Source organism: Kitasatospora sp. NPDC087314 (genome assembly GCF_044744365.1).
Lineage (GTDB): Bacteria > Actinomycetota > Actinomycetes > Streptomycetales > Streptomycetaceae > Kitasatospora.
Map to the genome: position 1 here is coordinate 262281 of NZ_JBIUYE010000011.1, position 105506 is coordinate 367786.

The window sequence follows — 105506 nt, forward strand, 5'->3', positions numbered from 1 at the left end:
GCGGGGGCTCGGCGAGTTGCTGGGGGTGGCAGTGGACTGCGCGCAGCGCAGCGGAGCGCGGGGCGCGATCGCGAAGGTCTCGGAGGCCGCCGGGCGTGGCGGGGCGAATCAGGTGGTGAAGCAGGCGAAGGCGCTGCGGGAGGTGCTCGCGACGGGTGACTGAGAGCCTGTCGGGTGGCTGATCACGCGTGATGCGTGGCGGTCGGGGTCTGCCGTCCGGGCATGGTGACGGCCCCGGAATGATCACGTGGTGTGTGCCAGTGTGACAACTCCGAGGCCGTCAGCGGCCCGTGTTATCCGTCCAGCCTGACCGATGAGATGTGGGAGATCATCCAGCCGCTCCTTCCCGTGCGTGACCTGCGAAAAGGCGGCGGGGTGCGCACGTACGGAGACCGGTTGGTGCTCGACTCGGTCTTCTACGTGCTGCGCTCGGGCTGCCAGTGGCGGATGCTCCCGCGTGACCTGATGCCCTGGGACGCGGCCCACCGCTGGTTCACCAAGTGGCGCCGGGACGGCACCTGGGACCGCGTCCACGACGAGCTCCGCCGCCAGGTCCGGATCGGGGCGGGACGCGATCCCGAGCCGTCGGCCGCCGTGATCGACGCCCAGTCGATCAAGACCAGCGAGGGCGGCGAGGCACGGGGATTCGATGCGGGCCAGCGAACGACAGGGCGGAAGAGACACGTGATCGTTGACACGATGGGCCTGCTGCTGGTCGTCGCCGTCACCTCCGCGTCCGTGCAGGACCGGGCCGGAGGCCGCGCCATCCTGGCCCGGCTCGCCGCCGACTTCCGCACGATCAGTCTGGCGTGGGTCGACGGCGGATACGCCAACTCCGTTGATTCCACGCTGCTTTCATGGGCCCGCGACGCGTTGGACATCGTCGTGGAGATCGTGAAGCGGACCGACGACGTCAAGGGCTTCAAGGTTCTGCCCCGCCGCTGGGTGGTGGAGCGAAGTTTCGGCTGGCTGGTCCGAAACCGTCGCCTGGCCCGCGACTACGAACGGCTGACCGCGACCTCCGAGGCCCTGATCAAGGTGGCGACGATCCGCCTGATGCTCGTCCGGCTCGCCGGGCAACCATCGCGGTGGAGCCATGAATCCCACCGCAAGACCGCCCAAGCCAACACCGTCGAGGACCTCATCGCAGTGTAATCAACCGGCCACCCGACAGGCTCTGAGGCGGAACACGCGGCCGGTGCCGACGAACGGCATCGGGGCGCGTCGTCATGCCTGGCCGGTCGGCCGTAGTTCGCGTTCGAGAGCGGTCAGGGCGAACGTGTGCGCGGAGGCGTGCTGCCAACGCGGCCGCCCGAACATCACGTCTCCGGAGAGCCCGTTGAGCATGGCCACCGCCCTGATGACGAACGCGGACAGGTCCACATCGGCGAACTGTCCCAGGGCTCGCCCCTCGAGAAGGACGGATTCCAGGCGCTCCTCCCACGCCTCGGACAGTGCGGTGAGCAGTTGGCGGTCGGCGTCGTCATGGCGCTGGGCCAGCACCTGGGTCCACAGCGCGTAGCGTTCGTCGCCCGGGTGACGGGGCAGGTAGAAGCGGACGAACAGCGCCAGCTTCTCGGCGGGGGATGCGGCCTCCTCCGCGGCCTGCTGGAACCGGGTCCCGAGGTCCGCTTCACTCCATGCGAGAACCTCGAGCAGAAGGCGGTCCTTCTTCCCGAAGTGGTACAGGATGTGCCCGGTGCTCATGCCCGCCCGCGCGGCGATGTCCGACATCCGCACGGCTGCGACGCCCTTCTCGGCGATGGCGCTGATGGCCGCCCGCATCGCCCGTCCACGCGCCTCGTCACCGCTGGGCTGACGCTTCCTTCCGGCCGGGGCAGGAGCGGGCAGGGGGGTGGTCCGCGGCTCGGCGCCCGTCGCGGGCCCGATCGGGCCTTCCGGCGAGAGGAGGCGCTTCGGCCGCTCGGGCCCGGTCTCTGGCGTCGACATGGCCTCATCTCGATTCCTGGGATCTAGATCCATAGTCTAGACTGAAAATCTAGTCAGTGCGACTGGGGAGCGACGGCCACGCGTGCGCGATCAGCCCGACGCCCAGCTGTTCGCCTGTCCGACCCAACCACTCAGGAGGCACCCGCATGACGCGCGGATTCGACGTTGTGGAGACCAGTATCGCCACCCTGCGCGCGGCGCTGGAGAAGGGCGAGACCACCGCGGTCGAGCTACTCGACGCCTACCTCGCGCGGATCGACGCGTACGACCGGCCCGGCACCGCCACGGCCCTCAACGCGATGGTCGTGATGAACCCGGACGCCCGCGCCGACGCCGAGGCCTCCGACGCACGCCGCGCGCGCGGCGAGACCCTCGGCCCCCTCGACGGCATCCCCTACACCGCCAAGGACAGCTACCTCGCCAAGGGACTGACCGCCGCCGCCGGCTCGCCCGCCTTCGAGCACCTCGTCGCCCAGCGCGACGCCTTCGCCATCGAGCGGCTGCGCGCCACCGGGGCCGTGCTCATCGGCCTGACCAACATGCCCCCGATGGCGAACGGCGGCATGCAGCGCGGCGTCTACGGCCGCGCCGAAAGCCCGTACAGCGCCGACTGGCTCACCAGCGCCTACGGCTCCGGCTCGTCCAACGGCTCGGGCACCGCCACGGCGGCCTCGTTCGGCGCGTTCGGCCTCGGCGAGGAGACCTGGTCCTCGGGCCGGGCACCCGCCTCCAACAACGCGCTGTGCGCCTACACCCCCAGCCGCGGCGTGATCTCGGTGCGCGGCAACTGGCCGCTCGTCCCGACCATGGACGTCGTCGTCCCCCACACCCGCACGATGGCCGACCTCCTCGAACTGCTCGACGTCATCGTCGCCGACGACCCGGACGCCCGCGGCGACCTGTGGCGCTCCCAGCCCTGGATCCCACTCCCCGCACCGTCGCAGGTGCGCCCCACCTCGTACCCGTCGCTGGCCCCCACGAACGCGGCAGCGGCACGCGCCGCGCTCGCCGGCAAGCGCGTCGGCGTCCCCAGGATGTACATCAACGCCGACCCCGACTCCGGGACCAACCCCGCCGGCGGCATCGGCGGCCAGACCGGCCAGCGGATCGAGACCCGCCCCTCGGTGATCGCCCGGTGGGAAGCGGCCCGCCGCGACCTGGAGGCCGCCGGCGCCGAGGTGGTCGAGGTCGACTTCCCCGTCGTGTCGAACTACGAGTCCGACCGCCCCGGCGCTCCCTCGCTGCCCACCCGCGGCCTGGTCGGCGGTGACTTCCTCAAGGTCGAGATCGAGGACCTGTCCGCCTGGGCGTGGGACGACTTCCTGCGGGCCAACGGCGACCCCGCGCTCGCCACCCTCGCCGAGGTCGACGGCGCCCGCATCTGGCCCAAGCAGGAGGGTGAACTCCCGGACCGCTACGCCGGTTTCGACGACACGATCGCCGACTACCCGCGTTTCGTGCGCGAGCGCCCTTACGCCTCGTTCACCGACATGCCGCACCTCGAACAGGGGCTGCGCGGGCTCGAGGAGACCCGCCGGGTCGACCTGGAGCTGTGGATGGACGAACTACGCCTGGACGCGGTGGTGTTCCCCACGGTCGCCGACGTGGGCCCCGCGGACATGGACGTGTCCGAGGCCTCCGCCGACCTCGGCTGGCGCAACGGCGTCTGGGTCGCGAACGGCAACCTGGTGCCCCGTCACCTCGGCATCCCGACGGTGACCGTGCCCATGGGCACCATGACGGACACCGGCATGCCCGTCGGGCTGACCTTCGCGGGCCGCGCCTACGACGACAACGCCCTGCTGGCCCTCGCCGCGGCCTTCGAGGCCACCGGCAACCGGCGCACCGAGCCGCCCCGCACACCGCGACTGTCAGCACAGTGACGCGACGGTGCCGCGCCGCGTCGGGCGCGTGAGCCGTTTCACCGGTTGGACCGCCCACATCACCGAGCAACGCGCCCGCAACTCCCTGATCCGCCTACCCGCCTCCGACGCCGGCCCGGGCCGGCTGCCGGTGCCGGCCTCCGTGCAGGAGACCGGCACCGGCGCCAGGAGGAGGGGGCGGACGGCGCGGACGGCCGGAGCCCGGGCCTCGTCCGTGCGCCACAGGGGCGATCGGATCCGCAGTTGCGCGGTCGCCGGTTGTGTTGGATCCGCTTCGGGAATGGATTTCCCCTAGGGTCGCGCTATGTCGAGTCCGGTTTCCTCCCCACGTGGCCTGGCGCTGACGGTGTCGGCACTCGTGGTGTGTGCAGGAACGGATCTGCTGAGCAGATCATCGCTTTCTGCGACCACGCCGATAATCGCGCCCGTTGTGACGTCTTCGGCACTGTGGGCCGCACCGTGGGCGGGGATTGCTCTGCGGATGGCGTCGATCGCCGCGCAGCCGGCGATCGAGCCGCGCCAGGACTTCACGGCCGGCCACGCGTGCTTGATCACGGGTATCGCGGTCAGCTCCATGGCGATCGCCGCGTTCCTCAGCTACGTCGCGCGGTTGCGGACGGCGCGGGACCGGGCGCTGGAGCGTCGGGGGGTGCTTGAGCCGCCCGGCCGGATGGGGGACCTGGCGATCGCGGTGCGGTACGCATCGGCGGCCGGCACCGGGCGGGACCGGGGGGTTCTGTACGAGGTGATGGAGACGCCGTTCGGGGCCCGGGTGGTGATGGGGGATGTGCACGCCGGAGGACGGCCCGCGGTGATGCAGGTGATCGCCCGAGTGCTCGGGGAGATCCGGGAGGCCTCGCAGTACGAGCCGTCCTTGGAAGGGATGGCGGCGAGGGCGGAGGCGTGCGTCTCCCGCTCTGTGGCGGCCGGCGTGTTCATGACGGCGGTGTTCGCCGAGTTCTCCGGGGCGGCGGAGGTGGTGCTGTTGTCGTGCGGACATGCGCCGGTGCCGCTGGTCGCGTCCGACGACGGCGTGCGGACGGCGGCGTACGGGGCGCGTCCGCCGGTGGGTCTGGCCGAACTCGCCGCGGATGCACCGCTCTTGCGCCAAGAGCTGTTCGCCGCGGGGCAGACCCTGGTGCTGTGCTCCGACGGCGTTGCCGAGGCCCGGGGGCCCGGGGGTGCGTGCTACCCGCTGGAGGAGCGCTTGGCGCGGCTCGCCGTGACCGCTGGATGGCGGACGGGTGGTGTGCAGGAGCGTGCCGACCTGCTGCGTTCGGACCTGCTCGCCTTCGCGGGGGACGGTCTGGGCGACGACGCGGTGCTTCTCCTGGTGGAGCGGGTACCGTCGGCCCGCTCCGCACCCGTGGCGCTCACGTGACGCGCATCGCCCCCGGATCCGGCCGGCCCCCACGGCCTCCGGGCCGGGCCCGTCGGGGGTGGGGGCGGAACTCCTGGCGAGGAGACGGCCTGATGCCGGCGGAACTACGGCTCACGCCCCCTGAAGACGGACCGCCGTGCTGCGGATGGCGGGGAGCTCGGAGTAGAGGGCGTCACCGGGGCATTCGGTGGCGAAGCCGTCGCGGTGGCCGGAGACGGCGTTGAAGTCGACGACCGTGCCCTTCGGGTAGAGGCTGCCGTCGGAGCTGGAGGTGAGCTGGGCCTTGCCGCCGGCCGACCGGCCGGTGAGGCCGAGCTTCCACGCGGAGATCTTCGCAAGGCCGTCCTGCAGCTCCTGCGGCGGGGCGTCCGAGCTGTAGGTGCCGATGGCCGCGATGCCGGAGGAGTTGGTGTTGAAGCCGAGTGTGTGGGCGCCGAGAACGGGCTGGTCAACACCGCCGGCGCGGCCCTCGTAGATGGTGCCGCAGCGGTCGACCAGGAAGTTGTAGCCGATGTCCCGCCAGCCGTTGCTCTGAACGTGGTACTGGTAGACCGACCTGATCACCCGGGGGGCGTCGCTGCAGGCGTAGTCGGTGGCGGTCGCCGTGTGGTGGACGAAGGCCACCCGGACCGCGCCGGTGTAGACGAAGCCCGGTTCACGGATCGACTCGTCCGCACCCCAGCCTGCCCGGGTGACGACGCCGGGGCGCGGCGCCGCGGCGGCGTCGGGTCCGGCCGGACGTTCGGGCAGCGTCTGGGCCTCGGTGGAGACGGCTCCCTGGCCGGGGTCGACCAGTTCGACCCGCAGTCCGCGCGGCAGGCCGGCCGGGCCGGGGTGCACTTCGACCGCGACGCCGTCGCTGCGGCCGGTCCACAGCGGAGCGGTGGCACCGTGCGGAGCGGTGTCGGGGCTGTCCGCGGCATCGGTTTCCAGCTGGTGCCAGTCGCCCCAGCGGCCGGTGGCCGCGTCCCGGGTGCGGACCCGGACGGTACCGCCGGCCATCGCCGCCGACGGTCCGTCCCAGCCGACGCCGAGGAGTTCGAACGGTCGGGTGGCCCGGGGCGCGACGGCACCGCCGGCGGTGAGGGCGACCGAGGTGACCGAGCCACCTCCGGCGGAGGTACGCAGTGGCGGGGCAGGGTCACCCGAGCCGTCCACAGCGGTGGCCGTGGGCTGGAGGAGCAGGGCGGTGGTGCAGCCGGCAAGGACGGCTGCCGGAATTGAGATCCTCATGAAACGGATGTTCGCCACGATTCGTCACCCCTGCATGTCGCCGACGGTCGGCGGATCGTCACGGAAGGCCGCCGGGACGCGGGGATGGGGGTTCAGGAAACCCTTGGCCGGGTTCGACCGGTCAGGCGGTTGGCACCGGCATCCGCGTGATCTTCGGGGGATCCGTCGTGCGGAGAAGTTCATCCGGCGCCGGCGGCACGGTCCCGGTTCCGTCGCGGGCGCGACTGCGCGGGGGCAGCGCGGAGCGTGCGGGCCGGGTTCCCCCGTGCACCGTAATTCATTGGGCCGGAGTGATTAATCCGCGGCGACGCGCGCCACAGCCAGGTGGTAGGGGGCGTATTCAGAAGATCCGTTTTGCGGATCATCCAGGAGCATCATGCGAACTCGAATCACCACTCTGGTCCTGTCCGGACTGACATCGGCGGCCCTCGTGTGGGGCGCTGGCGGCACGGCCTACGCCTCGTCCGTCACCGACTACAACGCGGCCTCCGACTCGACGGAGGCCCATGGCGAATGGGTCCACAGCCTTCTGCGCCTGGCCGAAGAGAGCAGCACCTCGACGGAGGGCGCCTGGACCTTCACCAGCCGCAGCGATCTCCGGTCGGCACAGACCATCCGCCCCGCCCACCGGGCCGACGGTGACACGGAGCCCGAAGTGGCCCCGGACGACGGCCAGGAGCCGGCCTCCGCGCAGCCGGGTGACGCGGCGCAGCCCGGCGAGCAGGGTGCCGAGCAGCAGCGGCCGGCGGAGCAGGCACCGTCGACGCATCCCGAGCGCCTGGGGACCCATGGCAGCGAGAACTGCGGCGGGGCCGGGCACGAGGACCACGGCCACATCGGCGGCTACGGCCCCGGCGAGTGCATCTGCCTGCCCGGCGTCCCCGGCATCCCCGGCGGACACGGGCAGCACGGCGAGCACGGGGACCCCGGCGAGCACGGGCAGCACGGGGAACACGGGCAGCACGGCGAGCACGGCGAGCACGGGGACCACGGCGTCCCCGGCGTCCCCGGCGGACACGGGCAGCACGGCGAGCACGGGGACCCCGGCGAGCACGGGCAGCACGGGGAACACGGGCAGCACGGAGACCACTGCGAGCACGGCGAACACGGCGAACACGGCGAACACGGCGAACACGGCGAACACGGCGAGCACGGCGAGCACGGCGAACACGGCGAACACGGCGAGCACGGCGAGCACGGCGAGCACGGCGAGCACGGGGGCCAGGAGCCGGGCCAAGGCCAGAACGGCGCGCAGAACCAGGGCCAGGACCAGCACGTCGACGTGAATGTCGTCGTGCAGAACACCGTGGCCAACAACCTCAACAACAGCGCCAACAACAGCGCCACCAGCAACTCCACCAACTCCGCGCACAACAGCGCCCATAACACGGCCCTCAACAACCAGTCGGCCTCGCAGTCCAACAACCTCGCCAACCAGCAGACCGCGCAAAACCTGAACAAGAGCAAGATCAAGTTCGTTGCGAAGGAGGAGGCGGCGCGGCCGCCACACAAGCCGACCCACCACGGCGAGCACGAGGTGACGCACGGCCACCACGGTGCGGGCGAGGAGCACCACGGCGGACACCACGACGGCGAGGAGCACCACGGCGGACACCACCACGGCGAGCTGGCCGAGACCGGCGCTCCGAAGACGCCCGTCCTGGTCGGCCTCTCGGCCGCATTCCTCGCCGCGGGCGCCGCGGCCATGCGGCTCGGCCGACGCCGCGCCTGACCGGTCCCGACGACAGGAGCGCGGGTAGCGCTCGTAAGCACTCTCGAAAGCGGCCTCCACCAGGCAGTCGTCCTGATGGAGGCCGCTGCCGTGACAAGTCCGGGCCGGGCGGGGCGCTCAACCACAGCGGCCCGCCCGGCAGTTCGCGTCGCCGACTGAGGCCAGCTCGGCGAACCGGACTCACCGGCACCGCGAGTCGGGCCTGGCACCCGGCCTTGACCACGTTGATAGCGGCGGCCGGGGTGATGGCCGTCTCTTCTCCGGGCCGGCTCCGGTGGTGGCAGTCAGTCTCCTGGCGGAGCCCAGGAGCAGGCCAGCGAGCCGCCGATGAGGCCGGGCAGCAGGCCCAGGAAGAAGCCGCCGAAGTTGGCGAGCGGCACGGAGACCAGTGAGAGCAGGATCGCCGCGACCCCGGCGAAGATCCGCACCTGCGGCTGGAGCCAGAGCGTGACACCCAGTGTGATCAGCAGGCTCCCGATGATGAGTGAGCCCGCGCCCGCGGCGGTGGAGAGCGCCAGGCCGACACCGCCCAAGCTGAGGTGGGTATAGGGGAAGGGGAAATAGAGGATCGGCAGGCTGGCGCCGATCGTCAGCAAGCCGGCCCAGAACGGGCGGGTGCCGCGCCAGACCCGGAACTCCCATCGGGCCGCGGCGATCGCCTCGCGCGGCCCGGACCGCGGGGCCGTGGTTCCGTTCCACACGTGGCAACTCCCTGCGCTGTCTTTCATCGGGACTGAGGCGGGCCATCGGGGTATCGGGGTATCGGGGTAGCGGGGTAGCGGGTCAGAAGCACTCGGCCCGGCCTCGCACCAGCGACACGTCCAGTCCCGGAACGTCGAAGCTGCCGGCCGCCACCGCGACCGCGGTAATCCGCACGTCAGTCAGGTTGATTGAACTTGCCTGCTGTGCTGGGCTGTTGGGGTCGAAGAAGCGCGAGTCCCGGTCGCCCCGGCTGACTTCGCCAGTAGTGAGCGATCCGGCGGCGACCCCGATGTCGAGGTGTTGACTGCTCGCCTGGCCGGCCGCCAGGTGCTTCGCGTCGATGAAGAATCCCTTCGCGGTGGCCGGTCGCCGGCCACCGGTGAGCCGCAGCGTGAAGGGGCCGAGCACCGGAATCGGGAAGACGGCGGACTGGCAGAGCCCGTGGATCGTGGCGGACTCGAACCCCGTCACCGCGACCGGCACCTGGACGTGCTCGCGGGTGACGTCCACCGTGCCGTACAGGCTGAAGCCGTCACCATGGACCTCGTCGGCGGAGAGCTTGAACTCCTCCCCGGAGATGAGGAACGACGCGGCGAGCGCGTTCTCGGCCACGCCGGCGGCGAGGACCGCGGTGGCCGCGAGACACGGCAGCAGGATGACGGCGAAGCGCTTCCAGCGGGTCCTGCCCAAGCGTTGCGACATGCCGTCTCTCCCTGGCGTGGACCGTGGCTCCCGGGCGCCCGCGCGACCGGCCGGGAGCGGGCGCAAGGGACACCGCACCGGCTGCCCGGGATCGAAAGACTGAACATGGCCGATCATGCGGTGTAGGACACGGCTCCGCAAACCATTCGCGACCACATTGCCGCCCATGTTGCCGTACGTCACTCCGGCGGCCCATCGACCACGGCATGGGGGCTCGGTGCGCAGCGCATCGGTGGGGTCAAGGGGATCATCCGGTTGACAGCGCAGTGACCGACTGTGCCGGGACCCCGGCGGCCGGGGATGCTGCTGCCGGCCGACCACGGCCGTCCCGGCGTGGGCGCTGCGAAAGAAGGCCCGGACCGCCCACGAGGCCGTCACGCTTTCGGGACCGCCCGACCTCGTCGGTGCGCCGCTCCGCGCCCCGGACGGTGCCGGGTCAGCTGTAGGGGCGGGTGATGAGCTCCATGACGTGGCCGACCGGATCCAGGAAGTACACGCCGCGGCCGCCGTCGTTGTGGTTGATCTCGCCAGGGCGCTCGCGGTGGGGGTCGGCCCAGAAGCTGAGCCCGCGCTGTTGGATCCGCCCGAACGCGGCGTCGAACTCCTCCTCGGAGATCAGGAAGGCGTAGTGCTGCGCGCTGATCGAATCGGGGTCGCTGGTCGCGAAGTCCAATGTGACCCCGTTGCCGGTGGAGACGGGGACGAACGGTCCCCAGTCGGGGCCGGCCTCAAGGCCAAGGATGGCGGCCAGGAATTCGGCGGACTCCCGCTTGTCCCGGGCGTGGACGATGGTGTGGTTCAGTTCGACTGCCATGGCGGAGCGCCTCCCGTAGGGCCTCTCTCACGGACACCGCCATGTCTCACCCCGTCGGTGACCGACACGCGATGCCGTCTGTTGATCGTCAACGGATCTCCGCGCGGTTTTCATCCGCCCGACGGGGATCCGGTCAGGGTGCGGCGGGGCCGCGCGGCCCCGCCAGCCCGGCCGTGCGGAGGCCTGCCCTGGCAGAGGATCTCCTCCGCTCGGGTGGGAGGAACCGTGTGAGGGTGCACAGGTGCCGACCTCCTCACTCGGGTCGGCGCTCCGGCAGAGCCGACAAGCTCCCCGGCATGATGACCGGCCGCACTGCCGCGAGGTCTGCCGACCCGGGTGCCGCGTCGGATGCGGTTGCCGGTACGACCCGACACCGTGCCGCGTCGACACCGGGACGAGTACGACGGCGAGCGCCGCAGCGAGCTCCTCTTCATCGGCGCGGACCTGGACCGGGAGCGCCTCCGGGCGCTGCTGGACGCGGCCCTGCTCGACGACGGCGCACCCGCGCTCGGCCCCGAGGCCTGGCGGCGCCTCCCCGACCCCCTGCTCGGCAGCCCTGACCGGAACCCGCCCCGCCGAAGGCTGAACGCCCCGGATCTCCACCGGCCGGCGGGTGCGTGCGGTCGACAGGCGTCGCGACGCCGCCCACCATGTGTCGGTCGGTCCAACTCACCTCATCCACTGGACAATTGATGGGCAACGCCAGGTAAAGGCTGTGAACGACGCCTTGAGGGTGCCGACGACCCGTCAGTAACGTCGAAGGCCACACCCCGACGGCAGTCGCCGTCCGCGGTGCGGCCTTTGACGCGCAATCGCATGTCATGGCCCTGCCACTCCATGTGCCATGGGGGATGCCCCTGCTTCCCCGCCTTCCGTACAGCGCAAGCACCAAGCCGGCCCACGGCCACCAGCCGGGGCCGGCCAGCACATGCCGCGATCCGTCAGCACGGGCCCGAGCCCGTCCCGGCGAGCACCCCAGTTGCCGGCACCGGCCGCGCCCTCACCCCCACGGAGGGTCGACTCTTGCGCTTCCACTCCCCCAGCAGCCCGCGCCCGCCCCGGGCACGCAGGCTGCTCGCCGCCCTGCCCGCCCTGGCCATGGCCGCCACCGGGCTGCTCGCGACCACCGCCCCGGCGGCCACCGCGTCCGCCGCGGCGACCGCCCCCGCGCCGCACTCCACCGCCAGCACCAAGCGCCTGTGCGCGGCCCCGAGCCGCCCCGGCCAGATGGCCTGCCTGGCCCTCGCCCGCACCGACCTCCCCCAACAGCCCACCCTGGCAGCGGACATCACCCCCTCCGGCTACGGGCCGAGCGACCTGGCCTCCGCCTACAACCTCCCCGCCTCGGCCGGCGCCGGCGCCACCGTCGCCATCGTCGACGCCCAGGACGACCCCAACGCCGAGTCCGACCTGGCCGCCTACCGCTCCCAGTACGGGCTGCCCGCCTGCACCACGGCCAACGGCTGCTTCAAGAAGGTCGACCAGCGCGGCGGCACCAGCTACCCGACCGCCGACAGCGGCTGGGCCGGCGAGATCTCGCTGGACGTCGACATGGTCAGCGCGGTCTGCCCCAACTGCCACATCCTGCTCGTCGAGTCCGACGACGCCAACATGTCCAACCTGGGCGCCGCCGTCAACACCGCCGTCTCGCTCGGCGCCAAGTACGTGTCCAACAGCTACGGCGGCGGCGAGGACTCCACCGACCCGAGCTCCGACGCCAGCTACTTCAACCACCCCGGCGTAGCCATCACCGTCTCCTCCGGCGACTCCGGCTACGGCGTCGAGTACCCGGCCGCCTCCCAGTACGTCACCGCGGTCGGCGGCACCAGCCTCAACCGCGCCTCCAACAGCCGTGGTTGGAGCGAGTCGGTGTGGGGCAGCAGCGCGGGCGGCAACGGCGCCGGCTCCGGCTGCTCCGCCTACGACCCCAAGCCGAGCTGGCAACAGGACACCGGCTGCGCCAAGCGCACCGTCGCCGACGTCTCCGCCGTCGCCGACCCGGCCACCGGCGTCGCCGTCTACCAGACCTACGGCGGCTCCGGCTGGAACGTCTACGGCGGCACCAGCGCCTCCTCCCCCATCATCGCCGCCGTGTACGCGCTCGCCGGCACCCCCACCGCCGGCACCACCCCGGCCTCCTACCCGTACGCGCACACCGGCTCGCTGTACGACGTGACCAGCGGCGCCAACGGCAGCTGCTCGCCCTCCTACCTGTGCACCGCCGCCACCGGCTACGACGGCCCGACCGGCCTCGGCACCCCCAACGGCACCGCCGCCTTCACCTCCGGCAGCACCGGCGGCAACACCGTCACCGTCACCAACCCGGGCAGCCAGTCCACGGCGCAGGGCTCCTCGGTCAGCCTGCAGATCCACGCCACCGACTCGGCCCCCGGCCAGACCCTCACCTACAGCGCCAGCGGCCTGCCCACCGGACTGTCCATCAACACCACCACCGGCCTGATCACCGGCACCGCGACCACCGCCGGCAACTCCACCACCACCGTGACCGCCACCGACGGCACCGGCGCCGGCGGCACCACCACCTTCGGCTGGACCGTCACCGGCACCGGCGGCGGCTGCACCGGCGCCCAGCTGCTCGGCAACCCCGGCTTCGAGACCGGCAGCGCCACCCCCTGGACGGCGAGCTCCGGCGTCATCGACAACTCCACCAGCGAGCCCGCTCACGGCGGCAGCTGGAAGGCCTGGCTCGACGGCTACGGCTCCAGCCACACCGACACCCTCGCCCAGACGGTGACCGTCCCCACCGGCTGCAAGGCCACCCTCAGCTTCTACCTGCACATCGACACCGCCGAATCCGGGTCGACCGCCTACGACACGCTCACCGTCCAGGCCGGCACCACCACCCTGGCCACCTTCAGCAACGTCAACGCCGCCGCCGGCTACACCCTGCACAGCTACGACCTCAGCGCCTTCGCCGGCCAGAGCGTGACCGTCAAGTTCACCGGCACCGAGGACTCCTCCCTCCAGACCAGCTTCGTCATCGACGACACCGCCCTCACCACCTCCTGACACCCCACCGGGGCGGGCCGCGGCATCCAGCCGCGGCCCGCTCCCGCGCGGAGCTCACCGCGACCACCGAGCAGCACACCGGGGTCGGCGGTCGGCATGATGTCGGACGGAGTGCGACAGCGGCCCGCGCATCTGTGCCGGGTTGTTCCGGGACGCCGCGTCAACTCGGCGGCCAATGCTGCCTTTTGGCATAGACACCGCAAAATCTTCACCTCCGCGCTGTCCGACACATGGACGTCCACCGCTCCCTGATGCTGGGGTGATTCCTGCCCCCACACCCTCGTTCGGGAGGAACCAGATGCGCGTGTCCCCCATCAGGGCGATCGCCCACGCCACCGTCACCCTGGCCCTGGCGGCCCTCGTCAGCACCTCGCTCACCACCGGCGCCGAGGCACACGGAACCACCCACCGCGGCGTCAAACCACTGACGCACGCAGGTCAGCCGCAGCCCGCCGCCCGGAGCACCAACACCCTCTCGGTCGGCTCCAGCGCCAGCCAGGGCGTCGTCTCGCCCACCCCGAAGGTCTACCTGGTCTTCTGGGGCTCCCAGTGGTCCTCCGACCCCGCCGGGGTGGCCCCCGACCTGCAGAACATGTTCAAGGGCCTCTACGGCAGCAAGGACACCTGGGGCACCATCCTCAACCAGTACTGCGAGGGCGTCGCGAAGGGCACCACCGCCTGCGGCACCAACGGCATCCACGTCAGCCACCCGGCCACCTCCCCGCTGGCCGGCGCATGGTTCGACAACGCCGCCGCCGCTCCGGGCAGCGCCACCGCCGCCCAGCTCGCGGCCGAGGCCGCCAAGGCCGCCGCGCACTTCGGCAACACCACCCAGGCGCCCAACCTCAACGCCCAGTACGTGATCGTCTCCCCCACCGGCACCCACCCGGACGGGTTCCCCAACAGTGGATTCTGCGGCTGGCACGACAAGACCAGCTCCTCGTACGGCACCCTCGCCTACACCAACCTGCCGTACATCCCGGACAGCGGCGCGGGTGCCTGCACCACCCTCACCGACGGGCGACTGCTCTCCGGCATCGAGTCCACCGAGACCCACGAGTACGCGGAGACCGTCACCGACTTCTGGCCCAGCATCGGCTGGAACGGCGGCGGCGGCGAGATCGGCGACGCCTGTGTCCAGCTCGACGCCTACCTCACCCTGAGCACCGGCACCTTCGACGTCCAGGGCCTCTGGTCGAACAGCGCCAACAAGTGCGTCACGCACGGTTGATGGCGTGAGGCCGACCGGCACATGGTGGGTGGCGTCGCGACGCCGCCCATCATGTGCCGGTCGGCCTCAGCGCGGGCCCGGCCGGTGAGCCGGCCGGGCCCGCGTCCCCGGTTCAGCGCTCCGCCCCGAGCCTTCCGGGTCCATGGCGAGGTTGCGGCCGAGTTGGGCGCCCAGTCCGCTGCGGGGTGTGCGGTGACGCCGAGGATCCGGATCCTCCGTGTCGCGTGCTCGAAGGTGGCGGCGTACAGCTCGCCGTCCGGGCCGGCTACCCGGACCGATCGGATCCAGTCCGTCCGGACGACGACGGGGCGGGATTCAGCGGGAGCCGAGGCCCCCGCGCCACACCCGGCCGTCGTTCCCGGGGCGAGCGGCGTCGGGCGGACGTAGGTTGCGGACATGACCAGTGACGACATGATCCCGGCCGTGGGAGTGCGCCCGATGGACGAGGTGTTCGCCGCGATCGACACGGCCAACCGACGCCCCCGGCCCTGGACCGGCTTCGAGCACGGCGTACTGGGCGCCTACCGCTGGGCCGTCGGCGCCCAGATCGCGGCGCCCGTCACCGCCACCGCCGTGCCCGGCACCGCCGGACCGTGCCGCGCCCAGTTGCTGGCCGAGTGCCAGGCCGCCGGTGTCGGCCTCCGGCAGGCCGTGACACGAGGGGCGGACCACGTGTACGTCCTCGGCGCCCACCAGGCACTGGCCTGGATCTGCGGGATCCACGAGGACCGCCCCTGACTCGGCCCCGGCCCGTCCGGGATTCCCGGAACCGGCCGCCGTTCTCGGGCCGTGATCCGACGACCGCACCTGCGACCTGCGACCTGCGACCTGCGAAAAACGGCACAGCGGCCTTCAGCGCGCCGTACTCGGATGAGAATCCGACGTCGCTGAAGGCCGTCTCTGCGGTGGCCGTCGCAGGTTTCCTTCCCCGTCGCTGCAGGGAGCTCGCCGTGCGCCCCGAGGCCGCCTACGCTTCACGTGCCCGTCCCGCGCCTATGCGGAGCAGCCGGGCGGTTCAGTAGTAGTGGCGGCGTCCGCCGATGGCATGCCCGAGGGAACCGGCGATCCACAGGACCAGGCCGATGACGAGCAGCACGATGCCGATGGTCCACAGGATCGAGATGCCGGTGACGAAGCCGATGATGAGCAGGATGACGCCGAGGACGATCACGGAGGCCTCCCGGGTTGATGAGGGAACGGGACGGGTGTCGGGAAGGCCCGCACGGCGGTTCGCCGATCAGGGCCTGTCCACAACCCCCGCGTCTACCACCGCACCGGCCGGGCAAACCGGTCGGCCGGCCGCTGTTCGTGCCCGCCCTGCTCGGCCGCAGCCTCGGCGAGTACCCACGAGGGGCTGTTGCTCTGCCAGCAGTCTGCGAGCCTGTTCCAGGGCTTGCGCCGGATCGCGCAGTCCGATGTAGACGCAGATCGTGTAGTACACGTCGGCGAGCCGCCGCTCGGCCTCAGTCGTCGGGACTCGCGAGTCCCGGGTGAGCACGTCTGCCTCCGCCACCAGCCTGCGCAGAGCGGAAAAGTCGATCAATGACATCCAGACCCTGCCTTCCCGTACCCGCCCCGGCGCCTGCACGCTCCTCCTGCCATGGTTCCCGTCGGCCGGGCCCGGCGCCACCCGGACCCCGATGTGGAAGCGTCGGGCGCCGGATGAGCAGCAGCGCCGCACGTGCGGCGAGGCCGGCTCCGGCTCTGGAGAGATCGCCCCGGCTGACCGTTGTGCCGACCGCGTCGTGGTGGTCGGCGAGGTGGGCGTGGACGTACCCGTCGACGGCGGGCGGCTCAGCGGCTTTCCCGCACCCGACGGTCCGGTCCGCGCTTCCGACCCTGCGGGCGACTCGCGCTCGGTCGTCGCCCGGGATCGGGCGGTCTCCACCAGGGCTCACTGCCCGGGAAAGGGGCGATTTCGTCCCGGAGTGCCGGGTATGCGAAGAAGGGGGGTGAGACGACTCACGGGTCAGCACGAGCGCGCATCCTCCACGTCCGCCTCGGCCACGGAGAAGTTGCTGCGTCCGGTGGACACGGTCACGACGGCAGCGAACCATGTGCCCGGTGCCGCCCGGGTCGAAGCGGCCTTCGACGGCGTCCTGGACACGGTCGGTGTCATGTCACCCCGCTCGCGCCGGATCGCGGCCTACGCCGGTGCCGGTCGTCGTCTCCGTCCTGGCACCGCGCGTGATGCCGACGCTCGACCGGCACCTGTCCGCGCTCGGCGCGCGACCGGGCGCGTAGAACAGCGAAGGGGAGCCCCATGGACTCGAAGCAGATCGCACGCCAGGTGCTCCACGACTACGGCGAGACGTATGCGCGGGAGGCTGGCATTCGACTGCGCGACACCCCGGCGCCCTTGTACCAACTGTTGGTGCTCTGCGTCCTGTTCGCGGCACCGATCCGGGCCGAGACGGCGCTCGCCGCCGCCCGGGAGCTGTTCGCCGCCGGACTCCGTACACCACGCGCCATGGCCGATTCCGGCTGGCAGGACCGAGTGGACGCGCTCGGCCGGGCCCACTACCGCCGGTACGACGAGAGCACGGCCACCGCCCTGGGCAACGGCGCGAAGCTCGTCCTCGAACGCTGGCACGGAGACCTGCGCGCCCTGCGGGAGCAGGCCGACGGGGACGTGGGACGCCTGCGTGAACTGCTGCAGGAGGTACCGCGGATCGGCCCCACCGCCGCCGACATCTTCTGCCGGGAGGCCCAGGCCGTCTGGCCGGAACTGCGGCCCTTCTTCGATGCCCGCGCCCGGAAGACGGCCTCCGGCCTCGGCCTTCCCCGAACCCCCGAGGCACTGGCAGACCTCGTCCGACCACGCGATCTGGCCCGGCTCGCAGACGGCCTGGTGCGGGTCGGCCGGGAGGGCCCCTCTGGCGCGGCCGCCCGGTATCCGATCGCTCCCAAGCCGGTGGGAGGTCACGCCGGTGAACGGGCCGGGCCCGGTCCGGGCGGGAACGGCTGATCCTCGCGGCTCGGCCGCCCAGCGCTTCGACGAGGCGGTCGGCGGCGAACGCCAGGCTGACCAGGGTCCGGGTGAAGTCGAGAGCGTCCGGTTGGTCGCGGCGCGCGGTGGTCCGGTCACCGTCGGGCTCGTTCATGGAGTGAGGACGGCGACCCCGGTGACGCGGTCGGCGGCCAGATCGGCGAGTGCGTCCGGCGCTCGGTCCAGGGCGTAGCGCTGGACGTGGACGGTGGGGTGGTGTCGGGCGACTTCGGCGAGATAGGCGAGGCCGTCGGCGCGGGTGTTGGCGGTGACGCTGCGCAGGGTGCGCTCCTGGAAGAGGTGGCGTTGGTAGTCGAGAGAGGGGATGTCGGTCAGGTGGATCCCGGCCACGGCCAGGGTGCCGCCGCGGTCGAGTGCCGCGAGGGCGACGGGGACGAGGTCTCCGACGGGGGCGAAGAGGATCGCGGCGTCGAGTGGTTCGGGTGGAGCGTCGTAGGCGTCCGCGGCCGAGGCGGCGCCCAGGTCGAGGGCGAGCCGTCGGGCCTCTTCGGAGCGGGTGAGGACGTGGACCACGGCGCCCCGGGCGAGGGCGAGTTGGGCGGTGAGGTGGGCGGAGGCGCCGAAGCCGTAGAGGCCGAGGCGGCCGCCTGGGGGTAGTTCGGCGCGTTCCAGGGCGCGGTAGCCGATGATGCCGGCGCACAGCAGTGGCGCCAGTTCCTCGGCTGGTGGCCCTTCGGGCAGGTGGTAGGCGAAGCGGGCGTCGACCACCGCGTACCGGGCGTATCCGCCGTGGAGGTCCCAGCCGGTGTAGCGCGAGCGGGGGCAGAGGTTCTCCCGTCCGGCCCGGCAGTACCGGCACTGCCCGCAGGTGCCCGCGAGCCATGCGGCACCGGCTCTGGCGCCGGGTGTGAAGTCCGTGACGTCGGGGCCGGTGTGCAGGACTCGGCCGACGATCTCGTGGCCGGGCGTGCAGCGCGGGACGCGCGGCTCCAGGTCCCCCTCGGCCAGGTGCAGGTCGGTGCGGCAGACTCCGCAGGCCTCCACTTCGAGGAGCAGCCCGTACGGGCCGGTGTCGTCCAGCGGCCGTTCGACCAGACGGAGTGGGTTGTCGCCGATCGGAGAGGCGTGGTCCACGACCCATGCCGTGGTCGAGGTGGGCCAGCCGGGTGATGCGGTGGACATCGTCATCCCTTCGTCGGCGGCCGACCGTACGGTGGCAGGTCTGCCGGGACCGGGCGCCGTAGGCGGCCGGCTGGCAGGTGAACGGCGTGGTGCGGGTCGGCTCCTGCCACGCCCCTTCACTTCCAGCGTCAGGCCGAAGACGGGGCCGCGCCATGGGCCGGACGGCCCGGTGCGACCGCCCCGGAGCCTGTTCCGTTGTCCCCGCCCCGGTGCGCACCGAGGTCGTCGACATCCTCACTGCGCCACCCGCACCGGCGAGGCCTGGGTCAGCGGCCCGCCGTGTCGGGCCCCTCCGTCGGTCGTCGGCCGCCTGCAGGCGGGTGCCGGGCGCCGGAAGGCCGGTCGGCGCCTCTGCGGCCGGGCCCGGCGTGCGCACACGGATCGGCGGTGCGCACGATGGAAGACGGGCCGGCTGGACAGACGGTGGCCAACCGGGCGGCCATCGACTGGGCCGCGCGCGAAGCGCTACTGCGCGCCCTTCCCCTGGAGATCCTCCAGGTCTGGCCCTGGAGACGTGCGAGGAAGTGCTGGCCTTCGCCTTCGAGACGGCCGCGCGGCGTGGCGCGCCGCTGACCGCGGTGCATTCCTGGGAGCCGCCGGCCGGCGCCGAGTACATGCACTTCGGCGCGATCGGCGGCCTGGAGGAACTGGCCGCGGCTGCGGCACAGGCGTTGGAGGCGGCGGTGGCACCCTGGCGGGAGCGCTACCCCGACGTGCCGGCTGCGACGGCGCTGTTGCACGGACGCGCCGGCGTCACCATGGTGGAAGCCGCCGCCAACGCCGGCCTGGCGGTGGTCGGAGCCCGCCGCCGCCACAATCCGGTGGGGGCGCACCTCGGGCCGGTCGCCCACGCCCTGATCCACCATGTCGCTTGTCCCGTCGCAGTGGTGCCCTGCCGCTGAGCCCTGGCACGGCGTCGGTGTCAGCCGACGGGCGGGTCTCGAACGTCGCCGTCGCCTCGTGTCCCGTACCGCCTGTGGTCGATCCTTGCCCGGACATCCGCCAACCCGTGCCGTCCGCGACCTTGCGCTCCGCTCAGCCGGTGCCGATCCGACGGCCGGTGACCTTGTCCGGGCGGATCCGTACCCACAGCGGGCGGGAGCCGCCGGCCCAGGGTGTGGCGCCGGGCAGCGCCGCCAGCCGCTCCTGCTCGGCCGGGTCTCCGACGTGCTGCGCCTCGCCGAGGAGGAGCACGCTCCACCCCCGGCTCAGGTGGTCGTCGATGTGGTCCACCTGGAACGAGACCGGTGTGCCGTGCCCTGCTGCGGCGGCACCGTGAGCGGCCGTGCGGTAGACGATCGTTCCGGCGTCCACCGCGTAGTTGACCGGGAGGACGGCCGGTGCGGACCCGCCGGGCAGGCCGATCCGGCCGACACCGTGGGTGCCGATCAGCTCCCAGCACTGTGGTTCGGTGAGGTGGAGCAGCAGGGGGCGCGGGCCGGGGTCCGGCTGCCCCGGGGGAGCATCGGCGCGCTCCTCCAGCAGCTCGGACCAGGTCATCCGCAGTGCGGCGGCGATCCGGGCGAACCCGCCCGGATCGAAGGCCGGGCCGGCATCCAGCAGATGCCTCAGGTAGCGGGGCGCCATGGCTGCCTGATAGGCCAACATCTTGTCATCCAGGCCGAGTTGGTCGCGGCGTTCGACGATCCGGCGGGCCACCTCGGCAGGAACGGCCCGCCTGACGGCGTCGGTATCGGGGCTGGTGTCCACGGTGTGCCTCCTCGGCTTGCCGGTGCCCGCGGGTCAGGTCCGGAAGAGCGCGACCTTGAGTGCTCCGGTCTCGGCCGCGTCGGCGAAGACGTCGTAGGCGTCCTGCATCTCGTCGAGGCCGAAGCGGTGGGTGACCAGCCCGGCGACGTCCAGTCGGCCGGCCGCCAGCAGGTCCAGTAGCAACGGGGTGCTGTTCGTGTCGACCAGACCGGTGGTGATGGTGACGTTCCGGGCCCAGAGGTCCTCCAGGTGGAGCACCGCCGACCTGCCGTGCACGCCCACGTTGGCGACCCGGCCGCCGGGGCGCACCAGGCGGGTGCACAGTTCGAAGGTCTCGGGCACGCCGACCGCCTCGATCGCGACGTCCACGCCGAGGCCGTCCGCGCTCAGCGGCCGCGCGGATTCCGGGGTGACCTCGGCGGCGGTGAGCACGGCGTCGGCGCCGAAGCGCTTGGCGGCGTCGAGTCGGCTCCGGGCGAGGTCGACGGCGAGGACGCGGGACGGGCTGTAGAGGCGGGCGGTGAGGATCGCGGCGAGCCCGATCGGCCCGGCGCCGACGATCACCACGGTGTCGCCCGGGCCGACCCTGCCGTTGCGGACGCCGACCTCGTACGAGGTGGGCAGGATGTCGGCGAGCAGCAAGGCGTCCTCGTCGCCGACGCCCTCGGGCAGCCTGTACAGGGAGGTGTCCGCGAAGGGGGTGCGGACGTACTCGGCCTGGCAGCCGTCGATCAGGTGGCCGAGGATCCAGCCGCCACCGCCCGTGCACTGGCCGTAGCTCGCGCCGCGGCAGTAGGCGCAGCGGCCGCAGGCGGAGATGCAGGAGACCAGGACGCGGTCGCCGGCCGTGACCGTGCGTACGCCCGGTCCGGTCTCGGTGACGGTGCCGACGGCCTCGTGGCCGAGGATCCGGCCCTGGGTGACCTCGGGGACGTCGCCCTTGAGGATGTGCAGGTCGGTGCCGCAGATGGTGACCGCGTCCACCCGGACAACGGCGTCCTCCGGGTCGCGGACCACCGGGTTCGGGACGTCGCCCCAGGTACGGCGGCCGGGTCCGTGGTAGGTGAGCGCTTTCATGCCGCGATCACTCCTCGGGGGGGGTGGCGGAGCCGGGACGGTTCCGCTCACCCTTCCAGCCTTGTGCGCGGCCACGCCCGGCGCCAGGGGGCCGGCGGGGTCCTCCGGCTGGGCCGATGGGCCCTCTTGCGCCCGGCGTACCGGGGGTGACCGCGATTCCGGGGCGGCTCATGCAGTCGCCGACCCGGGTACGACCGGGCGGGCGCGCGGATTCGGAGGCCGGGAAGGTGTCGGCCGGTGCTCCGTCGAGGATGCTGTGCTTCACGATCGTCACGTCCTCTCGGCGAGAGCCGGGCGCCGCAGCCTTCGCAGGTAGGGGTCGAAGGACGGCCGGGGTTCGAGGCGGACCCGGGCGTCCACGCAGACCGCGCCGTCGGGGCGGGCGATGACGGGGTTGAGGTCGGCCTCGGCGAGTTCCGGGAAGTCGTCGGCGAGCCGGGACAGCCTGGCGAGCACCGACCGTAGCGCGGCAAGGTCCACGGGAGGCTCTCCGCCGTTCCCCAACAGCAGTGGTGCGCTACGGAGTTCGGCGACCATGGCAGCCAGGTCGCGGTCGCTCAGCGGGGCGAGCCGGGCCACCCGGTCGGCCAGGACGTCGGCGGCGGTTCCGCCCAGCCCGAGGACGACGAGCGGGCAGAAGACCTGGTCCTGGACCACGCCGACGAGCAGTTCCACCCCGGGTGGGGCCATCGGCTGGACCACCGCTCCGGCCAGTTCGGTGTCGAACCTCCTCGTGAACTCCCGGTAGGCGGAGCGGACTTCGGCCTCGGTGGCCAGGCCGGTACGGACCGCGCCCGCCGCGCTCTTGTGCACCTGCCCGGGCCAGTAGGCCTTCAGGGCCACCTTCCCCTCGTGCCCGAGCCGACCCAGGCCGTTCGCGGCGACGGACGTCGCGTGCTCGTCGCGGGCCCACACCGTGGTGACCAACGGCAGCCCGTAGGCCTCCAGCAGGTCGGTGGTGGTCAGCGGGTCGAGCCAGCCGCCCTCGGGGTGGGCGGTGAGGTAGCCGTCCACCAGGCTGCGGGCGGTGCGCCGGTCGCAGTCCGGACCATCGGCGGGCAGGGCGGCGGGCTCGGGCGGCGGTTCGGCGAGCCAGCGGGCGCGGTCCCGGGCGTGGGCGAGGGCGCGGGCGGCGGCGACGGTGTCGGAGTAGGCCGGGAGACTGCCGCCGTCGGCGCAGGTCCGGTAGCGCACGGGCACCTGCTGGTCGAGCAGCACGGCGGCGATCGGGACGCGACGCCGGGCCGGGCCCTCCAGCAGGGCAAGCACCGGAGCGTGGACCGGGGTGTCGCACAGCGCCGTGGGCACGAGGCAGACGAGGATGGCGTCGATGGCCTCCTCGCGGTCCAACGCGCGTAGGAAGAGCGCGAGTTCGGTCGGCCGGATCGCCGCCGTGGTGTCCACCGGGTTGCGGACGGAAGCGCCCGGAGGAAGCAATTCCACGAGTTCCACAGGGAGTTCCGGCAGCACCAGTCCGGCCTCGGCGCAGGCGTCGGCGGCCAGGATGCCGATGCCGCCGGCGTTGGACACCACGGCGACCGCGCCGCGTGGAGCGGGCAGCGGCTGGGCGTGCAACAGCGCTGCGGCCTCGACGAGTTCCTCGATGCTCCGGGTGGCGGTGATGCCTGCCTGCCGGAACAGCGCCTCCCTGGTCACGGTGGGGGTGGCGGCGGCCGCGGAGCGCGAGCCGGCGCCCCGGCGACCGGCGGTCGAGCGCCCGGCGTCCACGGTCAGCACCGGGATCGTGCGGGTGACGCGCCGGGCGGTGCGGGCGAAGACGCGCGGGCTACCGAAGGACTCCAGATGGAGCAGCGCGAGGTCGGTACGGCCGTCCGTCTCCCACCACTGGAGCAGGTCGTTGCCGCTGACGTCGTACTTGTCGCCGAGCGAGACGAAGCTCGACACCCCGATGCCCAGCCAGGCCAGCCGTGACAGCAGCGCGATCCCCACACCGCCGCTCTGGACCGCGACCCCGGCGCTACCCGGCCGGGGGAAGGCACCGCCGAACTCGGCGTCCAACCGGACGGCGGGATCGGTCTGGGCCGTGCCCAGGCTGTTCGGCCCGACCAGGCGCATGCTGTGCCGGCGGCAGGCCCGCATCAGCCGGCGGGCCTCGTCCGCCCCGAGTCCGGAGGTGAGCACCACCAGCGCCCGGACCCCGGCGGCGCCGCACTCCTCCGCCACCCCGGGGACCGCAGCGACGGGCACGGCCAGTACGACCAGGTCGGGGACCGCTGGCAGCTCACCGACGGACGGGTAGGCGGGCTCGCCGTCGATCTCCCCGGCGTTCGGGTTCACCGCCCAGGCTTCACCGGTGAAGCCGCCCTGCCGGATCTTCGCCAGGACCGTCCGCCCGACCGAGCCCTCCCGCCGGGACACCCCCACCACCGCGACCGAGGCCGGGCGCAGTAGCGCCCCCAGGCTCGCGACATCGGCCCGGCGGCCGCGCTCGTCCACCGCCGAGCGGTAGCGCTCGTCCGTCTCGTCCAACGGCACCCGGACCCTGACCTCGCCCTGTGCGAAGCGGCGCTGGAGGGGCAGGCCGAGGTCGGCGAAGACCCGGTGGACGGCCCGGTTGCCGAACAGGGTGTCGGCCTCGAAGAAGCGGACGCCGGCGGCCCGGGCGGCGTGCACGAGGTGTTCGAGGAGGAGCGTGGCGACACCCCGGTGGTGCCAGCGATCGGCCACCGCGAGGGCCAGTTCCGCGGTGTCCGGCGGTTCGTCCAGCAGCTCGCAGTCGGCCTCGCCGACCAGTTCCTCCCCCACCCAGGCGCCGAGGGCGAGCAGGCCGGCCCGAGGCGCGCCGCACAGGCGGTCGGCGGCCTGCCCCGGCGCGTTGCGGCTGACCCCGAAGAACCGCATCCGGCGGCTCTCCTCGGACAACCCGTCGTTGTGCAGGTCCAGGACGGCCTGCCGGTCGTCCGGGCCGATCGGCCGGATCCCGACCGTCGTGCCGTCGGCCAGGAGGGCCTCGGCGGTGGTCTGCGGCGTGTGGACGGTGGACATGGCGCAACTCCTCGGCCGTCGCGTTCTACCCCTCCAGCCTCCTCCCCCGCCCGGGGCCCGAGGCAGGGCCGACCGGCCCCGGCCGACTCGGCGAACGGCGTCCTCCGGTGCCGCGTCGTCCGGAGGGGCCACGTCGTCCGGAGGGGCGGGGCGGACCCCGGGTACGCAGACTGGAGGCAGGTCGGTCGGCACGGAGGTCGCGAGGTGGCAGCGGAGGCAACGGCGGGGTATCCCGACATGCCGGACCCGTGGACGCTCCGCTACCAGGGCTTCGACCCGGCCGAGGAGGGGCTGCGGGAGGTGCTGTGCGCGGTCGGCAACGGCTACCTGGTCAGTCGGGGCGCCGCACCGGAGGCGGTCGCGGACGGGGTCCACTACCCGGGGACGTACCTGGCCGGCTGCTACGACCGTGCGGAGTCGGCCGTCGGCGGGCACGCGGTCACCAACGAGGACCTGATCAACTGCCCGAACTGGCTGCCGCTGACCTTCCGGCGGGCCGGCGAGAAGTGGTTCACCGGCCCGCCGGCCGGACAGACGCTCGAACTGGACCTGCGCCGGGGCGTACTGACCCGCCACGCCCTGGTCGTGGACCGGCAGGGGCGGCGGAGCCGGCTCGTCCAGCGCCGCCTGGCCAGCCAGGCCCGACCGCACCTGCTCGCCCTGGAGAGCACGCTCACCCCGGAGAACTGGTCGGGCCCCCTGGAGATCCGGTCGGCGCTGGACGGGACGGTCGCCAACACCGGCGTCGCCCGCTACCGGGGGCTCGCGGAGCGCCACCTGGTGCCCGCCGGGCAGGGCGTGGACGCGCGGGGACTGCTGTGGCTGGCGGTCGATGCCGCCCACTCCCCTCTGAACATCGCGCTCGCGGCCCGCACCCGGGTGGCGGGTGCGGAGGTCGTGGCCGAGTGCCACGAGGGCCGGGCCTCCCAGGTCCTGTCCGTGGACGCCGTACGGGGCCGCCCGGTCACGGTGGAGAAGACCGTGGCGTTCCACACCTCCCGCGACCCGGCGATCGAGAGCCCCGTCGGCGCCTCCCTGCTGCTCGCCGCGCAGGCCGGGTCCTTCGATCGACTGCTCGCCGAACACGCGCTCCGCTGGACCGAGTTGTGGCGCCGTTGCCGGATCGACGCCGACTTCGACGGCAACGGCCCACTGCACCTGGACCTCTTCCACATCCTGCAGAGCTACTCCGAGCACTCCATCGACCTGGACGTCGGCATCCCGGCCCGCGGGCTGCACGGCGAGGCGTACCGAGGCCACGTCTTCTGGGACGAGCTGTTCGTCCTACGGGTGCTCAACCTCCGCTTCCCCGAACTCACCCGCGCCGTCCTCCGCTACCGCCACCGCCGCCTCGACACCGCCCGCCGGCAGGCCCGGGCGAGCGGTCTGCGCGGGGCGATGTACCCGTGGCAGAGCGCCAGCGACGGCCGGGAGGAGGCCCAGCAACTGCACCTGAACCCGCTGTCGGGCCGCTGGCTGCCCGACCACAGCCATCTCCAGCGGCACGTCGGCTCGGCGGTCGCGTACAACGTCTGGCAGTACTACCAGGCGACCGGCGACCGGGAGTTCCTCGCCACGGCCGGCGCCGAGATGCTGCTGGAGATCGCCCGGTTCTGGTCCTCCACGGCCGTCCACGACCGCTCCCGCGGGCACTGGTCGATCCGCGGCGTGCTCGGCCCCGACGAGTACCACGACGCGTACCCCTGGGCGGACCGGCCCGGCCTGGACGACAACGCGTACACCAACGTGCTCGCCTCCTGGGTGCTGGCCCGCGCCCAGGACGCCCTGGACGTCCTTCCCGGCTACCGGCGCGACGAGCTGCGCGAACGCCTCGCCCTCGACCACCTGGAGCTGGACCGCTGGCAGGAGGTCGGGCGGCACCTGCACGTCCCGTTCCACGAGGGGGTTCTCAGCCAGTTCGACGGCTACGAGCGGCTCGCCGAACTCGACTGGGAGGCCTACCGGCGCCGCTACCCCGACCTGTGCCGCCTCGACCGGATCCTGGAGGCCGAGGGCGACACCGTCAACCGCTACAAGGCCTCCAAACAGGCCGACGCGCTGATGCTCTGGTTCCTGTTCTCCGCCCGCGAGGTCCGCGACCTGCTCCGGCGCTTGGGTCACCCGGCCGGCCACGAGCTGCTGCGCCGCACCACCGACTACTACCTGCGGCGCACCGTGCACGGGTCGACGCTCAGCTCCGTGGTGCACGCCTGGGTGCTCACCCGCTCCGACCGCCGCGCCTCCTGGCGGTACTTCCGCGACGCCCTGGTGGCCGACCTGCGCGACAGCCAGCACGGCACCACGGCCGAGGGCGTCCACCTGGGCGCCATGGCCGGGGCGGTCGACCTGCTGCAGCGCTGCTACACCGGCCTGGAGGTCCGCGAGGACGCCCTCTGGCTCGACCCGCACCTGCCGTCCGCCCTCGGCCGACTGGAACTGGACCTGCGCTACCGGGGCCACTGGGGCCTCACGATCGCCGTCGACCGCAGCACGGTCACGGTGAGCCTGCGCGAGGACCGCCAGGACCCGGTCCTGATCCGCCTGCGCGGCGCGGAGGCGACGGTGCGGCCGGGCGAGACCCGGCGCTTCCAGCTCTGAGGACGCCGACCTCACCGGCGTCCGGACCAGCGCGGTTCCACCTGTTCCCAGGCGGGCTCCCAGCTGTTCTCCGCCCGCCGTTCCGGCACGTGGCAGCCCGGCGCACGTGCTGCCGCAGGGACGTGCGCGAGGCCTGGCGCCTGTGCGTGGTGGCTGCGGCGATCACGGCGAGCCTCCTCGGTTCCCGGGACCTTGTCGCCAGGGTTTCCCGGCCCCACCGGCCCCACCGGCCGCCCCAGGGCCCTGCGGGCCCCGGCTCCGGGACCGTCCGGCCCCTGCCCCGACCGACCTTCGGTGGTCTCATGGAGGTACGGACGACCGGGCACGGCCCGGCGCCCCCTCACCGCCCCAGGGAGGACGGCATGAAAGCCGCCGTCGGAGACCGCATCATCGTCCAAGGCACCCGACCGGGCGCGGCCCGGAGGGACGGCGAGATCGTCGGCCTGCACCACCCGGACGGCAGCCCGCCGTACGACGTGCGCTGGTCGGACGACGACCGGGTGACCGAGTACTTCCCGGGCCCCGACGCCCGGATCCACCACTTCCAGCACGAGCACGGGAACGCGCCCGTGGCCGTACCGCCCCACCCGCACCTCTTCGCCGGCTGACAGCGGCGGGCTGGACGAATACGGGATCGACCGGTTGGTGCGGTCGGGGGCACCGATCGACGTCTTCGCGGTGGGGCCGCCGGGCTCGGGGCCGTGGGCCGGTCGGCCCTCGTGGCGAGTGCCGGGCCTGCCTAGCGTGGAGCAGGGGCCGGTCGCCGTCCCCGAGGAGGAGCCATGACGTCCGCGAGTTCCGAAGACCTGCGCCGTTCCGTCGTTCTCGGTGTCGACGCCCAGGACACCGGCCGCATGACCGCTGCCTGGGCCGCCGACGAAGCCGACCGCCGGGGCTTGCCGCTCCGGCTGGTGCACGCCATCGCTTCGCCGTTCCGCGAGTTCCGTCCCTTCGACGAGGGCCGGTACCACAAGGCCCTGCGCGAGCGCGCCGAGCAGGCGCTCGACCGGGCCGCATCCGTGGCCTGGGACCGACACCCCGGGCTGGCGCTGACGACGGACGTCACCGAAGACCTCCCCGCCCCGGTGCTGTGCCGGGAGTCTGCCCACGCCGAGCTGGTGGTGCTCGGCTCCCGCCGGCTGAACCGGTTCCAGGAAGCGGTGAGCTCCTACTCGGTAGCCGTCCCGGTGAGCGCCCAGTCCCGCTGCCCGGTGGTGGTCGTCCGCGACCCCGAGCACATCACCCAGGACCCGCCGTACGTCGTGGTCGGTGTCGACGGCAGCCCGTACTCGGCCGCTGCCGTCGACTTCGCCTTCGACCTGGCCGCCGAACGGCGGGCCGCGCTGCGCGTGCTCTGGGCCTGGCAGCGCCCACCGGTCGGCAATCTCGACGAGCCCGCCACCGAGCAGATCCTCCGCCGGCTGCTCTTCGAGTCCACGGCCGGCCGCCACGAGCGCTACCCGGACCTGGCGGTGAGCCACGAGCTGGTGCACGGCCACCCGGTCGAGGAGCTGGGCGCCGTCTCCGAGCACGCCCTCGCCGTGGTCGTCGGCCGCCGAGGCAGTGGAGGGTTCACCGGCATGCGGCTCGGCTCCGTCCCGCACGGTCTGCTGCACCGAGCGAACTGCCCGGTGGTGACCGTGCCCGCTTCCCCGCGCTGATCCGAATCCGCACCGAGCGGGCCGACCACGGCCGCTGCCGCTACCGGGGCGGCCCGGTCGCCATCGTCCCCTAGGACTGATCCGGCCCACCCGGCGACCCGATCCGGGCCGAACGGCCCGCGCCCGGACGGTGTCCTCGGAGCGAACCTGGGGGGTGACGAAAGGTGAGGACCATGCACACCGTGATCGTGTACGAGAGCATGTACGGCCACACCCGCGAGATCGCCCAGGCGATCGCCGAGGGCGTCCACCAGGCTGACCCGGAGGCGGCCGTCGATTGCCTCCCGGTGGCCGAGGCCGGGCCCGACCAGACCCGGTCCGCGGACCTGCTGGTGGTGGGCGGCCCGACCCACCTGCGCGGCATGTCCTCCGGGCTCAGCCGCCGGATGGCAGCCGCTGCCGAGGACCACCGGGAGGGCCACGAGGAGGCCTCCGCCGAGGCCCACCGGACCACCCAGGGGCCGGGCCTGCGGTCCTGGTTCCACGACCTGCCCGAGACCGAATCCGGCACCTACGCCGCCGCGTTCGACACCCGCGTCGACACGCCCCTGGCGGGCGGCGCCGCCGAGGGCATCGCCCACCGGCTCTCCGGCCACCACTACGACGTGGTCGCCGAGCCCGAGGGCTTCCTCGTCGAGGGCGCCGACGGCCCGCTGCGCGCCGGCGAGCTCGACCGTGCCCGTGCCTGGGGCGCGGGCCTGGTCTGACCATGGCGCAACGACCACGCAGCACCGCACCGTCTGCGGGGTGATGGCCGCCCCGGTGCCCGTCCGCCCCGGCCCCTCGGGGCCGATCGGTCCCACCGCGGGGCCAGGCCGCGGGTGCCGTTTGCCATGAGCGTCCTGGCCGAGGCGGCCCCGCGACGACGGGGCGACACTGGTCGAGGGGGCCGGAGGACGGGAGTGCACGGGATGTCTGGCGGCGCAGACGGCGCGTACCGCGCCCTGATCGGCGAGCTGGCCGCTCTGGTACGGCTCGCGCACACCGCGCTGCGCGGCGCGACGGCCGTACTGACCGATTCGGCGGGCGGCAACGGGATTCCGGCCGCGGAGAAGGCCCTGGCCGAGCTGCGGTCCCGGATCGAGGAGGACGCCGCCGGAGCGCTCGGGGGGCGGGCCGGGGTCGTCGTCGGGGTCCACGTCGGCTGCGAGGTGGAGGCCGTCGGGCAATTGGTGCAGCGGCTGCTGGAGGCGGCCTGGGCGCGCCAGCGGCGGGAGCTGTTCGGTGAGCGCCCGCTGGCCTCGCTGCACGGCATCGCCGACGCTGCGCTGGGCCTGGTCGCACGGGCGGCCGACACCCTGGAGTCCGGCGGGCCCGAGGGCGTGGCGGACGTGTTGAGCGAGCTGCACGAGGTCGGCCAACGGCAGCGGCTGTTGTACGAGCTACTCCTCCGCGAAGCGGACGCGGACGCGGACCCGGTCGACACCGCCGATCTCGTCCTGCTGTCCTGCTGCTACCAGCAGTGCGCCGAGCACGGGGCCTCGATCGCCCGCCACGCGGTGCTGTTCTCCCCTGCGGCGTCCTGAACCTACGGCAGGCCCGCCACGGCGGTCGCCTCCAGCAACAGCCGCCTGGTGGGTTCGTGCCGCACCGTGCCCCGGTCGGTCACCAGCATCGGCCCCAGAACGGGGTCGGCCGCGGGTGCTCCGCCCCGCAGCAGGCGGCCGAGCAGTGCGAGCACGTTGTGGGCGTACGCGCGCGACGCGGTCGCGGGCACCTGGGCGGCGAGTTCCCCGGCACCGATCACGGTCACCCCGTCGCCGACCAGTGTCATGGTCTCCGGGAGGACCCCCTCGATGTTGCCGCCCTCCGGGCCGACCGCCAGGTCCACCAGCACCGAGCCGGGCCGCATCCGTGCCACCGCCGCCCGGTGCAGCAGTACCGGAGGTATCCGGTCGGGCAGTCCGAGGGTCGTCACCACGACGTCGTGGCATGCGGCGGCCCCAGCGAGCCCCGCCACCCACGCCGGGTGTTCCTGGTCGAGGATCTCCCAGAGCTCCCGGTCGTCCGCCACCGGGTGGAGGCCGGGCAGATCCAGCAGCCCTGTTCCCAGGACGGTGACCGCCCCGCGCTCGCGGTGGCGCAGTTCGACCACGCTGACCTGCGCGCCCAGGCGGCGGGCGGTGTCGATCGCCTGCAGGCCCGCGTGGCCGGCACCGACCACCAGCACCCGGACCGGGTCGAACAGGCCGTCCGCAGCGCCCCAGGGCGGCAGACAGCGGTCCAACCGAGTGGCGGCGAGCAGCACCGCCCGGTAGCCGGCCACCCTGCTCTGGGAGGCCTCGGCGTCCAGCGGGTAGGCGGCGGGCAGGTCGGGTGCCAGGTCGAGTCCGATCGCCGTCACCCCGCGGTCGGCCCACTGCCGGACCAGGTACGGGATCCGGTGCGGGCGCAGCATCGCGGCCAGGACCTGTCCGGGGCGCAGCTCGCGTGCCGGGTCCACGGACGGCGGGTGGAGGCCGAGCAGCACGTCCGCGTGGTTCAGCAGTTCGGCGCGCCCGGCCACGGCGGCGCCCGCGGCGCGGTAGTCGGCGTCGTGGTGGCCGGCCAGGGCGCCGGCGCCGGGTTCGATCAGGACCGTCGCCCCGAGGCGTCCGACAGCCGGTACCAGCTCGGGTACGAGCGCCACCCGGCGCTCTCCCGGCACGGTCTCGCGGAGCGCTCCCACCGTCGTGGTCGTCATCGCTGCCTCCGAAGTCGGCCCGAATGACCAGTATGTCCCGTTTGCCCGCCGACTTCGCCCGGTCGGATACTCGTGCGCGGGGCCACTCACGCGCGGGGCGCCGCACGGCACGGCGGAGGGAGCCGGTCATGACGTCCAGGGGCTGGCAGTTCTGGGTGGACCGGGGCGGAACCTTCACCGATGTCGCCGCGCTGGCCCCCGACGGCCGTCTGCTGACCCACAAGCTGCTCTCGCACGACCCGGCCCGCTACCGCGACCCCGCCGTGGCGGGGATCCGGGCCCTGCTGCCGCCCGGAGCGCGCATCGAGGCGGTCCGGATGGGCACCACGGTGGCCACCAACGCCCTGTTGGAGCGCACCGGCGAGCCGACCGCACTGGTGATCACGCGAGGCTTCGCGGACGCGCTGCGGATCGGCTACCAGGACCGGCCGCAGATCTTCGCCCGCGAGATCGTCCTGCCCGAGCCGCTGTACGCCCGGGTGGTCGAGGTGGACGAGCGGGTCACCGCCGACGGCACGGTGCCGCGCCCGCCCGACCTCGACCGGCTCGCCGAGGACCTGCGCGGCTGCCTGCACGACGGCATCCGGTCCGTCGCCGTGGTCTGCCTGCACAGCTACCTGCACCCCGCGCACGAGCAGGAGATCGGCCGCTTGGCCGCGCAACTCGGCTTCGCCCAGGTGTCGTTGTCCAGTGAGGCCAGCCCGCTGATGAAGCTGGTGCCGCGCGGGGACACCGCCGTGGTGGACGCCTACCTCTCCCCCGGCCTGCGGCGCTACGTCCGGCAGGTGGCCGAAGAACTGGCCGATGTCCGCCTGATGTTCATGCAGTCCAACGGCGGCCTGGCCGAGGCCGGGCACTTCCGGGGCAAGGACGCCATCCTCTCCGGCCCGGCCGGCGGCATCGTCGGCATGGTGCGGATGTCCCGACTGGCGGGCTACGAAAGGGTGATCGGATTCGACATGGGCGGCACGTCGACGGACGTCTCGCACTTCGCGGGCGAGTACGAGCGAGTGGTGACCACCCAGGTCGCCGGGGTGCGACTGCGGGCGCCGATGCTCGCCATCCACACCGTCGCGGCGGGCGGCGGATCGGTGCTGCGCTTCGACGGCGGGCGCCTCCAGGTCGGACCGGACTCGGCCGGGGCCGATCCCGGGCCCGCCTGCTACCGGCGCGGCGGGCCGCTCACCGTCACCGACGCCAACCTGCTGCTCGGCCGGATCCAGGCCGAGCACTTCCCGCGCGTCTTCGGCCCGAACGGCGACCAGCCCCTCGACGTCGAACCGGCCGGACGTCAGTTCTCGGAACTGGCCGAGGACATCGGGGGATTGTCACGGGAGGAGGTCGCCGAGGGCTTCCTGCGGATCGCGGTCGGCAACATCGCCAACGCCATCAAACGGATCTCCGTCCAGCAGGGCCACGACGTCACCCGTTACGCGCTGACCACTTTCGGCGGCGCGGGCGGCCAGCACGCCTGCGCGGTGGCGGAGGCGCTGGGCATCCGCACCGTGCTGGTCCCGCCGATGGCCGGGGTGCTCTCCGCCCTCGGGATCGGTCTGGCCGATACCACCGTCCTGCGTGAGCACGCCGTGGAACGACCCTTGGCCGCCGAGGAGATGACCGCCCTCCGGGCACGCGCCGACGAGCTCGCGGCGACCGCCACCGCCGAGCTGCTCGACCAGGGCACCCCGCCGGATCGGATCCGGCTGACATACCGGGCCCGGCTGCGCTACCAGGGCACCGACACCACCCTCACCATCCAGCTGGGCGAAGTCTCCGCGATGGCCGCCGAGTTCGAGGACCGACACCGGGCCACCTACTCCTTCCTCATGGACCGCCCGATCGTCGTGGAGGCCGTCGCCGTCGAAGGCACCGGCCTCTCCGAGCAGCCCGAACTCGGCGCGCTCTCCCCTGCGCCCACGTCCAAGGCCAAGCCCGTCGCCGTCCGCCTCTACGCCGGCGGGAAGTGGCGCCGCGTCCCACTGTTGGAGCGCGAGTCGATGCGGCCGGGGTCCGTCGTGACCGGCCCGGCCGTGATCGCCGAGGTCAACGCCACTACCGTGGTGGACGACGGCTGGCGGGCGACCGTGACGCCGACCGGGCACCTGCTGGTCGAGCTGGTCGGGGGCCACACCGAGGAAACCCTGCCGACCGCCGCCGACCCCGTCCTGCTGGAGGTCTTCAACAACCTCTTCATGGCCATCGCCCAACAGATGGGCGCCCGACTGGAGTCCACCGCCCAGTCGGTCAACATCAAGGAGCGGCTGGACTTCTCCTGCGCCCTCTTCGACCCGGACGGCAACCTGGTCGCCAACGCCCCGCACATCCCGGTCCACCTCGGTTCGATGGGCACCACCGTCAAGGAGGTGATCCGTCGCCGGGGCCCGCGGCTGCGCCCCGGCGACACCTACGCCGTCAACGATCCGTACCACGGCGGCACCCATCTGCCCGACATCACCGTGGTGACCCCGGTCTTCGACCCGTCCGGCCGCGAACCGCTGTTCTTCGTCGCCTCCCGGGGCCACCATGCCGAGATCGGTGGCATCACCCCGGGCTCGATGCCCGCCACCAGCCGCGAGATCCACGAGGAGGGCGTGCTGTTCGACACCTGGCCGCTGGTGGTGGGAGGACGGCTGCGCGAGGCGGAGACCGTACGGCTGCTCACCGAGGCGCCCCACCCGTCCCGCGACCCGGACACCAACCTCGCCGACCTGCGGGCTCAGATCGCTGCCAACCGCAAGGGTGTGGAGGAGGTGAACGCGATGATCGACCACTTCGGCCTCGACGTCGTCCAGGCCTACATGCGGCACGTCCAGGACAACGCCGAGCAGGCCGTGCGCCGGGCCATCGACGGCCTGACCGACGGCGCCTACCGCTACGAGACCGACTCCGGCGCCGTGATCGCAGTCTCGGTGCGCGTGGACCGCCAGGACCGCAGCGCGACCATCGACTTCACCGGCACCTCGCCCCAGCTCGACAGCAACCTCAACGCACCGTCCGCCGTGGTCACCGCCGCCGTGCTGTACGTCTTCCGCACCTTGGTCGCCGAGGACATCCCGCTCAACGACGGCTGCCTGCGCCCGCTGCGGATCGTCGTGCCGCCCGGCTCGATGCTCGCCCCTGTCTACCCCGCCGCCGTCGCCGCCGGCAACGTCGAAACCTCCCAGGCCATCACGGGTGCCCTCTACGCCGCGCTCGGCGTCCAGGCCGAAGGGTCCGGCACGATGAACAACCTCAGCTTCGGCAACGCGCACCACCAGTACTACGAGACCATCGCCTCCGGCTCCGGCGCCGGCCCGGGCTTCCACGGCGCCGATGTCGTCCAGACCCACATGACCAACTCCCGCCTCACCGACCCCGAAGTCCTGGAGTGGCGCCTGCCCGTCCTCGTCGAGGAGTTCGCCGTCCGCCCCGGTAGCGGCGGAAAGGGCCGCTGGCACGGCGGCAACGGAGCGGTGCGCCGATTGCGCTTCCGCGAACCCATGACGGTCAGCATCCTCTCCTGCCACCGCCGCGTGCCCCCGTACGGGCTGGCAGGCGGCTCCCCGGGTTCTCTCGGGGTCAACCGGATCCTGCATGCCGACGGCAGCACCGAGGTCCTGCCCGGCTGCGGCGTCGCCGACCTGACGGCCGGCGACGCGCTGGAGATCCGCACGCCCGGAGGGGGTGGATACGGCAGCTGACGGCGGCAGTGCCCGGTGGCCCTGCTGCGGGTTCCTTCCCACCTCGCCGCCGTTATACGTTCAACCTCGTCAGTTGGCTCACCCCTGAGGAGTTACGTCATGGCCGATGACATCCGCACCCACCTGCTCGGGGCCATCGGGCTCGCGGCCGGCGCGCGCGAGCACGGCAACCACCCCTTCGGCGCGCTGCTGACCGGGCCGGACGGCAGCGTCCTGCTCACGGCCGAGAACACCGTGCTGACGGACCACGACGTCACCGGCCACGCGGAGATCAATCTGGTGCGACTGGCCTCGCGCACCCTGGCCCCGGCCCAACTCGCCGGAGCCACCCTGTACACCAGCACCGAGCCGTGCGCGATGTGCGCCGGGGCGATCTACTGGAGCGGCATCCGGCGGGTCGTCTACGCCCTCGCCGCCACCGAACTGAACGACCTCGCGGGCGCGGACCCGGACGAGCCGCTGCTCGACCTGCCGTGCCGCCAGGTCTTCGCGGCCGGCGGCGGCACCGTCGAGGTGTCGGGCCCGCACCTGTACGACGAGGCAGCCGCCGTGCACGCGGGGTACTGGGAAATCACCGGCTGAAACCGTACGACGGCCTGTGGTCTGGGCGTTCACGGCGCGGACGGGCAGACGGTGCGGGCATCGCGACTACGCGAAGGTGCCCCGGCGCACCGCGTAGGCGACGGCGCCGACCGCCAGGACGGCGGCACCCGAGAGCACCGAGGACGGCGGCAGGGCGAACGCCAGTACCAGGCAACCCGCCAGGCCGAGTGCGGGAATGAGCAGCGGCGGGCGGCCCTCGGCCCTCGTCAGCGTCCAGGCGGAGGCGTTCGCGATCGCGTAGTAGGCCAGCACTCCGAAGGACGAGAAGCCGATCGCCCCGCGCAGGTCCGCCGTCGCCGCCGCGACGGCCACCACGGCGCCGACCGCCAGTTCGGCCCGGTGCGGCACCTGGAACCGGGGGTGAACGGCCGCCAGCGCGTGCGGCAGGTGGCGGTCGCGGGCCATCGCGAGCGTCGTCCGGGAGACGCCGAGGATCAAGGCCAGCAGCGAGCCGAGCGCAGCCACCGTTGCCCCCACCCGCACCGCCGGAGCCAGCAATCCGGCACCCGCCGCCAGCGCGGCCTCCGACAGGGGCGCGGCGGCGTCAGCCAGTCGCGCGGGCCCGAGCACCGCCAGGGCGGAAACCGCGACCAGCGCGTACACGACGAGCGCGCTGCCGAGGGCGAGAGGGATCGCCCGGGGGATCGTGCGGGCCGGGTCGCGGACCTCCTCCCCGAGGGTTGCGATGCGCGCGTAGCCGGCGAAGGCGAAGAAGAGCAGGCCCGCCGCCTGCAACACCCCGCTGAAGGTCGCGTCCGCGCCGACGTCGAGGCGCGCCGCGTCCGCAGTGCCCGACGTCAGGGCGGCCACCACGACGGCGGCGAGCACGGCCAGCACCACGGCGACGATCGCCCGGGTCAACCAGGCCGACTTCTGAACGCCGGCGTAGTTCACCGCCGTGAGCGCCACGACCGCTGCCACCGCCACGGCGTGCTCCTGCCCCGGCCAGACGTAATCGCCCACCGTCAGCGCCATCGCCGCGCAGGACGCGGTCTTGCCGACGACGAACCCCCACCCGGCCAGATAGCCCCAGAACTCCCCCAGCCGCTCCCGCCCGTACACGTACGTCCCGCCCGACTGCGGGTACCGGGCCGCCAACCGCGCCGAGGAGGTCGCGTTGCAGTACGCCACCACCGCCGCCAGCGCCAGCCCCACCAGCAGCCCCGACCCGGCCGCACCGGCCGCCGGAGCCAGCGCGACGAAGACCCCCGCACCGATCATCGACCCCAACCCGATCACGACCGCGTCGAACACTCCCAACTGACGTTTCAGCTCAGGCTCCACCGGTCGGCTCACCACACACTCCCGTAGCTCTCTCCGAACGCCGGGGCACGCTACACCAGCCGGGCAACGGCAGCCCGTTGGAACGTCAGGTGCTGCGGGTCGCCTGGCTGATCGCCGCGGTCTCCGTGGCGCTGGTGCTGGGGTTCATTCCGGTGGCCGTGTTCGGCGCGCGCCTTTCACTGGTCGACTCCTTCGTCTTCGCGGCCGGGCTGTTGGCCGGCATGGTGCCCGAGGGCCTGTTGCCCGTCATCACCCTGGCGCTCGCGGTCTCCGTACGCTCGCTGACGACGCATGGCGCTCTTCCAGGGCCCGCTCGGCACGGCCGCCCTCCCGCTCAGTGACCTCCTCCTGGCGCCCTACCCGTTGATCGTCCGGGGCACCGACGAACTCCGGCGCTACCTGATCCGACGGCGAGCGCGCCCGGTGCTCCCGGGGACACCTCAGACACCGGCTCCTGGTCCGAAAACGGGTCTTTCGCATGTCCGGGCACCGTCCAGGAAGCGGGCAGCTCTCGTACCGGAGGAGACGGCAAAGCGCCCCGCACGTGGATCCGTGCAGGGCGCCCACTCGTTCGTTGAAGGTCAGGCGGGGCGGATGTGCTCCGCCTGCGGGCCCTTCTGACCCTGCACGACGTCGAAGGTCACCTTCTGACCCTCCTGGAGTTCACGGAAGCCCTGGGCGTCGATGTTCGAGTAGTGGGCGAACACGTCGGCGCCGCCGCCATCCTGCTCGATGAAGCCGAAGCCCTTCTCGGCGTTGAACCACTTCACAGTTCCGGTAGCCATGCGTTTCTCCTTCAAGGGAAACTGATCGGTCCCACAAGTGCGGGCCCGGAGGTGATCGCCCTGGTCCGGAGAGGCGCTGAACAGCAAGAGCGCCCACGGCATGTCACCGCGGGCGAGAACTTCGGAACCACGACTGCTTGATAAGAACGTTACTCCGCAGGGATTCACACGGCCAGGGAAGCCGAGAAGGACTGGACGACGGCCGGCTGGTCGGCATGGTCACCGCCGAGGACCTCACCAGGATCGCCCGCACCCGACTTCCCGCCACCACGCACGGAGCGTGAACCTTCACCTCGTCCCGAACGATGGCAGGCCCTGCGGCCGCCCTCCCGGGACGCCGATATGGGCACCGCCGCCGGGTCGTCCGACACCGGACGACAGTGACCGTCTCAACAGAGGACCCAGCGATCCGGACAAGCCCGACCGTCGCCCGGCGAGGGGCCGGACGGCCCATGCCCGACCTCTCCGTCTCACTCACGCTGGAGACACGGGCTCCGGATGAAAGAGGGTGGTTTCCGTACCGAACCTGGGTGTCGCGACAGTGCGGCAGTACGAGCGCGGGGTGGTGTTCCGGCTGGGCCGGCTGCGCGGCGTCCGTGAGCCCGGAATCCGGGATCCGGGATCCGGGATCGAGCGCCGGGCGCCGCGCCGAGGCCGCCGACGTCGTCGCCGACCATCCGATCGCCCTCCAGCTACGAAACCTGCAGATCCTCGCCGAGATCGCCGCCGGGAAGACCTCCACCATCGTCTTCCCCGCCCAGTTCCTCGAAAGCACGCGGGCCCTGCCCCGCTTCGTCGCCGAGGAAGGCCGACGCCCGGACACCGCCCGGTCCGCAGTACCGAACGCGGCAATCGCCAGCCCGAACGAGATCGGGACACGGCGACCCGACCGGCCGCTCCCCCAGGGCGAGAAACTGGTCGACGCTCTGAAAGGACAGGTCTGGACATGAAGGAGGAGACGGCAACCACACCGATGCACACCGAGACGTGGAGGTCACCGTCCATGACGGCATCGTCACCCTGGTCGGCACGGTCGAACGCAAGAGCCTCGTCCCCACCGTCGAGGGAATGTGCCGCTCGCCGGACGGGGTGGTAGCCGTCCGGACGTCTACTGCGGCCCGATCCAGGCTCGTCCAGCGCCCCGTCGCCGGCAACCCGTCCCGGCCTCCGGTGGTGGCCACGGCTCGACAGTCGTCGACTCAGCCCGCACCACTCACCCGTGCCGGCGCCCGCTCAGGATGCGGATGTTCCATGACAGGCATGAGGCTGGAATAGACGGCTCGTCCACAGGACTGCGGGCTCGTCTGGGCAGATCGGCACATTCGGCGGTATTCAGTGCTGATCCGCCAGAACCGACCCGACGCCTTTCGAGTCCGTAGTCCACGCCACGAAGGAGGAAAGCGTCATGAGCATCGCACGGGACATCATGCACGCCGGAGCGACCTGCGTGCAGGAGAACGAAACGCTGGAGGCGGCGGCACGGCGGATGCGCGAGCTGGACGTCGGCGCCCTGCCGATCTGCGGCCTCGACAACCGGCTCCACGGAATCATCACCGACCGCGACATCGTGGTGAAGTGTCTCGCCGAGGGCAGGGACCCCAGGACCACGACGGCGGGCCGGCTCGCGCAGGGCAAGCCGATCACGGTCGACGCCGATGCCGACGCGGCCGAGGTACTGCGCCTCATGGAGGAGCATCGGATCCGGCGTCTACCGGTCATCGAGGAGCACCGGCTGGTCGGCATGATCAGCGAAGCCGACATCGCGCGGCACCTGACCAGGCAGGAGGTCGGCGACCTCGTCGAGGCGGTCTGCGCCCCAGCCTGACCCCGGGCCATCGCCAAGCGCCGCAAAGTCACACGGGGCAACCTGCGTCGCCTTCCGCCAGTGCGGTCGCCACTCGATGAACTCTCCGCCGCACGAAGGAAAACGATCACGACCGGCATCGAGCTGCCCAGCTTCGACCATGCCGTCCGGGCCGCGAGCACCTGGCTCACCGGCGTCGCGAAAGCCTCCGGCAACGAGAACGACCACCACCGCGCCGACCACAAGGGCGTCCCGTTGTGCGGCGTCGAGTTTCGTACGAATTTGACGAAGCATCGCCATGTCCTTTGGCTCCCCGAACGGGAAGGCACTGAACTCTCCGATGACTGTGCCGAGTCGCTCCGCGGCCACCTCCACGTCGGCATCGGCTACCAGGCCGACCGATACCCCGGCGCCGTTCCGCTCCTCCCGGTCGATCCCCTCCGGCTCACGCTGCTCCCAGTACGCGTGTCGCATGCCGATCCCGACCGCGCCGAAGCTCTGGAGAAGACGCTCGTACGCCGCACTGAACGCCTTCGAAACAGCCTTCGCCGGCCGACTCTCCATCGGCCGCCGGTAGCACCGATCAACCCGAGTTATACGTTGGCTGGACACATCGCGCCCGGGTGGCCCGCCCCGGCGCCCGCTGCGGCGCCGGGGCGGGGCGGACGCGGGGGGCGGGCCGCTCCGCCCTACTTGCGACGGCCGAAGATCCGCTTCGCGGCGTAGATGATGCCGACGATCAGCAGGACGAAGAACAGAATGATCAGGATGATCACGACGATCAGGAACTTGCCGAGCTTGGCGAAGAAGCCCGACTTCTTCTTCTGTTCCTTGGCCGCGAGGTGGGCCGGCTCGGCCTGATCGCTCCGGGCGCCGGCGGAGACGGCCGGGCCCGCCGCGAGGGCGGACGGGCCGGAGGCGGTGGTGGCCAGGCCGGTGGCGGCGGCCGCGACGGGCCGGGGTGCGGCCACCGCCGTCGCGCTCGACGCCGCGGCGCTGAGGCCGACGGCGGCCAGCAGTGCCACCAGGGCGCCGGCTATCGAACGTGCGATCCGGTGAGTCATCGTGCTCCTCGTACGGGTTCTGAGCAGCACAGAAGAGCCTGACCGACCGAATCCGTTGGTCTGACCAGGTGGTTTTCTCATCTGCGCCTAGTATGCTCCACTGAAGTTCTACAGCGGTGTAGAAGTTTACCGACGGGCCTGCCCGGATCGGCTCCGGCCCCGGTCACGCGCGCCCGCCGGTCCGACGGGGGTTTCGTGGCAACTGTGGAGGATGACGACGTGTCGGGTCGCAGGGGTTCCCCCAAAGCCGGAAATTCACCACGCCGGGCGGACGGCCGCCAGCCGGGCCAGGCCGACGGCCGCCGAACCGGCCAATCCGACGGCCACCACACCGGCCGGGCGAAGCCCAAGCCCAAGCGCAGCACCAAGGAGAAGGTGCTCTGGGTGACGGCCGGCTGCACCGCCCTCCTCGTCCTCGGCGGCTGCGCCGTCTACTACCGCCTGAACAGCAACCTCACCACCTTCGACGGCGACGCCCTCAGCAAGGACCGCCCGGCCGCCGCGGCCCCGGACGCCCAGGGCCGCACCCCGGTCAACGTCCTGCTGATCGGCTCCGACAGTCGCGGCAACGGCAACAGCGACCTGGGCGGCGGCGGGGACGGCGGCGCCCGCTCGGACACCGCGATCCTGCTGCACGTCTACGCCGACCACAAGCACGCGATAGGCATATCCATCCCCCGCGACTCCCTGGTCACCATCCCGCCGTGCAAGCTCCCGAACGGCACGTGGACCAAGGCGCAGAACAACGTGATGTTCAACAGCGCCTTCTCGGTGGGCGACACCGACCAGGGCAACCCGGCCTGCACCCAGAACGCCGTCGAGAAGCTGACCAACCTGCGGGTCGACCACACCATCGTGGTGGACTTCAACGGCTTCGCCTCGATGACCAAGGCGGTCGGCGGCGTCGAGGTCTGCCTGCCGAACAACATCTACGAGGGCGATCTCAACCCGAACCTGGGCAAGAAGGGCAAACTGATCTTCCCCAAGGGCAAGCAGAAGGTGGAGGGCCAGTCCGCGCTCGACTTCGTCCGGGTCCGGCACGGCATCGGTGACGGCTCCGACATCGGCCGCACCAAGCGCCAGCAGGCCTTCCTCTCCTCGCTCATCAAGGAGGTCAAGTCCCGCGGCATGGACCCGACCACCCTGCTTCCGCTCGCCGACGCGGCGACCAAGTCGCTCACCGTCGACCCCGACCTCGGCTCGGCGGCCAAACTGCTCTCCTTCGCCACGTCGCTCAAGGACGTCGACCTGCACGACGTCAAGTTCGTGACGGCGCCGTGGCGTTACGAGGGCCCGCGGGTCGCCCTGGTCCATCCCGACGTGGACCAGCTCTGGGCCACGCTCAAGGCCGACCGCACCCTGGACGGCCAGGACGCGAGCGCCACCGCCCCGGCCGCCGCGGGCTCCGCAGCGCCGGGCACCCCTGCCGCCGAGGCCACCCCGTCTCCCACCGCCACCCCCGCACCGGACGCCAAGGCGGGCGACGTCAAGCCCGCCGACGTGAAGGTCGCCGTGCTCAACAGCACCGGCGCGACCGGGCTCGGCGGCAAGGCCGCCGAGGCCGTCAAGGGCGCCGGCTACACCGTGACCACCGTCGGCAACGCGACCGGCAAACCGCGCGCCACCACGGTCGTCGAGTACGGGACGGGCGAGCGCGCCGCCGCCGACGCGGTCGCGAAGCTGTTCCCGGGCGCCACCGTGCAGCCCGGCGGCAAGGGCGTGAGCGTGCTGCTCGGCCATGACTTCGCCGCCGCCAACCCGGCCGGTGCCGCCACCGGCGCGCCGACCGACGGGGTCCCGGCCGCTCCGGCCCCGGTGCCCAGCAGCGTCGCCGACGCCGCCCGCTCGGCCGACGACGACCCGTGCGCCAACGTCTCGTACGGCTGATTCGGACCGGACCCACGACGACGGCGGGGCGCCTCCGGACCTGGTCCGGGGACGCCCCGCCGTCGTGGCGCTCGTGGGCTCAGCGCCTGGTGCCGCAGGACGGGCAGAACGCGGCGCCCTCCGGGATGTCCTTGTGGCACTGCCCGCACTGGGTCGGCTGGGCGAGCCGGAAGCCGCAACCCGGGCAGAACGGCGTGCCGTGGGTCTCCGCCGAGCACTGCGGGCAGACCAGTTGGCGCGGTGTCCGCACGTCGAACTCCGCGCCCGACTGCTGGCCCTGCTGGTAGGAGCGGTCGGACACCATGTCGTTGAGGCCGCGGCGCTGCGCCGCCATCGCCTCCGCCGCGGTGTCCGGGGCGCAGTTGTGGCACAGGCCCTGGCCCGGGTCGAAGCAGCGGCCGCAGACGTAGTGGGTGCAGCGCGCGCAGCGGTTGAAGTGCGTCTGGGCGTTGGTGATCGCCCGCTGGAAGGCGGCGTCGCGCGCGTTGCCCCAGGTGTGGCCGGCCAGGCCGTCGGCGGCGTTGCTGATCGTGTTGGCATTGCCGCCGATGAGGTTCCAGGCGGCGCTGACGCCCTTTCCGATCCAGCCCGCCACCTGACCGGTGGTGAACGCCTCGAAGGACGAGCGCCAGGTGTCGGAGCAGCGGTAGCAGTAGAACTCGAACTGGAAGCCCGCGCCGGTGCCGTGCTGCTCGCACAGGTCGCGGTAGTTGCTGCTGAAGTAGATCTCGGAACTCACGTCGTCCCCGGTCGGTGAAGTGGCATGTCGGCGGTCCCCGGCCCCCCAAGGTGCCGACACGGATGGGGCGGGTCGCGGGGCGCTGCACAGAATCGCACATGCCGTCATATCTTGTGAATCTCTCGTGGACAACGCCGCGTGATCGCCGCCCCAAGGGACGTCCGGACCCACCGACCCGGTTCCGATCGACTCGGTTCAGCCGACCCGTTCCCGGCTGACGCCTCAGAGTCCCGCGACCGGCAGCAGCCGGATCCGCGCCGGGTCGAACCGCTCCCAGCCGGCCGGTCGCCCGCTGCGGCTCACCCGCAGCCGGCACCACCGCTGCCCGGCGGCGTCCTGCCACCAGCCGCTGATCCGCCCGAACGCCCAGGTGCCGTCACCGAGGTCCACCTCGACCGGCTGGTACACCCACTGGACGTCCGGGCCCGCCGGTTCCCCGACGCCCGCAGGACTGCGCCGACTCTCCACCACGGCTCCCGCCTCCCGACCCGGCCCCGGCGCGCGGCCTCCCCGGGTCGGGCGGCCACGCGACCAGGCGTGCAGCTCACCCCGGAAACTCTACAGGCGTGTAGAGCGCGGCGGGAGGAGTTCCACCGAAGCCCGGCCCGCCTCAGCGGCGCCCCCGGAGCGCACTCCAGCGACCGCCCCGGGACGGCCCGGCCCCTCGGGCGCCCAGGCGCCGGCTCCACAGGGCGAACGGCACGACAGCCGCCAGCCCGACCGCGTCCGGCACCGACGGCGTCTCCACCGGGGCGGCCGCGCCCGCCGGCACCTTGTCGAAGGTGTCCGGGACGGGCAGGGTGGACCAGTCCGAGAGCGGCCAGGCCACCACGAAGGCCCGGCCCACCACGTTCCCGACCGGCACGAAGCCGTCGCCGGTCTCGTTGTGGTGCGGACGGGAGTCCCGCGAGTTGTTGCGGTGGTCCCCCATCACCCAGAGCTTGTCCTTGGGGACGGTGACGATGCCGACCGGATCGTTGTCGCAGGGCGTCGAACCGGGGAACAGGTACGGCTCGTCCAGCGCTACGCCGTTCACCTTCACCGGGCCGCCCGCCTTGCACTCGACGGTGTCCCCGCCGACCGCGATCACCCGCTTGATCAGGTCCTTCTCGTCCGCCGAGGGCATCAGGCCGACGGTGCTCAGCGCCTTCTGGACCGAGCTCATCACCGAGTCGTCCGAGTGCGTCGGCGCACCCTCCAGCCAGCCGCCCGGATCGCGGAAGACCACCACCTCCCCGCGCTCGGGCTTCGCGCCGAACCAGGGCGTCAACTTGTCGACCAGCACCCGGTCGCCGATCTCCAGGGTCTGCTGCATCGAACCGGAGGGGATCGAGAAGGCCTGGACGAAGAAGGTCTTGATGCCGAGCGACAGCAGCAGGGCGATCACCAGCAGGATCGGGAGCTCCTGCCAGAACGGACGCTTCTTCCGCCCGGCTTTCGCCCCCGGTTCCGCACCGCCCGAGCCGTCGGCGCCCCCGCCCGGACCGGTCCCGCCACCACCACCGCCGGCCCGGCCACCATCGCCGTCGGCCACCTCGAAGGACCCTGCCTCGCCCGGGACTTCGGGCGCGGCGGCCCTGCCGCGCTCCCCGGTCCCACCGCTCTCGCCGGACTCCGTGCTCTGCTGGACACTCATCTTCTCGGCCCCTCCCGACGGCCTGGCGGGAGTCCGGATCGGAAACCCCCGCTGTCAGGGAACGAACCTACCGAACAGAGGTTCCCGGGCGCGCCCTGACGTGGATCCGCTCACCCTGCGGACCGAACAGGCTGAGGAACTCCACCGGTTGCGATCCGGCGTTGCCGAAGGCGTGCGGGGTGCGGGTGTCGAACTCGGCGGCCTCACCGGTCGTCAGCACCAGATCGTGCGAGCCGAGCACCAGCCGCAGCCGGCCGTTCAGGACGTACAGCCACTCGTAGCCCTCGTGCACCTTCAGGTCCAGCTCGGGCTCGGTGCCCCGCCCGGGCGGCATGATGTGCTTGTAGGCGTGCAGGCCACCGAGGTGCCGGGTGAGCGGGAGGATGGTCTGGCCGTTCCTGGTCACCGGGCGGGCGTGGATCCGGGGGTCGCCGGTGGGCGGCGCCCCGACCAACTCGTCCAGCGGCACCCGGTACTCCCGGGCCAGCGGCAGCAGCAGCTCCAGGGTCGGCTTGCGCTGCCCGGACTCCAGCCGGGACAGGGTGCTGAGCGAGATCCCGGTGGCGGCGGCCAGCTTGGCGAGGGTGGTGCCGCGCTCACGCCGCAGGGCGCGCAGCCGGGGGCCCACCGTGGTGAGGACGTTCTCGAAGTCTTCGTCGGCCATGCCTGCCATGTGCCAGGACGGCAAGGGCGTTTGTCAAACCGGCACACCGGCTGACCGGCAGACCCGCGTACCCACCCGCCGTCCCGGCGATCATGGACAAGCCCGCCCACCAGGGCGGAGTCACCGCCCGCCCGCAGGCCCTTCCGGCACCCCTGCCCGCGCGCGGCGGGGGGGGGGGGGGGGGGGGGGGGGGCGCGCGCCCCCCCCCCCGCGCGGGGGGGGGCCCCCCGCCCCCCCCCCCCCCCCCCCCCCCCCCCGGCGGCCCGCGCCGCCGGCCGGGGGCGGGGGCGGCGCCCCCGCCCCCCCCCCCCCCCCCCCCCCCCCCCCCCCCCGCGGCGGTGCTACCGGTACTCGCGCAGGCGCGGCCGCACGCCCAGCGCGGTGAGGGCGAGCGCCGCCGCCAGCGCCCCCGCCGCCAGGGCCGCCGTGGTGGCGTCGAGGTCGCCGTCGGTCGCGGCGAGCGCCGAGTCCATCGCCGTGGCGTTGACCGCGATGGTGTCTCCGATGGCCGTGCTCAGCTGGTCGAAGTCGTAGTTCGACTGCCCCCGGGACAGGCCGGTGTTGAGCGTCACCGCCTCCTTGAGCCGACCGGCGTCGCGCAGCTCGCGGATCTTCCGGTCGTCCTGCTGGTACTGCTGGAAGGCGGTCAGCACCCGTTCGGCGGCGTCCTGCTCGCCGGGGAAGGTGATGTTGCGCAGCTCGGTGCCGAGGTAGCCGCCGAAGGGGACGGCCGCGTGGTCGGCGCGGTGCCTTGCCGCAGCGGCCGCCAGCTGGGCGTCGTAGCCGGCGAGGGTGGCGCCGTCGAGGTGGGCGATCGCCTGGGTCTTGTCGAGGAAGCTCTGCTCGTAGGCGACCGCGCGGGACGGGTCGGTGAGGTAGCGGCTCTCGTCGGCGTTCATGTCGAAGGCGACGGCGCGGGCGCGGCTGAGCGCGATCACCGAGTCGTAGGCGTTGCTCTTGGCGGTCACCAGGTGGTCGTCGGCGCGGCTCACCAGGTGCAGGCCGATCGCCAGGACGACGCCGGTGAGCAGGGTGACACCGGCCAGCGCCGGGTTGACGACCCGGCGGTAGCGCACTGCCAGCGCGCGCTGGAGCCCGAGCAGGGCGGCGAGCGCGAGCAGACCGACCGCGAGCAGCCACCACCAGCCGCTGCCGAGGGCGTCGCGGTGCTCGGTGTAGACCTGCTCGACGGTGGCCTCGTTGGCGGCCGTGACCTGGTCGGCGGCCGGCAGCAGCTGCTGGCGCAGCAGGTCGGTGGCCTGGCGGTAGGCGTCCAGGGCGGCGGGCGAGGGCTGGCCGGCCGGGGCCTTGGCCTGCTCCTCCAGCAGCTGGGCGCGGGCGACCAGGGCCTCGTAGCTGCCGAGCCGGCCGAGCACCTGCTGCACGGCGCGCTGGCCGGCCGGGTCGGCGGCCGCGGCCTGGGCGGCCTGCTGGAGGTCGTTGTCGGCCTGGGCCCGGCGCTGCTCGTAGGTGTCGAGGGTCTGCTTGCGCAGCGTCGTGTAGTCGGGGTCGGCGCCGACCAGCAGCAGGTTGGCGGCCTGGGCGTCCATGTCGCTGAGCGCGAAGTAGAGGTCGGCGGCGCGGGTGGCCTGCGGGGCGGCCTGGTGACCGATGGTGTCGGTGCCGTCGCGGGCCCCGCCGAGCACGGTGGTGGCGGTCGCGCCGAGGCCGAGCAGGGTGGCCAGGCTGAGCGCGGTGAGGCCGCGGACCAGGCGCGGGGTGGTCCAGTAGGCGCGGCTGCCGACCGCCCGAGCGCCCCGCCCGAGCCGGGCCAGGGCGCCCGGGGGGATGCGGTGGGGGGCGCGCGGCGGCCCGGCCGGGGCCGGGCGCGCTGCTGGGCCCGGTTCCTCCGCCGAGCCCGATTCCGCCGGGGCCGTCTCCCCCGTGGTGGCCGCTCTGCCCGCTGCCGAGGTGGTCATGACCGCACGTCCCTTTCCCCCGTTGCACGGTCTGCTGGGTTTCCTGCTGAAACCGGAGCAGAACCGTTTCTCTCCGCCGGGTGACGCTAGTGCCGCGCCACCTACGGTGAGCCGCCCCCTGACGGCTCCTTGACACCGCCGGGCACCCTTCTTGACGCTTCCTTAGCGTCCGGCCGGGCGCTTCCCCGGCATCCGGCCCCGGCCCCGTCCGCTCCGGTCACCGCCTCCCCCTGCATCGGGCTGCATCGGGGGAGGCGGTCGGGGCCTCAGCCCTGACCGAACCGGCGGCCGTGGTTCGCCTTCTTCTTCCGTCGGGCCCTCTTCTTGCGGGCGCGCTTGGACATCGTCTGCTCCCCTGTCGTCGACGGGTGGTCGGAATACGGTCGGAACGCGGTCGGGGGCCGGAGTTCAGGCGGCCTGGCCGACCAGCTGGTCGGCGAGCTTGACCAGGCGCTTCAGCGAGCGCTCCTCCCGGGCCGCCGGCGCCGCGGGCGCGACCGAACCACCGTCGTAGTAGGCGCCGTTGGTGACCGCGGCCTCCGGCAGGCAGAGCCGGACGACGGCCGCCGCACCCTCCGCCGCCGGCGCGCCGACCCGCCCGTACAGCGGCAGCAGCGCCGTGTCGCACAGGCCCGGGTTGAGGCTGACGGCGGTGAGGCCGGAGCCGGCCGGGGCCATGTCGGCGGTCGCCATCGTGAGCGCGAGCTGCGACTGCGCGTACGCGGCGACCCGCGAGTACTTCTTCACCCGGTGCGGGTCCGACCAGTTCATCGACGCCGTCCGGTGCAGCGAGGACGAGACGTTGACGATCCGGGCGTCGCCGGCCGCCGAGAGCGGTGCGCGCAGCAACTTGGCCAGCAGGTGCGCGGCCAGGAAGTTGACCTGCAGCGAGACCTCGTTGCCGTCGTCGGTCAGCGTGCAGCGCTCGGGCGCCACCGCGGCGGCGTTGTTGACCAGCAGGTCCAGCGCCGGGTAGTGCTTGACGACCGTGCCGGCCAGCATCGCGACCTCCGAGAGGTGGGTGAAGTCGGCGGCGAGCTCGACAAGTTGGTCCCGTCGGGCGCCGGCGTCGACCAGCCGGGCGACAGCCGCCTCGGCCTCGGCGGTGGTCCGGGCGTGCACCAGCACGGTGGCACCCAGCCCGGCGAGCAGCCGGGCGGTCTCCCAGCCGATGCCCGAGGAGGCACCGGTGACGAGGGCAATGCGGGCGGACAGGACGGATTCGGACATGACCGTTCCCAGGGTGCGGGGCACCGCCGGCCCTGCTCGGGTCGGGGTGCGGGCTCAGAAGACCTGACGAGATGCGGAGTTCGCGCGCCCGCCCCACCCCGCGCCGACCGGCGGCGGGGTGGGGCGCGGCACGTGCCGTGCCCTCCGGCGGGGAGGCGCGGTTCAGCGCACGGCGATGACGGCCACGGCGACGCGGACCGGCGGCCGCGGATGCGGCGGGCGGTCGTGATGGCGTACCGGGCGGTTCATGCTCCTCATCCAACCCGCGGGCTCTGGCCGGGGCAAGCGCCACGCCGACGCCCTGACGAATCCCTGACGCCCGGCGAACAACCGTACGGGCGACGGCGGTTGCGGCGGCGGTTGCGGCGGCGGCCGCCGGCGCGCATGAGCGGCGCCGCCGACCACGGCACCGGCACCAACCCCGCCACCGGCAGCGCTACCGGCGCCGCGTCAGAGCCAGTTACGGCGCTTGAAGATCAGGTACAGCCCGGTGCAGACCAACGCCATCAGCCCGATCGCGAACGGGTAGCCGAACGCCCACTTGAGCTCCGGCATGATCTCGAAGTTCATCCCGTAGACGGTGCCGATCAGCGTCGGCGCGAAGAGGATCGCCGCCCAGGAGGAGATCTTCTTGATCTCGTCGTTCTGCACGTGCCCGGCCTCGGCGAGCTGCTTCATCTCCTCGTTCTGCCGCTGCGAGACCAGCGTCGCGTTCACGGTCAGGATGTTCTGCAGCATCTGCCGGAAGCCGTCCACCCGCTCGGCGGCGTAGGTGGCGTGGTCGGCGACGTCACGCAGGTAACGCTGCAGCTCGTCGTCGGTGCCGTACTTGCCGAAGCCCGCCTCCAGGCTCTTCATGATCTCCAGCAGCGGCCGGGTGGCCCGCTGGAGCTCGATCACCTCGCGGGACAGCTCGTAGATGCGCCGGGAGACCTGCGGGTCGCCGCCGAACACCTCGGTCTCGATCTCGTCGATGTCGTGCTGGAGCCCGGCGATCACCGGCGCGTAGCCGTCGACCACGGCGTCCAGCACCGCGTACAGCACCGCCTCCGGGCCGAGCGCGAGCAGCTCCGGGTCCGCCTCCAGGCGGCGGCGCACCGCGGACAGGTCCGGCGCCTGGGAGTGGCGGACGGTCAGCACGAAGTCGGGGCCCACGAAGAGGTGGATCTCGCCGAAGTCGACCTCCTCCGCCTCGTCCAGGTAGCGCGCGCCGCGCAGCACCACGAACAGCGTGTCGCCGTAGCGCTCCAGCTTCGGCCGCTGGTGGGCGACGATGGCGTCCTCGACGGCCAGCTCGTGCAGGTTGAACCGGTCCGCGGCCTCCAGCAGCTGTGCCTCGGCGGGTCGGTACAGGCCGATCCAGGCCATCGCGCCGGGCCGGTCGGGCAGTTCGCGGTAGATGTCGGCGAGGCTGGCCGGTGTGTCGATCCGGCGCCCGTCCTGGTAGACCGCCGCGTCCACGACGGAACGTTCCAGCGCGACCGGTTCGGCGGGCTGGTCGGGCCGCGGATCCATCGAGTGCTCGGGCGCCGGCTGCGTGTCGGCGGGACCGGGGCCTGCGGCGGGGCGGGAGAACGGACGCTTGCTCGCGCGCACGGCGCGCACTCGCCAGTCGGACATGGCGGGGTACCTCCACGGTGGGTGCCCGGCCGCAGCTCGGAAACAGCGGGCCGGAGGCGCCCGGCCGGCCTCCACGCGCACGGCGCGACCGGCGGCACCTCGCCGAGGACGAGGTCAGCGCCGCGCGGGAGCCGTACGGGAGGAGGAACGCCGGGTGCCGCGAGTGGTGCGGGACAACCGGGGGCGGGGCCGACTTCGACCCGGACTACTGCACTCCACGGCTCTCACCTCCTCGTCTCCGCGCGCTCGCGCACCGGAAGAGGTGCCTGCACAACCCCGCCGAGTCTAGTACCCGCTCCCGCGTGACTCCCACCACGCGCCCCGGGGTCCCGCGCGGAGGCATTCGGGCGCGGTCGTGCGCCCGGCGCGCTCGGGCGTCAACGACCTCCCGCGGCGGCCGCATTGGTCCTGTCGATGCGATTACCGGGCGGCAACCGTCCAACTACGCTACGTGTCATGACTTCTTCGGAGACGACCCCCGGGCGGGGCACGGCGGTGGTGATCGGCGGCGGGCTGGCCGGCGCGATGGCGGCCTGGGCGCTGCGCGGCTTCGCCGAGCGCATCGTGGTGGTGGAGCGGGACCGCTACCCGGCGGAGCCCGCGTTCCGGGCGGGGGTGCCGCAGGGCCGGCACGCCCACCTGGTGCTGGAGGCCGGGCACCGGGCACTGGAGGAGATGATGCCCGGCATCAAACAGGAGCTCCTGGACGCCGGCGCGACCCTGGTCGCCGCTTCGGGTGATCTGAAGTGGCTCAGTTCGGCAGGGTGGATGGCACTGTACCCGGCGCAGCTCGCCTTCCTCTCCTGCACCCGGCCGGTGCTGGACAAGGCGGTGCTGGACCGGGTCCGCACCGAGCCGTCGATCGAGTTCCTGGAGGGCACGGACGTGGTCGGCCTGCTCGGGTCGGCACCCGCGGTGACCGGGGTGAAGGTCCGCGAGCGCGGTACCGAACACGGTGAAGTCAGGGAGATACCGGCCGAACTGGTGGTGGACGCGGCCGGCCGCTCGACGGCGGTGCCGGACTGGCTGGCGGAGCTGGGACACCCGCCGGTGCCCGAGGAGCGGGTGGACGCAGGCGTCGCGTACTCCTCCCGGCTGTTCCACCGCCCGGCCGGCGTCGACCTCGGCTGCAAGGCGATCTACCTGCAGACCAAGGCCCCCGACGCGCCCCGGCTGGGCGTGCTGCTGCCGGTCGAGGGGGACCGCTGGATCGTCAGCGTCGCCGGCATGCGCGGCGCCGAACCCGAGCCCGGCGAGGCCGGGTTCGCCAAGCACGTGGCCCAGCTGCGCGACCCGGGCATCCGCGAGGCGCTGCAGGAGGCCGAGCCGGCCGGCGAGGTGCGCGGCTTCGTCCCCGGCCCCGGCGTGCGGCGGCACTACGAACGCGGCGCCCCGGAAGGCCTGGTGGTGGTCGGCGACGCCGCGAGCACCTTCAACCCGGTGTACGGGCAGGGCGTCACCGTCGCCCTGTTCTGCGCCCAGGCGCTGCGGCGCACCGCCCTGCGCCACGGCGGCATCGGCCACGCCACGGCCCGGGACGCCCGGCGCGAGATCACGGCGGTCTCCAAGAACGCGTGGGTGATGTCCTGCACCGAGGACGTCCGCTTCGCCGCCACCACCGGCGGCCCCTCCGGCGCCCTGCTCAAGTTCCAGCACCGCTTCCTCGACAAGGTGCTGGCCGGCGCCGCCCACGACCCGGCGGTCACCGCCGCCTTCCACCAGGTGATGTCCCTGGTCGCCCCACCGACGCTGCTCTTCCGGCCGGCCCTCCTCGGCGCCATCCTGCGGAGCTGACCCCCACCCGGGCTCGGCGCCGGAGCGATGGGTGCCCACCTGCCCCGATACGTGGCGCCGGGTCCGGCGCGCGCCTACCGGCCCAGGTGTGCGGCCACGTACGGCACGGCGACCTGCTCCAGGGCGCCGTGGCCGAACGCCGGGTGGACGTTCACCTCGAAGACCACGCCGCCACTCTCTGCGGCGAGATCGACGCCGGCCAGCGGCAGCTTGAGGGAGGCGGCGGCACGGATCGCCAAGTCCGCTAGACCGTCCGGAAGTTCGGCGTCCGCCAACAGGGTGGAGACGGCGCCCCGGCTCTCGTTGCAGGGGGCGTCCGGGTCCGCCTGCACGTGCTCGACGACCCGGACCACGCGACCGTCGAGCACCACCACCCGGTACTGGTGACGGCGGCCGTCCGGGGTGAAGTTGCGGGCGTCCCGGGCGATCAGCCAGTCCGCCCCCTCCTGCTCGTAGTGCCGCGTAGCGGCGGCGAGTTGGGCGTGGTCGGTGACATGGAAGACGTCGTCGCCGCCCATCCCGACACAGGGCCGGGCCCAGACGTCTCCGCCGAGCCGGTCGAAGGCTTCGGCGGCGGCCCGCGGGCTCGGCCGGGAGAGTGCGACGGTCGGCATGTGCGCGACGCGGTCGCGGGTGAAGCAGGCCACCGTGATGTCCTTCTCGGTGGCCGCCCGCCAGGACTGCGGGTCGGTGCCCAGCGAGCGGGCGCCGCACGCGCGCAGCAACCGCTGGCAGGGCGCGAAGTCGCGGCGCCGGTGCGGCGGGATCTCGTAGACCACGACGGTGTCGGCGGCCACACTGCGCCCCTCCGCCTCCAGGCACAGCCCGCCCGCGCCGTCCGTGCGGATCCGGCCGCCCCCGCCGGTCATGAAGTGCCGGGCATCGAGCAGCACGGGCGCCCGGCCGGTGACCGTCCGGACGGCGGTGACGAGGGTGTCCCGGCTGCCTTCGGTCGAACTGTGATCAGTCAGGAGAACGAGCTCACGTCGACCCATGCGGGCCATGGAAGCGGGTGCCCCCGGCCCCGGCAAGACGGCGCCGCACGCCAACTCCGGGCCCGCTGGCCGAAACCGCACGGGTGGGCGGAGCCGGGCAGGGGGTGCGTCGCGCGGGGTGGGCGGAGCCGCACGGGCGCACGGAGCGGCGCAGGTGTACGAGGCCGCGCAGGTGTGCGGCGGGCGCCGGTAATTCGGATGCGGACGCTCCGCTCGCCCCGCTAGCCTGGACCACATGTCTACGCCCCGAATTTCCTAGCCGACGGACCCGCCTCCACGCCACCCGTGTGTCCGTTCGCTGTTTCGGAGCGTTATCCCATGATCACCACCCGTGGTGTCGACGTGCGCGTCGGCGCCCGCCTCCTGCTGTCCGACGTCACCCTGCACATCGCCCCCGGCGACCGGATCGGCCTGGTCGGCCGCAACGGCGCCGGCAAGACCACCCTGCTGGCCACCCTCGCCGGGCAGCTTCCGCCCGCCGCCGGCGCGGTCACCCGCACCGGCCCCGTCGGCTACCTCCCGCAGGACTCCCGCGCCGCCGACCCGTCCGCCACCGTCACCGACCGCATTCTGTCCGCCCGCGGCCTGGACACCGCCGTCCGCGCACTGCGCGCCGCCGGGGAGGCGATGGCACAAGCCTGCGACCCGGGCGCCGAGCGCCGGGCGATGGACGCCTACGCCCGGGCCGAGGCCGAGTTCCAGTCCCGGGGCGGCTACGCGGCCGAGGCCGAGGCCGCCCGGGTCGCGGCCGGGCTCGGACTTCCCGCCCGGGTCATGGACGCCCCGGTCGGCACCCTCTCCGGCGGCCAGCGCCGCCGGGTCGAGCTGGCCCGGATCCTGTTCGCCGACCACGGCACCCTGCTGCTCGACGAGCCCACCAACCACCTGGACGCCGACTCCGTCACCTGGCTGCGCGGCTTCCTCGCGGCCCACCAGGGCGGGCTGGTCCTGATCAGCCACGACCTCGGCCTGCTCGCCGACACCGCCAACCGGGTCTTCCACCTGGACCCGCAGCGCGCCGCGATCGACGTCCACAACACCGGCTGGCGGGCCTATCTCGCCCAACGCGCGGCCGACGAGCGCCGCCGGACCCGGGAGCGCGCCAACGCCGAACGCAAGGCCGCCGCGCTGCACGCCCAGGCCGACCGGATGCGGGCCAACGTGGCCACCGCCACCACCGCCCGCAGCATGGCCCGCCGCGCCGACCGGCTGCTCTCCGAGCTCGAACCCGTCCGGCAGGCCGAGCGGACGGCCCGGATCCGGCTGCCCGAACCCGCGCCCTGCGGCCGGATGCCGCTCGGCGCGATCAGCCTCGCCAAGGCCTACGCCGGCCGCCCGGTGCTCACCGGCCTCGACCTGGCCGTCGACCGGGGCAGCCGACTGGTCGTCCTCGGTCTGAACGGCGCCGGCAAGACCACCCTGCTGCGCATCCTCGCCGGCCACGAGAGCCCCGACTCCGGCCGGGTCGTCCCCGGCCCGGGCCTGCGGCTCGGCTACTTCGCGCAGGAGCACGACACCCTCGACCCGGCGCGCAGCGTCCGCGACAACCTCGCCCAGGCCGCCCCCGGCCTCACCGACGGCGAACTGCGGCACGTCCTCGGCGCGTTCCTGTTCCGCGGCGACGACGTCGACAAGCCGGCCGGGGTGCTCTCGGGCGGCGAGAAGACCCGGCTGGCGCTGGCCGCTCTGGTCCACTCCGGCGCCAACGTGCTGCTGCTCGACGAGCCCACCAACAACCTCGACCCGGCCTCCCGCGCCGAGGTCCTGGCAGCGGTCGGCACCTACCCGGGCGCGATCGTGATGGTCACCCACGATCCGGGCGCCATCGAGGCCCTGCGCCCCGACCGCGTCCTGCTCCTCCCGGACGGCGACGAGGACCTCTGGCACGACTCCTACCTGGAGCTGGTCACCCTGGCGTGAGCGGGGCCGTCTGACACCGCCGCGGCCCGCCGGTCTCCCCCGGCGGGACGCGGCGAGTCGCGGCGGCTACCGGGTGGGCATCGGCCTCGTGGCGCCGGAGGCGGTCTACCGGCGGCTGCGCGACGGTGTCGGGTTGAGCTTGGCGGTGAGCGCCGACAGGAAGGTCGGGAGCCTGTCCACCATGGCCTTGGGGACCGGGGTGGACTGGACGGTGTCCCGCACCACGTCCTGCAGGACGAGCGTGTAGGTGCCGTTCTCCTCGACGAGTTCGGCGGCGTAGAGCAGTGTCTCCATCGGTGATCCTAGGCTTGGGCGTCGTTGAGCCAGGCGTTCCACGCCTTGATGGCCTGCTGCTCGTCCGCGTCCCCGGCGAACAGGTGGTGGCCCAGCCAGATCGGCCAGTTCCAGGAGCTGCCGTTGAAGAAGCGGTACAGCGCGTCCGGGCCGCGCAGACCGATGAAGTCGGGGCTGAGCCAGTCCACGACCACCTCCTCCGAACCGGCGCCCGTACCCGGGAGGTCGAGCGACAGCCGGTCGCCGACGGCCGCGTCGTCGGCGAGGCAGAGGCGTCGGCGCAGGGCGACGAAGTCGGCCGGGTCGGCGGTGCGTTCGGGGCGCTGGGCCCTGACGTAGACGGCGGGGCGGCCGGCGAAGTGCCGCAGGTACTCGGCGAGGCCGTGCTGGTAGAAGTCGACGTGCTTCTCGGCCGCGTCCGCCTTGGTGTCCCAGTAGTCGTCGACGACGCCCGTGTGCACCCAGTGGATCCCCATGCGCAGGTGGCTCGTCGCGCCGTCGACCGGCTCGATCCGGTAGGTGAGCGTGTTGGAGAATCCGTCGTCCGTGGCCGCGCGGACGGCGAAGTGGCTCGGCGGCTCCCACGCCACGACGGTGCCGTCGCCCCGGGTGACCTTTCCGCCGACGCACGGCTCGACCTCCATGGGGTACAGCCAGCCGAGGTTGCCGGCGCCGCTGGCGACCGCGTGCCAGACCTGCTCGGGTGTGGCGGGCAGGTCCTGCTCCCGGCGGACCTCGAACTCTCGGGCCATGGTCAGTTCTCCTTCGTCGTCGTTCACGTGTCAGTAGGTGAGCGGGAGGGCGCTCAGCCGCCGTTGCAGTGGGTTGGCCCGCCATTCGAGGGCCGCCTCGTCGACCAGCCGCAGCTGCGGGAGCCGGCGGACCAGTGTGCCGATGGCCACCTCGGCCTGGAGCTTGGCCAGCGGGCCGCCGAGGCAGAAGTGCGGGCCGTGGCCGAAGCTCAGGTGCCGGTTGCCCGGGCGGGACAGGTCGAGCCGGTCGGGGTCCTCGAAGCGGTCGGGATCGCGGTTGGTGGCGGCGAGGAACAGGTACACCAGCTCGCCCGCGCGCAGTGTCCGCCCGCCGATCCCGACGTCCTCGGCGACGACCCGGACGATCGCCTGGGTCGGCGTGTCGTAGCGGGCCAGTTCGTCGACGGCGGTGCGGATCAGCGCCGGGTCCTCGCGCAGCCGGGCCAGCTGGTCGGGGTGGCGCAGCAGGGCGAGCACGCCGTTGCCGACCAGGTGGGTGGTGGTCTCGTCGCCCGCGGTGATCAGGACGAAGCAGGTGGACAGCAACTCGGAGTCGGTGAGCCGGTCGTCCTGACCCTGCGTCGCGACCAGGGCGCTGATCAGGTCGTCGCCCGGGTCGGCCCGGCGTCGGCTGACCAGTCGGGCGAGGTACTCCTCGTACTGCCCGATCGCCGCCTCGGACTTGTCGAGGTCCTCGGAGAGCCGGCCGAACCGGCGGAACCAGTTCTTGACCTGCGGTCGGTCCCCGGGCGGGATGCCGAACAGCTCGCAGACGACGTTCAGCGGCAACGGGGAGGCGACCGCCTCGATCAGGTCCATGGTCGGCCCAGCCGCGACCGCCTCGTCGATGAGGCGGTCGACGATCCGCTGGATGCCGTCGCGCAGGGCTTCGACCCGCCGGGCGGTGAAGGCCCGGTTCGCCAGCTTGCGCAGCCGGGCGTGATCCGGCGGGTCGGTGTTGGTCATCACCCGGCCGAGCCGGTCGGTGAGCCGGCTGAAGGCCTTGAGGTCGCCGCCGAGCGCACCGTAGGCGCGGGTCATCCGGTCCCGGTCGTTGGACAGCCGCAGGTCGCCCAGCGCCACCTCGACGTCGGTGTACCGGGTGAGGTACCAGATGCCCCGGGCACTGCGGTGGACCGGGTCCTCACGGCGCATGCGGGCGTAGACCGGGTACGGGTCCCGACGTGCCTCGACGGTGTTCAGCGCTGCGGTGAGGTCGCCGGGCCCGGCGGGGCCCGCGGTGCCGCGGGCCCCGTCCAGGGTGTCGGTGGAGGTCATGTCGGCCGCGCTACCGCTGGGCGTCCATGGCGTCGGCGAGGCTCTTGGGCCGCATGTCGGTCCAGGAGCGCTCGACGTACTCCAGGCAGGCGGACTGGGTGTCGGGGCCGTGGGCGACGGTCCAGCCGGCGGGGACGTCGGCGAACTGCGGCCACAGCGAGTGCTGGTTCTCCTGGTTGACGAGCACGAGGAAGGTGCCGTCCTGGTCGTCGAACGGGTTGGTCATGGGGATCAGTCCTCCTGGTTGCGGGTTGTGGTGTCACCGGTGGCCTCGGCCAGCCGGGCGGCCAGGACCGGTCCGATCTGGGCCAGCGAGCCCGTCTCGGTCATCCGGTCGTGCCGGGTGGTGATCTGGTGCGATTCGAGCCGGCCGGCGATGTACGGGCGCCAGGTTCCGGGCCCGGCGTCGTCCTTGTCCCGGTCGATCGTGGAGTTGAAGAGCAGCAGGTCCCCGTCGAAGCTGCCGGGGACGAAGTCGACCGACAGCCTGGCGTTGTTGATCATGATCTGGACGATGACCTGGAGCTGCCGCTCGGTCAGGCCGGCCAGGGCGCTGCCCCGCTCGCTCAGGATCTCGGCGACCTCGCCGTAGGTCAGCTGCCGGTCGCCCAGCTGGTCCGGGTCGAGGTCGAGCACGCCGACGAGCACGTCCCGCTCGGTGGGCACGGCCAGCTCGTCGAACCGCACGTCCTTCACCGGGTAGGCGTCGAGGATCGCCAGCAGTGCGGTCCGCTCGCCGCGGGCCTGCAGCTCGCAGGCGATCGCGTGGGCGATCAGCCCGCCCGCGGACCAGCCGAGCAGCAGGTACGGGCCCTCGGGCTGGATCTTCCGGATCTGGTCGGCGTAGTCGGCCGCCATCTCCTCGTAGGACGTCGGCAGGGGCTCGGGACGGCCGAGGCCACGCGCCTGGATCGCGTAGACCGGGTGCTGCGGAGCGACGTGGTTCAGCAGCCCGCTGTACGACCAGCTGATGCCGCCACCGGGGTGGATGCAGAACAGCGGCGTCCGGTCCCCGGTCGTGCGCAGTGGCAGCACCACGTCCAGCGCGTCGTCGGGATCGTTCATGACCAGGCGTTCCGTGAGCCCGGCCACGGTCGGTGCTTCGAACAGCGTGCGCAGTCCGATCTCGACGCCGAGGGTCTCGCGGACGCGGGAGACCAGGCGGGCGGCCAGCAGTGAGTGCCCGCCCAGGGCGAAGAAGCCGTCGTCGATGCGCACCTGCTCCCGGCCGAGGACCTCGGCGAACAGGTCGCACAGCAGTTCCTCCTGCGGCGTCCGGGGGCCGCGCCCGGTGCCCGGTGCCCCGTAGTCGGGGGCCGGGAGGGCGGCCCGGTCCAGCTTCCCGTTGGCGGTCAAGGGCAGCGTGTCCACCGTGACGAACGCCGACGGCACCATGTACTCGGGCAGATCGCGGCGCAGCCGGTCGGACAGCTCGCCCGCCTCGGGCGCGCCCTCGGGAGCGGGCACCAGGTAGGCGACGAGCCGCTTGTCGCCCGGCCGGTCCTCGCGGGTGACGACGGCCGCCTGGGTGACGCCCGGGCAACCCGCGAGCACCGCCTCGATCTCGCCGGGCTCGATCCTGAAGCCGCGCAGCTTGACCTGGTGGTCGGCCCGGCCGGCGAACTCCAGCGTGACTCCCCCGGCCTCCGGCCGGGGGGACCCCCAGGCCCGCCACATCGCCAGGTCGCCCGTGCGGTACATGCGGTCCCCGGCCGGCCCGTACGGGTCGGCGGTGAACCGCTGTGCCGTCAGGCCGGGCCGGCCGACGTAGCCCCGGGCCACGCCCACCCCCGCGAGGTACAGCTCGCCGACCACGCCCGGCGGCACCGACCGCAGCCCGGCGTCGAGCACGTAGGCGCGCATGTTCGCCATCGGCCGGCCGATCGGGACGGTCGCGGCGTGCTCGGGAAGGGTGCCGACCGGGTGGCAGGTGGCCAGGGTCGTGGCCTCGGTCGGCCCGTAGCCGTTGACCACCACGAGACCGGGGCAGGCCGCCAGCACCCGGGCGACGGCAGCCGGGGAGACCACGTCGCCGCCGGTCCACACCTCGCGGACGCCGGCGAGCAGGCCCGGCCGCTCCTCGGCGACCAGGCGGAACAGGCCCGCCGTCAGCCACAGTCCGGTCACCCGGTGCTCGCCGACCGTCTGCTGCAGCACGTCGAGATCGAGCCGGCCGGGCGGGGCGACGACGACCCGGCCGCCGCCGAGCAGTGGCACCCAGTGCTCGTAGGTCGAGAGGTCGAACGCCGTCGGGGAGTGCAGCAGCACTCGCTCGTGTCCGCCGCGGTGCCAGTCGGGGGCCAGCGCGAGGCCGACCACGTCACGGTGGGTGACGGCGACGCCCTTCGGCCGCCCGGTCGAGCCGGAGGTGTACATCACGTACGCCAGCTGCGACGGGTCGCACGGGACACCGGGGTCGGAGCTGTCGGGCTCGGCCTGGATCAGTGCGGTCAGCACGTCCTCGGTGAGCACCACCGCGGCCCCGGCCTCCTGGAGGATCAGGTCGATCCGGGACTGCGGGAAGCGCGGGTCGAGGGGCACGTAGGCGCCGCCCGCCTTGATGATCGCCAGGATCCCCACGACCAGGTCGGCCGAGCGTTCCAGCAGCACCGCGACCGGCGTCTCCGGCGCCACGCCCTGGCGGATCAGTGCCCGCGCGAGGCGGTTGGCCCGTAGGTCGAGTTCCCGGTAGGTCAGCTCGGTGTCACCCGCCACCACGGCCACCGCGTCCGGGGTGGCCCGCACCTGGCGGGCGAACAGCTCCGGCAGTGCGGCCCCGGGCAGTTCGGCGGCGGTGTCGTTGGCCTCGGACAGCCGGTGGCGCTCCTCGCCGGAGAGGAGGTCGATCCGGCTGATCGGCCGGTCCGGGTCGGTGACCACCGCGCGCAGCAGCCTCGCCCAGCGGTCGAACAGCAGTTCCACGGTGGCCGGGTCGAACAGGTCGGTGGCGTACTCCACCGCGCCGACCATGCCGTCGGGGCCGCCGTCCGGGCGGTGCTGCTCGGCCAGGCTGAAGGTCAGGTCGACCCGCGCGGTGTCGGTCGGCGCCTCCAGGTACCCGGTCTCCAGCCCCGGCAGCGTGAACTCGCTCAGCGGCGCGTTCTGCAGGGCCAGCATGATCTGGAACAGCGGGTGGTGCGACAGCGACCGGGCGGGGTTGACCACCTCGACCAGGTACTCGAACGGCACGTCCTGATGGGCGTACGCGGACAGCGCCTTCTGCCGGACCCGGCCGAGCAGTTCGGCGAAGCCGGGGTCGCCGCTGGTGTCGGTGCGCAGCACCAGGGTGTTGACCATGAATCCGACGAGGTCGTCGAGGGCCTGGTCGGTGCGCCCGGCGATGGGGCTGCCGATCGGGATGTCGGTGCCGGCGCCGAGCCGGGTCAGCAGCGCGGCGAGGCCGGCCTGGAGCACCATGAACATGCTGGCGCCCCGCGCGGTGGCCAGGTCCCGCAGCGCCCGGTGCAGTTCGGCGTCCAGGCGGACGGCGAGCCGGCCGCCCCGCTGGGAGGCCGCCGCGGGCCGGGGCCGGTCGGCGGGCAGTTGCAGCTGTTGCGGCAGCTCGGCCAGTTCCTTCCTCCAGTGGGCGAGTTGCCGGGCGAACAGGCTGTCCGGGTCGGCGGCGTCGCCGAGCAGATCGCGCTGCCACAGGGTGTAGTCGGCGTACTGCACCGGCAGGGGGGACCACTGCGGTGCCTCGCCCCGGCGGCGGGCGCCGTAGGCCGCCGCCAGGTCGCCGGAGAGCGGGCCCATCGACCAGCCGTCGGCCGCGACGTGGTGCACCACGACCAGCAGCACGTGCCGGTCGGGGGCGAGCGCGTAGAGCTCCGCCCTGATCGGCGGCTCGGCGGCCAGGTCGAAGCCGCGCTGGGCTCCCTCGGCCAGCCGGCCGGGCAGCCGTGCGTCGTCAAGCTCGACCAGCAGCAGCTCGGGGCGGGCCTCGTCCACGCTGAGCACCAGCTGGTACGGCACGCCGTCCGCTTCGCGCAGGACCGTCCGCAGGCTCTCGTGCCGGGCGATCACGTCGACGAGCGCGGCGTGCAGCGCGGCCCGGTCGAGTTCGCCGTCCAGGCGCAGGGCGAGCGGCATGTTGTAGGTGGCGCTCGGCCCGTCCATGCGGTGCAGGAACCACAGGCGCTGCTGGGCGAAGGACAGCGGGATCCGCTCGGAGCGCGGACGGGCGGTCAGCGCGGGCCGCTCCGTGACGGAGCCGTCGAGACGGGCCGCCAGGGCGGCCACGGTCGGGTGCTCGAAGAGCGTGCGGACCTCGAGTTCGGCGCCGAGGGTCGCCCGGACCCGTGCGGCCAGGCGGGTCGCCAGCAGGGAGTGACCGCCGAGGTCGAAGAAGCTGTCCTCGACGCCGACCCCGGGCAGCCCGAGCACGTCGGCGAAGAGTTCGGCGAGCAGTTGTTCCTGCGGGGTGCGCGGCGCCCGCCCGGTCGCCGCCGTCCCCAGGTCGGGGGCGGGCAGGGCCCGCCGGTCGAGCTTGCCGCTGGCGGTCAGCGGCAGTGCGTCCAGGACGACGAAGGCGGACGGTACGAGGTAGTCGGGCAGGCGGTCGCGCAGCCGGTCACGGAGATCGGCGACGAGGGCGCTCGTGGCGCGGCTTCCGGTGGGGCGGTTGGTGAGCGAGGACAGCGCGGTGTCGGACGGCGTCAGCGGCCGGTAGACCTCGACAGGGACGCCTCCCGGTACACCGCCGAAGACGGCGTCCAGGGTGTCGGGCGAGTGGGACGACCAGGTGACCTCCACCCGGCGGCCGAGTTCGTCGCCGAGCACGCGGAGGTCCTCCGGGTCGGGCAGGTCGCCGTCGTCCGGGCCGTGGAGGCGGTCCAGCAGTTCGGCGAGTGTGCCGTCGCCGTTCCGCACGGTCCGGGCGAGCGCCGCCTCGCGGGCGACACGCCGGTTCGGCACCCCGGTGACGCGCACCGGCTCCGCGCCGCGGCCGGCGAGCAACCCGCGCAGTTCCGTGAGGTCGGCGACCTCACGGCCCCACGCCAGCTCGTGCACCGTGGCGGGTGCAGCCGGTTCGACCGACTGCTTGTGCAGGGTGACGTCGTAGCGGTAGCGGGTGAGCTCGTTGTGGTGCCGGCCGCGCTTGACCTCCACGACCACGACGCCGATGTCGCCGTCGCCGTCGCGGTCGCGGTCGCGCAGGACGGTGAAGAAGTCCGGGTCGACCAGGAGTTCCTTCTCCACCAGCAGGGCCTGCTCCACGGCGCGACGCACTGCGGGCAGTTCGGTGCCGTCGGGGGCCCGGTGGAGCTGGACGGCGGTGGTGAAGGGGCGCAGCAGCCGCAGGTTGCGGACGTCGCCGACGAAGAGCGCGCCGCCGGGGGCGAGCAGCCGCATCAGCTTCCCGATCACGTCCGCGAGGTAGTCGGCGGACGGGAAGTACTGCACCACCGAGTTGATCATGATGGTGTCGAACCGCCCGGTCGGCAGCCCGTCGGTGTCGTGCGCCGGACGGGTCTGCAACACCACCCGCTCGGCCAGCCGGTCCTCCCCGGCCACCTGGGCGGCCAGCGCGTCGATCGCGGTGGCCGAGAAGTCGGTCGCCCAGTAGGCCTCGCAGTGCGGTGCGACCTGCGACAGGAGCAGACCGGTACCGACGCCGACCTCCAGCACCCGGCGAGGGCGCAGGGCCAGGATCCGCGCGACGGTGGCGTCCCGCCACTCCCGCATCTGCTCGAGCGGGATCGGACTCGCGTCATAACTGCTGTTCCAGCCCACGAAGTTCTGGCCGAAGGCGGTTTCCCCGGGAGCGATGGGCAGGGCGTCGTAGATGTCCTGCCACTCGCCCACGTGGTCCGCCTCCAGCCCGCCGTCCCGGGCCGCCTCCTGGCCGGGGACGACGTAACCGACGAGCCGGTCGTCCTGAGCCACGACGGCCGCCTGCGCGACGGTGGGGTGCTCGGTCAGGGCGGCCTCGACCTCGCCGAGTTCGACCCGGAAGCCGCGCACCTTCACCTGCTGGTCGGCGCGGCCGAGGTACTCCAGCTCGCCTCCGGCCCGCCAGCGCACCACATCGCCCGTGCGGTACATGCGCTCACCGTCCGCACCGAACGGACAGGCGACGAACCGCCCCGCCGTCAGCCCCGGCCGGTCCAGGTAACCGCGCGCCAGACCCGCACCCGCGACGTACAACTCCCCCGGCACCCCCGGCGGCACCGGCCGCAGCCGCTCGTCCAGCACGTACACCCGTGCGTTGGCGATCGGGCGGCCGATCGGCGGCACCCCCGACCCCGGCGACAGCGGGTCGCTCATCGTCGCGCACACCGTCGTCTCCGTCGGACCGTACGCGTTGATCATCCGCCGCCCAGGCGCCCAGCGGGCCACCAACTCCGGCGGGCAGGCCTCGCCCGCCACCACCAGCGTCGACGCCGTCACCGTGTCCGCCGGCAGGGCGGCCAGGACGGACGGGGGCACGGTCACGTGGGTGACCGCGAGGGCCGGGTCGGTCAGGGCTGCGACCGGATCCGCCGCCGGGGGCAGCACCAGGGCCGCGCCGCGCAGCAGGGCGGTGCAGATCTCCGACACCGAGGCGTCGAAGCTGGGCGAGGCGAACTGGAGCACCCGGCTGTCGGGTTCGATCGCGAACCGCTCGATCTGCCCGGCGACCAGACTCGCCACACCGCCGTGGCCGACCACGACGCCCTTGGGCCGGCCGGTCGAGCCCGAGGTGTAGATGACGTAGGCCGGGTGCCGGACGTCGAGCGCGACCTCCGGATCACCGTCCGGCCACGCGGAGACCTCGGCCACCATCGCCGGGTCGTCGATCACCACCGACGGCCGGGCGTCCTCCAGCATGAACGCGATCCGCGCCTCCGGATACGCCGGATCCACCGGCAGGTACGCAGCCCCGGCCTTCAGAACGCCCAGGACCGCCACCACCGACTCCACCGACCGCGGCAACACCACCGCCACGACCTGCTCCGGCCCCACCCCACGCGCGATCAACGCACGCGCGAACCGGTTCGCCCACCCGTCCAACTGGCGGTACGTCAACTCGACGTCACCGCAGACGAGCGCGACCGCCTCCGGCGTCGCCACCACCTGCGCCGCGAACGCCTCCGGCACCGGGACGGCGCCCACCTCGCGGGCGGTCGCGTTGCCGCGCTCCAGCAGCCGGTGCCGCTCGTCGGCGTCGAGGAGGTCGATTCCGCCGATCGGCCGTTCCGGATCGGCGACGACCGCCTCCAGCAGGAGCGTCCAGCGCCGGGCGAGGGTGGAGACCGTGTCCCGGTCGAACAGGTCGGTGGCGTACTCCATCGCGCCGGCGATCCCGGCCGGGCTTCCGTCCGGCCCGAACCGTTCGGCGAGGTTCACCCCGAGGTCGAACTTGGCGGTCCCGGTGGCCACCGCGTAGGTGGCGACCTCGAGGCCGGGCAGCGAGAACCGGCCCATCGGCGCGTTCTGCACGGCCAGGATGGTCTGGAACAGCGGGTGGTGGGACAGCGACCGGGACGGGTTCAGCACCTCCACCAAGTGCTCGAACGGCACGTCCTGGTGCGCGTACGCCGACAGCGCCGTCTCCCGCACCCTCCCCAACAGCTCCGCGAAACTCGGATCACCACTCGTATCGGTGCGCAACACCAGCGTGTTCACGAAGAACCCGACCAGATCGTCCAACGCCTCGTCGGTACGCCCCGCGATCGGACTCCCGATCGGAACGTCCGTCCCCGCACCCAACCGCGTGTACAACGCCGCCAGACCCGCCTGCAGCACCATGAACAGACTCGCTCCCGAACGCCGCGCCAACTCCACCAGCGCAACGTGCAGTTCAGGGCTCAGTTCCAGGCCGACCTGGTCCCCGTGCCAGCCGGCGACGGCCGGCCGCGGCCGGTCGGCGGGCAGCTGGAGCAGCTCCGGCAGGTCGGACAGCTGCCGCTTCCAGTAGTCGAGCTGCTCGGCGAACCGGCTCTGCGGGTCGGCGGGGTCACCGAGCAGGTCGCGCTGCCACAGGGTGTAGTCGGCGTACTGCACGAGCAGACCCGACCGACCCGGTGCGCGGCCCTCGCTGCGGGCGGCGTACGCCTCGGCCAGGTCGCGGGCCAGCGGGCCGGTGGACCAGCCGTCACCGGCGATGTGGTGCATGACCAGCAGCAGCACGTGCTCCTGCGGCGCGACCGCGAACAGCTCCGCCCGCAGCGGCGGTTCCGCCGCCAGGTCGAACGGCTGCCGGGCGAACTCGACGAGCCGAAGCGGCAGTTCGTCCTCCGACAGCTCGGTCAGCCGCACCCCGGGCCGGGCCGCATCGAGGTCCAGGACACGCTGGCACGGCACGCCGTCGACCTCCGGGAACACCGTCCGCAGGCTCTCGTGCCGGGCCACCACGTCGGCGAGCGCCTCGTCCAGCGCCGCCCGGTCGAGCGTCCCGGTCAGCTGGAGTGCCAGCGGGATGTGGTACGTCGCGGCGTCGCCGTCCATGCGGTGCAGGAACCAGAGCCGGCGCTGGGCGAAGGAGAGCGGCACCGTCTCCGGCCGATCGTGTGCGGTCAGCGCCGGGCGCGGGTGGCCGGCCTCGGCCAACGCCTCGGCCAGGCCCGCCACGGTGGGCGCCTGGAAGAGCGCGCGCAACCCGAGCTCCACGCCCAGCACCGAGCGCACCCGGGCGACCAGCCGGGTGGCGAGCAGCGAGTGCCCGCCCAGGTCGAAGAAGTCGTCGTCGACCCCGACCCTCGACGCGTCCAGCACCTCGGCGAACAGCTCGCACAGGATCTGCTCCTGCGGCGTGCGCGGCGCACGGCCCGCCACCACGGCCACCGATTCGGGCGCGGGCAGCGCCGCCCGGTCCAGCTTCCCGTTCGGCGTCAGCGGCAGCACGTCCAGCAACACGAACGCCGACGGCACCAGGTAGTCGGGCAGGCACTCACGCAGATGGGCCGTCAGCTCCGCCGGACGGACGGCCGTGCCCGGACGCGTCGCCACGTAGCCGACGAGGCGGTCGTCCTGCGCGAGGACGGCGGCCCGGGCGACGGCGGGGTACTCGGCCAGGGCCGCCTCGACCTCGCCGAGTTCGACCCGGAAGCCCCGCACCTTCACCTGGTCGTCCGCACGGCCGAGGTACTCCAGCTCGCCTCCGGCCCGCCGGCGCACCACATCGCCCGTGCGGTACATGCGCTCACCGTCCACGCCGAACGGACAGGCGACGAACCGCCCCGCCGTCAGCCCCGGCCGGTCCAGGTAACCGCGCGCCAGACCCGCACCGGCGACGTACAACTCCCCCGCCACACCCGGCGGCACCGGCCGCAGCCGCTCGTCCAGCACGTACACCCGGAAGCCCGCGACCGGACGGCCGATCGGCGGCACCCCCGACCCCGGCGACAGCGGGTCGCTCATCGTCGCGCACACCGTCGTCTCCGTCGGACCGTACGCGTTGATCATCCGCCGCCCGGGCGCCCACCGCTCCACCAGCTCCGGCGGGCACGCCTCACCCGCCACCACCAGGGTGGCGGCCGTGAGGTCGGCGCTCTCCAGCGCGGCCAGGGCCGAGGGCGGCAGCGTCACGTGGGTGACGTCCAGCCGACGGTCCGTCAGGGCCTCCAATGGGGCCTCGGCGGGGGCCAGGACGAGAACGGCGCCGGTGAGAAGCGCGCTGCACAGGTCCCAGAACGACGCGTCGAAGCTGGGCGAGGCGAACTGGAGCACCCGGCTGCCCGGCGCCACGCCGAGCCGCTCGACCTGCGCCGCCACCAGGCCCGACACGCCGGCGTGGCTCACCACGACGCCCTTGGGCCGACCGGTCGAGCCCGAGGTGTAGATGACGTAGGCCGGGTGCCGGACGTCGAGCGGCGCGATCTCCGGATCGCTGTCCGGCGAGTCCCCGCCGACCACCATCGCGGGGTCGTCGATCACCACCGACGGCCGGGCGTCCTCCAGCATGAACGCGATCCGCGCCTCCGGATACGCCGGATCCACCGGCAGGTACGCAGCCCCGGCCTTCAGGACGCCCAGGACCGCCACCACCGACTCCACCGACCGCGGCAACACCACCGCCACGACCTGCTCCGGCCCCACCCCACGCGCGATCAACGCACGCGCGAACCGGTTCGCCCACCCGTCCAACTGACGGTACGTCAACTCGACACCACCGCAGACGAGCGCGACCGCCTCCGGCGTCGCCACCACCTGCAGCGCGAACAGCTCCGGCACGCTCGTGGCGGCGGTCCGGCTCTCGGCGGCCGGCAGCAGCTCGCGGCACTCCTCGTCGGACAGCAGATCGATCCCGCCGATCGGCCGGTCCGGAGCGGCCGCGACCGCGGTCAGCAGCCTGGTCCACCGGGCGAAGAGGGCCTCCACCGTCGAACGGTCGAACAGGTCGGCGCTGAACTCGACCGCGCCGCTCAGTCCTGCCGGCGCGCCGTCAGGCCCGTGCTGCTCCGCCAGGCCGAAGGTCAGGTCGAGCCGGGAGGTCCCGGTGGGCACGGCCATCCCGTCGACCCGGACGCCCGGCAGGTCGAAGTCGCCGCCCGGCGCGTTCTGCACCACCAGTCCGGTCTGGAACAGCGGGTGGTGGGACAGCGACCGGGACGGGTTCAGCACCTCCACCAGATGCTCGAACGGCACGTCCTGGTGCGCGTACGCCGACAGCGCCGTCTCCCGCACCCTCCCCAACAGCTCCGCGAAACTCGGATCACCACTCGTATCGGTGCGCAACACCAGCGTGTTCACGAAGAACCCGACCAGATCGTCCAACGCCTCGTCGGTACGCCCCGCGATCGGACTCCCGATCGGAACGTCCGTCCCCGCACCCAACCGCGTGTACAACGCCGCCAGACCCGCCTGCAGCACCATGAACAGACTCGCCCCCGAACGCCGCGCCAACTCCACCAGCGCAACGTGCAGTTCAGGTCCGATCCGGACGTCCAGCACATCGCCGCGGTACGACACGGCGGCCGGACGCGGGCGGTCGACCGGCAGTTGCAGCTGGTCGGGCAGCCCGGCCAGCGCCTCGGTCCAGTAGGCGACCTGGCGCGCGAACACGCTGTCCGCGTCGTGCTCGTCGCCGAGGATCTCGTGCTGCCACAGGGTGTAGTCGCCGTACGTGACCGGCAGCGGCGGCCAGTCCGGCACCCCGCCGCCCCGCCGGGCGGCGTAGGCCGCGGCGAGGTCGCGGGCCAGCGGGCCCATGGACCAGCCGTCGCCCGCGATGTGGTGCATCACCACCAGCAGCACGTGCTCCTCGGGTGCGACCGCGAACAGCTCGGCCCGCAGCGGGAGTTCCGCCGTCAGGTCGAATTCCCGCACCGCGGCCTCACGCAGCAGGGCCGGAAGCTCCGCCTCGCCGGCCGTCCGCACGGCCAGCGGAACGACGGCCTCGGCCGGGTCCAGGACCCGCTGGTACGGAATGCCGGCGGTCTGCGGGAAGACCGTGCGCAGGGTCTCGTGCCGGGTCACCACATCGGTGAGGGCGGCGCTGAGCGCCTCCCGGTCGAGGTCGCCGGCCAGCCGCAGGGCGAGCGGCATGTGGTAGGTGGCGCTCGGTGCCCCGAACTGCTGGAGGAACCAGAGCCGGCGCTGCGCGAAGGAGAGCGGCACGGGCTCCCGGCGGGCCCGGGGAACCAGGGCCTGCCGCGCGACGCCGGCCTCGTGCAGCGAGGCCGCGAGCCCGGCGGGGGTCGGTGTCCGGAACAGGCTTCGCAGTTCCAGCTCGACGCCGAGGGTCGCCCGGACCCGCGAGACCAGCCGGGTGGCGAGCAGGGAGTGCCCGCCCAGGTCGAAGAAGTCGTCGTCGACCCCGGCCCGAGGCAGGCCCAGTACCTCGGCGAACAGCTCGCACAGGATCTGCTCCTGCGGCGAGCGCGGCGCACGGCCGCCCCCGGTGGTGCCCGGCTCGGGCGCGGGCAGCGCCGCCCGGTCCAGCTTCCCGTTCGGCGTCAGCGGCAGGGCGTCCAGCAACACGAACGCCGACGGCACCAGGTAGTCGGGCAGGCGCTCACGCAGGTACGCCGACAGCGCCACCACCGTCGTCCCGGTCCCGGCCGTCGGCACCACGTACGCGACGATCCGGGTCTCCCCCGGCCGGTCCTCGCGGGCGAGCACCGCGACCTGGGCGACGCCCGGGTGCGCGGCCAGCTCGGCCTCGATCTCCCCGGGCTCGATCCGGAACCCGCGGACCTTCACCTGGTGGTCCACCCGGCCCGCGAACTCCAGCTCACCTCCCCCGGCCGCCGGCCGGGGGGACCCACAGGCCCGCCAGCGGACCAGGTCGCCGGTCCGGTACATCAGCGCTCCGGCCGGACCGTACGGGTCGGCGACGAACCGCGTGGCGGTGAGCCCCGGCCGGTTCAGGTAGCCGCGAGCGAGGCCCGCCCCGGCGAGGTACAGCTCGCCCAGCACACCGGGCGCGACCGGGCGCAGGGACGAATCCAGCACGTACGTCCGGCAGTTGGCGATCGGACGGCCGATCGGCACCGGGACCGGGCAGTCCGCCGGGTCGGCCGGCAGCGGATAGGCCGTGATCACATGGGTCTCGGCGGGGCCGTAGTGGTTGTGCAGCACCCGGCCGGGCCGACGGCCCTGGAGGCGGCGCACGGCGCCGCCGAGGCGCATCGCCTCACCGGCCTGCGCGATCAGCCGCAGGCTCGGCAGCTCCAGCCCGGCCTCCTCGGCGGCCTCGGCGAGCGCCTCGATCACCAGGTTGGGCGCGAACAACTCCTCGACCCCGTGCCGGTCCAGCCAGCGGGCGAACAGCTCGGCGCTGCGGCGCTGCTCCTCGGTCGGCACCACGAGGGTCTTGCCGTACAGCAGCGCGGAGAGCACTTCCTGTACCGAGACGTCGAAGCTGATCGCGGTGAACTGCGCCGTGCGCGTACCGGGTTCGCCGCCGACGGCCCGGTGGTGCCACTCCAGCAGGTTCAGCAGCCCGCCGGCGGGCATCACCACGGCCTTGGGCCGGCCGGTGGAGCCCGAGGTGTAGATGACGTAGGCCGGGTGGCGCGGATCCACGGCGACGACCGGATCGCGTTCCGGCTGCTCCCCGTCCGGTGTGACGGCCGCGAGGTCGTCGATCACCACGGCCGGCCGGGAGTCCTCCAGCATGTACGCGATGCGGGCGGCCGGGTAGTCCGGGTCGACCGGCAGGTAGGCCGCACCCGTCTTGAGGACCGCGAGGACGGCGACGACCAGTTCGGCCGAGCGCGGCAGCCGCAGGGCGACGACCTGCTCCGGCCCGACCCCGCGCGCGATCAGCGCGTGCGCCAGCCGGTTGGCCCGGCGGTTCAGCTCGCGGTAGGTCAGCTCGGTGTCCTCGAACACCACCGCCGGGGCCTCCGGGGTCGCCCGGACCTGCGCCTCGAACAGGGCGGGCAGTCCCTCGGCGGGTACCGGGCGCGCGGTGTCGTTCCGGGCGACCAGCAGCTCGTGCCGCTCCTCGGCGGTGAGGACGTCGATCCGGCTCAGCGGCCGGTCCGGCGCGGCGACGACCGCCGTCAGCAGGCGCAGCCAGCGGGCGACCAGCGCCTCCACCGTGGCGTGGTCGAACAGGTCGGTGCTGTACTCGACCCGCCCGACGATGCCCTCGGCCGGCCCGCCGGTGCCGCCGCGCTCCAGCAGGTGGAAACCGAGGTCGAACATCGCCGTGGGCGTCCGGACCAGGAGGATCTCGGCGCCCAGGCCGCTCAGCGCGAACTCGGTGCGGGGCACGTTCTGCAGCGCGAGCAGCACCTGGAACAGCGGCTGGCGGGCGAGCGACCGGGACGGGTTGAGGGCCTCGACGACGTGCTCGAACGGCAGGTCCTGGTGCGCGTAGGCGGCGAGCGCGTTCTCCCGGACCCGGACCAGCAGCTCGGCGAAGGACGGGTCGCCACTCGTGTCCGTGCGGAGCACCACGGTGTTGACGAAGAATCCGATCAGGTCGTCCAGGGCCTGGTCGGTCCGGCCGGCGATCAGGCTGCCGACCGGGATGTCGTCGCCCGCGCCGAGCTTGTCCAGCAGCGCCGCCAGCGCGGCCTGCAGCACCATGTAGACGCTGGCCCCGTGCTCGCGGCCCAGGCGCAGCAGTGCGCCGTGCAGATCCGCGTCCAGGTCGATCGCCAGCTGCCCGCCCTGGTACGAGGTGGTCGCCGGACGGGGCCGGTCTGCGGGCAGCCGGATCTGCTCGGGCAGGCCGGCCAGCTGCTCCGTCCAGTAGGCCGTCTGGCGGGCGAACAGGCTCCCGGGGTCCGCCTGGTCGCCGAGCAGCCGGTCGTGCCACAGGGTGTAGTCGGCGTACTGCACCGGCAGCGGCGCCCAGCCCGGCTCCTCGTGTCGGCGGCGCGCCGCGTACGCGGTGGCCAGGTCGGCGGCCAGCGGGCCCAGCGACCAACCGTCACCCGCGATGTGATGCATGACCACCAACAGCACGTGCTCGTCCGCCGAGAGCTCGAACAGCTCGGCGCGCAGCGGCGGTTCGGCCGCGAGGTCGAATCCTCGTGCCGCGCCGCGGGCCAGCAGCTCCGTCAGGTGTGCCTCGTCGGCCGGGGTGACCGGCAGTTTCGGCCGCGCCTCCCCGGCGGCCAGCACCTGCTGGCACGGCACGCCGTCGACGGCCGGGAAGACCGTGCGCAAGGTCTCGTGCCGGTCGACCACGTCGCCGAGCGCCTGTTCCAGGGCCGCCCGGTCCAGCGGTCCGGACAGTCGCCAGGCCAGCGGCATGTTGTAGGTCGGCCCGGTGCCCTCCAGCTGGTGCAGGAACCACAGCCGCCGCTGAGCGGACGACAGCGGCACAATCCCCCAGCCTTCGGCCGGGGGTGCCCCCATGGGCCGCTCCGCCCGCCCCAGGGCGAGCCGGGCCCGGTCCGCGCCGCCCAGCCCGGCGGCCAGTCCGGCCACGGTCGGGGTGCGGAACAGGGTGCGCAGCGCCAGCTCCACGCCCAGGGTCGCACGGACCCGGGCCACCAGCCGGGTGGCCAGCAGCGAGTGCCCGCCCAGGTCGAAGAAGTCGTCGTCGACGCCGACCTGCGGCAGGCCCAGCACCTCGGCGAACAGCCCGGCCAGCACGTGTTCCTGGGGAGTGTGCGGTGCCCGGCCGATCCGCGTCACGGCGGCATCCGGCTCGGGCAGGGCGCGCCGGTCCAGCTTGCCACTGGCGTTCAGCGGCAGGGCGTCGAGGGGAACGAACGCGGCGGGCACCATGTAGTCCGGCAGCCGCTCGCGCAGGTGCGCCCGCAGGTCCTCCGGCCCGGGCTCCGCCCCGGTGACGGGCACCAGGTAGGCGACCAGCCGGGTGTCCTCCGCCCGGTCCTGCCGGACGGTCACTGCGGCCTGCGCGACCTGCGGGTGTTCCGCCAGGGCCGCCTCGATCTCGCCGAGTTCGATCCGGAAGCCGCGGACCTTGACCTGGTCGTCGGTACGGCCGAGGAACTCCAGGTTCCCGTCCGAGCCCCACCGCACCAGGTCACCGGTCCGGTACATGCGCTCGCCGGCCGGCCCGAACGGATCGGCCACGAAACGCCCGGCAGTCGGACCCGGGCGGTTCAGGTAGCCCCGTGCCAGGCCCGCGCCCGCGATGTACAACTCACCCGCCACACCCGTGGGCGTCTGCCGCAACGCGCCGTCCAGCACGTACGACCGGGTGTTGCCGACCGGCCGACCGATCACCGGGCGCGGGCTCGACTCCAGCGGGGCGATCACCGAGTTCACCGTGCACTCGGACGGACCGTAGAAGTTCAGGCACGACACCCCGTCGGCTGCCCGCAGCCGCTCCCACAACTGCTCCGGAACGGCCTCCCCACCCGCCGCGACCACCGCCGGACGCCACTGTGCATCGTCCAACAGACCTCGCTCGAACAGGACTTGAAGGTACGACGGGGTGGCTCCGACATAGTCCAGCCCGCAACGCGCAGCGTAATCGACGAAGGCGTCCGGATCAGCCCAGGTCTCCTCGTCCAGGACGTGCAGTTCGTGGCCCGCGAACAGGCCGAACAGCTGGTCCCAGGACGCGTCGAACGATACCGACGTGGTCAGTCCCACCCGCAGTCGCCCCTTCGACCGCCGCGCGAACAGCAGCGGCCGCTGGTTGGCGAACAGGTTGAGCAGGCCGCCGTACGTCGACACGACGCCCTTGGGCCGCCCGGTCGAGCCGGAGGTGTAGATGACGTAGGCCGGATGCTCCGGATCGACGGCCACCTCCGGGTCCGCTGCCGGGAAGCCCTCCAGCGTCGCCGCGGTCTCCGGGTCGTCGACCACCAACCCCCCGGCGACACCGGCCGCGGGCAACCGGTCCCGGGTACGGGCATCGGTCACCACCATGACCGGCCGGGCGTCGTCGAGCATGTAACCGATTCGGGCGGCGGGGTACTCCGGGTCGACCGGGACGTAGGCGGCACCGGCCTTCAGCACCGCGAGGATCGCCACCACCAGTCCCGCCGAACGCGGCAGGGCCACCGCCACCGGCCGCTCCGGCCCCGCCCCGCGAGCGATCAGGGCATGCGCCAGCCGGTTCGCCCGCGCGTCCAGCTCCGCATACGTCAACGATGCCTCCGGCCCCACCACCGCGACCGCGTCCGGCGTCGCCCGCACCTGCGCCCGGAACACCTCCGCCAGACTCTCGCTGGGGCCCTCGGCCACCGGGCCGGTACCCAGCGCCAGCAGCTCACGCTCCTCCTCCGCTGCGAGCAGACCGAATCGGCTGAGCCGCCGCCGCGGGTCGGCGACCGCCGCACGAAGCAGCCGCTGCCACCACCCGATCATCGTCTCGACGGTGGCCGGGTCGTACAGGTCGCTGGTGTACTCGACCAGCCCGTCGATCCCCTCCGGAGAACCGTCCTCCGCGTGCCGCTCGGACATCGTGAGGATCAGGTCGAGCTTGGCGGTGGTCGTCGTCAACGGCATGCCGCCGACGCGCAGCCCGGGCGGGGCGAAGTCGGCCCGGGGTGCGTTCTGGAGCACCAGCATGACCTGGAACAGCGGGTGGTGCGCCAGCGACCGCACCGGGTTGAGGGCCTCGACGAGGTACTCGAACGGCAGGTCCTGGTGGGCGTACCCGGCCAGCGCGGTGTCGCGCACCCGGCCCAGCAGCTCGGCGAAGGTCGGGTCGCCGCTCGTGTCCGTCCGGAACACCAGGGTGTTGACGAAGTAGCCGACCTGGTCGTCCAGCGCCTGGTCGGTCCGGCCGGCGACCGGGCTGCCGACCGGGATGTCGTCGCCCGCGCCGAGCTTGCTCAGCAGCAGTGCGAGCCCGGCCTGGAGCACCATGAACAGACTCGTCCCGTGCGTACGGGCGAGCTCGCGCAGACCGCGGTGCAGCTCCGCGTCCAGGCCGGCGTCCAGGAGGCCGCCCCGGTGCGAGGCGACCGCCGGGCGGGGCCGGTCGGTGGGCAGCCGGAGCTGCTCCGGCAGATCGGCCAACTGCCGCGTCCAGTAGGCCGCCTGGCGGGCGAACGGGCTGTCACTGTCGGCGGCGTCGCCGAGCAGCTCGTGCTGCCACAGGGTGTAGTCGGCGTACTGGACCGGCAGCTCCGCCCACTGCGGCTCCTCACCCCGGCAGCGCGCCGCGTAGGCGGCGGTCAGGTCCTGCGTGAGCGGGCCCAGCGACCAGCCGTCACCGGCGATGTGGTGCAACACCATCTGGAGCACGTGCTCGTCCGGTCCGAGCTCGAACAGGCCGACGCGCAGCGGCAGATCGACGGCCAGGTCGAACGGCCGGGCCTTCGCGGTCGCCAGCACGCCCGGCAGCCCGGCCTCGGTGGTCCGGCTCGCGTCCAGCCGCGGGCGGCCCGCCACGACGTCCAGCACCCGCTGGTACGGCACGCCGTCCACCGCCGGGAAGACGGTGCGCAGGCTCTCGTGCCGCTCGACCACGTCCGCCAGGGCGGCCGCCAGGGCCCGCCGGTCCAGGGCGCCGGACAGCCGCCACGCCAGGGCGATGTGGTAGTTCGCGCTCGCGCCCTCCAGCTGGTGCAGGAACCAGAGCCGCCGCTGCGCGAAGGACAGCGGGATCCGCTCGGGTCGCGGCTGGGGCGCCAGGGCCAGCTGTGCCCGGCGGGCACCCGCCAGGGCGGCGGCCACGCCGGCCGGGGTCGGGGTCTCGAACAGGGTGCGCAGCTCCAGCTCCACCCCGAGGGTCGCGCGGACCCGGGCGGCCAGGCGCGTCGCCAGCAGCGAGTGCCCGCCGAGGTCGAAGAAGCTGTCCTCCACGCCGGCCTCGGCCACCCCGAGGACCTCGGCGAACAGCTCGCACAGGATCTGCTCCTGCGGCGTGCGCGGCGCGCGGCCGGCGTTCGCCGGAGTGAGGTCGGGCGCGGGCAGCGCACGACGGTCCAGCTTGCCGTTGGCGGTCAGCGGCAGGCTCTCCATGGTGACGAACGCGGCCGGCACCATGTACTCCGGCAGCCGCTGCCGCAGGTACTCGCGCAGTTCGGCCGGGCGGTGGGCGGCGCCCGCGGCGGGCACCAGGTACGCGACCAGCCGGGTGTCGTCGGCGCGGTCCTGCCGCGCCAGGACGGCGACCTGGGCGACGGCCGGGTGGGCGGCGAGCGCCGCCTCGATCTCACCGAGTTCGATCCGGAAGCCGCGCACCTTCACCTGGTCGTCGGCCCGGCCGACGAACCGCAGGCTGCCGTCCGCGCCTCGGCGCACGACGTCGCCGCTGCGGTACATGCGCGCGCCGGCCGACCCGTACGGATCGGCCACGAAGCGTCCGGCGGTCAGGCCGGGCCGGTTCAGGTAGCCGCGTGCCAGCCCGGCGCCCGCGACGTACAACTCGCCGGGCACGCCCGGGGGCACCGGGCGCAGGTGGGCGTCCAGCACGTACGTGCGCAGGTCGGGGATGGCCATGCCGACCTGGCCGGCGGCGGTGCCGGAGGAGTCGAGCACGGCGTGGGTCACGTGCACGGTGGTCTCGGTGATGCCGTACATGTTGACCAGCCGCGGCGCGTCGTCCGGGTGCCGCTCGTACCAGCTCGCCAGCCGGGCGTGCTCCAGCGCCTCGCCGCCGAACACCACGGTGCGCAGGGCGAGTTCACGGCCGGTTTCCGGCGCCTCCTCGTCCGCCTGCATCAGCTGGTAGAAGGCGGACGGCGTCTGGTTGAGCACCGTCACCCGCTCGCGGGCGAGGAGTTCCAGGAACCGGTGCGGCGAGCGGCTGGTCTCGTGGTCCACGACCACCAGACGGCCGCCGTGGAGCAGTGGGCCCCACAGCTCCCAGACCGAGAAGTCGAAGGCACAGGAGTGGAAGAGGGTCCAGACGTCCTCGGCGGAGAAGCCGAACAGCTCCCGGGTGACGCCGAACAGCCGCACCACGTTCCGGTGCGGGACCACGACGCCCTTGGGGTTACCGGTGGACCCGGAGGTGTGGATGACGTAGGCCGGGTGCCCCGGATCGACGGCGGTCTCCGGGTCGGTGTCCGGCAGGCCGGCCAGGTCGGCGGTGTCCAGCAGCAACTGGTCCACCCGGTCCGCCCCCGGCAGATCGCCGATCCGGCTCGTCGTCACGAGCAGCGAGGGCCGGGCGTCCTGGAGCAGGTAGGCGATCCTGGCGGCCGGGTACTCCGGATCCACCGGCACGTACGCGGCGCCGGCCTTGAGCACCGCGAGCACGGCCACGACCAGTTCCACCGAGCGCGGCAGGGCCAGCGCCACCAGTTGCTCCGGCCCGACCCCCCGGTCGATCAGGGCGTGTGCCAGCCGGTTCGCCCTGGCGTTCAACTCGCCGTAGGTCAGGGCGACTTCGCCGTCCGTGACCGCGACCGCGGCCGGGTTCGTCCGTACCTGCTGCTCGAAGAGCGCGGTGATGCCGCTCTCCGGCGACTCCCCGCTCCGGCCGGGGCCGGCCGGCAGCAGGGCGCGGAGCTCCTCGGCGGACAGCACGTCCACCCGGCCGATCCGTCGGCCGGGGTCGGCGACGACGGCGCGCAGCAGCCGCAGCCACCGGTCGGCGATCCCCGCCACGGTCGCCTCGTCGAACAGGTCGGTGCTGTACTCCACCAGGACCGACAGGCCGTCCGTGCCCGGCTGTTCGGTCACCATGAAGGTCAGGTCGCACTTGGCCGTACCGGTGGGGACCAGGTCGGTCGCCACCCGCAGCCCCGGCAGGTCGAACGCACCGAGCGGAGCGTTCTGCAGGGCGAGCATGGTCTGGAACAGGGGGTGGTGCGCCAGCGACCTGGTCGGGTTCAGCGCCTCCACCAGGTGCTCGAACGGCACGTCCTGATGCGCGTACGCGGCCAGCGCGTCGGCGCGCACCCGGCCGAGCAGCTCGGTGAAGGACGGGTCGCCGGAGAGGTCGGTGCGCAGCACCAGGGTGTTGACGAAGAAGCCGACCAGCTCGTCCAGGGCCTCGTCGGTGCGTCCGGCGATCGGCGTGCCGATCGGGACGTCGGTGCCCGCGCCGAGCTTGCCCAGCAGGGCGGCCAGCCCGGCCTGGAGCACCATGAAGAGGCTGGCCCCGCCGTCGCGGGCGAGCGCGCGCAGGCCCTGGTGCAGCTCGGCGTCGATCCGCACCGGCAGGTGGGCGCCCCGGTACGACATCGCCGCCGGCCGGGGCCGGTCGAACGGCAGCTCGACCTGCTCGGGCAGGTCCGCCAGCTGCTCCCGCCAGTAGGCGAGTTGGCCGTTCAGCAGGCTGTCCGGGTCCGAGCCGTCGCCCAGCAGCTCCTGCTGCCAGAGGGCGTAGTCGGCGTACTGGACCGGTAGCGGCGACCACTCCGGCTTCGCCCCCTCGGCCCGGGCCGCGTAGGCGGTCGTCAGGTCCCGTGAGAGCGGGCCCATCGACCAGCCGTCACCCGCGATGTGGTGCACCACGAGCAGCAGCACGTGCTGCTCGGTGCCCAGCTGGAACAGTTCGGCGTGCAGCGGCGGCTCCGCGGCGAGGTCGAAGCCGTACCGGGCCGCCTCCGCCAGCCGGTCCGGCAGGTCGGCCTTGCCGACCTCGGTCACCCGCAGTCGCGGCCGTGCCGCGTCGGGGGCCAGCACCCGCTGGCACGGCTCGCCGTCGACCACCGGGAAGACGGTGCGCAGGCTCTCGTGCCGCTCGACCACGTCCGCCAGGGCGGCCTCCAGGGCCCGCTGGTCCAGGCTTCCGGACAGCCTCAGCGCCAGCGGGATGTTGTACGTGGCGCTCGGGCCCTCCATCCGGTGCAGGAACCACAGCCGGCGCTGCGCGAAGGACAACGGGGCGGTGTCGGACCGATCGTGCCCCACGAGGGCGGGCCGCGCCCGGGCCGCGACGTCCACCGTCGCCGCCAGTTCCGCCACCGTCGGCGCGTCGAACAGGTCGCTCAACCGCAGCTCCACGCCCAGCACCGACCGTGCCCTGGCGACCAGCCGGGTGGCCAGCAGCGAGTGCCCGCCGAGGTCGAAGAAGCTGTCGTCCGGCCCGGCCTCGGCCACCCCGAGCACCTCGGCGAACAGCCCGGCCAGCAGGTGTTCGGTCGCGGTGCGCGGAGCACGGCCCGGGGCGCTCGCGGCCTGCTCGGGGGCCGGCAGGGCCCGCCGGTCGAGCTTCCGGTTCGGGGTCAGCGGCAGGGCGTCCAGCATCACGAACGCGGTCGGCACCATGTACTCCGGCAGCCGCTCGCGCAGGTGCTCGCGCAGCACGGGTGCGGCCACCGTGGTACCGGGTGCCGGCACGACGTAGCCGACCAGCCGGGCGTCCTCCTCGGTCCGCACCACAACGGCGGCCTGCGCGACCTGCGGGTGCTCGGCGAGCACGGATTCGATCTCGCCGAGTTCGATCCGGAATCCCCGGACCTTGACCTGATCGTCGGTACGGCCGAGGAACTCCAGGTTCCCGTCCGAGCCCCACCGCACCAGGTCACCGGTGCGGTACATGCGCGAGCCGGCCGGCCCGAACGGGTCCGCCACGAACCGCCCGGCGGACAGCCCCGGACGGTTCAGGTAACCCCGCGCCAACCCCGCGCCCGCGATGTACAGCTCACCCGGCTCGCCCGTCGGCATCGGCCGCAGCGCGCCGTCCAGCACGTACAGCCGAGCGTTGCCGACCGGCCGGCCGATCACCGGGCGGGGACTCGAACCCATCGACGCGACGACCGAGTTCACCGTGCACTCGGACGGCCCGTAGAAGTTGACGCAGGACACCCCGTCGGCCGGACGCAGCCGCTCCCACAGCTGCTCCGGGACCGCCTCGCCGCCCGCCGCGACCATCGCCGGGCGCCACTGCGGACCGCCCAGCAGACCGTGTGCGACGAGGATTTGGAGGTACGACGGGGTGGCTTCGATGAAGTCCAGGCGGCAGCGCCCGGCGTACTCGACGAAGGCGTCCGGGTCGGCCCAGGTCGTCTGGTCCGGGACGTGCAGTTCGTGGCCCGCGAACAGGCCGAGCAGCTGGTTCCAGGAGGCGTCGAACGAGACCGACGTGGTGAGCGCCACGCGGAGCCGGTTCCGTTCCGCGAGCAGGGGCGGGAACAGTGCCCGCTGCTGGTCGGCGAAGAGGTTGAGCAGAGCGCCGTGCGTCGACACCACGCCCTTGGGCCGCCCGGTCGACCCGGACGTGTAGATCACGTACGCCGGATGCCCCGGATCGACGGCAACGTCCGGATCCGTCGCCCGGCAGCCCGCCACCACCCCCACCGTCTCCGGATCATCGACCACCAACCACCCGGCGGAACCCGCCTCCGGCAGCCGGTCCCGGGTGCGGGAGTCCGTCACCACCACAACCGGCCCCGCGTCGTCCAGCATGTACCCGATCCGCGCGGCCGGGTACTCCGGATCGACCGGGACATGGGCGGCCCCGGCCTTCAGCACCGCGAGGACCGCCACCACCAGCTCGGCCGACCGCGGCAGGGCCACCGCCACCAGCCGCTCCGGCCCCGCACCCCGGGCGATCAGGGCGTTCGCCAGCCGGTTCGCCCGCGCGTCCAACTCCGCGTACGTCAGCGACGCATCCGGCCCCACCACCGCGACCGCGTCCGGCGTCGCCCGCACCTGCGCCCGGAACACCTCCGCCAGACTCTCGCTGGGGCCCTCGGCCACCGGACCGGCACCGAGCGCCAGCAGTTCCCGCTCCTCGCCCGAGGCGAGCAGGCCGATCCGGCCGACCGGTTCCTGCGGGTCGCAGGCGGCGACGGCGTCCAGTAGTGCGATCAAGCGCCCTTGATGGAGGGCGAGTTCACCGTCGCTCCAGATCTGGGGCGCGCCCTTGAGCTCGACCTCGAGTTCGCTGTCCCCCCGCCGACCGGTGACCCAGAGGGACAGCCCGGTGGTCGGCTCCGGGAGCAGGTAGTGCAGCGTGGCGGGATGCCCGGCGAAGCTCGGCGCGGAGTCGAAGACCAGGATGTTGACGACCAGCGGAAACCCCGCCTCGGTGGCACCGGGAACGCCGAGTTCCCGGAACAGGTCCTCGCTGCGGTAGCGCTGGTGCGCGAGGGCCCCGTCGGCCTTCCCCGCCACCTCGGCGAGGAGGTCCCGCCATCGCATGTCCGGTCGCAGTGGCAGCCGCAGGGGCACCACGTTCGCCACCGTGCCGGGTGTGGACAGCAGGGCGCGGTCGGCGCCCTCGCGCCCGGTGACGGGAAGGCCCATCAGCACGTCCCGGTCGCCGGTGAGCCGCTGCGCGTAGAGGGCCGTCACCGCGATGAGCAGGCGGGACCAGTGGACCTCGGCCCGTGCGGCCGCCGCCCGCAGCGCGTCCACCCGGAGCACCGCCGGTTCCACCGCGCTGCGCAGGCCGATCCCGCCGCGCTGGGTCCGGACGGTGAGCCGGGTCGGCTCCGGACGGTCGGCGAGCCGCTCCGTCCAGTACGAACGGTCGGAGGTGAACTGCCCGGAGGCCCGGTAGTCGGTGTCACCGCGGATCAGGTCGTCCAGCGAGCCGAACGGCGAGCGCGGGGCGGAGCCGCCTCCGGCCAGCGCCGTGTACATCCGCGTGAGCCGCCGCCGAACGAGGGAAAGGCCGTACCCGTCCATCACCAGGTGGTGGTGATTCTGGTACACGAGATGGTGCGCCGGAGAGAGGCTGATCAGCGCGAAACTGAAGAGCGGATCGCGGGTGAGGTCCAGCGCACGCATCCGGTCCCGGGCCATCCAGGCCAGGGCCGCCGCCCACGGATCGGGCTCGGAGCTCAGGTCGAGCCGGGCCGGTTCCCAGTCCCATCCCGCGCGAACGACTTGCCGCGGTTCCTGGCCGTCGTGGACGAAGCTCACGTGCAGTGAATCGATCTCGTCGACCACCCGTCGCACCGCGGTCTCGAAGAATTCCGCGTCGACCGGTCCGTGGACTTCCAGGTATTCGCCGATGCGGTAGGCGTCGAGCACTGTCCGAGCGCGTTGCTCGGCCAGCCAGATCTCGCGCTGGGCCGCTGTCAGCGGAAGGGTGTCGCCGTCGCGACGGGACATGGGGGTACCTCCAGGAATGTGGGCAGGCGTGAGGGCGCGCTGGGCACGCCGGCCGCGGTGACGTCACGCGGTCGGCGGGCGGGTGGCGCGGCGGCTACGGTCAGGCGGCGATTTCGCCGGCTTGGAGCTGCCAGAGGGATGCGTAGAGTCCGCGCCGGTCCAGGAGTTCGTCGTGGGTGCCCTGCTCGGCCACGACGCCGCCCTTGTCCATGACGTAGATCCGGTCGGCGTGGCGAACCGTGGAGAGCCGGTGGGCGATGACGACCATCGTCCGGTCGGCCGCGAAGGCCCGGAGCGTGCGCTGGATCGCGGCCTCGGTCTCGTTGTCCACGGCGGAGGTGGCTTCGTCGAGGATCACGACCGGGGCGTCCTTGAGGATCGCGCGCGCCAGGGCGATCCGCTGCCGCTGGCCGCCCGAGAGGGTGGCGCCGCGTTCGCCGATCACCGTGTCGTAGCCGTCCGGAAGCGTCGCGATGAAGGTGTGTGCCTCGGCCTTCGAGGCCGCCTCGACCACGGCCTCGTCCGAGGCGTCGAAACTGCCGTAGCGGATGTTGTCGGCGATCGTTCCGTCGAAGAGGAAGGGATCCTGGGCGACGAACCCGATCGCGTGGCGCAGGTCGTGCCGCCGGAGGTCGCGCACGTCCCGCCCGTCGAGCAGCACGCTGCCGTACTCCGCGTCCTGGAAGCGCATCAGCAGCTTGGCGATCGTCGTCTTGCCGGAGCCGGTGGCGCCGACGAGGGCGGTGACCTGCCCGGCGGGGATGGTCAGCGAGAGGCTCTCCAGCGCCGGCGGCCGACCGGGGTAGGCGAAGGTCACGTCGTCGAGGACGATCTCGCCGTGCACCTTCTCCACGTCGAGCGGTCCGCCGGTGCCGTCGGTCTCGACGGGCAGGGCGCGCAGCCGGTGGACCCGGTCGTAGGCGGCGATCGTGCGCTGGTACTGGTCGACGATGCCGCCGAGCCGGTTCATCCGCAGCAGCACCATCTGGGGCAGCCCGATCAGCGGGCTGAACACCTCGAACGGCAGGGTGCCGTTGAGCACCGACCGGCCGCCGATCAGCAGGGTGCCGGCCATGGAGGCGGTCGTGCAGGCCCGGACGGTCTCGGCGTGGCGGATCGTGCCCCGGTCGGTCCGGTGGCTGCTCTCCTGGGCGTCCCCGCTCAGCCGGTCGATGCGCTCGGCCTCGTAGTCCTCGGTGCAGAAGCTCTTGACGGTGGCGCCGGCCTCCAGGCTGTTCACCAGCTGGCTGTGCAGCCTGGCCCGCTGCTCGCCGGAGACGGCGTAGTCGGCCGCGGCCTTGTCCTGGTAGCGGAGCGACAACCAGGCGATGACCGGGATGGGCAGGAAGGCGATCCAGGCGATCTGCGGTGCCAGCAGCAGGAAGAGCGGCACCAGCAGGGCGAGGCTGGTGCCCAGTTGCAGCACGTCGTTGGCCGAGGTGGAGAAGAAGGTCCCCAGCTGCCGGACGTCGTCGGTGAGCGCGCCGGCGATCCGGGTGGTCCGCTCGCCTTCCAGGTGGCGCAGTTCGAGGTGCTGCACATGGGCGTACGTGCGGCTCCGCCAGTCGTGCTCGATGTCCTGGCCGAGCCGGCGCCACTGGAGGTTCGAGGAGTAGGAGAGGCCCGCCACGGCGGCACAGGCCGCCGCCACCAGCCCTGCCAGACCCCAGAGTTGAGCGGTCGCGGTGGTCAGACCGAGGCTGACCAGCGGCGCGGCCTCACCCTTGATGAGGACCAGCGCCGTCCAGCCGAGGAAGGTGCCGAGCGCCATCTCCGAGACCTGGCAGGCGACCGACAGCGTGGAGGCGCGGTAGAGGCGCCGCCGGTGCGGTCCGACGATCTCCAGCAGGGGATGCCGTTCGGCTCCGGGCCCGGCGAGGTCCCTGGTCGCGTCGACCGTTCTGCGCCAGGCCTTTCGGACCACGACCGCGGTCGCCGCCGCCACCCCGCCCAGCGCGACCAGCTGCCTGCTCAGCGCCGACCCGCGGATCAGCGCGATGCCGGCCGCGACACCGCCCCCGACGGCGAGGACGGGACGCAGGACGAGGCCGCGATCGGCCCGCGGGGCCGGTTCGGCGACGGGCCGTACCGGCGCGGGACGGGCGGCTCGGGACATGCCCTCCATGACCACGATGACGGCCCTGCGGACGATCCGGTCGACGTCCGCGCCGCTCACGCGCGCGTCGTGCCGGACGAGGACCCCGCCGGTGACCGGGCTGGCCTGCGCCTGGGTGATCCCGGGGATGCGCCGCAGGGTCGCGGCGAGGACTTCGGCCGTCCGGGGCCGGCCGAGAACCGGCTTGACGTCCCAGCGCTGGCGGCCCGGAATGACCGAGCGCGGGCGCACGTCCAAATCCACGGAGCTGTATCCGGTTGCGGCACCCAGTAGAGACGGCATGTGTACGATCACCTGTTTGCGGAGGTCACGGGAATCCGTCACGGGTACGACGGAACGCCGCGGCGGAGTGGAAGTCCTGAAGGAGGGAGCGGTGCGAGCGCGAGCCCGCGGCCGACCGCCGCTCGGGCGCGTCATTCCGAAATCCGTCGAAATAAGCGCCCAGGCGGCGGCAGAGCCGCAGAACGGACCGTCAGTGCGCCTTTCCGACTCCGGCGGTCGCGCGGATCTTGGGAGTCCGGGTCTCACCTTCACCCCGGTCGGCAGTCTCGCCCCTCTCTTCACTCGGGACGCTCTGGACGGCACCATCGGCCTCGGCGCGCTGACCATCGCCACAGGTGACCTGTGCGGCCACCATGTCGGCGGCCACCTCGGCCGCGAGGTCGTGGATGTTCTCCCCGGCCTCGTGGGCCGCCTTCTTCACCTCCAGGACGATGCCGACGGACGTCTTGACGACGCCACGCACCAGCGGCTTGAGCAGACGCTTGGCCAGCGGCGCGACGACGAGGCCGACCAGGAAGGGCGGTACTACGGGTGGCATGATGTTCCATCCTCTCCACGCAGACGTATGACAGGGACCCCGGAAACCGCGAACACCGGAGCAGCGCACAACCGGGCGGACGGAAGCACCCGTTTCCGGAATTCTCCGTTCACCCTGCCGGGTCTGGAATTCCTCGATTCACGGGCCCTGCCGTCCGCAACCTTCGTCACCGTAGTCGAACCGCGCACGTCGAGACCAAACAGCCTCGGCGAGTTTCACCCGTGCGAGTGCTCTCGACGCCCCGGGGTAGCGCGAATTGCCGTACACCTGCCCACAGAATTAACCGCTAATCATATCTATCATTTCAATGAGCATTTCCGAGTTCCCGTGCCACCCTCCGCCGCAGAGCGGGAAACGGCAGCCCGCCGCCGCCCAGCACCGCCTCGTGGAAGGCCCGCACGTCGAAACCCCCGCCGCGACCGGCCTCCGCCCGGGCCCGCAGCCGGGCGAACTCCAAGTACCCCGCCCGGTAGGACAACGCCTGCCCGGGCAGGTCCGTCGAGTACCGCAGCAGGTCCGAGGCGATCTGGGCCTCCCCCTCGGTGGAGTTGGCCCGCATGAAGTCCCTCGCCCGCTCCAGGCTCATGGCCCCGAGGTTGAGCCCGGTGTCGACCACGAGGCGCTGGGCGGTGAACCGCTCCTGCGCGAGGCGCCCGTACGCGTCCCACGGGTCGTCGTAGAGGCCCATCTCCCAGCCGAGACCGGCCGCGTACTCGGCCCAGCCCTCGTTGAACGCGCCGAACTCGCCCACCTCGCGGCGCAGTTGCGGAAGCGACCGGTTCTCCGTCTGCCGGGCGAGGTGGAAGTGGTGGCCGGGCGCCAGCTCGTGGTAGATCAGCGAGGCCGCGCCCAGCAGCGACCGCCGGTCCAGGTCCGATCCGTTGTAGCGGTAGCGCCCGACCGGATCGGCCGCCGTGGGCTGCTCGTAGTACCCGAAGGTCATCCCCGCCTCCAGCGCCGGGTCCAGCCGGGCCAGCCCGTACGGGGCGGCCGGCAGCACGGCGAACCAGCGGGGCAGCAGCGGGGCCAGCCGGTCCAGGTACCGGCGGTAGCGGGCCTCGACCTCTTGGGGCGTCCGGGCGTACAGGCGCGGCTCGCTCCGCAGCCGCTCGTGGAACTCCCCCTCGGAACCCCGGAATCCGAGGACGGCGCGGACCTCCCCCATCCGCTCGGCCAGTTCACGGCACTGCTCGCGGCCGAGTTCGTGCAGCCGCTCGGGCGGCGTGTCGCCCCCGGTGTGCGTCCGGACGAACTCCCGGTACACCTCCTCCCCACCCTCGTGCCGCGCCCAGCCGACCGCCCGCGGCGCCGCATCCAGGTAGGCCGGGTCGTCGACGACGGCGAGCAGACGGTCGAAGGCCGGCAGCAGCTCGGCTTCCACCAGCCGCCGTACGCCGTCCCGCAGGCGCCCGCGCCCGGTCGACCCCAGCCCGCCCAGCCGGTCCTCGCCCACCGTGACGCGCTCCGCCACGGTGGTCCGCAGGCCGGCGATGGTGGTTCGCGCCCCGGGCAGCGCCGGGGCGGGCACCCGGAAGCCGCGGGCGGCCTGCTCCGCCGCCTTGTCCCCGACCGACCCGACCACCCGGGCCAGCTCGCGCGCCAGCGCCAAGTACCGCTCGCCGTCCTGCGGTTCGGTGAAACGGAAGGGACGCAGGACCGCATCGACGTACAGCGACAGCGGGAACAGCCGGTACGGCGTGGCGACGGGCGTCAGCCAGTAGCAGCGCAGGGCCCGCAGCTCCTGCTCGGCCAGCCCCACGAGGAACGCGGCGGTGTCGGCGTCGACTCCGGACGGCTCCGTGCCGTCGAGCGACCGGACCTGCTCCAGCACGCCCTCGGCGAACCCCGCACGCGCTTCGGCCTCGGCGAGCGAGAATCCCGGCAGCGTCTCGACCGGGAGCCCCTGGCGGACCCTCAGCAGCGGGTCACGCTCCAGCAGGAACTCCCAGTAGCGGTCCGCCAGGTGGCCGATCTCCCGGCCCGATTCGTTCGTCCTCATGCGGCCATCCTGGCGATGACGGGCCGCCCGCCGGCCGGATCGACGTCCGACCGGCCACCGCTTCCCACGAACGGGTGAATCGCATCGGCTCCCGCCATCAGCGCCCAGGCCCGCCGAGTACGCCGAAAGGCGACGTTGGACTTTCGAACACACTTGCTACAGAAGGGAGTTGACTCGTCAGCGCCAGGACTCGGTGGCACTATGACGCCATGCCCCGTCGCCCCCCACCGGTCCCCCTGGCCGCCGCCCTGACCGCCGCGGCCGTCACCCTGACCGGCTGTGGCAACCTCGCCCGCTCCTCCACGACCGGTCCCCTCGTGGACCGCGGGACCGTCCGGATCGCGACCGCCAGCGAGACCCCCAGCTTCAACCCGTACACGGCCTTCGGCACCGGCCCCGCTCGCTACGCCTACGACTCGCTGGTCAACATCTCGGCCGACGGCACCCTGGTCTCCGGTCTGGCCTCCTCCTGGGGGGCCACCACCACGACGGCCACCTTCGCCCTCCGCCCCGGGACCACCTGTTCCGACGGCACCCCCCTCACCGCCACGGCGGTGGCCCGGGCGCTGAACTACGCGGGAGACCCTGCCAACCAGCTCGCCGGTGCGCAGACCGTCCTCCCCAGCGTCCCGTACACCGCGAGCGCCGACGACGCGGCCGGGACGGTGTCGGCGACCACCACCGCCCCCTTCCCGTTCCTCACCCGCACGCTCGGGCTGCTGCCGATCGTCTGTCCCGCCGGCCTCGACCGGCCCCGGTCGCTGGACCGTTCCACCCAGGGCACCGGACCGTACGTGCTGTCCCACTACACCCCGGGCGGACCGTACGAGTTCACCCGGCGCGAGGGCTACGCCTGGGGACCGGGCGGCGCGACCACGGCGGAACCCGGCCTCCCCGCCCGCATCGTCATCTCGGTGGTGCCCCAGGCCTCCACCACCGCGAACCTGCTGCTCACCGGAGGCGTCGACATCGCGAGCGTGAACGGGCCCGATCGGGCCCGGCTCACCGGCCACGGCCTGGCCGCCGCCGACGTGGCGACCGTCGTCGGACTCACCTTCTTCAACCAGCGCCCCGGCCGCCCCCTGGCCGACCCGGCACTGCGGCGGGCCCTGGTGTCCGCCCTCGACCGCCAGGGACTCGCCAACGTCGCCGTCGGCGGTACCGGCCGGCCCGCCGCGGACTTCGGCGCCGAGGGTGCCGTCTGCCACGCCGACCTCGCCGCCGCCAACCTGCCCGCGCTGGACGCCTCCGAGGCGGTGCGCGCCGCCGGCTGGACCCGCGACGCCGGCGGCCGACTGGCCAAGGACGGCCGACCACTCCGGCTGCGCCTGATCACCAGCCCCGATCTCGGGCCGACGCTGTCGCCCGTCGCCGAGCTGATGGCCCGCTCCTGGACGCAGCTCGGCGCGGACGTCGAGCTGGTCACCGAGAGCCTGCCCGCCCTCGTCAACGCCATGTACCAGACCGGCGACTTCGACGTCGTGGTCGGAACCTCACCGGGCTTCGCCCTGCCGGTCGGCTTCATCCCGTTCTTCTCCGGTCCGACACCCGCCCAGGGCCTCAACTTCGCCGGGGTCACCAACCCCGAGTACGACACCCTGGTCGCCCAAGCGCTCCGGGAGCCCGACACCGAAGGCTGCGGCACCTGGAACCGGGCCGCCGCCGCGCTCCTCCGCTCGGCCGACGCCCTGCCGATCGCCGACGGCCGGAGCACCGTCTACGGCCGGAGCACCACCTTCGCCACGACCTTCGGCGGCCAGATCGTTCCCACCAGCATCCGACTGCACCGATGACCCGGGGAGCCGACGTGCCGCTTCCTCCGCTGCTCCACCACCCGTGGACCGCCTTCCTCGGGCGTCGCGCCGCCCGGCTGGTCCTGTCCCTCGGAGTCGTGCTCACCGCGTCGTTCGCGATGATCCGCCTGGTGCCCGGAGACCCGGTCCGCGCGGCGCTCGGCATCGACGCCTCCCCCGCCCTGGTATCCGCCCGCCGACACCAACTCGGCCTCGACACACCCTTCCTGTCCCAGTACCGGCACTACCTCGACGGCCTCGCACACGGCGACCTCGGCACCTCCCTGGTCACCGGCACACCGGTCGCGGAGCTCGTCCGCACCCGGCTGCCGGCCACCCTGGAGATCGCCGGCCTGGCCTTCCTCGTCACCCTCGCCGTCGCCCTGCCCTGCGGCCTGTTCGTCGCCGTCCGCACCCGCGACGGCCGGCACCCGCGCAGCGAGCTGGCGTTCACGACGGTGACCGCCGGCCTGGCCGGGGTGCCGGACTTCGTCCTCGCCGCCGGGCTCACCGCACTGCTGGCCGTCGGCCTCCGGCTGCTCCCGGTGGCCGGCACCGCGGGCCCCGGGTCCTTCGTCCTGCCGGTCCTCGCGCTCTCGGTGGCGCCCACCGCCGTCCTGGCGCGGATCGTCCGGGTGGAGGCGCTGAAGGTGCTGTCCGAGGACTACCTGCGCACCGCCAGGGCGAAACGGCTGTCCCCGGCGCGGCGCTACCTCCGGCACGCGGCACCGAACATGGCCACCGCCGCGCTCACCGTCGCGGGCGGCCTGCTGCCCGCCATGATCGCCGGTACGGTGCTGGTCGAGAAGGTCTTCGCCTGGCCCGGCATCGGTTCGGCGATGGCCCAGTCCGTGGTCTCGCAGGACTACCCGGTGGTCCAGGCGATGGTGCTGATCCTGGGCACCACCGTGCTGTTCGCGAGCCTCCTGGTCGACCTGCTGCTGGCGGTGCTCGACCCGCGCTCGGCGATCCGGGAGAGCTGAGGATCCGATGCCCCTGCCCACCAGGTACCTCCGCTCGCCCATGGCCTGGGTCGCCACCGCCATGCTGGCCTCGCTGATCGTGCTCGCGCTGGCGGGCCCGCTCGTCTGGGGCGCGGCGGCCGACCGGCCGGACCCCTCGGTGGTGCTGCAAGGCCCGTCGGGGGTGCACCCGTTCGGCACCGACAACCTGGGGCGGGACCTCCTGGCCCGGGTGCTGGCCGCCACCCGGCCCTCCCTGCTGCTCGCACTGGCGGCGACCGCGATCGGCGCCGGCACGGGTGTTCTCCTCGGGGCGTCCACCGCCGTCGTGGGGCCCCGCTCCCGCCGCCTGATCGCCGCGCTGATCAACCTGCTGCTCGCCTTCCCCGCGCTCCTGGTCGCGCTGTTCCTCGCGGTCGTGTTCGGCGCGGGGGCCGGCGGAGCGGTGTTCGCCCTGGCCGTCGCGGGAGTGCCCGGCTTCGCCCGGCTCGCCCAGACCCTCGCCGCCGCCGTCGCGGGCACCGACCACCTGGCCGCCGCCCGGGTCCTCGGCCTGCGCCGGCACCGGCTGCTGTGGCGGCACGTCCTGCCGAACACCGCCGAGCCGCTGCTGCTCAGCACCACCACCGCGGCGGGCACCTCCCTGGTCGCGCTCTCCGGGCTGAGCTTCCTCGGCCTGGGCGTGCAGCCGCCCGGCTACGACTGGGGGCAACTGCTCAACCAGGGGCTCGACCGCATCTACGCCCAACCACTGCCGGCGCTCGCCCCGGGCCTGGCCATCCTCTACGCGGCGGTGACCTTCCAACTGCTCGGCGAGGTCCTGGCGGGAGGCTTTGCCCGGCGCGGGCCGGCCTCCCGCCCGCCCCGGCGGCCGGTCGCCCCGAGCGGACCCGCCGAGGACGGCCTCGTGCTCCAGGTCGAGGACCTCAACGTCGAACTCCCCACCCCGGACGGCGTGATCCGGCCGGTCCGCGGTGTGAGCCTGTCGCTGCGGCCGGGCGAGATCGTCGGGCTGGTCGGCGAGTCCGGCTCCGGCAAGTCGCTCACCGCGCTCGCGATCGCCGACCTGCTCCCGGAACGGGCCCGGGTGTCCCACCGGACCCTCCGGCTGCTCGGCGCCGACCTGGCCGCCCTGACGCCCAAGCAGCGCGACCGGCACCTCGCGACCGGCCTGGCGATGGTCTTCCAGAACCCGGCCTCGGCGCTCAACCCGTCGCTCCGCATCGCCACCCAGCTCACCGAGGCCGCCCGGGCCCACCTCGGCATCAGCCGCGCGGAGGCGCTGCGGGAGGCCTCGGATGCCCTGCGCCGGGTCGCCCTCCCCCCTTCGCTGCTGCGGGCACGCCCCCACCAGCTCTCCGGCGGCCAGCGCCAACGGGTGATGATCGCCTCCGGCCTGATGCTGCGGCCCGACCTGATCATCGCCGACGAACCGACCACCGCCCTCGACGTCACCGTGCAGCGGCAGATCACCGAACTCCTCTCCGAGCTGCGCCGGGACACCTCCGCCGCCGTCCTGTTCATCAGCCACGACATCGCCCTCGTGAGCGGGTTCTGCGAGCGCGTCCTGGTGATGTACGCGGGAGCGGTCGTCGAGGCACTGCCCGCCGACCGGCTCGCCACCGCCGCCCGGCACCCCTACACCCGGGCCCTGGTCGAGTCGGTGCCGGACCTCACCGCGGACCGCGACCGGCCGCTGCCGACGGTACCGGGCGCGCCACCCGACCCGCTGGCGCCCGCCCCGGGCTGCCCGTTCGAGCCCCGCTGCCCACACCGGCGGGACCGCTGCGCGCGGGAGGCCCCGCCGCTGGAGGGCCTCGACGCGGTCCAGCGCGTCGCGTGCTGGTACCCGCTGCCGGTGGCGGCCGCCGATCCGGCGGTGGATCAGGTGAAGGCGGACCCGTCATGACCGAGCTGCGGCTCTGCGAGCTCACCGTCCGCCACCACGGGCCACGCGGTCCCGTCACCGCGGTGGACGGCGTCTCACTGGAGGTCCCGTCCGGCAGCACGCTCGGGCTCGTCGGCGAGTCCGGCTCGGGGAAGTCGACCCTGGCCCGTGCGATCGTCGGGCTGGTTCCCGTGCACGGCGGCCGGGTCCTGATCGACGGCCGGGAGGTCCGCGTCCGCACGGTCGGGGCCCGGCGCCGGCTCGGCCGCCTGGTCCAGATCGTGCTCCAGGACCCGGACACCGCGCTCGATCCCCGGATGACGGTCCGCCAGACCCTCGCCGAGGCGGCCACCGTCTTCCACCGGCTCGACGGGCCGGCCCGGACCGAGCGCGTCCTCGGCCTGCTCGACCTCGTCGGGCTCGATCCGCGGCTCGCCGACCGCCTGCCGTCGCAGCTGTCCGGCGGCCAGCGCCAGCGGGTCGCCGTCGCCCGCGCCCTGGCCGTCGAACCCGGTCTCCTGATCGCCGACGAGATCACCTCGGCGCTCGACGTCTCGGTGCAGGCCTCCGTCCTCAACACGATCCGCGAACTCCGGCAACGGCTCGGCCTGTCCATGCTGTTCATCGGCCACAACCTGCCCGCCGTCTGCTACGTCTCCGACGTGGTGGCGGTCATGCGGCACGGCCGGATCGTCGAGACCGGCCCCACCGAAGCCCTCCTGCGCGACCCGCAGCACCCGTACACCAGGACGCTGCTCGCCTCCGTGCCCCGCCTACCCCCTCGGAGGTCCTGATGACGAGTGGCCCGCCGGACGCGGTGGTGGTCGGCGCCGGGGTGATCGGCGCCGCCATCGCCCTCGAACTCGCGCGCACCGGGCGGCAGGTGGTCGTGGTGGACAAGGCCGGCGCGGCCGGCCACGGATCGACCAGCGCCTCCAGCGCGATCATCCGCTTCAACTACTCCACCTTCGACGGCGTCGCCACGGCCTGGGAGGCCCGCCAGCTCTGGGCCACCTGGCCCGACCACCTGCGGCCGGCCGGCCGGCACCCGCTCGCGGCCTTCCACCGCACCGGGGCCGTGCTGCTCGACTCCCCCGCGGCCGCGCCGGCCGACGTCGCGGCCCTGTTCGACCGCGCCGGCGTCCCGTACGAGCGGTGGGACGCCCCGACGCTGCGCCGGCACCTCCCGGGGATCGACGCCGGACGGTACTGGCCGCCGAAGCCGGTGGACGACGAAGGCTTCTTCTCCGGCCCGACGGGAGAACTCGGCGCCCTCTTCACCCCCGACGCGGGTTTCGTCGACGACCCGCAGCTCGCGGCCCGGAACCTCGCCGACGCGGCGGGCGAGCTGGGTGCGGACTTCCTGTTCCACCGGGCGGTGGTGGCCGTCGAGCGGCACGCGGACCGGGTGGCGGGCGTCCGGCTGGCCGACGGTACGCGGGTCGCCGCCCCGGTCGTGGTCAACGCCGCCGGTCCGTGGTCGAGCGGCCTCAACCGGCTGGCGGGCGTCGGGGGCGACTTCACCGTGGGCGTCCGCCCGCTGCGTGAGGAGGTCCACCAGATCGCCGTCCCGGGCGGCCCCACCGCCGGCCTCGGCCCGGTCGTCGCCGACGTCGACCTCGGCACCTACCTGCGGCCGGCCGCCGCAGGCCACCTCCTCGTCGGCGGTACCCAGCCGGCCTGTGACCCGCCGGAGTGGGTCGACGACCCGGACGAGGCCGATCCGCGCCCCACCGCCCGCCGCTTCCGGACCCAGGTGACCCGCGCGGCCCGCCGCTTCCCGGGGATCAGGGTCCCCAGCCGGCCCGTCGGTGTCGCGGGCGTGTACGACGTCGCCGACGACTGGACCCCGATCTACGACCGCACCGCCCTCGACGGCTACTACGTCGCCATGGGCACGAGCGGCAACCAGTTCAAGAACGCCCCCCTGGTGGGCCGCTACCTCGCCACCCTGATCGACCTGGTCGAGGCCGGCCACGACCACGACGGCGACCCGGTCCGCTACCGCTGCGAACACACCGGAAACGTCGTGGGTCTGGGCGCCTTCTCCCGTCGGCGCCCGGTCCGGTCCGGCTCCGCCCGTACGGTCATGGGCTGACCGTACGCAGCTCGCTCAGCAGGTCACCGACCACACCGACGACGAACCCGGGGGCCTCGGCCGGGAAGTCGTGGCCGGTGCCCTCCGGCGTGTACACCACCCGGGACGCGGTCGACGCCGCCAGGTAGCGGGTCCGGGCCCGGAGGTAGAACCTGGCGATCCGCTCGGCCTCGACCTCGTCCCCGGCGGCGGCCAGCACCGCCTCGCCACCCGTGAGGTCCCGGGGTATGACCAGCACCAGCGGCAGGTCGCCGAGGTCGCCGTCGTAGACCACGGTCTCCCAGCCCACCTCCGCCAGGCCGACGGGCGAGAGCTCCGCGAAGATCGACGCGGCGGCGCAGTACTGGCCGGTCCGGCCGTCCCGGCCACGCTGTGCGCCGAACAGGTGCCGCACCGCCGTCAGCAGGAGGCCCCTGCGCATGCCGGCGGCCAGCCGGTTGGGCGGCGCGAAGGCGATCACCTCCAGCGGCGTCGGATCCAGCAGCACGAGCCCGGCCACCAGATCGGGACGCCTCCTCGCCGCGTTCGCGACCAGCAGTCCACCCAGGGAGTGGCCGACGAGCACAAAGGGGGCCCGCTCCCCCGCCGCCTCCAGCGCCGCCAGCAGTTCCGCCGCCTCGGCCGTCGTCGTCCTCGGGAAGGGCCCGACATCGCTCCAGCCCGAGCCGAACCGGTCGACCAGCACCGAGCGGGTCCGGGCGGCCATCCGCGTGTGCAGTTGCCGGAACTCCTCACCGGGCGCGTGTCCGCCCGGCATCCAGACCACCGTCGGACCACCGTCGGCAGCCCCCTCGGCGAGGACGTGCATCCGGTGCCCACCCACCTCCACCAGCACGCCGGGCGCCGGCCGTGTCCCCGCCTCCCGAGCCACCAGCACCACGTGCCGCACGGCCCCGACCAGCAGCAGCACACCGGCCGCGACCACCGGACCACCCAGCGCCACCGCGCGGTTCCCGCCGAGCCCCAGGAGGCCGCCGCCCACCCCCGCCACCACCAGCGCGACCGGCACTCCCGCCCAGTCCCGGCTCAGCAGCGCGAGCAGGGAATTCGCCACCCGTCCGTCCCGGCGCATCGGCCCTCCGCGAGACACTCGAAAACCGATCCTCGACTGCTTCTTTCCCCCGTCGGCCCACCTCGACGCCGGCGCCGCCCCAGAGCCGCTCCGGAACCCACCGCACCCGACCAAGGCCCCGGCGTCACCGCCCCTCGGGACAACTCAGGGCTCAGCTCTTCGCCCCGGCCCGCTCCATCGCCGAGGAACCGGCGACGATCGACAGCAACCAGCGGGCTGTCGATGCCTCCGCACCCGGTGACGGCACCTTTTCGATCATGATCGACCGAGGGCGCAGGTCACTGTCGGGCCCGGAGGCCGGAAGCCCCGTTGCGGAACCACGAAAGGCATAACGGGGCAAGCCACAGAAACAGAACGGACAACCTCCCCCGGAGGCGGCAGCAACAGGGTGGAATGAACAGGACTCCACCTACGCGCAGTTGGCCGGTCAGCACGCCGGGCGGTGGAGCTGATGCCACCCCGAGGCGACCGACGTCCCCGCTCCAGCACCAACCCGCCTGTTGCTCCACCTGCCCCTGTGGCGCGCGTGGGCATTCGCGAGATCACCTTCGTCAGTCGCGGCCGGCCCAGCAAGCGGCGGGTCGATCCGTCCGCCTTCGCCTGCCGGGCACTGGCGGCTGAACTCGCGGATGTGTGGATCGACTACCACCACAAGAACTCCTTGAAGACGCAGGGCTCCTACCCCAAGGCCGTCAAGTCCTTCGCGGCGCTCGTCTCCACCCACCTGCCGACGATCGGGCTGGACCCCGCCGAGATCCAGTTGGCCGACGAGCGGTTCGATGTGCCCGCGCTGATCTACGCCTGGGAACAGGGCCAGCTCGGCCGATCCCCGAGCAGTCGGGGAAGCCCTGGGCACAATCCCGCGCCCTGCTCTCGCTCCTTGGCCACTGGGCGGCGCGGTCGCCTCGGGTCCCCGAACGGCTGCGCCGACGTATCGAGGCGCCACCTGGAATGCGCAAGGCGACCTACCAGGTGCTGGACGAGTTCAGCAACGCGGAACGCGCGGCGCTGCAGAAGGCCGCGCAGAGCGACATCCGTGAGCTGGAGGCCCGGCTGGACCGCGGCCGAGAGCTTCTCGCTGCCGGGCTCGACCCGGTGTACGCCAACCTGCCCGGCCGGCTCGCACACAAGGAGATGCCGGTCTTCGGCCGCGCCGACATGTGGCCCGGCGACTGCATCCGTCGGCCGGCGAACAAGGTGCCCGGAGCGTGGCTCTGCTCCTTTCCTGCTGACCCGCGATGGAACCTGCTGGCCCGAGAGATCTCCTTCGCCATGCTGAACCCCCAGCACCCCGCCCTGCAGGCCGCTGGCATCTTCGTTCCTCCGGGCACCTGGGGGCTGAGCACCACGAGGGCCTTCGGCTCCGCCTTCAACAAGCTGCGGGTCTGGGCCGACGAGCAGCAGATGCCAGCCGACTTCGGCCTGTGGCAGGTGGAAGACTGGCAAGGGTTCATCGCGGCCAGGGCGGAGATCACCGCCCCCGGCTCAGTGCGCCCCATGGTCGCCGCGGTCCGCCACCTGATCCTCTTCTCGCCCGTCCTGACCGGGGTGCCAACACTGGAGGACCCCTGGCCGGGCCAGTCGGCTTCCGCCGTCGCCCAGTGTCCATGGACCGACGAACTGTCCACCGCGGCGATCGCGCCCGAGGTGTGGGGGCCCCTTCTACGGGCCGCCTGGGCCTACATCGACCGGTTCGCTCCCGAGATCCTTGCTCGCCATGACCACGCGACACAACCGAAGCGAGAACGTCGGATGCGAACCCAGGGGCAACTCGATGCTCTGCTGGAGGAATGGCTCGCCGATCCCGGCTCCCGCGTCCCGATCAACGCGCACCTGGAGAGAACCCCCGACGAAGGCCGCCCCCTATGGGCGACGCTGAGCCGCGAGGTGTCGAAGAGCCCCAACCCGAGTCTCTTCGTCCCAAGGAGTGCTGCCGGGCGAGCACGCCGCCAACGGGTCGAGCTCTGGATCCAACAGACCGGCCGGACCGTCTCCCAGAGCCCGCGGCAGCGCAAGGACCATGCCGTCGAAGTACGTTCCCGGCAGCGCCTCTCGCCGGCGGAGCAGGACGAGATCCTGCTTCGCTGGCTCGACGCCCCCGCCAACCTCATCCCACTCCGATCCCCCGACACACAGACCGGTGAGCCCGCAGAGCCGGACTGGAACGAGGTAGCCAGGCTGGTGTACGAGGCTGAGTATTCCGACGCCCTGAGCCTCGGCGGCAGCCACCACCGGGCCGCCGCACGACGCGCCTGGGTACGCCAGGTCGTGGCCTCAGCTCCCGAGCGCACCCGCCCGGTGGACACCAGCCAGACCCCGAGAATGGTCAGAGCAGCCTGCTACGTCTGGGTAGCGGCGTTGACCGCGATGCGTGACAGCGAGATCTTCGAAATCACCCGCGGAGCCGTCACCCAGTACTACGGCGCCCCCGCCGTCGCCTCCCGGCAGGTCAAGCACGACGGTTCCCGCCCGCGGTCCCGCTGGTGGATCACCGAGGCCGTCGCCCAGGCGATCGCTGTCGCCGAGGCGCTGTCCCGCCATGACACCAGGGTCTTCGGCGCGATCAACCCCGCTTTGGGCGACGGCTTCCGGCCGGTCCGGGACATCGCGGACTTCATCACCCTCGTCAACGCGAACCGACACCTCACCGGCCTGGATGAGATCCCGGCGGGGCTCGTACGGCCTCACATGTTCCGCAAGACGATGGCCGTGATCGCCGCCCAGGAGCCGGACGGAGAGATCGCCCTCGGCATCCAGCTCAAGCACGCAGCCCGCCGCGCCCTCGCCAACCGGACCACTCTCGCCTACGGAAAACCTGGCGCCCGGTGGGCCAAGGAGTTCGACAACCAGCTGCAGACCGTCGCCGCCAAGAAGCTGGCCACCTTGCTCCAGGCCCGGCGCGCCGGCCAGACCATCGCGGTCGGTCCTGGCGCCGCGCGCTTCCATGCCGGACTGGACCGGGTGAACAAGGCCGTCGAGCAGAGCATCAGCCTGCGAGCACAGATCGCCGACGAGCGCCTGGAGATCACCCTGCTGCGCGAGGAGTTCGCCGACCTCCATCTCGGCACGATCAACCACTACCTGTGGAACGCGCCCACCACGGAGTGCCAGAACCAGCTCCCGCCCGACCAACGCGGCACGACCCCACTCCTGGGCGCGTGCCAGCCCGCCCGCTGCCGGAACTCCGTCCTCACCCTCGCCCACGAGCGCATCTGGCGCATGGAGGAAGCAGACCTCGTGGAGTTCTTGAAGAAGAAGCCGTCCCGACCGCTGCGCGAGCAGGCGGCGAACCGGCTGTCCGAAGTCCGCGCCACGAACGTCCAGTTCGACAAGGTCAAGGAGTCCATCTGATGCCGGTGTCTGCCACCACCGAGACGAAGCTGCGCGAGGCCATGGCTCGCCTGCTGGCCGGACAGCCCAGCAACAGCGACGGCGCCCTGACCAAGGAGAACCTCGCCCGCGAAGCTGGCGTCAGCCACGCCACCGTGCACCGCGCCGAGGCCGTCCTGGCCGACTGGGACGCCCAGGTCACCGCGCCCGTGCTCCGCACCCCCGGCGAGGTCAAGCGCGTGCCCGCCGATGCCAGACGTCGCTGCCGAGGCGGGCTGGCCCTACGTGTCAGAGGCGGCGTGTAGGGTCCCGGCCGTGACGTACGGGCTGACGCGCTTGCTGCGAACAGAAGACGACTGGTCGAACCTGCTGTGCTTCCTCGCCGAGCTGGATCCTGAGCCGCTCCGGTCTGCGTTGCTCCTGGCCCCGGGCACGCTCAACGTCTGGCGAGAGGCCCGGGTGAAGGCAGGCAGAGGGGCCTCTGCGGGCCGGGCCGACTTCGTCGTTTTGCTGGACGACATCGAGCGATCGGTGATGGAGGTGAAGCTCGGTGCTGGCGCTCACGGCGATCAGTTTGCGGCGTACGACGCCTGGGCGGACGCGAAGGGCTTACCGCTATCGGACCGCTACCTGGTGGGCCCGAACGCCGATCCCATTCCGAACGAGCCGACCCGCTGGTCCCGTCGGCTTACAGTCCCCGGTCTCCTCTCCGGCTGGAGCCGCTCGACTGACGACCTCGCCCGGCTCCTGTCCGTCCGAGCGCTCCAGCAGTTCACACAACTGGAGGCAGAGGCAACAGGCCCCGCGAACGAGGCCTCGATCGCGCTAAGCGACGCATTGCGTCTGCGGCGACTGGCGAGCCTGACGCAGGCTACTGCCCCGCCCGGCACGATCTTCGAGCCGAAGCAGCGATCTCAGGCCGGAGCCGCGAACATCTGCGCCTGGCGAGAGACGGCGGACGGCTACGTTGTCGCCGAAATCCAACGCCTGAACCCGAGGCGTCCGAACGGCGGCACTGACACTCCCTTCGAGATCCGCATCATGGTTGGGGTCTCGGGGGGAACGGCTGGGACCGACGGAGAACTTGCGGACCAACATCGAGACTGGCTCGCCCGCTGCAGCTTCGTGCAGCACGCGGGCTCGCCCGTCCAAGAGATGGTGGTGGCACCGGAAGGCCACGGATTCAAGACCGAAAAGTGGAACGGGAAAGGCCACCCGGAGTACTACGGATACAGCGGAGGTGGGCAGGGAAGCTCCGTGGTGCTCCAGAGCACAGTCGATTTGAACGAAATGGTGACCGCCTTCTCCGCCGGCAGCCGAGGCAACTTGATGTGCTCGAAGGCTGGCAGGCCGACGAGCGGGGCAATGACGTGGGCGGCGTCCGTCCCCGGCCGGTGCAGCACATCGGCCACACGAGCCTGGTGCCGAGGCAGCTGTTGATCACCGGGCCGTGGTCGGGGGCTGCTCGCGCTGCAGCAGACACGCACCGCCTCCGACCCGAGCGCTTCATCTGTGTCACCAAGGGCCCGGCAACCGAAGGTTGCCGGGCCCTGTTGATCGGTGAGGGTCAGCCGCAGGGGGTATCGGGGGTGAAGAGGGTGAGTGGTGTGCCTCCCACGGCGATCACGGTGAAGCCGCTCTGCGTGTCGGACATGTGCTCTTCGGCTTGGTCACCCACTCACCATCTGCTCACCACCCTGGATTTGGGGGCGCTGTAGAGTCCGCGGGAGTTCGTGCTGAGGAAACGGTGCAGTTCGCGGGGATGGAACCCGGGAAGGAGCTCGCCGGCGCGGTAGATGCGGTAAGTACCGCCGCGGCTTGGCGCAATATGCTGATCGGTCAGCCATTGTTGCTGGGGCTCGCAGCCGGGCTTGAAGCGCACCAGGATACTTCCCGCGCGCCCATCACGGGTATCCAGGCGCAATTGGATGTCGTCGATGACGGCCCAGGGCAGCGTGGAGGTGGTCCGCCGTACCAGCGGCCTTCGAGTGATGGTCAAGCCGGTGGAGTCGGCGGAGATGACGTCAGGTTCGAAGCTGGGGCCCGCGATGGCACCGGCCACGGCCAGCACGACGACCAGGATGAAAACGAGGAGGCCCGCCCCCAGCAGGCCGTTCTCCCAGCCGGAGCTCGTGTCGCCCGGCCCGAGGCCGTTGCCGCCCCCCAGGGCGAAGGTGCCAAAGCTCAGGACCGGCTTGGGATAGCGGGCGAAGCCGATGATGAAGCCGACGACATAGCCGACGGGCACGGCGCACCCAACACCTAGGCAGGCCGTCGTGAATCTCTGCCTGGCGGGCGACATGGTGATCGAGCGGGCTTCGTCGGGCTTGGTGGGTGGTGGGACGGATATCTCGCGCCGAAGGGTGGGCGCCGCGCCACCGCCGTCCAGCTGATCCAGGGCCTGCGTAGCAGTGGGCCGCTCGGCCGGGTCGTCCCGTAATAGCGCAGTGAGCAGTGGGGCGAGAGCACCTGCTCGGCGGGGTGGGCGGATGCGTGCGGTGTTGGCTTCGTACGGGGCGACGCCCTCCACCGCCTCGTAGAGGGTTACACCCAAGGCGTAGAGGTCGGAACGGGAGTCGCCGGGCGCGCCCCGCATCACCTCGGGGGCGATGTAGCCGACAGTGCCGATCACTATCCCGGAGCCGGTGAGCTTCGTCTCGCGGTGGTCGATGGCGATGCCGAAGTCGGTCAGCAGGATGCCCCCGTCGTCCGCGAGCAGCACGTTCGAGGGTTTGACGTCGCGGTGGACGATGCCTTCGGCGTGGGCGGCGGCCAGGGCCTGGACCATGGCCCGTGCGAGGCCGGCGACATAGGCGGGGTCGAGCGGGCCATGGCGGTTGAGCTCCTGGGCGAGGGAGCGGCCGGAGACCAACTGCATGACGATCCACGGGCCCTGCGCGGACTCGAGTACGTCGTGGATGGCCACCACGTGTGGCACCCCACGCAGCCGGGCGGCGTGCCGGGCCTCGCGCAGGGCCCGCACGGCCATCTGGTGGCGCAGGTCCTCGGGCAGGTTGTCGGGCAGCCGCACCTCCTTGAGCGCGACCTCGACGCCGAGTGAGCCGTCGGTCGCCCGCCATACGTTTCCGAACCCGCCTGAACCGATTCGCTCCAGCAAGCGATAGCGCCCGGCGACGAGCTCACCCGATCGGTTCGTCATGCCAAGACCCTTTCTGCACGGCGTAGCTTCACGGCCGCTGGTACGACGTGGCCGCGGGTTTCCCCGGTTCCTACCCCGCTGCGCCCACGAAATTGCGTGCCGCTCACGGTTGTGTCACCAGCCGCCACAATGGGCGAAGGGGCTGCTCGGCCCGCCACGGTGCTATCGGTCGCCCGCTGGTCGCGGGGTTTCCGTGTCATCGGCCGCGAAAGCAACGGACACCGCTGACCGGCAGGGATGCGGCCACCCGGGTCGGGGCGAACTGACCGGGGTGGGGCGGTAGCTTGGTAGCAGATGAGCTGACGGCCGAGTTCTTCCTGAACAGCGCGACTTCGCCGACCCCTGAGTGAAGGTCACCGTGGTGACCGTGCCCTAGAGACTCACCTGTCTCATGCATCCCAGAGGTCCGTTCGCCGAACGGTCACCGTGACCCTTCTACGAACGATTCCGCAAACCTCTCCTTTCGGACACCCTTGGATGACCTGTGGCTTTGGGGTTCAGAAGCAGGTACTGACGTATCTCACGTGCCTGACGATCCCCCAGTTATCCACCAGGCACGTACCCGGCTGGAGGCCAATTGTCATATGCCTCACGGCTCCGGGGCACCCAAGATAACGACGGTACTTGTCGTAGTCGTAGCCCCGACCGGCGAAGAGCCGCTTGGGCCGGTTGCGCGGGCGTCCGCGCAGCCCGCGTATGCGAGGTATCGCGTCCAGCAGGGGGATCAAGTGCGTCACGTCATGCCGGTTCCCGCCGGTCAGGGAGACGGCCAGAGGCGTGCCCTGGCGGTCGACGATCACATGGTGCTTCGAGCCGGGACGACCCCGGTCGACGGGCGAGGGGCCGACATGAGCCCCCCCCTTTGAGCGCCCGGACATGGGAGCCGTCGATCGCCGCATCGTCCATGTCCAGCAGGTCCGGTTTCGCTGGATCTCGGATCACGAAGGGGCAAAATCCTCGATGCCGATTGAGACAGCAGGGTGGGCCTTTCCGGACCAGGAGGCACAGGGTCAACCACACTGTTCACTGAGACAGCCGAAGGCCTGAGACATGCGAACTGTTCATAAGGGCGGCGGCCGGGAGGACGGCGAGCCAGGCCGGCGGGCGCGGCACGGGAGCTGGCCGAGGAGACCGGGCTCACCGGCCAGGCGCTGGAGTACGCACGACACCTGGACTTCACCAACCAACGCGGCCTGCGCGTACGGCAGTTCGCCTTCACCACGGTCGTGCCGGACGGCACCCCGATCACCCTCTCCCACGACCACGACGACCACCAGTGGGCCAGCGCCCGCCGGTTACCCTCGACCAGTGAGGGTCAGCGCACGGTGATCGAGTGGCTCGCCGACCGCCTTGCGATCCCCGGCTGGCAGCCGGTCGGCGGGTACGTCACGACCATCGCCCGACCCAGCGCCTACGGCTGTCTCCTCGTCACCGACCCCGCCGGCCGCGTCCTCGGGATGCGCTCGATCATCGACCCGAGCGTATGGAACATAACTGGAGTACGAGCGGGTTCCCGGGGGTGTTAGGCGGTGCGTCGTCCCATCTCGGCTGGCAGGAGGCTCGCTGGGCTCGATGGGCAGGCATACCGGATTTTAGGCTGTTCTCCTGAATTTCAGGAGTAAGGGCGTCCGCCAGTAGGGGGCGGGTGAAGGAGCGCCCGCCGCGATGGGGGTCCCCCGGCCGAAGGCCGGGGGCGAGAGCCAGGGCGACGCCGGCCCTCTGCTGACGGACCACTCCAAGCACCAGGTCAGCGCGAGCGGCCGAGCAGCTCGGCCGTCTCGGCGCGCCGGTTCCAGGCGATGACAGCCAGCGGCACCATGAAGATGAACGGGGTCCCGGCGTTCTCGCCGTGCATCGCGGTGAGCTGGGTAACGAGCGCGAACGCCAGGAAGACGATCAGCGCCGTCGCGGCCGGCCCGGCCAGCCGGCGGACCAGCAGCCCGACCGCTCCGGCCAGCTCCACCAGTCCGGTCAGGTACATGAACCAGTAGCCCACACCGATGGCGTCGAAGACGGTCGTGGCGGCGGGGAGCGCGAGCAGCTTGGGCAGCGCGCTGGCCAGGGCGAAGAAGAGCGCGAGCAGGATCCGCAGCGTCCAGACCACCCGGACCACGGCCTTGCTGGACTTCGCGGCGGTGGCGGTGGTCGTGGTGGCGGCAGTGGCGGTGCTGGACATTTCAGGTCTCCCTGGTCGGCTGTCGTTGCTTTCTCAGGTTTGACCGCCGCCACCGCCTGAACTCATCGGTCCCGGGAGAAAAAGTCTTCCGGCAGCCCCACCTCCAGCGCCAGCAGCTCGCCGACGGTCTGCCGCCCACGGATCAGCCCGGCCCGATCGCCCTCGACCGTGACCTCCGGGATCAGCGGTCTGGAGTTGTCGTTCGACGACATGCTCGCCCCACATGCGCCGGTGTCGTGGAAGACCGCCAGGTCCCCGATCTCCGCGCGCGGCAACGCGAACGGCTCCACGTCGCCGCCCTCCAGCCAAGGCCGTTCGTTAGCAGGTGCCGAGCTGATCGGCAGTAGCAGGGCAGGCACGGTTCGCCCGATCATGGAGTTCTCTACGCTTCATGATCACCGGGGGATCCGTGTCGGGTAGCCCGGCCGCATTACTGCGGCCGGGCCCGCTAAGAACCGTGCGTGCGGCTCGTCGCCGCACACGGCTCAAGCAAGTCCCTGGGGCTTGCGGACGGGCAGAAGTGGCTGATCGTCATGGTTGTCGGCGAGGAGCCGACGTGCGCAGTGGGTGTGTATCAGCTGCAGTGCGGCGGGTTCGCCCGTTGGTCCCGGCCCTGCTTTTGCGGTGATCGCGTGGGTGCGGACCGCCTTGCGGGTTGCGGAGAGCCACTGCCCCCACTGTTCGGGGCCTTGTGGCTCGTGCTCGGCGTGCAGCAGCAGCCCCGTGCAGATCGGGCAGCGCCACCGTTGTGTCGTCAGCAGACGCAGGGTGGTGCGGTCCAGCACGGGGAGTTGCCTGCGGCGTCGCCGGGACCAGTAGGTGGCCAGGGCGGGGTCATCGGGTGAAGCCCGGCCCGGCACCATCTGGTGGCGGATGATTTTCGTCCAGAAGAACTTCTGGAGGTAGCGGCCGGATTCCCGGTCGCCGAACACCCAGCGGTCCCCTCTGGTCGGGTTGAACGTGCCGAAGTATCGGTTGATGACCCAGTGCTTCGACTTGTTCGGGTGACTGCGCACGGCCCACCGGTAGGTGAGGCGCCACATGTAGTTGTCCAGAGCGTTGAATGTTCGACTGGATACGGCGTTCCGGTAGTAGGCAGCCCAGCCCCGGATGATCGGGTTGAGCTTGCTGATCACCGCCGTGGCGTTCGCCCCGTTGAGGGCTTTGACCTCGGCGGCGAGCCGTTTACGGAGGCGTCGCACTGCTGTCTTGCTCGGCCTGATCAGCATCTTGCCGTGGTGGCGTCGGACGGTATATCCGAGGAAGTCGAAGCCGTCGTCGAGGTGGACGATGCGCGTCTTGTCCTCGTTGAAGGCCTTCCGCGACCCGCTGAACACTCGTCAGAGCATTCGCGCGGGACCGGAGCATCAACTTCTGCAGGTTGCGAACCTTCTTGAGGTCCCCGCCTGCGATGCCGTGAAGATTCGCTGCCGAAGACGCCGTACGTCCTCCTCGGCCTGCCGCCAGTCAATCGACAGCCAGTCCAAGGTGTCATCCTTGGGTCCGTTCGCCGTGAGGCGTCCAACTTGTCCCTCGGTTCCGGCGTCACCGCTCATCGAGTCCGCACGGACTCACCCGACCCACGTGGGCACCCTTTCGGGTCGGGACACATGGCCCCGTATCCGGCCAGTTGATCGGAACCCACTGCCGGAAGGTGCAGTGCTCGGGTTTCCGGATTCCTGCTGCCTTTCGGCGCGCCGGCCTTCGCTTCTTGGGTCATCCTGCGCCCGCTGGGGATCTGGACCTTCCTTGCGGTCGGCCTACCGGCAAACGATGACCGCTCGCCGGACCCCATCGGGGTTGTCACGTTGCCCGCGCATGAGAATCGACCGGGTTGGGCGCCCTCTAAACCCCGGGGACAGCGGTGCTCGCACGACCGGCACAGGCTCTCCGGTCGCCGCCTGCCGCCTCTCGACGGCCGGTCCCTGAACCCCGGTATGACATCCACCATCCGAGGTTTGGCATAACGAGGCATCATCAAGGGTTCACTCGCGTTCGCCCGTCCGGTCTTCCCCTTGCCTGTGGCCTCCGGGTGGAACGGAAGTCCTTGGGCGTCTCCTTCGAGCTTCGCACCCCGCCGTTGCCAGCGACGCACGTCGAAGTGGGGACGGACTTGGAGCACTTGTCCGGGATAGCGCCTCCGGCCTCAACCGGCCCTCCTACCAACGCATCCACTCACCGCGTGGACCATCGTGTCGCACGCCTGCCGTCCCATCATGCCTTTTGGAACCCCGGTGGGACCAATTCGCCGCTCTGCTGCCCGTGCGGAACGGATACGCCGAGAGCCATCCGCTGGGTTGTCACCGGCGACGGGTTCCAGACCGGACCGTCTTCGAGTACATC

General features: G+C 72.8%; 71 protein-coding genes and 4 pseudogenes (1 of these 75 only partly in view). 35 read left to right on the forward strand and 40 right to left on the reverse strand.

Going from position 1 to position 105506, the window contains the following annotated elements:
- Nucleotides 1–163 carry the end of a DUF6493 family protein gene (locus tag ACIO5E_RS24825; RefSeq protein ID WP_400671601.1) on the forward strand. The gene continues 2450 nt to the left of window position 1, outside the view, so 163 of the gene's 2613 nt are visible here — the last part of the coding sequence; its start codon lies beyond the left edge, outside the window; its stop codon occupies nt 161–163.
- Between the two features lie 89 nt (nt 164–252).
- Nucleotides 253–1155 (forward strand): IS5 family transposase, encoded by a 903-nt coding sequence (locus ACIO5E_RS24830; RefSeq protein WP_400671604.1) that lies wholly within the window; start codon nt 253–255, stop codon nt 1153–1155.
- Nucleotides 1156–1227: 72 nt separating this feature from the next.
- On the opposite strand, the gene ACIO5E_RS24835 is transcribed toward ACIO5E_RS24830, so the two are convergent.
- Entirely contained in the window at nt 1228–1983 is a 756-nt protein-coding gene (locus ACIO5E_RS24835) for a TetR family transcriptional regulator (protein WP_400671606.1), read from the reverse strand.
- Nucleotides 1984–2096: 113 nt separating this feature from the next.
- On the opposite strand from ACIO5E_RS24835, the gene ACIO5E_RS24840 reads away from it, so the two are divergent.
- The 3 genes and pseudogenes from ACIO5E_RS24840 to ACIO5E_RS24850 all read left to right on the forward strand — a co-directional run bounded on the left by ACIO5E_RS24840 (nt 2097) and on the right by ACIO5E_RS24850 (nt 5214).
- On the forward strand, nt 2097–3833 hold the full coding sequence (locus ACIO5E_RS24840; RefSeq protein ID WP_400671609.1) for an amidase: 1737 nt from the start codon (nt 2097–2099) through the stop codon (nt 3831–3833).
- 28 nt (nt 3834–3861) lie between these two features.
- Nucleotides 3862–3975 (forward strand): annotated as a pseudogene (locus tag ACIO5E_RS24845) (bifunctional 2-methylcitrate synthase/citrate synthase); the annotation flags it as partial.
- A 339-nt stretch (nt 3976–4314) separates the two neighbouring features.
- Nucleotides 4315–5214: a PP2C family protein-serine/threonine phosphatase gene (locus tag ACIO5E_RS24850; protein WP_400671612.1), complete on the forward strand. Its 900-nt coding sequence runs from the start codon at nt 4315–4317 to the stop codon at nt 5212–5214.
- Between the two features lie 111 nt (nt 5215–5325).
- Here the strand turns inward: ACIO5E_RS24850 and ACIO5E_RS24855 are convergent, their stop codons facing one another.
- Nucleotides 5326–6447, reverse strand: coding sequence for a peptidoglycan recognition protein (locus ACIO5E_RS24855; protein ID WP_400671615.1), 1122 nt, complete (start codon nt 6445–6447; stop codon nt 5326–5328).
- A 376-nt stretch (nt 6448–6823) separates the two neighbouring features.
- Here ACIO5E_RS24855 and ACIO5E_RS24860 point away from each other — a divergent pair, with 376 nt between their 5' ends.
- A complete protein-coding gene (locus tag ACIO5E_RS24860; RefSeq protein ID WP_400671618.1) occupies nt 6824–8179 on the forward strand; it encodes a hypothetical protein in 1356 nt (451 codons plus the stop codon).
- Nucleotides 8180–8475: 296 nt separating this feature from the next.
- On the opposite strand, the pseudogene ACIO5E_RS24865 reads toward ACIO5E_RS24860, so the two are convergent.
- From ACIO5E_RS24865 to ACIO5E_RS24875, 3 genes and pseudogenes are all read right to left on the reverse strand, one after another.
- Nucleotides 8476–8835 (reverse strand): annotated as a pseudogene (locus ACIO5E_RS24865) (DUF6114 domain-containing protein); the annotation flags it as partial.
- A gap of 127 nt (nt 8836–8962) precedes the next feature.
- Complete coding sequence (locus tag ACIO5E_RS24870; protein ID WP_400671621.1) at nt 8963–9583, reverse strand: DUF6230 family protein; 621 nt, start codon at nt 9581–9583, stop codon at nt 8963–8965.
- A gap of 436 nt (nt 9584–10019) precedes the next feature.
- Nucleotides 10020–10397: a VOC family protein gene (locus ACIO5E_RS24875; protein WP_280679142.1), complete on the reverse strand. Its 378-nt coding sequence runs from the start codon at nt 10395–10397 to the stop codon at nt 10020–10022.
- A gap of 348 nt (nt 10398–10745) precedes the next feature.
- Between ACIO5E_RS24875 and ACIO5E_RS24880 the strand changes: the two genes are divergently transcribed.
- The 4 genes from ACIO5E_RS24880 to ACIO5E_RS24895 all read left to right on the forward strand — a co-directional run bounded on the left by ACIO5E_RS24880 (nt 10746) and on the right by ACIO5E_RS24895 (nt 15396).
- Complete coding sequence (locus ACIO5E_RS24880) at nt 10746–11090, forward strand: GTP-binding protein (RefSeq protein WP_400671623.1); 345 nt, start codon at nt 10746–10748, stop codon at nt 11088–11090.
- Between the two features lie 405 nt (nt 11091–11495).
- Nucleotides 11496–13427, forward strand: coding sequence for a putative Ig domain-containing protein (locus ACIO5E_RS24885; RefSeq protein ID WP_400671758.1), 1932 nt, complete (start codon nt 11496–11498; stop codon nt 13425–13427).
- A gap of 298 nt (nt 13428–13725) precedes the next feature.
- On the forward strand, nt 13726–14658 hold the full coding sequence (locus ACIO5E_RS24890; RefSeq protein ID WP_400671625.1) for a hypothetical protein: 933 nt from the start codon (nt 13726–13728) through the stop codon (nt 14656–14658).
- A 396-nt stretch (nt 14659–15054) separates the two neighbouring features.
- On the forward strand, nt 15055–15396 hold the full coding sequence (locus tag ACIO5E_RS24895; protein WP_400671627.1) for a hypothetical protein: 342 nt from the start codon (nt 15055–15057) through the stop codon (nt 15394–15396).
- Between the two features lie 277 nt (nt 15397–15673).
- On the opposite strand, the gene ACIO5E_RS24900 is transcribed toward ACIO5E_RS24895, so the two are convergent.
- On the reverse strand, nt 15674–15829 hold the full coding sequence (locus ACIO5E_RS24900; RefSeq protein ID WP_400671629.1) for a DUF6131 family protein: 156 nt from the start codon (nt 15827–15829) through the stop codon (nt 15674–15676).
- A 66-nt stretch (nt 15830–15895) separates the two neighbouring features.
- A complete protein-coding gene (locus ACIO5E_RS24905) occupies nt 15896–16207 on the reverse strand; it encodes a DUF5133 domain-containing protein (RefSeq protein WP_400671631.1) in 312 nt (103 codons plus the stop codon).
- 714 nt (nt 16208–16921) lie between these two features.
- Here ACIO5E_RS24905 and ACIO5E_RS24910 point away from each other — a divergent pair.
- The gene (locus ACIO5E_RS24910) at nt 16922–17626 is read left to right on the forward strand and encodes an endonuclease (protein ID WP_400671633.1); all 705 of its coding nucleotides are present in this window, start codon (nt 16922–16924) and stop codon (nt 17624–17626) included.
- Nucleotides 17627–17758: 132 nt separating this feature from the next.
- On the opposite strand, the gene ACIO5E_RS24915 is transcribed toward ACIO5E_RS24910, so the two are convergent.
- Nucleotides 17759–18790: a zinc-binding alcohol dehydrogenase family protein gene (locus ACIO5E_RS24915; RefSeq protein WP_400671635.1), complete on the reverse strand. Its 1032-nt coding sequence runs from the start codon at nt 18788–18790 to the stop codon at nt 17759–17761.
- A 152-nt stretch (nt 18791–18942) separates the two neighbouring features.
- Between ACIO5E_RS24915 and ACIO5E_RS24920 the strand changes: the two genes are divergently transcribed.
- Nucleotides 18943–19692 carry a universal stress protein gene (locus tag ACIO5E_RS24920; RefSeq protein ID WP_400671637.1) on the forward strand — a complete coding sequence of 250 codons (750 nt, stop codon included), beginning with the start codon at nt 18943–18945 and terminating at the stop codon, nt 19690–19692.
- Between the two features lie 133 nt (nt 19693–19825).
- On the opposite strand, the gene ACIO5E_RS24925 is transcribed toward ACIO5E_RS24920, so the two are convergent.
- From ACIO5E_RS24925 to ACIO5E_RS24935, 3 genes are all read right to left on the reverse strand, one after another.
- Nucleotides 19826–20500, reverse strand: coding sequence for a pyridoxamine 5'-phosphate oxidase family protein (locus ACIO5E_RS24925; RefSeq protein ID WP_400671639.1), 675 nt, complete (start codon nt 20498–20500; stop codon nt 19826–19828).
- 33 nt (nt 20501–20533) lie between these two features.
- Entirely contained in the window at nt 20534–21577 is a 1044-nt protein-coding gene (locus tag ACIO5E_RS24930) for a zinc-dependent alcohol dehydrogenase family protein (protein ID WP_400671641.1), read from the reverse strand.
- A gap of 270 nt (nt 21578–21847) precedes the next feature.
- On the reverse strand, nt 21848–24583 hold the full coding sequence (locus ACIO5E_RS24935) for a GNAT family N-acetyltransferase (protein ID WP_400671644.1): 2736 nt from the start codon (nt 24581–24583) through the stop codon (nt 21848–21850).
- 204 nt (nt 24584–24787) lie between these two features.
- Here ACIO5E_RS24935 and ACIO5E_RS24940 point away from each other — a divergent pair, with 204 nt between their 5' ends.
- The 5 genes from ACIO5E_RS24940 to ACIO5E_RS24960 all read left to right on the forward strand — a co-directional run bounded on the left by ACIO5E_RS24940 (nt 24788) and on the right by ACIO5E_RS24960 (nt 30368).
- Nucleotides 24788–27181 carry a glycoside hydrolase family 65 protein gene (locus ACIO5E_RS24940; RefSeq protein WP_400671645.1) on the forward strand — a complete coding sequence of 798 codons (2394 nt, stop codon included), beginning with the start codon at nt 24788–24790 and terminating at the stop codon, nt 27179–27181.
- 362 nt (nt 27182–27543) lie between these two features.
- The gene (locus ACIO5E_RS24945) at nt 27544–27789 is read left to right on the forward strand and encodes a DUF1918 domain-containing protein (RefSeq protein ID WP_400671648.1); all 246 of its coding nucleotides are present in this window, start codon (nt 27544–27546) and stop codon (nt 27787–27789) included.
- 174 nt (nt 27790–27963) lie between these two features.
- Complete coding sequence (locus tag ACIO5E_RS24950; RefSeq protein WP_400671649.1) at nt 27964–28842, forward strand: universal stress protein; 879 nt, start codon at nt 27964–27966, stop codon at nt 28840–28842.
- Nucleotides 28843–29015: 173 nt separating this feature from the next.
- Nucleotides 29016–29549, forward strand: coding sequence for a flavodoxin family protein (locus tag ACIO5E_RS24955; RefSeq protein WP_400671651.1), 534 nt, complete (start codon nt 29016–29018; stop codon nt 29547–29549).
- Nucleotides 29550–29753: 204 nt separating this feature from the next.
- Nucleotides 29754–30368, forward strand: coding sequence for a hypothetical protein (locus tag ACIO5E_RS24960; protein ID WP_400671653.1), 615 nt, complete (start codon nt 29754–29756; stop codon nt 30366–30368).
- A 2-nt stretch (nt 30369–30370) separates the two neighbouring features.
- Here ACIO5E_RS24960 and ACIO5E_RS24965 read toward each other — a convergent pair whose 3' ends face one another.
- The gene (locus ACIO5E_RS24965) at nt 30371–31525 is read right to left on the reverse strand and encodes an FAD-binding protein (protein WP_400671655.1); all 1155 of its coding nucleotides are present in this window, start codon (nt 31523–31525) and stop codon (nt 30371–30373) included.
- A 128-nt stretch (nt 31526–31653) separates the two neighbouring features.
- Here ACIO5E_RS24965 and ACIO5E_RS24970 point away from each other — a divergent pair, with 128 nt between their 5' ends.
- Nucleotides 31654–35205, forward strand: coding sequence for a hydantoinase B/oxoprolinase family protein (locus ACIO5E_RS24970; RefSeq protein WP_400671658.1), 3552 nt, complete (start codon nt 31654–31656; stop codon nt 35203–35205).
- A gap of 99 nt (nt 35206–35304) precedes the next feature.
- Nucleotides 35305–35787, forward strand: coding sequence for a nucleoside deaminase (locus ACIO5E_RS24975; protein WP_280679189.1), 483 nt, complete (start codon nt 35305–35307; stop codon nt 35785–35787).
- Between the two features lie 66 nt (nt 35788–35853).
- Here the strand turns inward: ACIO5E_RS24975 and ACIO5E_RS24980 are convergent, their stop codons facing one another.
- Nucleotides 35854–37092 (reverse strand): APC family permease, encoded by a 1239-nt coding sequence (locus tag ACIO5E_RS24980; protein ID WP_400671660.1) that lies wholly within the window; start codon nt 37090–37092, stop codon nt 35854–35856.
- Between the two features lie 77 nt (nt 37093–37169).
- Here ACIO5E_RS24980 and ACIO5E_RS24985 point away from each other — a divergent pair, with 77 nt between their 5' ends.
- A complete protein-coding gene (locus tag ACIO5E_RS24985) occupies nt 37170–37433 on the forward strand; it encodes a hypothetical protein (RefSeq protein WP_400671662.1) in 264 nt (87 codons plus the stop codon).
- Nucleotides 37434–37673: 240 nt separating this feature from the next.
- Here ACIO5E_RS24985 and ACIO5E_RS24990 read toward each other — a convergent pair whose 3' ends face one another.
- Complete coding sequence (locus ACIO5E_RS24990; protein ID WP_280679190.1) at nt 37674–37877, reverse strand: cold-shock protein; 204 nt, start codon at nt 37875–37877, stop codon at nt 37674–37676.
- 596 nt (nt 37878–38473) lie between these two features.
- Here ACIO5E_RS24990 and ACIO5E_RS24995 point away from each other — a divergent pair.
- The 3 genes from ACIO5E_RS24995 to ACIO5E_RS25005 all read left to right on the forward strand — a co-directional run bounded on the left by ACIO5E_RS24995 (nt 38474) and on the right by ACIO5E_RS25005 (nt 39702).
- Nucleotides 38474–38827, forward strand: coding sequence for a hypothetical protein (locus tag ACIO5E_RS24995; RefSeq protein ID WP_400671665.1), 354 nt, complete (start codon nt 38474–38476; stop codon nt 38825–38827).
- 37 nt (nt 38828–38864) lie between these two features.
- Entirely contained in the window at nt 38865–39152 is a 288-nt protein-coding gene (locus tag ACIO5E_RS25000) for a BON domain-containing protein (RefSeq protein WP_400671666.1), read from the forward strand.
- A 130-nt stretch (nt 39153–39282) separates the two neighbouring features.
- Nucleotides 39283–39702, forward strand: coding sequence for a CBS domain-containing protein (locus ACIO5E_RS25005; protein WP_400671669.1), 420 nt, complete (start codon nt 39283–39285; stop codon nt 39700–39702).
- On the opposite strand, the gene ACIO5E_RS25010 is transcribed toward ACIO5E_RS25005, so the two are convergent.
- Together ACIO5E_RS25010 and ACIO5E_RS25015 are read right to left on the reverse strand one after the other, a co-directional pair.
- Nucleotides 39586–40245 (reverse strand): hypothetical protein, encoded by a 660-nt coding sequence (locus ACIO5E_RS25010; RefSeq protein WP_400671671.1) that lies wholly within the window; start codon nt 40243–40245, stop codon nt 39586–39588. The two genes, ACIO5E_RS25005 and ACIO5E_RS25010, sit on opposite strands and share 117 nt — an antisense overlap.
- A 125-nt stretch (nt 40246–40370) precedes the next feature.
- Entirely contained in the window at nt 40371–40745 is a 375-nt protein-coding gene (locus ACIO5E_RS25015; protein ID WP_400671673.1) for a hypothetical protein, read from the reverse strand.
- A gap of 219 nt (nt 40746–40964) precedes the next feature.
- On the opposite strand from ACIO5E_RS25015, the gene ACIO5E_RS25020 reads away from it, so the two are divergent.
- Entirely contained in the window at nt 40965–42632 is a 1668-nt protein-coding gene (locus ACIO5E_RS25020; RefSeq protein WP_400671675.1) for an LCP family protein, read from the forward strand.
- Between the two features lie 79 nt (nt 42633–42711).
- On the opposite strand, the gene ACIO5E_RS25025 is transcribed toward ACIO5E_RS25020, so the two are convergent.
- From ACIO5E_RS25025 to ACIO5E_RS25060, 8 genes are all read right to left on the reverse strand, one after another.
- Nucleotides 42712–43371, reverse strand: a complete 660-nt coding sequence (locus tag ACIO5E_RS25025) for a zinc ribbon domain-containing protein (protein ID WP_400671677.1) — start codon at nt 43369–43371, stop codon at nt 42712–42714.
- A gap of 222 nt (nt 43372–43593) precedes the next feature.
- A complete protein-coding gene (locus ACIO5E_RS25030; protein WP_400671679.1) occupies nt 43594–43842 on the reverse strand; it encodes a hypothetical protein in 249 nt (82 codons plus the stop codon).
- Nucleotides 43843–43981: 139 nt separating this feature from the next.
- Nucleotides 43982–45007: a signal peptidase I gene (gene lepB / locus ACIO5E_RS25035; RefSeq protein ID WP_400671681.1), complete on the reverse strand. Its 1026-nt coding sequence runs from the start codon at nt 45005–45007 to the stop codon at nt 43982–43984.
- A 67-nt stretch (nt 45008–45074) separates the two neighbouring features.
- Nucleotides 45075–45671: a helix-turn-helix domain-containing protein gene (locus ACIO5E_RS25040; protein WP_400671683.1), complete on the reverse strand. Its 597-nt coding sequence runs from the start codon at nt 45669–45671 to the stop codon at nt 45075–45077.
- A gap of 341 nt (nt 45672–46012) precedes the next feature.
- Nucleotides 46013–47590 (reverse strand): hypothetical protein, encoded by a 1578-nt coding sequence (locus tag ACIO5E_RS25045; protein WP_400671685.1) that lies wholly within the window; start codon nt 47588–47590, stop codon nt 46013–46015.
- A 266-nt stretch (nt 47591–47856) separates the two neighbouring features.
- A complete protein-coding gene (locus ACIO5E_RS25050) occupies nt 47857–47934 on the reverse strand; it encodes a 50S ribosomal protein bL37 (RefSeq protein WP_400671760.1) in 78 nt (25 codons plus the stop codon).
- 64 nt (nt 47935–47998) lie between these two features.
- Nucleotides 47999–48820, reverse strand: a complete 822-nt coding sequence (locus tag ACIO5E_RS25055) for an SDR family NAD(P)-dependent oxidoreductase (protein ID WP_400671686.1) — start codon at nt 48818–48820, stop codon at nt 47999–48001.
- Nucleotides 48821–49270: 450 nt separating this feature from the next.
- The gene (locus ACIO5E_RS25060) at nt 49271–50440 is read right to left on the reverse strand and encodes a magnesium and cobalt transport protein CorA (protein WP_400671688.1); all 1170 of its coding nucleotides are present in this window, start codon (nt 50438–50440) and stop codon (nt 49271–49273) included.
- A 456-nt stretch (nt 50441–50896) separates the two neighbouring features.
- Here ACIO5E_RS25060 and ACIO5E_RS25065 point away from each other — a divergent pair, with 456 nt between their 5' ends.
- Nucleotides 50897–52234, forward strand: coding sequence for an FAD-dependent monooxygenase (locus ACIO5E_RS25065; protein WP_400671690.1), 1338 nt, complete (start codon nt 50897–50899; stop codon nt 52232–52234).
- 74 nt (nt 52235–52308) lie between these two features.
- Here ACIO5E_RS25065 and ACIO5E_RS25070 read toward each other — a convergent pair whose 3' ends face one another.
- On the reverse strand, nt 52309–53229 hold the full coding sequence (locus ACIO5E_RS25070; RefSeq protein ID WP_400671693.1) for a RimK family alpha-L-glutamate ligase: 921 nt from the start codon (nt 53227–53229) through the stop codon (nt 52309–52311).
- 318 nt (nt 53230–53547) lie between these two features.
- Between ACIO5E_RS25070 and ACIO5E_RS25075 the strand changes: the two genes are divergently transcribed.
- Entirely contained in the window at nt 53548–55149 is a 1602-nt protein-coding gene (locus tag ACIO5E_RS25075) for an ABC-F family ATP-binding cassette domain-containing protein (RefSeq protein ID WP_400671696.1), read from the forward strand.
- A gap of 105 nt (nt 55150–55254) precedes the next feature.
- Here the strand turns inward: ACIO5E_RS25075 and ACIO5E_RS25080 are convergent, their stop codons facing one another.
- The 8 genes from ACIO5E_RS25080 to ACIO5E_RS25115 all read right to left on the reverse strand — a co-directional run bounded on the left by ACIO5E_RS25080 (nt 55255) and on the right by ACIO5E_RS25115 (nt 86684).
- Complete coding sequence (locus ACIO5E_RS25080; RefSeq protein WP_400671698.1) at nt 55255–55443, reverse strand: hypothetical protein; 189 nt, start codon at nt 55441–55443, stop codon at nt 55255–55257.
- Between the two features lie 8 nt (nt 55444–55451).
- Nucleotides 55452–56195 (reverse strand): SRPBCC domain-containing protein, encoded by a 744-nt coding sequence (locus tag ACIO5E_RS25085; RefSeq protein ID WP_400671700.1) that lies wholly within the window; start codon nt 56193–56195, stop codon nt 55452–55454.
- 30 nt (nt 56196–56225) lie between these two features.
- On the reverse strand, nt 56226–57473 hold the full coding sequence (locus ACIO5E_RS25090) for a cytochrome P450 (RefSeq protein WP_400671702.1): 1248 nt from the start codon (nt 57471–57473) through the stop codon (nt 56226–56228).
- A gap of 10 nt (nt 57474–57483) precedes the next feature.
- Entirely contained in the window at nt 57484–57699 is a 216-nt protein-coding gene (locus tag ACIO5E_RS25095; protein ID WP_400671704.1) for an MbtH family protein, read from the reverse strand.
- Nucleotides 57700–57704: 5 nt separating this feature from the next.
- Nucleotides 57705–81749, reverse strand: coding sequence for a non-ribosomal peptide synthase/polyketide synthase (locus ACIO5E_RS25100; RefSeq protein WP_400671706.1), 24045 nt, complete (start codon nt 81747–81749; stop codon nt 57705–57707).
- Between the two features lie 100 nt (nt 81750–81849).
- On the reverse strand, nt 81850–84096 hold the full coding sequence (locus tag ACIO5E_RS25105; protein ID WP_400671708.1) for an ATP-binding cassette domain-containing protein: 2247 nt from the start codon (nt 84094–84096) through the stop codon (nt 81850–81852).
- A 241-nt stretch (nt 84097–84337) separates the two neighbouring features.
- Entirely contained in the window at nt 84338–84685 is a 348-nt protein-coding gene (locus tag ACIO5E_RS25110; RefSeq protein ID WP_400671710.1) for a DUF5132 domain-containing protein, read from the reverse strand.
- Between the two features lie 304 nt (nt 84686–84989).
- A complete protein-coding gene (locus ACIO5E_RS25115; protein WP_400671712.1) occupies nt 84990–86684 on the reverse strand; it encodes a DUF885 domain-containing protein in 1695 nt (564 codons plus the stop codon).
- Nucleotides 86685–86893: 209 nt separating this feature from the next.
- Here ACIO5E_RS25115 and ACIO5E_RS25120 point away from each other — a divergent pair, with 209 nt between their 5' ends.
- From ACIO5E_RS25120 to ACIO5E_RS25140, 5 genes are read left to right on the forward strand one after another with little or no spacing between them, the layout of a single operon-like run.
- Nucleotides 86894–88477, forward strand: coding sequence for an ABC transporter substrate-binding protein (locus ACIO5E_RS25120; RefSeq protein ID WP_400671714.1), 1584 nt, complete (start codon nt 86894–86896; stop codon nt 88475–88477).
- A 14-nt stretch (nt 88478–88491) separates the two neighbouring features.
- Nucleotides 88492–89460 (forward strand): ABC transporter permease, encoded by a 969-nt coding sequence (locus ACIO5E_RS25125; protein WP_400671716.1) that lies wholly within the window; start codon nt 88492–88494, stop codon nt 89458–89460.
- A 7-nt stretch (nt 89461–89467) separates the two neighbouring features.
- Nucleotides 89468–91348: a dipeptide/oligopeptide/nickel ABC transporter permease/ATP-binding protein gene (locus ACIO5E_RS25130; RefSeq protein WP_400671719.1), complete on the forward strand. Its 1881-nt coding sequence runs from the start codon at nt 89468–89470 to the stop codon at nt 91346–91348.
- The gene (locus ACIO5E_RS25135) at nt 91345–92121 is read left to right on the forward strand and encodes an ABC transporter ATP-binding protein (protein WP_400671721.1); all 777 of its coding nucleotides are present in this window, start codon (nt 91345–91347) and stop codon (nt 92119–92121) included. The genes ACIO5E_RS25130 and ACIO5E_RS25135 overlap by 4 nt, the downstream gene beginning before the upstream one ends.
- The gene (locus ACIO5E_RS25140; protein ID WP_400671723.1) at nt 92121–93425 is read left to right on the forward strand and encodes an NAD(P)/FAD-dependent oxidoreductase; all 1305 of its coding nucleotides are present in this window, start codon (nt 92121–92123) and stop codon (nt 93423–93425) included. Before ACIO5E_RS25135 ends, ACIO5E_RS25140 begins: the two co-directional genes overlap by 1 nt.
- On the opposite strand, the gene ACIO5E_RS25145 is transcribed toward ACIO5E_RS25140, so the two are convergent.
- Nucleotides 93415–94479, reverse strand: coding sequence for an alpha/beta fold hydrolase (locus ACIO5E_RS25145; RefSeq protein WP_400671724.1), 1065 nt, complete (start codon nt 94477–94479; stop codon nt 93415–93417). The two genes, ACIO5E_RS25140 and ACIO5E_RS25145, sit on opposite strands and share 11 nt — an antisense overlap.
- Before the next feature lie 969 nt (nt 94480–95448).
- On the opposite strand from ACIO5E_RS25145, the gene ACIO5E_RS25150 reads away from it, so the two are divergent.
- The 3 genes from ACIO5E_RS25150 to ACIO5E_RS25160 are packed head-to-tail and all read left to right on the forward strand — an operon-like array spanning nt 95449 to nt 99267.
- Complete coding sequence (locus ACIO5E_RS25150; RefSeq protein ID WP_400671726.1) at nt 95449–97848, forward strand: hypothetical protein; 2400 nt, start codon at nt 95449–95451, stop codon at nt 97846–97848.
- Nucleotides 97848–98132: a hypothetical protein gene (locus tag ACIO5E_RS25155; RefSeq protein WP_400671728.1), complete on the forward strand. Its 285-nt coding sequence runs from the start codon at nt 97848–97850 to the stop codon at nt 98130–98132. The genes ACIO5E_RS25150 and ACIO5E_RS25155 overlap by 1 nt, the downstream gene beginning before the upstream one ends.
- A gap of 10 nt (nt 98133–98142) precedes the next feature.
- The gene (locus tag ACIO5E_RS25160) at nt 98143–99267 is read left to right on the forward strand and encodes a hypothetical protein (protein ID WP_400671730.1); all 1125 of its coding nucleotides are present in this window, start codon (nt 98143–98145) and stop codon (nt 99265–99267) included.
- A gap of 238 nt (nt 99268–99505) precedes the next feature.
- On the opposite strand, the gene ACIO5E_RS25165 is transcribed toward ACIO5E_RS25160, so the two are convergent.
- Both ACIO5E_RS25165 and ACIO5E_RS25170 read right to left on the reverse strand, forming a co-directional pair.
- On the reverse strand, nt 99506–100987 hold the full coding sequence (locus tag ACIO5E_RS25165; RefSeq protein ID WP_400671732.1) for a serine/threonine-protein kinase: 1482 nt from the start codon (nt 100985–100987) through the stop codon (nt 99506–99508).
- A gap of 596 nt (nt 100988–101583) precedes the next feature.
- Nucleotides 101584–101899, reverse strand: a pseudogene (locus ACIO5E_RS25170) (transposase); the annotation flags it as partial.
- Nucleotides 101900–102099: 200 nt separating this feature from the next.
- Between ACIO5E_RS25170 and ACIO5E_RS25175 the strand changes: the two are divergent.
- A pseudogene (locus ACIO5E_RS25175) lies at nt 102100–102513 on the forward strand (NUDIX domain-containing protein); the annotation flags it as partial.
- Nucleotides 102514–102734: 221 nt separating this feature from the next.
- On the opposite strand, the gene ACIO5E_RS25180 reads toward ACIO5E_RS25175, so the two are convergent.
- From ACIO5E_RS25180 to ACIO5E_RS25195, 4 genes are all read right to left on the reverse strand, one after another.
- The gene (locus ACIO5E_RS25180; protein WP_400671735.1) at nt 102735–103163 is read right to left on the reverse strand and encodes a DoxX family protein; all 429 of its coding nucleotides are present in this window, start codon (nt 103161–103163) and stop codon (nt 102735–102737) included.
- 62 nt (nt 103164–103225) lie between these two features.
- Complete coding sequence (locus ACIO5E_RS25185) at nt 103226–103537, reverse strand: hypothetical protein (protein WP_400671737.1); 312 nt, start codon at nt 103535–103537, stop codon at nt 103226–103228.
- A gap of 111 nt (nt 103538–103648) precedes the next feature.
- Nucleotides 103649–104500 carry a group II intron maturase-specific domain-containing protein gene (locus tag ACIO5E_RS25190; protein WP_400671739.1) on the reverse strand — a complete coding sequence of 284 codons (852 nt, stop codon included), beginning with the start codon at nt 104498–104500 and terminating at the stop codon, nt 103649–103651.
- Nucleotides 104501–104530: 30 nt separating this feature from the next.
- Nucleotides 104531–104719 (reverse strand): reverse transcriptase N-terminal domain-containing protein, encoded by a 189-nt coding sequence (locus tag ACIO5E_RS25195; RefSeq protein WP_400671740.1) that lies wholly within the window; start codon nt 104717–104719, stop codon nt 104531–104533.
- Nucleotides 104720–105506 lie beyond the last annotated feature (787 nt).

Excerpts from the sequence above, each read along its gene's own strand:
- ACIO5E_RS25095 (WP_400671704.1), bottom strand. The coding sequence starts at position 57,699 with ATGACCAACCCGTTCGACGACCAGGACGGCACCTTCCTCGTGCTCGTC.
- ACIO5E_RS25140 (WP_400671723.1), top strand. The coding sequence starts at position 92,121 with ATGACGAGTGGCCCGCCGGACGCGGTGGTGGTCGGCGCCGGGGTGATC.
- ACIO5E_RS25120 (WP_400671714.1), top strand. The coding sequence starts at position 86,894 with ATGCCCCGTCGCCCCCCACCGGTCCCCCTGGCCGCCGCCCTGACCGCC.
- ACIO5E_RS24870 (WP_400671621.1), bottom strand. The coding sequence starts at position 9,583 with ATGTCGCAACGCTTGGGCAGGACCCGCTGGAAGCGCTTCGCCGTCATC.
- ACIO5E_RS25055 (WP_400671686.1), bottom strand. The coding sequence starts at position 48,820 with ATGTCCGAATCCGTCCTGTCCGCCCGCATTGCCCTCGTCACCGGTGCC.
- ACIO5E_RS25110 (WP_400671710.1), bottom strand. The coding sequence starts at position 84,685 with ATGCCACCCGTAGTACCGCCCTTCCTGGTCGGCCTCGTCGTCGCGCCG.
- ACIO5E_RS24850 (WP_400671612.1), top strand. The coding sequence starts at position 4,315 with ATGGCGTCGATCGCCGCGCAGCCGGCGATCGAGCCGCGCCAGGACTTC.
- ACIO5E_RS24910 (WP_400671633.1), top strand. The coding sequence starts at position 16,922 with ATGGACTCGAAGCAGATCGCACGCCAGGTGCTCCACGACTACGGCGAG.
- ACIO5E_RS25090 (WP_400671702.1), bottom strand. The coding sequence starts at position 57,473 with ATGACCTCCACCGACACCCTGGACGGGGCCCGCGGCACCGCGGGCCCC.
- ACIO5E_RS25075 (WP_400671696.1), top strand. The coding sequence starts at position 53,548 with ATGATCACCACCCGTGGTGTCGACGTGCGCGTCGGCGCCCGCCTCCTG.
- ACIO5E_RS25005 (WP_400671669.1), top strand. The coding sequence starts at position 39,283 with ATGAGCATCGCACGGGACATCATGCACGCCGGAGCGACCTGCGTGCAG.
- lepB (WP_400671681.1), bottom strand. The coding sequence starts at position 45,007 with ATGAGTGTCCAGCAGAGCACGGAGTCCGGCGAGAGCGGTGGGACCGGG.
- ACIO5E_RS25060 (WP_400671688.1), bottom strand. The coding sequence starts at position 50,440 with ATGTCCGACTGGCGAGTGCGCGCCGTGCGCGCGAGCAAGCGTCCGTTC.
- ACIO5E_RS25185 (WP_400671737.1), bottom strand. The coding sequence starts at position 103,537 with ATGATCGGGCGAACCGTGCCTGCCCTGCTACTGCCGATCAGCTCGGCA.
- ACIO5E_RS25040 (WP_400671683.1), bottom strand. The coding sequence starts at position 45,671 with ATGGCCGACGAAGACTTCGAGAACGTCCTCACCACGGTGGGCCCCCGG.
- ACIO5E_RS25150 (WP_400671726.1), top strand. The coding sequence starts at position 95,449 with ATGCGCAAGGCGACCTACCAGGTGCTGGACGAGTTCAGCAACGCGGAA.
- ACIO5E_RS25130 (WP_400671719.1), top strand. The coding sequence starts at position 89,468 with ATGCCCCTGCCCACCAGGTACCTCCGCTCGCCCATGGCCTGGGTCGCC.
- ACIO5E_RS24935 (WP_400671644.1), bottom strand. The coding sequence starts at position 24,583 with ATGTCCACCGTCCACACGCCGCAGACCACCGCCGAGGCCCTCCTGGCC.
- ACIO5E_RS24895 (WP_400671627.1), top strand. The coding sequence starts at position 15,055 with ATGACCAGTGACGACATGATCCCGGCCGTGGGAGTGCGCCCGATGGAC.
- ACIO5E_RS24990 (WP_280679190.1), bottom strand. The coding sequence starts at position 37,877 with ATGGCTACCGGAACTGTGAAGTGGTTCAACGCCGAGAAGGGCTTCGGC.
- ACIO5E_RS24860 (WP_400671618.1), top strand. The coding sequence starts at position 6,824 with ATGCGAACTCGAATCACCACTCTGGTCCTGTCCGGACTGACATCGGCG.
- ACIO5E_RS25100 (WP_400671706.1), bottom strand. The coding sequence starts at position 81,749 with ATGTCCCGTCGCGACGGCGACACCCTTCCGCTGACAGCGGCCCAGCGC.
- ACIO5E_RS25070 (WP_400671693.1), bottom strand. The coding sequence starts at position 53,229 with ATGGGTCGACGTGAGCTCGTTCTCCTGACTGATCACAGTTCGACCGAA.
- ACIO5E_RS24975 (WP_280679189.1), top strand. The coding sequence starts at position 35,305 with ATGGCCGATGACATCCGCACCCACCTGCTCGGGGCCATCGGGCTCGCG.
- ACIO5E_RS24880 (WP_400671623.1), top strand. The coding sequence starts at position 10,746 with ATGCGGTTGCCGGTACGACCCGACACCGTGCCGCGTCGACACCGGGAC.
- ACIO5E_RS25050 (WP_400671760.1), bottom strand. The coding sequence starts at position 47,934 with ATGTCCAAGCGCGCCCGCAAGAAGAGGGCCCGACGGAAGAAGAAGGCG.
- ACIO5E_RS24955 (WP_400671651.1), top strand. The coding sequence starts at position 29,016 with ATGCACACCGTGATCGTGTACGAGAGCATGTACGGCCACACCCGCGAG.
- ACIO5E_RS24875 (WP_280679142.1), bottom strand. The coding sequence starts at position 10,397 with ATGGCAGTCGAACTGAACCACACCATCGTCCACGCCCGGGACAAGCGG.
- ACIO5E_RS24960 (WP_400671653.1), top strand. The coding sequence starts at position 29,754 with ATGTCTGGCGGCGCAGACGGCGCGTACCGCGCCCTGATCGGCGAGCTG.
- ACIO5E_RS25015 (WP_400671673.1), bottom strand. The coding sequence starts at position 40,745 with ATGACTCACCGGATCGCACGTTCGATAGCCGGCGCCCTGGTGGCACTG.
- ACIO5E_RS25065 (WP_400671690.1), top strand. The coding sequence starts at position 50,897 with ATGACTTCTTCGGAGACGACCCCCGGGCGGGGCACGGCGGTGGTGATC.
- ACIO5E_RS25135 (WP_400671721.1), top strand. The coding sequence starts at position 91,345 with ATGACCGAGCTGCGGCTCTGCGAGCTCACCGTCCGCCACCACGGGCCA.
- ACIO5E_RS24835 (WP_400671606.1), bottom strand. The coding sequence starts at position 1,983 with ATGGATCTAGATCCCAGGAATCGAGATGAGGCCATGTCGACGCCAGAG.
- ACIO5E_RS24915 (WP_400671635.1), bottom strand. The coding sequence starts at position 18,790 with ATGTCCACCGCATCACCCGGCTGGCCCACCTCGACCACGGCATGGGTC.
- ACIO5E_RS24890 (WP_400671625.1), top strand. The coding sequence starts at position 13,726 with ATGCGCGTGTCCCCCATCAGGGCGATCGCCCACGCCACCGTCACCCTG.
- ACIO5E_RS24945 (WP_400671648.1), top strand. The coding sequence starts at position 27,544 with ATGAAAGCCGCCGTCGGAGACCGCATCATCGTCCAAGGCACCCGACCG.
- ACIO5E_RS25180 (WP_400671735.1), bottom strand. The coding sequence starts at position 103,163 with ATGTCCAGCACCGCCACTGCCGCCACCACGACCACCGCCACCGCCGCG.
- ACIO5E_RS25155 (WP_400671728.1), top strand. The coding sequence starts at position 97,848 with ATGCCGGTGTCTGCCACCACCGAGACGAAGCTGCGCGAGGCCATGGCT.
- ACIO5E_RS24885 (WP_400671758.1), top strand. The coding sequence starts at position 11,496 with ATGGCCGCCACCGGGCTGCTCGCGACCACCGCCCCGGCGGCCACCGCG.
- ACIO5E_RS25045 (WP_400671685.1), bottom strand. The coding sequence starts at position 47,590 with ATGACCACCTCGGCAGCGGGCAGAGCGGCCACCACGGGGGAGACGGCC.
- ACIO5E_RS24855 (WP_400671615.1), bottom strand. The coding sequence starts at position 6,447 with ATGAGGATCTCAATTCCGGCAGCCGTCCTTGCCGGCTGCACCACCGCC.
- ACIO5E_RS25165 (WP_400671732.1), bottom strand. The coding sequence starts at position 100,987 with ATGACGAACCGATCGGGTGAGCTCGTCGCCGGGCGCTATCGCTTGCTG.
- ACIO5E_RS24950 (WP_400671649.1), top strand. The coding sequence starts at position 27,964 with ATGACGTCCGCGAGTTCCGAAGACCTGCGCCGTTCCGTCGTTCTCGGT.
- ACIO5E_RS25115 (WP_400671712.1), bottom strand. The coding sequence starts at position 86,684 with ATGAGGACGAACGAATCGGGCCGGGAGATCGGCCACCTGGCGGACCGC.
- ACIO5E_RS25080 (WP_400671698.1), bottom strand. The coding sequence starts at position 55,443 with ATGGAGACACTGCTCTACGCCGCCGAACTCGTCGAGGAGAACGGCACC.
- ACIO5E_RS24840 (WP_400671609.1), top strand. The coding sequence starts at position 2,097 with ATGACGCGCGGATTCGACGTTGTGGAGACCAGTATCGCCACCCTGCGC.
- ACIO5E_RS24905 (WP_400671631.1), bottom strand. The coding sequence starts at position 16,207 with ATGTCATTGATCGACTTTTCCGCTCTGCGCAGGCTGGTGGCGGAGGCA.
- ACIO5E_RS24930 (WP_400671641.1), bottom strand. The coding sequence starts at position 21,577 with ATGAAAGCGCTCACCTACCACGGACCCGGCCGCCGTACCTGGGGCGAC.
- ACIO5E_RS24970 (WP_400671658.1), top strand. The coding sequence starts at position 31,654 with ATGACGTCCAGGGGCTGGCAGTTCTGGGTGGACCGGGGCGGAACCTTC.
- ACIO5E_RS24920 (WP_400671637.1), top strand. The coding sequence starts at position 18,943 with ATGGGCCGGACGGCCCGGTGCGACCGCCCCGGAGCCTGTTCCGTTGTC.
- ACIO5E_RS24965 (WP_400671655.1), bottom strand. The coding sequence starts at position 31,525 with ATGACGACCACGACGGTGGGAGCGCTCCGCGAGACCGTGCCGGGAGAG.
- ACIO5E_RS25010 (WP_400671671.1), bottom strand. The coding sequence starts at position 40,245 with ATGGAGAGTCGGCCGGCGAAGGCTGTTTCGAAGGCGTTCAGTGCGGCG.
- ACIO5E_RS25195 (WP_400671740.1), bottom strand. The coding sequence starts at position 104,719 with ATGAGCGGTGACGCCGGAACCGAGGGACAAGTTGGACGCCTCACGGCG.
- ACIO5E_RS25085 (WP_400671700.1), bottom strand. The coding sequence starts at position 56,195 with ATGGCCCGAGAGTTCGAGGTCCGCCGGGAGCAGGACCTGCCCGCCACA.